Annotated in this window: 109 protein-coding genes and 1 pseudogene (2 of these 110 cut by a window edge); 74 read left to right on the top strand and 36 right to left on the bottom strand. The window is 70.7% G+C overall.

From position 1 onward, the window contains the following. The 17 genes from rpsH to truA all read left to right on the top strand — a co-directional run. Window positions 1-165 carry the 3' end of a 30S ribosomal protein S8 gene (gene rpsH, locus KI385_RS20370; protein ID WP_006604885.1) on the top strand. Its footprint begins 234 nt before the window's first position, so 165 of the gene's 399 nt are visible here — the last part of the coding sequence; its start codon lies beyond the left edge, outside the window; its stop codon occupies window positions 163-165. A gap of 22 nt (window positions 166-187) precedes the next feature. Next, complete coding sequence (gene rplF / locus KI385_RS20365) at window positions 188-727, top strand: 50S ribosomal protein L6 (protein ID WP_128507200.1); 540 nt, start codon at window positions 188-190, stop codon at window positions 725-727. A gap of 3 nt (window positions 728-730) precedes the next feature. Beyond that, window positions 731-1,114, top strand: a complete 384-nt coding sequence (gene rplR / locus KI385_RS20360; protein WP_238573622.1) for a 50S ribosomal protein L18 — start codon at window positions 731-733, stop codon at window positions 1,112-1,114. Window positions 1,115-1,160: 46 nt separating this feature from the next. Then, on the top strand, window positions 1,161-1,763 hold the full coding sequence (rpsE, locus tag KI385_RS20355) for a 30S ribosomal protein S5 (protein ID WP_006604888.1): 603 nt from the start codon (window positions 1,161-1,163) through the stop codon (window positions 1,761-1,763). Next, window positions 1,763-1,945 carry a 50S ribosomal protein L30 gene (rpmD, locus tag KI385_RS20350; protein WP_006604889.1) on the top strand — a complete coding sequence of 61 codons (183 nt, stop codon included), beginning with the start codon at window positions 1,763-1,765 and terminating at the stop codon, window positions 1,943-1,945. Before rpsE ends, rpmD begins: the two co-directional genes overlap by 1 nt. 1 nt (window position 1,946) lies before the next feature. Further along, window positions 1,947-2,402, top strand: a complete 456-nt coding sequence (gene rplO / locus KI385_RS20345; protein ID WP_238573621.1) for a 50S ribosomal protein L15 — start codon at window positions 1,947-1,949, stop codon at window positions 2,400-2,402. 228 nt (window positions 2,403-2,630) lie between these two features. Beyond that, window positions 2,631-3,944: a preprotein translocase subunit SecY gene (secY, locus tag KI385_RS20340; RefSeq protein ID WP_238577767.1), complete on the top strand. Its 1,314-nt coding sequence runs from the start codon at window positions 2,631-2,633 to the stop codon at window positions 3,942-3,944. Continuing rightward, window positions 3,944-4,597: an adenylate kinase gene (locus KI385_RS20335; RefSeq protein WP_238573619.1), complete on the top strand. Its 654-nt coding sequence runs from the start codon at window positions 3,944-3,946 to the stop codon at window positions 4,595-4,597. The genes secY and KI385_RS20335 overlap by 1 nt, the downstream gene beginning before the upstream one ends. Before the next feature lie 180 nt (window positions 4,598-4,777). Continuing rightward, window positions 4,778-5,620, top strand: coding sequence for a type I methionyl aminopeptidase (map, locus tag KI385_RS20330; RefSeq protein WP_238573617.1), 843 nt, complete (start codon window positions 4,778-4,780; stop codon window positions 5,618-5,620). Between the two features lie 225 nt (window positions 5,621-5,845). Beyond that, window positions 5,846-6,067 carry a translation initiation factor IF-1 gene (infA, locus tag KI385_RS20325; RefSeq protein WP_003956442.1) on the top strand — a complete coding sequence of 74 codons (222 nt, stop codon included), beginning with the start codon at window positions 5,846-5,848 and terminating at the stop codon, window positions 6,065-6,067. Window positions 6,068-6,129: 62 nt separating this feature from the next. After that, window positions 6,130-6,243: a 50S ribosomal protein L36 gene (gene rpmJ, locus KI385_RS20320; RefSeq protein ID WP_003956441.1), complete on the top strand. Its 114-nt coding sequence runs from the start codon at window positions 6,130-6,132 to the stop codon at window positions 6,241-6,243. Between the two features lie 193 nt (window positions 6,244-6,436). Next, window positions 6,437-6,817 (top strand): 30S ribosomal protein S13, encoded by a 381-nt coding sequence (gene rpsM, locus KI385_RS20315; protein ID WP_018090888.1) that lies wholly within the window; start codon window positions 6,437-6,439, stop codon window positions 6,815-6,817. Between the two features lie 64 nt (window positions 6,818-6,881). Further along, the gene (gene rpsK, locus KI385_RS20310; RefSeq protein WP_004571845.1) at window positions 6,882-7,286 is read left to right on the top strand and encodes a 30S ribosomal protein S11; all 405 of its coding nucleotides are present in this window, start codon (window positions 6,882-6,884) and stop codon (window positions 7,284-7,286) included. Window positions 7,287-7,312: 26 nt separating this feature from the next. Then, window positions 7,313-7,939 carry a 30S ribosomal protein S4 gene (gene rpsD, locus KI385_RS20305; RefSeq protein ID WP_238573615.1) on the top strand — a complete coding sequence of 209 codons (627 nt, stop codon included), beginning with the start codon at window positions 7,313-7,315 and terminating at the stop codon, window positions 7,937-7,939. 110 nt (window positions 7,940-8,049) lie between these two features. After that, entirely contained in the window at window positions 8,050-9,072 is a 1,023-nt protein-coding gene (locus KI385_RS20300) for a DNA-directed RNA polymerase subunit alpha (RefSeq protein WP_023587013.1), read from the top strand. A 128-nt stretch (window positions 9,073-9,200) separates the two neighbouring features. After that, window positions 9,201-9,692: a 50S ribosomal protein L17 gene (gene rplQ, locus KI385_RS20295; RefSeq protein WP_238573613.1), complete on the top strand. Its 492-nt coding sequence runs from the start codon at window positions 9,201-9,203 to the stop codon at window positions 9,690-9,692. Between the two features lie 99 nt (window positions 9,693-9,791). Further along, window positions 9,792-10,658, top strand: coding sequence for a tRNA pseudouridine(38-40) synthase TruA (gene truA / locus KI385_RS20290; RefSeq protein WP_238573610.1), 867 nt, complete (start codon window positions 9,792-9,794; stop codon window positions 10,656-10,658). 64 nt (window positions 10,659-10,722) lie between these two features. Here truA and KI385_RS20285 read toward each other — a convergent pair whose 3' ends face one another. Then, window positions 10,723-11,592: a hypothetical protein gene (locus tag KI385_RS20285; protein WP_238573608.1), complete on the bottom strand. Its 870-nt coding sequence runs from the start codon at window positions 11,590-11,592 to the stop codon at window positions 10,723-10,725. Between the two features lie 56 nt (window positions 11,593-11,648). On the opposite strand from KI385_RS20285, the gene KI385_RS20280 reads away from it, so the two are divergent. From KI385_RS20280 to glmM, 4 genes are all read left to right on the top strand, one after another. Next, window positions 11,649-13,286: an ABC-F family ATP-binding cassette domain-containing protein gene (locus KI385_RS20280; RefSeq protein ID WP_238573606.1), complete on the top strand. Its 1,638-nt coding sequence runs from the start codon at window positions 11,649-11,651 to the stop codon at window positions 13,284-13,286. A 248-nt stretch (window positions 13,287-13,534) separates the two neighbouring features. Next, on the top strand, window positions 13,535-13,978 hold the full coding sequence (rplM, locus tag KI385_RS20275; protein WP_128507178.1) for a 50S ribosomal protein L13: 444 nt from the start codon (window positions 13,535-13,537) through the stop codon (window positions 13,976-13,978). 42 nt (window positions 13,979-14,020) lie between these two features. Beyond that, window positions 14,021-14,533: a 30S ribosomal protein S9 gene (rpsI, locus tag KI385_RS20270; protein ID WP_238573604.1), complete on the top strand. Its 513-nt coding sequence runs from the start codon at window positions 14,021-14,023 to the stop codon at window positions 14,531-14,533. A gap of 142 nt (window positions 14,534-14,675) precedes the next feature. Then, window positions 14,676-16,034 (top strand): phosphoglucosamine mutase, encoded by a 1,359-nt coding sequence (gene glmM, locus KI385_RS20265; protein ID WP_238573602.1) that lies wholly within the window; start codon window positions 14,676-14,678, stop codon window positions 16,032-16,034. Between the two features lie 30 nt (window positions 16,035-16,064). On the opposite strand, the gene KI385_RS20260 is transcribed toward glmM, so the two are convergent. Then, on the bottom strand, window positions 16,065-17,003 hold the full coding sequence (locus tag KI385_RS20260; protein ID WP_238573600.1) for a DUF389 domain-containing protein: 939 nt from the start codon (window positions 17,001-17,003) through the stop codon (window positions 16,065-16,067). 14 nt (window positions 17,004-17,017) lie between these two features. Beyond that, a complete protein-coding gene (gene coaA / locus KI385_RS20255; protein WP_238573599.1) occupies window positions 17,018-18,001 on the bottom strand; it encodes a type I pantothenate kinase in 984 nt (327 codons plus the stop codon). A 277-nt stretch (window positions 18,002-18,278) separates the two neighbouring features. On the opposite strand from coaA, the gene KI385_RS20250 reads away from it, so the two are divergent. The 12 genes from KI385_RS20250 to KI385_RS20195 all read left to right on the top strand — a co-directional run bounded on the left by KI385_RS20250 (window position 18,279) and on the right by KI385_RS20195 (window position 30,130). Continuing rightward, window positions 18,279-18,473, top strand: coding sequence for a hypothetical protein (locus KI385_RS20250; protein ID WP_238573597.1), 195 nt, complete (start codon window positions 18,279-18,281; stop codon window positions 18,471-18,473). A gap of 248 nt (window positions 18,474-18,721) precedes the next feature. After that, window positions 18,722-19,045: a hypothetical protein gene (locus KI385_RS20245; protein WP_238573596.1), complete on the top strand. Its 324-nt coding sequence runs from the start codon at window positions 18,722-18,724 to the stop codon at window positions 19,043-19,045. After that, a complete protein-coding gene (locus tag KI385_RS20240) occupies window positions 19,042-20,178 on the top strand; it encodes a WXG100 family type VII secretion target (RefSeq protein WP_238573594.1) in 1,137 nt (378 codons plus the stop codon). The genes KI385_RS20245 and KI385_RS20240 overlap by 4 nt, the downstream gene beginning before the upstream one ends. Then, entirely contained in the window at window positions 20,175-21,512 is a 1,338-nt protein-coding gene (locus KI385_RS20235; protein ID WP_238573593.1) for a hypothetical protein, read from the top strand. Before KI385_RS20240 ends, KI385_RS20235 begins: the two co-directional genes overlap by 4 nt. Before the next feature lie 252 nt (window positions 21,513-21,764). Beyond that, a complete protein-coding gene (gene glmS / locus KI385_RS20230; protein WP_238573592.1) occupies window positions 21,765-23,612 on the top strand; it encodes a glutamine--fructose-6-phosphate transaminase (isomerizing) in 1,848 nt (615 codons plus the stop codon). Continuing rightward, window positions 23,609-23,977, top strand: a complete 369-nt coding sequence (locus KI385_RS20225) for a holo-ACP synthase (RefSeq protein ID WP_238573590.1) — start codon at window positions 23,609-23,611, stop codon at window positions 23,975-23,977. Before glmS ends, KI385_RS20225 begins: the two co-directional genes overlap by 4 nt. Window positions 23,978-23,987: 10 nt before the next feature. After that, a complete protein-coding gene (locus tag KI385_RS20220) occupies window positions 23,988-25,412 on the top strand; it encodes an NAD(P)H-hydrate dehydratase (RefSeq protein WP_238573589.1) in 1,425 nt (474 codons plus the stop codon). 109 nt (window positions 25,413-25,521) lie between these two features. Continuing rightward, a complete protein-coding gene (locus KI385_RS20215) occupies window positions 25,522-26,403 on the top strand; it encodes a L,D-transpeptidase family protein (protein ID WP_238573587.1) in 882 nt (293 codons plus the stop codon). Window positions 26,404-26,471: 68 nt separating this feature from the next. Next, window positions 26,472-27,668, top strand: a complete 1,197-nt coding sequence (alr, locus tag KI385_RS20210) for an alanine racemase (RefSeq protein ID WP_238573585.1) — start codon at window positions 26,472-26,474, stop codon at window positions 27,666-27,668. Further along, window positions 27,665-29,020 (top strand): alpha/beta fold hydrolase, encoded by a 1,356-nt coding sequence (locus tag KI385_RS20205; protein WP_238573584.1) that lies wholly within the window; start codon window positions 27,665-27,667, stop codon window positions 29,018-29,020. The genes alr and KI385_RS20205 overlap by 4 nt, the downstream gene beginning before the upstream one ends. A 97-nt stretch (window positions 29,021-29,117) precedes the next feature. Further along, entirely contained in the window at window positions 29,118-29,732 is a 615-nt protein-coding gene (gene tsaE, locus KI385_RS20200; RefSeq protein WP_238573582.1) for a tRNA (adenosine(37)-N6)-threonylcarbamoyltransferase complex ATPase subunit type 1 TsaE, read from the top strand. Between the two features lie 179 nt (window positions 29,733-29,911). Then, entirely contained in the window at window positions 29,912-30,130 is a 219-nt protein-coding gene (locus KI385_RS20195) for a hypothetical protein (RefSeq protein ID WP_238573580.1), read from the top strand. A 38-nt stretch (window positions 30,131-30,168) separates the two neighbouring features. Here the strand turns inward: KI385_RS20195 and KI385_RS20190 are convergent, their stop codons facing one another. Then, window positions 30,169-30,738 (bottom strand): L,D-transpeptidase, encoded by a 570-nt coding sequence (locus KI385_RS20190; RefSeq protein ID WP_238573577.1) that lies wholly within the window; start codon window positions 30,736-30,738, stop codon window positions 30,169-30,171. A gap of 86 nt (window positions 30,739-30,824) precedes the next feature. Here KI385_RS20190 and tsaB point away from each other — a divergent pair, with 86 nt between their 5' ends. From tsaB to KI385_RS20170, 4 genes are all read left to right on the top strand, one after another. Then, window positions 30,825-31,484, top strand: coding sequence for a tRNA (adenosine(37)-N6)-threonylcarbamoyltransferase complex dimerization subunit type 1 TsaB (tsaB, locus tag KI385_RS20185; RefSeq protein WP_238573574.1), 660 nt, complete (start codon window positions 30,825-30,827; stop codon window positions 31,482-31,484). Continuing rightward, a complete protein-coding gene (gene rimI / locus KI385_RS20180) occupies window positions 31,481-32,104 on the top strand; it encodes a ribosomal protein S18-alanine N-acetyltransferase (RefSeq protein WP_425356935.1) in 624 nt (207 codons plus the stop codon). The genes tsaB and rimI overlap by 4 nt, the downstream gene beginning before the upstream one ends. Window positions 32,105-32,109: 5 nt before the next feature. Beyond that, window positions 32,110-33,255, top strand: a complete 1,146-nt coding sequence (gene tsaD / locus KI385_RS20175; RefSeq protein ID WP_238573573.1) for a tRNA (adenosine(37)-N6)-threonylcarbamoyltransferase complex transferase subunit TsaD — start codon at window positions 32,110-32,112, stop codon at window positions 33,253-33,255. A gap of 108 nt (window positions 33,256-33,363) precedes the next feature. Next, entirely contained in the window at window positions 33,364-33,729 is a 366-nt protein-coding gene (locus tag KI385_RS20170; protein ID WP_238573571.1) for a hypothetical protein, read from the top strand. A 6-nt stretch (window positions 33,730-33,735) separates the two neighbouring features. On the opposite strand, the gene KI385_RS20165 is transcribed toward KI385_RS20170, so the two are convergent. Beyond that, on the bottom strand, window positions 33,736-34,956 hold the full coding sequence (locus KI385_RS20165) for a THUMP-like domain-containing protein (RefSeq protein WP_238573569.1): 1,221 nt from the start codon (window positions 34,954-34,956) through the stop codon (window positions 33,736-33,738). A gap of 114 nt (window positions 34,957-35,070) precedes the next feature. Next, the gene (locus KI385_RS20160; protein WP_238577765.1) at window positions 35,071-36,480 is read right to left on the bottom strand and encodes an FtsW/RodA/SpoVE family cell cycle protein; all 1,410 of its coding nucleotides are present in this window, start codon (window positions 36,478-36,480) and stop codon (window positions 35,071-35,073) included. A 522-nt stretch (window positions 36,481-37,002) separates the two neighbouring features. Here KI385_RS20160 and groES point away from each other — a divergent pair. Both groES and groL read left to right on the top strand, forming a co-directional pair. Next, on the top strand, window positions 37,003-37,311 hold the full coding sequence (gene groES, locus KI385_RS20155) for a co-chaperone GroES (protein WP_128507137.1): 309 nt from the start codon (window positions 37,003-37,005) through the stop codon (window positions 37,309-37,311). 134 nt (window positions 37,312-37,445) lie between these two features. After that, on the top strand, window positions 37,446-39,074 hold the full coding sequence (groL, locus tag KI385_RS20150) for a chaperonin GroEL (RefSeq protein ID WP_238573567.1): 1,629 nt from the start codon (window positions 37,446-37,448) through the stop codon (window positions 39,072-39,074). A gap of 108 nt (window positions 39,075-39,182) precedes the next feature. On the opposite strand, the gene KI385_RS20145 is transcribed toward groL, so the two are convergent. The 3 genes from KI385_RS20145 to KI385_RS20135 form a co-directional block, all read right to left on the bottom strand. Then, window positions 39,183-39,875 carry an ester cyclase gene (locus tag KI385_RS20145; protein ID WP_238573566.1) on the bottom strand — a complete coding sequence of 231 codons (693 nt, stop codon included), beginning with the start codon at window positions 39,873-39,875 and terminating at the stop codon, window positions 39,183-39,185. An 88-nt stretch (window positions 39,876-39,963) separates the two neighbouring features. Continuing rightward, window positions 39,964-41,022, bottom strand: coding sequence for a hydroxyacid dehydrogenase (locus KI385_RS20140; protein ID WP_238573565.1), 1,059 nt, complete (start codon window positions 41,020-41,022; stop codon window positions 39,964-39,966). Then, window positions 41,006-41,464 (bottom strand): hypothetical protein, encoded by a 459-nt coding sequence (locus KI385_RS20135; RefSeq protein ID WP_342593463.1) that lies wholly within the window; start codon window positions 41,462-41,464, stop codon window positions 41,006-41,008. The genes KI385_RS20140 and KI385_RS20135 overlap by 17 nt, the downstream gene beginning before the upstream one ends. A gap of 400 nt (window positions 41,465-41,864) precedes the next feature. On the opposite strand from KI385_RS20135, the pseudogene KI385_RS20130 reads away from it, so the two are divergent. Continuing rightward, window positions 41,865-42,713, top strand: a pseudogene (locus KI385_RS20130) (helix-turn-helix domain-containing protein); the annotation flags it as partial. Window positions 42,714-42,750: 37 nt separating this feature from the next. Further along, window positions 42,751-43,020, top strand: coding sequence for a DUF397 domain-containing protein (locus tag KI385_RS20125; RefSeq protein WP_238573564.1), 270 nt, complete (start codon window positions 42,751-42,753; stop codon window positions 43,018-43,020). A gap of 332 nt (window positions 43,021-43,352) precedes the next feature. Here the strand turns inward: KI385_RS20125 and KI385_RS20115 are convergent, their stop codons facing one another. Together KI385_RS20115 and KI385_RS20110 are read right to left on the bottom strand one after the other, a co-directional pair. After that, a complete protein-coding gene (locus KI385_RS20115) occupies window positions 43,353-44,126 on the bottom strand; it encodes an SDR family NAD(P)-dependent oxidoreductase (protein ID WP_238573561.1) in 774 nt (257 codons plus the stop codon). Window positions 44,127-44,282: 156 nt separating this feature from the next. After that, entirely contained in the window at window positions 44,283-44,948 is a 666-nt protein-coding gene (locus KI385_RS20110; RefSeq protein ID WP_238573559.1) for an MOSC domain-containing protein, read from the bottom strand. Window positions 44,949-45,132: 184 nt separating this feature from the next. On the opposite strand from KI385_RS20110, the gene KI385_RS20105 reads away from it, so the two are divergent. After that, on the top strand, window positions 45,133-46,044 hold the full coding sequence (locus KI385_RS20105) for a LysR family transcriptional regulator (RefSeq protein ID WP_238573557.1): 912 nt from the start codon (window positions 45,133-45,135) through the stop codon (window positions 46,042-46,044). A gap of 107 nt (window positions 46,045-46,151) precedes the next feature. On the opposite strand, the gene KI385_RS20100 is transcribed toward KI385_RS20105, so the two are convergent. After that, window positions 46,152-46,484 (bottom strand): WhiB family transcriptional regulator, encoded by a 333-nt coding sequence (locus KI385_RS20100; RefSeq protein ID WP_238573555.1) that lies wholly within the window; start codon window positions 46,482-46,484, stop codon window positions 46,152-46,154. A 381-nt stretch (window positions 46,485-46,865) separates the two neighbouring features. On the opposite strand from KI385_RS20100, the gene KI385_RS20095 reads away from it, so the two are divergent. From KI385_RS20095 to KI385_RS20080, 4 genes are all read left to right on the top strand, one after another. Beyond that, window positions 46,866-47,477 carry a response regulator transcription factor gene (locus tag KI385_RS20095; RefSeq protein WP_003948568.1) on the top strand — a complete coding sequence of 204 codons (612 nt, stop codon included), beginning with the start codon at window positions 46,866-46,868 and terminating at the stop codon, window positions 47,475-47,477. Window positions 47,478-47,757: 280 nt separating this feature from the next. Next, window positions 47,758-48,333, top strand: a complete 576-nt coding sequence (locus KI385_RS20090; protein WP_018090849.1) for a sigma-70 family RNA polymerase sigma factor — start codon at window positions 47,758-47,760, stop codon at window positions 48,331-48,333. 138 nt (window positions 48,334-48,471) lie between these two features. Next, window positions 48,472-49,974 (top strand): IMP dehydrogenase, encoded by a 1,503-nt coding sequence (gene guaB, locus KI385_RS20085; RefSeq protein ID WP_128507117.1) that lies wholly within the window; start codon window positions 48,472-48,474, stop codon window positions 49,972-49,974. Window positions 49,975-50,088: 114 nt separating this feature from the next. Beyond that, window positions 50,089-51,207, top strand: coding sequence for a GuaB3 family IMP dehydrogenase-related protein (locus KI385_RS20080; protein WP_128507115.1), 1,119 nt, complete (start codon window positions 50,089-50,091; stop codon window positions 51,205-51,207). Window positions 51,208-51,284: 77 nt separating this feature from the next. On the opposite strand, the gene KI385_RS20075 is transcribed toward KI385_RS20080, so the two are convergent. Continuing rightward, entirely contained in the window at window positions 51,285-52,529 is a 1,245-nt protein-coding gene (locus tag KI385_RS20075; protein ID WP_238573554.1) for a nucleotide sugar dehydrogenase, read from the bottom strand. Between the two features lie 191 nt (window positions 52,530-52,720). On the opposite strand from KI385_RS20075, the gene KI385_RS20070 reads away from it, so the two are divergent. Continuing rightward, complete coding sequence (locus tag KI385_RS20070; RefSeq protein ID WP_238573552.1) at window positions 52,721-54,427, top strand: glycerol-3-phosphate dehydrogenase/oxidase; 1,707 nt, start codon at window positions 52,721-52,723, stop codon at window positions 54,425-54,427. On the opposite strand, the gene KI385_RS20065 is transcribed toward KI385_RS20070, so the two are convergent. After that, window positions 54,424-55,686 carry a serine hydrolase domain-containing protein gene (locus KI385_RS20065; RefSeq protein ID WP_238573550.1) on the bottom strand — a complete coding sequence of 421 codons (1,263 nt, stop codon included), beginning with the start codon at window positions 55,684-55,686 and terminating at the stop codon, window positions 54,424-54,426. The two genes, KI385_RS20070 and KI385_RS20065, sit on opposite strands and share 4 nt — an antisense overlap. Before the next feature lie 189 nt (window positions 55,687-55,875). Here KI385_RS20065 and KI385_RS20060 point away from each other — a divergent pair, with 189 nt between their 5' ends. Both KI385_RS20060 and KI385_RS20055 read left to right on the top strand, forming a co-directional pair. Then, on the top strand, window positions 55,876-57,954 hold the full coding sequence (locus KI385_RS20060) for a serine/threonine-protein kinase (protein WP_238573547.1): 2,079 nt from the start codon (window positions 55,876-55,878) through the stop codon (window positions 57,952-57,954). A gap of 188 nt (window positions 57,955-58,142) precedes the next feature. Continuing rightward, window positions 58,143-60,527 carry a protein kinase gene (locus KI385_RS20055; protein WP_238573545.1) on the top strand — a complete coding sequence of 795 codons (2,385 nt, stop codon included), beginning with the start codon at window positions 58,143-58,145 and terminating at the stop codon, window positions 60,525-60,527. A gap of 22 nt (window positions 60,528-60,549) precedes the next feature. On the opposite strand, the gene KI385_RS20050 is transcribed toward KI385_RS20055, so the two are convergent. The 3 genes from KI385_RS20050 to KI385_RS20040 all read right to left on the bottom strand — a co-directional run bounded on the left by KI385_RS20050 (window position 60,550) and on the right by KI385_RS20040 (window position 63,645). Further along, on the bottom strand, window positions 60,550-61,737 hold the full coding sequence (locus tag KI385_RS20050) for a winged helix DNA-binding domain-containing protein (RefSeq protein ID WP_238573544.1): 1,188 nt from the start codon (window positions 61,735-61,737) through the stop codon (window positions 60,550-60,552). A 113-nt stretch (window positions 61,738-61,850) separates the two neighbouring features. Beyond that, complete coding sequence (locus KI385_RS20045; protein WP_238573543.1) at window positions 61,851-62,141, bottom strand: sensor histidine kinase; 291 nt, start codon at window positions 62,139-62,141, stop codon at window positions 61,851-61,853. Then, complete coding sequence (locus tag KI385_RS20040; protein WP_238573541.1) at window positions 62,104-63,645, bottom strand: class I adenylate-forming enzyme family protein; 1,542 nt, start codon at window positions 63,643-63,645, stop codon at window positions 62,104-62,106. The genes KI385_RS20045 and KI385_RS20040 overlap by 38 nt, the downstream gene beginning before the upstream one ends. 142 nt (window positions 63,646-63,787) lie before the next feature. Here KI385_RS20040 and KI385_RS20035 point away from each other — a divergent pair, with 142 nt between their 5' ends. The 4 genes from KI385_RS20035 to KI385_RS20020 all read left to right on the top strand — a co-directional run bounded on the left by KI385_RS20035 (window position 63,788) and on the right by KI385_RS20020 (window position 68,089). Beyond that, entirely contained in the window at window positions 63,788-64,984 is a 1,197-nt protein-coding gene (locus KI385_RS20035) for an amidohydrolase family protein (protein ID WP_238573540.1), read from the top strand. Then, a complete protein-coding gene (locus KI385_RS20030) occupies window positions 64,984-66,177 on the top strand; it encodes an acyl-CoA dehydrogenase family protein (protein ID WP_238573538.1) in 1,194 nt (397 codons plus the stop codon). Before KI385_RS20035 ends, KI385_RS20030 begins: the two co-directional genes overlap by 1 nt. A gap of 8 nt (window positions 66,178-66,185) precedes the next feature. Further along, on the top strand, window positions 66,186-67,142 hold the full coding sequence (locus tag KI385_RS20025; protein WP_238577764.1) for an acyl-CoA dehydrogenase family protein: 957 nt from the start codon (window positions 66,186-66,188) through the stop codon (window positions 67,140-67,142). A 473-nt stretch (window positions 67,143-67,615) separates the two neighbouring features. Continuing rightward, the gene (locus tag KI385_RS20020; RefSeq protein WP_238573537.1) at window positions 67,616-68,089 is read left to right on the top strand and encodes an ATP-binding protein; all 474 of its coding nucleotides are present in this window, start codon (window positions 67,616-67,618) and stop codon (window positions 68,087-68,089) included. A 274-nt stretch (window positions 68,090-68,363) separates the two neighbouring features. Here the strand turns inward: KI385_RS20020 and KI385_RS20015 are convergent, their stop codons facing one another. Continuing rightward, on the bottom strand, window positions 68,364-69,290 hold the full coding sequence (locus KI385_RS20015; protein ID WP_238573536.1) for a cyclase family protein: 927 nt from the start codon (window positions 69,288-69,290) through the stop codon (window positions 68,364-68,366). An 82-nt stretch (window positions 69,291-69,372) separates the two neighbouring features. On the opposite strand from KI385_RS20015, the gene KI385_RS20010 reads away from it, so the two are divergent. The 4 genes from KI385_RS20010 (at window position 69,373) to KI385_RS19995 (ending at window position 74,176) form a co-directional block, all read left to right on the top strand. Then, window positions 69,373-70,278, top strand: coding sequence for an SDR family oxidoreductase (locus KI385_RS20010; RefSeq protein ID WP_238573535.1), 906 nt, complete (start codon window positions 69,373-69,375; stop codon window positions 70,276-70,278). Between the two features lie 199 nt (window positions 70,279-70,477). After that, the gene (locus KI385_RS20005; RefSeq protein WP_238573534.1) at window positions 70,478-71,668 is read left to right on the top strand and encodes an acyl-CoA dehydrogenase family protein; all 1,191 of its coding nucleotides are present in this window, start codon (window positions 70,478-70,480) and stop codon (window positions 71,666-71,668) included. After that, complete coding sequence (locus tag KI385_RS20000) at window positions 71,668-72,738, top strand: Zn-dependent alcohol dehydrogenase (RefSeq protein WP_238573533.1); 1,071 nt, start codon at window positions 71,668-71,670, stop codon at window positions 72,736-72,738. Before KI385_RS20005 ends, KI385_RS20000 begins: the two co-directional genes overlap by 1 nt. Window positions 72,739-72,829: 91 nt before the next feature. Next, window positions 72,830-74,176 carry an MFS transporter gene (locus tag KI385_RS19995; protein WP_238573531.1) on the top strand — a complete coding sequence of 449 codons (1,347 nt, stop codon included), beginning with the start codon at window positions 72,830-72,832 and terminating at the stop codon, window positions 74,174-74,176. A gap of 58 nt (window positions 74,177-74,234) precedes the next feature. Here the strand turns inward: KI385_RS19995 and KI385_RS19990 are convergent, their stop codons facing one another. Further along, complete coding sequence (locus KI385_RS19990) at window positions 74,235-75,470, bottom strand: RICIN domain-containing protein (protein ID WP_238573530.1); 1,236 nt, start codon at window positions 75,468-75,470, stop codon at window positions 74,235-74,237. 581 nt (window positions 75,471-76,051) lie between these two features. On the opposite strand from KI385_RS19990, the gene KI385_RS19985 reads away from it, so the two are divergent. After that, on the top strand, window positions 76,052-76,486 hold the full coding sequence (locus KI385_RS19985; protein ID WP_238573529.1) for a hypothetical protein: 435 nt from the start codon (window positions 76,052-76,054) through the stop codon (window positions 76,484-76,486). Window positions 76,487-76,544: 58 nt separating this feature from the next. Here KI385_RS19985 and KI385_RS19980 read toward each other — a convergent pair whose 3' ends face one another. Beyond that, on the bottom strand, window positions 76,545-77,177 hold the full coding sequence (locus tag KI385_RS19980) for a flavin reductase family protein (RefSeq protein WP_238573528.1): 633 nt from the start codon (window positions 77,175-77,177) through the stop codon (window positions 76,545-76,547). Window positions 77,178-77,380: 203 nt separating this feature from the next. On the opposite strand from KI385_RS19980, the gene KI385_RS19975 reads away from it, so the two are divergent. Further along, on the top strand, window positions 77,381-77,965 hold the full coding sequence (locus KI385_RS19975) for an RNA polymerase sigma factor (protein ID WP_238573527.1): 585 nt from the start codon (window positions 77,381-77,383) through the stop codon (window positions 77,963-77,965). Further along, window positions 77,962-78,636 carry a hypothetical protein gene (locus KI385_RS19970; protein WP_238573526.1) on the top strand — a complete coding sequence of 225 codons (675 nt, stop codon included), beginning with the start codon at window positions 77,962-77,964 and terminating at the stop codon, window positions 78,634-78,636. Before KI385_RS19975 ends, KI385_RS19970 begins: the two co-directional genes overlap by 4 nt. Before the next feature lie 85 nt (window positions 78,637-78,721). On the opposite strand, the gene KI385_RS19965 is transcribed toward KI385_RS19970, so the two are convergent. Together KI385_RS19965 and KI385_RS19960 are read right to left on the bottom strand one after the other, a co-directional pair. After that, window positions 78,722-79,618 carry an enoyl-CoA hydratase/isomerase family protein gene (locus tag KI385_RS19965; protein WP_238573525.1) on the bottom strand — a complete coding sequence of 299 codons (897 nt, stop codon included), beginning with the start codon at window positions 79,616-79,618 and terminating at the stop codon, window positions 78,722-78,724. A 43-nt stretch (window positions 79,619-79,661) separates the two neighbouring features. After that, window positions 79,662-81,956 carry an acetate--CoA ligase family protein gene (locus KI385_RS19960; RefSeq protein WP_238573523.1) on the bottom strand — a complete coding sequence of 765 codons (2,295 nt, stop codon included), beginning with the start codon at window positions 81,954-81,956 and terminating at the stop codon, window positions 79,662-79,664. A gap of 264 nt (window positions 81,957-82,220) precedes the next feature. Here KI385_RS19960 and KI385_RS19955 point away from each other — a divergent pair, with 264 nt between their 5' ends. From KI385_RS19955 to KI385_RS19945, 3 genes are all read left to right on the top strand, one after another. Further along, on the top strand, window positions 82,221-82,673 hold the full coding sequence (locus KI385_RS19955) for a DoxX family membrane protein (RefSeq protein WP_238573522.1): 453 nt from the start codon (window positions 82,221-82,223) through the stop codon (window positions 82,671-82,673). A gap of 83 nt (window positions 82,674-82,756) precedes the next feature. Next, window positions 82,757-83,311 carry a Zn-ribbon domain-containing OB-fold protein gene (locus KI385_RS19950; RefSeq protein ID WP_238573521.1) on the top strand — a complete coding sequence of 185 codons (555 nt, stop codon included), beginning with the start codon at window positions 82,757-82,759 and terminating at the stop codon, window positions 83,309-83,311. A gap of 88 nt (window positions 83,312-83,399) precedes the next feature. Further along, the gene (locus KI385_RS19945) at window positions 83,400-83,888 is read left to right on the top strand and encodes a GNAT family N-acetyltransferase (protein WP_238573520.1); all 489 of its coding nucleotides are present in this window, start codon (window positions 83,400-83,402) and stop codon (window positions 83,886-83,888) included. A gap of 52 nt (window positions 83,889-83,940) precedes the next feature. On the opposite strand, the gene KI385_RS19940 is transcribed toward KI385_RS19945, so the two are convergent. The 3 genes from KI385_RS19940 to KI385_RS19930 form a co-directional block, all read right to left on the bottom strand. Further along, the gene (locus KI385_RS19940; RefSeq protein ID WP_238573519.1) at window positions 83,941-84,675 is read right to left on the bottom strand and encodes a pyridoxine/pyridoxamine 5'-phosphate oxidase; all 735 of its coding nucleotides are present in this window, start codon (window positions 84,673-84,675) and stop codon (window positions 83,941-83,943) included. Window position 84,676: 1 nt separating this feature from the next. Further along, entirely contained in the window at window positions 84,677-86,086 is a 1,410-nt protein-coding gene (locus KI385_RS19935; RefSeq protein WP_238573518.1) for an FAD-dependent monooxygenase, read from the bottom strand. Window positions 86,087-86,209: 123 nt separating this feature from the next. Further along, window positions 86,210-86,668, bottom strand: a complete 459-nt coding sequence (locus KI385_RS19930; RefSeq protein WP_238573517.1) for a DUF4267 domain-containing protein — start codon at window positions 86,666-86,668, stop codon at window positions 86,210-86,212. 169 nt (window positions 86,669-86,837) lie between these two features. On the opposite strand from KI385_RS19930, the gene KI385_RS19925 reads away from it, so the two are divergent. From KI385_RS19925 to KI385_RS19915, 3 genes are all read left to right on the top strand, one after another. Next, window positions 86,838-87,470: a TetR/AcrR family transcriptional regulator gene (locus tag KI385_RS19925; RefSeq protein ID WP_238573516.1), complete on the top strand. Its 633-nt coding sequence runs from the start codon at window positions 86,838-86,840 to the stop codon at window positions 87,468-87,470. A 78-nt stretch (window positions 87,471-87,548) separates the two neighbouring features. Beyond that, on the top strand, window positions 87,549-88,325 hold the full coding sequence (locus KI385_RS19920) for a VOC family protein (RefSeq protein ID WP_238573514.1): 777 nt from the start codon (window positions 87,549-87,551) through the stop codon (window positions 88,323-88,325). Window positions 88,326-88,698: 373 nt separating this feature from the next. Further along, complete coding sequence (locus tag KI385_RS19915; RefSeq protein WP_238573513.1) at window positions 88,699-89,856, top strand: macrolide family glycosyltransferase; 1,158 nt, start codon at window positions 88,699-88,701, stop codon at window positions 89,854-89,856. A 36-nt stretch (window positions 89,857-89,892) separates the two neighbouring features. On the opposite strand, the gene KI385_RS19910 is transcribed toward KI385_RS19915, so the two are convergent. Further along, window positions 89,893-91,077: a thiolase C-terminal domain-containing protein gene (locus KI385_RS19910; RefSeq protein WP_238573512.1), complete on the bottom strand. Its 1,185-nt coding sequence runs from the start codon at window positions 91,075-91,077 to the stop codon at window positions 89,893-89,895. A 352-nt stretch (window positions 91,078-91,429) separates the two neighbouring features. Here KI385_RS19910 and KI385_RS19905 point away from each other — a divergent pair, with 352 nt between their 5' ends. From KI385_RS19905 to KI385_RS19890, 4 genes are all read left to right on the top strand, one after another. Next, window positions 91,430-93,109, top strand: a complete 1,680-nt coding sequence (locus KI385_RS19905; protein WP_281066881.1) for an IPT/TIG domain-containing protein — start codon at window positions 91,430-91,432, stop codon at window positions 93,107-93,109. 201 nt (window positions 93,110-93,310) lie between these two features. Next, window positions 93,311-93,814, top strand: a complete 504-nt coding sequence (locus tag KI385_RS19900) for an allene oxide cyclase barrel-like domain-containing protein (protein ID WP_425357082.1) — start codon at window positions 93,311-93,313, stop codon at window positions 93,812-93,814. A gap of 231 nt (window positions 93,815-94,045) precedes the next feature. Then, complete coding sequence (locus KI385_RS19895; RefSeq protein ID WP_238573509.1) at window positions 94,046-95,368, top strand: acyl-CoA dehydrogenase family protein; 1,323 nt, start codon at window positions 94,046-94,048, stop codon at window positions 95,366-95,368. Continuing rightward, window positions 95,368-95,838, top strand: a complete 471-nt coding sequence (locus KI385_RS19890; RefSeq protein ID WP_238573508.1) for a nitroreductase family deazaflavin-dependent oxidoreductase — start codon at window positions 95,368-95,370, stop codon at window positions 95,836-95,838. The genes KI385_RS19895 and KI385_RS19890 overlap by 1 nt, the downstream gene beginning before the upstream one ends. 230 nt (window positions 95,839-96,068) lie before the next feature. On the opposite strand, the gene KI385_RS19885 is transcribed toward KI385_RS19890, so the two are convergent. Further along, window positions 96,069-96,716, bottom strand: a complete 648-nt coding sequence (locus KI385_RS19885) for a TetR family transcriptional regulator (protein WP_238573507.1) — start codon at window positions 96,714-96,716, stop codon at window positions 96,069-96,071. Between the two features lie 948 nt (window positions 96,717-97,664). Between KI385_RS19885 and afsK the strand changes: the two genes are divergently transcribed. Then, a complete protein-coding gene (afsK, locus tag KI385_RS19880; protein WP_238573505.1) occupies window positions 97,665-100,304 on the top strand; it encodes a protein serine/threonine kinase AfsK in 2,640 nt (879 codons plus the stop codon). Between the two features lie 39 nt (window positions 100,305-100,343). On the opposite strand, the gene KI385_RS44610 is transcribed toward afsK, so the two are convergent. Beyond that, window positions 100,344-101,285 (bottom strand): hypothetical protein, encoded by a 942-nt coding sequence (locus KI385_RS44610; protein WP_425356934.1) that lies wholly within the window; start codon window positions 101,283-101,285, stop codon window positions 100,344-100,346. A 201-nt stretch (window positions 101,286-101,486) separates the two neighbouring features. Between KI385_RS44610 and KI385_RS19870 the strand changes: the two genes are divergently transcribed. Then, window positions 101,487-102,056: a hypothetical protein gene (locus KI385_RS19870; protein ID WP_238573503.1), complete on the top strand. Its 570-nt coding sequence runs from the start codon at window positions 101,487-101,489 to the stop codon at window positions 102,054-102,056. A gap of 4 nt (window positions 102,057-102,060) precedes the next feature. Here the strand turns inward: KI385_RS19870 and KI385_RS19865 are convergent, their stop codons facing one another. From KI385_RS19865 to KI385_RS19855, 3 genes are read right to left on the bottom strand one after another with little or no spacing between them, the layout of a single operon-like run. After that, a complete protein-coding gene (locus KI385_RS19865) occupies window positions 102,061-102,864 on the bottom strand; it encodes an enoyl-CoA hydratase/isomerase family protein (protein ID WP_238573502.1) in 804 nt (267 codons plus the stop codon). Further along, window positions 102,861-103,331 carry a Zn-ribbon domain-containing OB-fold protein gene (locus KI385_RS19860; protein ID WP_238577763.1) on the bottom strand — a complete coding sequence of 157 codons (471 nt, stop codon included), beginning with the start codon at window positions 103,329-103,331 and terminating at the stop codon, window positions 102,861-102,863. The genes KI385_RS19865 and KI385_RS19860 overlap by 4 nt, the downstream gene beginning before the upstream one ends. Before the next feature lie 18 nt (window positions 103,332-103,349). Further along, entirely contained in the window at window positions 103,350-104,501 is a 1,152-nt protein-coding gene (locus KI385_RS19855; protein WP_238573501.1) for a lipid-transfer protein, read from the bottom strand. A gap of 105 nt (window positions 104,502-104,606) precedes the next feature. On the opposite strand from KI385_RS19855, the gene KI385_RS19850 reads away from it, so the two are divergent. After that, window positions 104,607-106,226 (top strand): FadD3 family acyl-CoA ligase, encoded by a 1,620-nt coding sequence (locus tag KI385_RS19850; RefSeq protein ID WP_238573500.1) that lies wholly within the window; start codon window positions 104,607-104,609, stop codon window positions 106,224-106,226. A 125-nt stretch (window positions 106,227-106,351) separates the two neighbouring features. Here the strand turns inward: KI385_RS19850 and KI385_RS19845 are convergent, their stop codons facing one another. The 5 genes from KI385_RS19845 to afsR all read right to left on the bottom strand — a co-directional run bounded on the left by KI385_RS19845 (window position 106,352) and on the right by afsR (window position 112,493). After that, a complete protein-coding gene (locus KI385_RS19845; RefSeq protein ID WP_238573499.1) occupies window positions 106,352-106,936 on the bottom strand; it encodes a TIGR03086 family metal-binding protein in 585 nt (194 codons plus the stop codon). A gap of 142 nt (window positions 106,937-107,078) precedes the next feature. Beyond that, entirely contained in the window at window positions 107,079-108,632 is a 1,554-nt protein-coding gene (locus tag KI385_RS19840) for a class I adenylate-forming enzyme family protein (protein WP_238573498.1), read from the bottom strand. Window positions 108,633-108,754: 122 nt separating this feature from the next. Further along, entirely contained in the window at window positions 108,755-108,931 is a 177-nt protein-coding gene (locus tag KI385_RS19835; RefSeq protein WP_238573497.1) for a hypothetical protein, read from the bottom strand. Between the two features lie 209 nt (window positions 108,932-109,140). Then, window positions 109,141-109,329, bottom strand: a complete 189-nt coding sequence (locus tag KI385_RS19830; protein ID WP_238573496.1) for a hypothetical protein — start codon at window positions 109,327-109,329, stop codon at window positions 109,141-109,143. A 227-nt stretch (window positions 109,330-109,556) separates the two neighbouring features. Next, window positions 109,557-112,493 carry an SARP-family global regulator AfsR gene (afsR, locus tag KI385_RS19825; protein ID WP_238573495.1) on the bottom strand — a complete coding sequence of 979 codons (2,937 nt, stop codon included), beginning with the start codon at window positions 112,491-112,493 and terminating at the stop codon, window positions 109,557-109,559. 252 nt (window positions 112,494-112,745) lie between these two features. Between afsR and KI385_RS19820 the strand changes: the two genes are divergently transcribed. Next, window positions 112,746-113,127, top strand: partial view of an amidohydrolase family protein gene (locus tag KI385_RS19820; protein ID WP_342593462.1) — the 5' portion only. Its footprint extends 851 nt past the window's final position; the window shows 382 of its 1,233 coding nt (coding positions 1-382); it begins with the start codon at window positions 112,746-112,748; its stop codon lies off the right edge, out of view.

Genomic DNA, 113,127 nt, shown 5'->3' with positions numbered 1-113,127 from the left:
CGGATCTCGAAGCCGGGCCTTCGGGTCTACGCAAAGTCCACCAACCTGCCGAAGGTCCTCGGCGGCCTGGGCGTGGCGATCATCTCCACGTCCCACGGTCTCCTGACCGGTCAGCAGGCCAGCAAGAAGGGCGTGGGTGGGGAAGTCCTCGCCTACGTCTGGTAACCAGGGAACGGAGGAATAGCTAATGTCGCGTATTGGCAAGCTGCCCATCCAGGTTCCCGCTGGTGTGGACGTCACCATCGATGGCCGGACGGTTTCGGTGAAGGGTCCCAAGGGCTCCCTTTCGCACACCGTCGCCGCTCCCATCGAGGTCGCCAAGGGTGAGGACGGCGTTATCAGCGTCACCCGCCCGAACGACGAGCGTCAGAACAAGGCCCTGCACGGCCTGTCCCGCACGCTGGTGGCGAACATGATCACCGGCGTGACCCAGGGCTACAGCAAGGCGCTCGAGATCAGCGGTGTCGGTTACCGCGTCCAGGCGAAGGGCTCCAACCTGGAGTTCGCCCTGGGCTACAGCCACCCGATCGTGATCGAGGCCCCCGAGGGGATCTCCTTCAAGGTCGAGTCCCCGACCAAGCTCAGCGTCGAGGGCATCGACAAGCAGAAGGTCGGCGAGGTGGCGGCGAACATCCGCAAGCTGCGTAAGCCTGACCCGTACAAGGCCAAGGGCGTCAAGTACGCCGGCGAGGTCATCCGCCGCAAGGTCGGAAAGGCTGGTAAGTAAGCCATGGCATACGGTGTGAAGATCGCGAAGGGTGACGCCTACAAGCGCGCCGCCGCCAAGCGTCGCCACATCCGCATCCGTAAGCGGATTTCGGGTACCCCGGAGCGTCCGCGTCTGGTGGTGACGCGGTCCAACCGTGGCATCACCGCGCAGGTCATCGATGACATCGCGGGCCACACGGTGGCCTCGGCATCGAGCCTGGACGCGTCGGTTCGTGGTGGCGAGGGCGACAAGAGCGCTCAGGCCAAGAAGGTCGGCGCCCTGGTTGCCGAGCGTGCCAAGGCCGCCGGTGTCGAGGCCGTCGTGTTCGACCGTGGTGGCAAGCAGTACGCCGGGCGGATTGCCGCTCTGGCCGACGCCGCCCGCGAAGCCGGGCTGAAGTTCTAAGCCCCGGTTCCGGAGCTAGCGGACGTAACAGAGAGAGGTAAATCCAATGGCTGGACCCCAGCGCCGCGGGAGCGGTGCCGGTGGCGGCGAGCGGCGGGACCGGAAGGGTCGCGACGGTGGCGCTGCCGCCGAGAAGACCGCGTACGTTGAGCGCGTTGTCGCGATCAACCGCGTCGCCAAGGTTGTCAAGGGTGGTCGCCGTTTCAGCTTCACCGCGCTGGTCGTGGTGGGCGACGGTGACGGCACCGTAGGTGTCGGTTACGGCAAGGCCAAGGAAGTTCCGGCTGCCATCGCCAAGGGCGTGGAAGAGGCCAAGAAGAACTTCTTCAAGGTCCCCCGTATCCAGGGCACCATTCCTCACCCCATCCAGGGCGAGAAGGCTGCGGGCGTTGTCCTGCTCAAGCCGGCTTCCCCCGGTACCGGTGTGATCGCCGGTGGCCCCGTGCGTGCCGTTCTGGAGTGCGCGGGCATCCACGACGTGCTGAGCAAGTCGCTCGGTTCGTCGAACCCGATCAACATCGTGCACGCCACGGTGACCGCGCTTCAGGGCCTTCAGCGCCCCGAGGAGATCGCGGCCCGTCGTGGCCTGCCGCTGGAGGACGTTGCTCCCGCCGCTCTGCTGCGGGCGCGTGCCGGGGTGACCGCGTAATGGCGCACCTCAAGATCACGCAGACTAAGTCCTACATCGGTAGCAAGCAGAACCACCGCGACACCCTTCGTTCGCTGGGCCTCAAGCGGCTCAACGACGTGGTTGTCAAGGAGGACCGCCCCGAGTTCCGCGGCATGGTGCACACCGTCCGCCACCTCGTGACGGTTGAGGAGGTCGACTGACATGGCGGAGAACAACCCGCTGAAGGTCCACAACCTCCGGCCCGCCCCGGGTGCCAAGACCGCCAAGACCCGTGTCGGTCGTGGTGAGGCATCCAAGGGTAAGACCGCTGGTCGTGGTACCAAGGGCACGAAGGCCCGTTACCAGGTTCCGGAGCGCTTCGAGGGCGGGCAGATGCCCCTCCACATGCGCCTCCCGAAGCTGAAGGGCTTCAAGAACCCCGCGCACAAGCAGTTCCAGGTCGTGAACCTGACCAAGCTGGCCGAGCTCTACCCGCAGGGTGGCGAGGTCACGGTGGCCGATCTGGTTGCCAAGGGCGCGGTGCGCAAGAACGAGCTCGTCAAGGTCCTGGGCCAGGGCGAGATCTCCGTGGCGCTGCAGGTTTCGGTTGACGCCGTTTCCGGCTCCGCCAAGGAGAAGATCGCCGCTGCCGGCGGCACCGTCACCGAGCTCATCTGAGTTCGTTGGCTCAACTGACCGGGGATGCCCATTGATTGGGGCATCCCCGGTTGGTCGTTCCAAGGGGGTACGGTCGCCGGTAAGGTGGCATGCACTGTTGTTTTCCGGGGCTTCGGTCCCGGGCCCCCGCCGCGTGGACCCCGTCCACGCGGATTTTGGCCGCTAAGTATTCGTCGATCCTCAAGACCGTCACCTCTCGCATTCAAGGCGAGAGGCGCAGGAGGCACCGTGCTCACCGCGTTCGCCCGAGCGTTCAAGACGCCCGACCTGCGCAAGAAGCTGCTGTTCACATTGGGCATCGTGGTGCTCTACCGGATCGGTGCGCACGTCCCGGTCCCCGGGGTGAACTACGCGAACGTCGAGACCTGCATGAAGCAGGCCGGCGGCAACAGCGGGTTGTTCGCCCTGGTGAACATGTTCAGCGGTGGTGCGCTGCTGCAGATCACGATCTTCGCGCTGGGGATCATGCCGTACATCACGGCGAGCATCATCCTCCAGCTGCTGACCGTGGTGATTCCGCGTCTGGAGGCCCTCAAGAAAGAGGGGCAGTCCGGCCAGGCGAAGATCACCCAGTACACCCGCTATCTGACCGTGGCGCTCGCCATCCTGCAGGGCACCGGCCTGGTGGCCACCGCCCGCAGCGGTGCGCTCTTCCAGAGCTGCCCGGTCGCCAGCGAAATCGTGCCCAGCGACTCGATCTTCACCACGATCACGATGGTCATCACGATGACCGCCGGCACCGGCCTGATCATGTGGCTCGGTGAGCTGGTCACCGACCGCGGTATCGGCAACGGCATGTCGATCCTGATGTTCATCTCGATCGCCGCCGGCTTCCCGGGTGCGCTGTGGCAGATCAAGCTCACCGGCAAGCTCGCCGACGGCTGGATCGAGTTCTTCGCGGTGATCGCGGTGGGCCTCGCGATGGTCGCCCTGGTGGTCTTCGTCGAGCAGGCTCAGCGACGTATCCCGGTGCAGTACGCGAAGCGGATGATCGGGCGCCGGTCCTATGGCGGTACGTCCACTTACATCCCGCTCAAGGTGAATCAGGCGGGTGTGATTCCCGTCATCTTCGCGTCATCGCTGCTCTACATTCCAGCCCTCGTTGCACAGTTCAGCGGGTCGAAGGCGGCATGGGCGACATGGATCGCCACCAACTTCACCAAGGGAAATCACCCGGTTTACATCGTTACGTACTTCCTGCTGATCGTGTTCTTCGCCTTCTTCTACGTCGCCATCAGCTTCAACCCCGAAGAAGTTGCCGACAACATGAAGAAGTATGGTGGCTTCATCCCGGGTATCCGGGCTGGTCGCCCGACGGCCGAGTACCTCAGCTACGTGCTCAACCGGATCACGTGGCCGGGCTCGCTGTACCTGGGGCTGATCGCGCTCGTACCAACAGTGGCGTTGGTGCTGTTCAACGCGAACCAGAACTTCCCGTTCGGCGGGACGAGCATCCTCATCATCGTGGGTGTGGGCCTGGAGACCGTGAAGCAGATCGAGAGCCAGCTTCAGCAGCGCAACTACGAAGGGTTCCTCCGCTGATGCGAATCGTCCTCGTCGGACCCCCGGGGGCCGGCAAGGGTACGCAGGCTGCGTACCTTGCCAAGAACCTCGCGATCCCGCACATCTCCACGGGGGACCTGTTCCGCGCCAACATCAGCCAGGGCACGCCCCTGGGTGTCGAGGCGAAGTCGTACATGGACGCCGGAAATCTGGTGCCCGACTCGGTCACCATCGGGATGGCCGAGGACCGCATGGAGCAGGCCGACGCCGCCGAGGGTTTCCTTCTGGACGGCTTCCCGCGGAACCTCGGTCAGGCCGAGGCGCTGGACGAGTACCTCAAGGCCAAGAACCTCCAGCTGGACGCCGTCCTGGACCTGGAGGTCCCCGAGGACGAGGTCGTCAAGCGGATCGCCGGCCGGCGCATCTGTCGCAAGGACAGCAGCCACGTCTTCCACGCCGAGTACAACAAGCCGAAGACCGCGGACGTGTGCGACGTCTGCGGCGGCGATCTGTACCAGCGTGACGACGACCGCGAGGAGACCGTCCGCAAGCGGCTGGAGGTCTACCACACGGAGACCGAGCCGATCATCGACTACTACAAGGCCCAGGATCTGGTCGTGACGATCCCGGCCCTCGGCAAGGTCGAAGAGGTCACCAAGCGCGCGATGGCCGCGCTTGAGGGCGGCGAGTAACCAGCAGCTCCGTACCGGCCGCGGTGCCCCCCAGGGGTACCGCGGCCGCTGCGTATCCGGGGCGAGCCCGTCCGGGCGCGGACCGGTTACCGTAGGCAGCGACCCTCAATTGAGTAACCACAGCGGCGGTCAGCCACCTCCGCGAGAGCGGCGGCGGTTCAGTCGCAAAGGAAGGCCGTAATGGTGGAGATCAAGACCCCCGAGCAGATCGCGAAGATGCGCGAGGCGGGGCTGGTGGTCGCCGCCATCCACGCGGCGACCCGGAAGGTCGCGGTGCCGGGCGCCACGACCAAGGACCTGGACGACGCGGCGCGCAAGGTGCTCGCGGAGCACGGTGCGAAGTCGAACTTCCTCGGTTACGGCGGCTTTCCCGCGACGATCTGCACCTCGGTGAACGATGTCGTGGTGCACGGCATCCCCGACACCGAGACGGTCCTGGCCGACGGGGACATCATCTCCATCGACTGCGGCGCGATCATCGACGGCTGGCACGGTGACGCCGCGTACACCGCCTTCGTCGGCTCCGGCCACTCGGCGGAACTGGTCGAGCTGAGCCGGGTCACCGAGGAGTCCATGTGGGCCGGTATCGCGGCGGTCGCCAAGGGTAACCGCCTGGTGGACATCTCCAAGGCGATCGAGGGCTACATCCGGCGCCAGCCCCGTCCCTCCAGCGGTAAGTACGGCATCGTCGAGGACTACGGCGGCCATGGCATCGGCTCGCAGATGCACATGGACCCGCATCTGCTGAACTACGTCGACCGCAAGCGCGGCCGCGGCCCCAAGCTGGTGCCCGGCTTCTGCATCGCGATCGAGCCGATGGTCAATCTCGGCACGGCCAAGACCCACGTCCTCGACGACGACTGGACGGTCAAGTCGAACGACGGCAGCTGGTCCTCGCACTGGGAGCACTCGGTCGCGCTGACCGAGGACGGCCCGCTGGTGCTGACCGCGCCGGACGGCGGCAAGGCCAAGCTGGCCGAGCTGGGCATCACGGCGGCTCCCGACCCGTCCGCAAGGTCTTAAGGACCAGGGGAGACCCCATCCCAAGGCCTCAAGGGCCAGGGGAGCCCCATCGCCTGAGCCGGGCCACTGGCGTAAGGATCACGTCCGGTGGGCAATAATCCAGGATTCGTCTTTTCCTAGGCCCTGGCGTAGACTGACGCGTCGGCTCTCGTGCATCCGTATGCCCTCTTGGTTGAGGGCAGGTGCGGGATAGTCGATCAAGGTAGCCGATTCGAAGGGCGAAGCGTGGCCAAGAAGCAAGGTGCCATCGAAATCGAGGGCACCGTGATCGAGTCCCTCCCGAACGCCATGTTCAAGGTGGAGCTCCAGAACGGTCACAAGGTCCTCGCGCACATCAGCGGCAAGATGCGGATGCACTACATCCGTATCCTCCCGGATGACCGGGTCGTGGTGGAGCTGTCTCCGTACGACCTGACGCGTGGCCGGATCGTCTACCGCTACAAGTAGATCTTGTCGCCGCCCCGCTCTCCCGTGGGGTGACGGCACTGACCCGGAGAACCTCACATCCCATGAAGGTCAAGCCGAGCGTCAAGAAGATCTGCGACAAGTGCAAGGTGATCCGCCGCCACGGCCGGGTCATGGTCATCTGCGACAACCTGCGCCACAAGCAGCGCCAGGGCTGACGCACGACCACCTGCATTTCGCAGTTCGCGCGACGCAAGCACATACGTACATACGCAGTCACCCGACCCCCGCATCTGTCGCGTGGGGACGACACCCCCGGCTCGGAGGCCGGGGACCCGGCTCGTAATTCTTCAGAGTCTTACGGGAACGGTGCTGCGGAAGACCTCCGAATAGCCATCAGGAGCCACATCAATGGCACGCCTCGCAGGCGTTGATCTCCCGCGCGAAAAGCGTGTGGAGGTCGCCCTCACCTACGTCTTCGGTATCGGGCGGACGCTGTCGCAGCAGACTCTCGCCGCCACCGGCGTGAACCCGAACACCCGTGTTCGCGACCTGGCCGAGGAAGACCTCGTCAAGATCCGCGAGTACGTGGACAACAACCTCAAGACCGAGGGTGACCTCCGTCGCGAGATCCAGGCCGACATCCGCCGCAAGGTCGAGATCGGCTGCTACCAGGGTCTGCGTCACCGCCGCGGTCTGCCGGTGCACGGTCAGCGCACCAGCACGAACGCCCGTACCCGCAAGGGTCCGCGTCGCGCGATCGCCGGCAAGAAGAAGCCGGGCAAGAAGTAGTCCTCAGCAGGACGCTCATCAGCGGTCTTCGCTGTAGGACCGACCACCTCCACGGGAGTAATGAATGCCTCCGAAGGGCCGTACGGCCGGCGCCAAGAAGGTGCGCCGCAAGGAGAAGAAGAACGTCGCCCACGGGCACGCTCACATCAAGAGCACGTTCAACAACACGATCGTTTCGATCACCGACCCCACGGGCAACGTGATCTCTTGGGCCTCTGCCGGCCACGTCGGCTTCAAGGGCTCGCGCAAGTCCACCCCCTTCGCCGCGCAGATGGCCGCCGAGTCGGCCGCGCGTCGCGCGCAGGAGCACGGCATGCGCAAGGTCGACGTCTTCGTCAAGGGTCCCGGCTCCGGCCGTGAGACCGCGATCCGCTCCCTCCAGGCCACCGGCCTCGAGGTGGGTTCGATCCAGGACGTCACCCCCACCCCGCACAACGGATGCCGCCCGCCCAAGCGCCGCCGCGTCTGACCAGCTGAAGTAGGAGACAAGACAATATGGCGCGTTACACCGGGGCCGACTGCAAGCGTTGCCGTCGGGAGAAGCAGAAGCTGTTCCTCAAGGGCAGCAAGTGCGAGAGCGCAAAGTGCCCGATCGAGATCCGTCCTTACCCCCCGGGTGAGCACGGTCGCGGGCGCACCAAGGACAGCGAGTACCTGCTCCAGCTTCGTGAGAAGCAGAAGTGCAGCCGTATCTACGGTGTCCTTGAGAAGCAGTTCGTGAACTACTACAAGGAAGCGAACCAGAAGTCCGGCAAGACCGGTGAGAACCTTCTGCGCATCCTTGAGACCCGCCTCGACAACGTGGTGTACCGGGCCGGCTTCGCCAAGTCCCGTGACCACGCCCGTCAGCTGGTCCGTCACGGACACATCAACGTGAACGGCCGCAAGACCGACATCCCGTCGGCCCGCGTCTCCGTGAACGACATCATCGAGGTCCGCGAGGGCTCTCGGAACCTGACCCCCTTCGAGGTGGCCAAGGCCGAGGCCGGCGAGAAGACCGTTCCGGCCTGGCTGGAAGCGATCCCCTCGAACCTCCGGATCCTCGTGCACAGCCTGCCCGAGCGCCAGGTGATCGACACCCAGGTGCAGGAGCAGCTGATCGTTGAGCTCTACTCCAAGTAAGAGCTCAGTGGTCCGGGCGGTACGGAGCCATTGGCGCCGTACCGCCCGTACCCTTTGAATTACAGCGGGCGTCAAATAGCGGGCGCCCACGACTGAAGGATCGAAACAACATGCTGATTGCTCAGCGTCCCTCTCTGACCGAAGAGGTCGTCGACGAATACCGCTCGCGGTTCGTGATCGAGCCGCTGGAGCCGGGCTTCGGCTACACCCTCGGCAACTCCCTGCGTCGCACCCTCCTCTCCTCGATTCCGGGTGCGGCGGTCACGTCCATCCGTATCGACGGTGTCCTGCACGAGTTCACCACCGTGCCGGGCGTCAAGGAGGACGTCACCGACCTGATCCTCAACATCAAGCAGCTGGTCGTCTCCTCGGAGCACGACGAGCCTGTCGTGATGTACCTGCGCAAGCAGGGCCCGGGCCTGGTGACCGCCGCCGACATCGCGCCTCCGGCCGGTGTCGAGGTGCACAACCCCGACCTGGTCCTCGCCACGCTGAACGGCAAGGGCAAGCTGGAGATGGAGCTGACCGTCGAGCGCGGTCGCGGCTATGTCTCCGCCGTCCAGAACAAGCAGGCGGGCCAGGAGATCGGCCGTATCCCGGTCGACTCCATCTACTCGCCGGTGCTCAAGGTCACCTACAAGGTCGAGGCGACCCGTGTCGAGCAGCGCACCGACTTCGACAAGCTGATCGTCGACGTCGAGACCAAGCAGGCCATGCGTCCGCGTGACGCCATGGCGTCGGCCGGTAAGACCCTGGTCGAGCTGTTCGGTCTGGCCCGCGAGCTCAACATCGACGCCGAGGGCATCGACATGGGCCCGTCCCCGACGGACGCCGCCCTGGCCGCCGACCTGGCGCTGCCGATCGAGGAGCTGGAGCTCACCGTTCGGTCGTACAACTGCCTCAAGCGCGAGGGCATCCACTCCGTGGGTGAGCTCGTGGCCCGCTCCGAGGCAGACCTGCTCGACATCCGCAACTTCGGTGCGAAGTCGATCGACGAGGTCAAGGCGAAGCTGGCCGGCATGGGCCTGGCGCTCAAGGACAGCCCGCCCGGATTCGACCCGACCGCCGCCGCGGACGCCTTCGGCGCCGATGACGACGCGGACGCCGGGTTCGTGGAGACCGAGCAGTACTGAGTTCGTCCGGCTGGGGTCCGGGGCTGCGCCCCGGGCCCCAGCCGTGTGAGTCTTCCGCGGGGCGACCGCCTCGTGGGAACTGACACCGGTACCTGATACGGCCGGTGCAGCAATGAAGGAGAAACACCATGCCGAAGCCCGCCAAGGGTGCCCGTCTGGGCGGCAGCGCCGCGCACGAGCGTCTGATGCTGCGGAACCTGGCCACCGCTCTCTTCGAGCACGGTCGCATCACGACGACCGAGGCCAAGGCCCGTCGTCTGCGTCCGTACGCGGAGCGTCTGGTGACCAAGGCGAAGAAGGGCGACCTTCACAACCGCCGTCAGGTCATGCAGCTGATCTCGGACAAGAGCGTCGTCCACACGCTGTTCACCGAGATCGCCCCGCGGTTCGAGAACCGCCCGGGTGGCTACACCCGTATCACCAAGATCGGTAACCGTCGTGGCGACAACGCTCCCATGGCCGTCATCGAGCTGGTGGAGGCGCTGACCGTGGCCCAGCAGGCCACCGGTGAGGCCGAGGCCGCGACCAAGCGCGCGGTCAAGGAAGACGCCCTCAAGAAGGACGCGGCTGCTGAGGCCGAGTCCGTCGAGGCGCCGGCCGAGGAGTCGAAGGACGCCTGAGGCACTGTCTCGCTGTGAGCGGGTCCGCCCTTCGGGGCGGGCCCGCTTTCGCGTGCGCGTAGGGCGGGGCGGCTGCCGTGGCTTGAGAGGATTGCTGTTGTGAGTGATGAGGTAGAGCCCGGGTACGTCCGGGTGCGGATGGACCTGTCGTATGACGGCAAGGACTTCTCCGGGTGGGCCAAGCAGGCCGGCGGGCAGCGCACCGTTCAGGCGGAGATCGAGGACGCGCTGCGGACGGTGACGCGGTCGGGGGAGACGACCTACGAGCTGACCGTCGCCGGGCGGACCGATGCCGGGGTGCACGCCCGTGGTCAGGTGGCGCATGTCGACCTGCCGGAGAGCGTGTGGGCCGAGCATGCGGAGAAGCTGTTGCGGCGGCTGGCCGGGCGGTTGCCCAAGGACGTGCGGGTGTGGCGGATCGCCGAGGCGCCGTACGGGTTCAATGCGCGGTTCTCGGCGATCTGGCGGCGGTATGCGTACCGGGTGACCGATCACCACGGGGGCGTCGATCCGCTGCTGCGCGGCCATGTGCTGTGGCACGACTGGGATCTGGATGTCGACGCCATGAACGAGGCCTCGCGGCCGCTGCTGGGGGAGCACGACTTCGCGGCGTACTGCAAGCGGCGGGAAGGCGCGACGACGATTCGTACGCTCCAGCAGCTCAGCTGGGAGCGCGGGGCGGACGGGATCATCACCGCCACGGTGAAGGCGGACGCGTTCTGCCACAACATGGTGCGGTCGCTGGTCGGCGCGATGCTGTTCGTCGGGGACGGGCACCGGCCCACGGAGTGGCCAGGGAAGGTGCTGGCGGCGGGCGTCCGGGACTCCGCGGTGCATGTCGTACGGCCGCACGGTCTGACGCTGGAAGAGGTCGGCTATCCGGCCGATGAGCTGCTGATGGCGCGCAACCAGGAGGCGCGGAACAAGCGGACCCTGCCCGGGGTGTCCGGGGGCGGCTGCTGCTGACGCGGCGGGCCGGGGTGCCCGGTGGTGGCGCCGCCGCAAAGGGCGCCACCACGGGCAACCGGGACTATGACTGGCCGGCCTTCTTCCGGGCTTCCTTGAGCTGCCGCTCGGCGGCCTTCGCGGCCTGGTCCTTGCCGCGCTGGGTGATCTGGCTGAAGGCGTAGGAGCCGCCGTCCCGGGCGATCTGCTGGGCCTTGGTCTCGGTGCCGGTGACGTCCTTGCCGTTGAGGTAGCCGGCGATCGTGAAGTAGGCGTAGCGGCCGGTGGCGTTGGTCGCCATCCGGCACTTCGTGCCCTGGCAGAAGTTCGCGGGGACCCCGCCGCCGGGCAGCGGCATGAGGTTCGCCTTGTTCTCGTTCATGACCTTGGTCGCCTTGGCGGGCGAGTCGAAGACCGCGATGCCGATGGTGACCGCGACGCCGCCCTTGGAGTACGTGGCGCGCAGCAGCTGCTTGCAGCCGTTGTGGGACAGCGAGGAGACCAGCGCGCCCTGGGCGCCGGCGGTGCAGTCCTTGGTGGTGGCGGTGTTGGTGCGCGGGTAGCTGTGGTCGCCGATGACCATGGTCTTCTGCGGGAAGAGGGTCGCGGGGGTGAGCGGCGCGGTGTCCTTCTTCGGGTCCGAGATGTAGTCCTGGGGGTTGGGCGGGGGCGGCACGGAGACATCGGGGAACGACGGCTTGTCGTCCGGCGCCACGGCCTGGCCGGACGTGGTGGGCGCCGCCGTCGGGTTGCCGCCCGGTGAGCCGCCGCTGGACATGACGGCGGCCGCGACGATGCCGGCCACCGCGAGGGTCGCCACGGCGCCGCCGCCGATCCACATCCAGCGTTTGCGGCGGGCCAGCGCCTCGCTCTCCGCAGCGAGTGCGTCCCAGTCCGGAGTGGACGATGAAGATCCCCCGGGGCCGTCGAAGGGCCCGCCTTGCCCAAAACTCATGCCGCGCATCCTAATGGGGTTGGTGGAACACATGGTGGCCGGTGACAATCCCGCTCATGGGACATCTTGAAGCCGGGCATCTGGAGTACTACCTGCCGGACGGGAGGGTCCTGCTGGGGGATGTGTCCTTCCGCGTGGGGGAGGGCGCGTCGGTCGCGTTGGTGGGGGCCAACGGCGCCGGCAAGACGACGCTGCTGCGGCTGATCGCGGGGGAGCTGCAGCCGCACGGCGGGGCGGTGACGGTCAGCGGCGGGCTGGGCGTGATGCCGCAGTTCGTGGGCTCTGTACGGGACGATCGCACGGTGCGTGACCTGCTGGTCTCCGTCGCGCAGCCGCGGATCAGGGAGGCGGCGGCGGCGGTGGACGCCGCCGAGACGGCGATCATGACCGCCGATGACGAGGACGCGCAGATGGCCTATGCGCAGGCGCTGAGCGACTGGGCGGAGGCGCGCGGTTACGAGGCCGAGACGGTCTGGGACATCTGCACGATGGCGGCGCTGGGGGTGCCGTACGAGAAGGCGCAGTGGCGGCAGGTGCGCACGCTGTCCGGGGGTGAGCAGAAGCGGCTGGTGCTGGAGTCGCTGTTGCGCGGCACGGACGAGGTGCTGCTGTTGGACGAGCCGGACAACTACCTGGACGTGCCGGGCAAGCGGTGGCTGGAGGAGCAGCTGCGGACGACCCGTAAGACGGTGCTGTTCGTCTCGCACGACCGGGAGCTGCTGGCCCGCGCCGCGGAGAAGATCGTCAGCGTCGAGCCGGGGCCGGCGGGCTCGGACGTCTGGGTGCACGGCGGTGGCTTCGACACGTACCACCAGGCCCGCAAGGAGCGGTTCGCCCGCTTCGAGGAGCTGCGCCGGCGCTGGGACGAGAAGCATGCGCAGCTCAAGAAGCTGGTGGTCTCGCTGCGGCAGGCGGCCTCGGTCAGCCATGAGATGGCCTCGCGCTATGCGGCGGCGCAGACCCGGCTGAGGAAGTTCGAGGAGGCCGGCCCGCCGCCGGAGCCGCCGCGCGAGCAGGACATCACCATGCGGCTGCGCGGTGGGCGGACCGGGGTGCGGGCGGTCACCTGCGAGCGCCTGGAGCTGACCGGTCTGATGCGGCCGTTCGACCTGGAGATCTTCTACGGCGAGCGGGTCGCGGTCCTCGGCTCCAACGGCTCCGGCAAGTCGCACTTCCTGCGCCTGCTGGCCGGAGGAACCGAGGGGTCCGCGGACCCCGTGGCGCACACCGGCACCTGGAAGCTGGGCGCCCGTGTCGTCCCCGGGCACTTCGCCCAGACGCACGCCCACCCCGAGCTGATGGGCCGCACCCTGCTCGACATCCTGTGGACCGAGCATGCCAAGGACAAGGGCCAGGCCATGTCGGCGCTCCGCCGCTATGAACTGGAGAAACAGGCCGAGCAGCGCTTCGAGCGCCTCTCCGGAGGCCAGCAGGCGCGCTTCCAGATCCTGCTGCTGGAGCTCTCGGGCACGACGGCGCTGCTGTTGGACGAGCCGACGGACAACCTGGACCTGGAGTCGGCGGAGGCGTTGCAGGAGGGGCTGGAGGCGTATGAGGGGACGGTGGTGGCGGTGACGCACGACCGCTGGTTCGCGCGATCGTTCGACCGGTTCCTGGTTTTCGGCTCGGACGGACTGGTGCGGGAGACGGCGGAGCCGGTGTGGGACGAGCGCCGGGTGGAGCGGGAGCGGTAGGGGCGGCGGCCCGGAACCGTACGGCGGTTCGGGGCGCGTTTTGACCCCGCACGGGGCGGCCCGGTATTCTGCTGGTTCGTTATGCGTATTGGCTTGCTCTATCTCACGTGAGGGGCCCTTACGCCGGTCCCTGGGCCGATAACCAGCGGCGGACGATCGGGTTGCGTCACCCGTAGTGCCGCCCTGCTGCGTGATCAGCCACGGTGACCAGTACAGGACCCATTCACTTAAGAAGCGAAGGCTAAGACGTGCGTACGTTCAGCCCCAAGCCCGGCGATGTCCAGCGCCAGTGGCACATCATTGACGCGCAGGACGTTGTCCTGGGCCGTCTGGCCAGCCAGGCCGCGACCCTCCTCCGGGGTAAGCACAAGCCGGTCTACGCGCCGCACGTTGACATGGGTGACTTCGTCATCATCGTCAACGCCGACAAGGTGCACCTGTCGGGCAACAAGCGGACCCAGAAGATGGCCTACCGTCACTCCGGTTTCCCGGGTGGTCTGCGCTCCGTCCGCTACGACGAGCTGCTCGACAAGAACCCCGAGAAGGCCGTCGAGAAGGCCATCAAGGGCATGCTCCCCAAGAACACCCTCGGCCGTCAGATGCTCTCGAAGCTGAAGGTCTACGCGGGCGCCGAGCACCCGCACGCTGCGCAGCAGCCGGTCCCGTTCGAGATCACCCAGGTCGCGCAGTAAGTCCGGCCACCCCCTAAGACGACAGAGAATCTGAGGAGCATCGTGGCCGAGACCACTCCCGAGACCGTCATCGAGAACGAAGACGCCGTCGAGGAATACACCACCGAGACCGAGGTCGTGGAGTCGGAGTACACCTCCGAGTCCCTCGCCTCCCGCTTCGGCGACCCGCAGCCGGCCGCCGGCCTGGGCCGTCGCAAGAACGCCATTGCCCGCGTCCGGATCGTTCCGGGCACCGGCCAGTGGAAGATCAACGGCCGCACCCTTGAGGGCTACTTCCCCAACAAGGTGCACCAGCAGGAAGTCAACGAGCCCTTCAAGGTGCTCGAGCTCGACAACCGCTACGACGTCATCGCCCGCATCGCCGGCGGCGGCATCTCCGGCCAGGCCGGTGCGCTGCGTCTGGGCGTTGCCCGTGCGCTGAACGAGGCGGACGTCGACAACAACCGCCCGGCGCTGAAGAAGGCCGGGTTCCTCAAGCGTGACGACCGTGCGGTCGAGCGCAAGAAGGCCGGTCTGAAGAAGGCCCGTAAGGCGCCGCAGTACAGCAAGCGCTAATCCGCGCGCGCTGCGCCATGCAGCTCTTGGCGAACGCCCCGGTGGCACTACCCGTGCTGCCGGGGCGTTCGGCTATCCGGGACCAGGGGCGTATACCTGGACTTAAATCTCTGGTCCAAGCTCATCTACTCGGAGGACACCAGTGGGACGACTCTTCGGCACGGACGGTGTGCGCGGCGTCGCCAATGCGGACCTGACGGCGGAGCTGGCGCTCGGTCTGTCGGTCGCTGCGGCGCATGTACTCGCCGAAGTGGGCACCTTCGAAGGTCACCGGCCGGTGGCGGTGGTCGGACGCGATCCACGCGCGTCCGGAGAGTTCCTGGAGGCCGCGGTCGTCGCGGGCCTGGCCAGCGCCGGCGTGGACGTGCTGCGGGTGGGTGTACTCCCGACCCCGGCGGTCGCGTATCTGACCGGCTCGCTCGGCGCGGACCTCGGCGTGATGCTCTCCGCCAGCCACAACCCGATGCCCGACAACGGCATCAAGTTCTTCGCGCGCGGCGGCCACAAGCTCGCCGACGAGCTGGAGGACCGGATCGAGAAGACTTACCGCTCCCACAGCTCCGGGGAGCCGTGGGAGCGGCCGACCGGCGACGGCGTGGGCCGGGTCACCGTCTACGACGAGGGCTTCGACAACTACGTCGCGCATCTGGTCGGCGTACTGCCCAACCGCCTGGACGGGCTGAAGATCGTCATCGATGGTGCGCACGGCGCGGCGGCGCGGGTCTCGCCCGAGGCGTTCGCGCGGGCCGGCGCCGAGGTCATCACCATCGGCACCGAACCCGACGGCCTGAACATCAACGACGGCTGTGGCTCCACCCATCTGGGGCTGCTGCGCGCGGCCGTCGTCGAGCACGGCGCCGACCTGGGTGTCGCCCACGACGGTGACGCGGACCGCTGCCTGGCCGTGGACGGCGAGGGCAACGAGGTCGACGGCGACCAGATCCTGGCCGTTCTCGCGCTCGGCATGCGGGAGGCCGGTGTGCTGCGCAAGAACACCGTCGTCGCCACCGTCATGTCCAACCTGGGCTTCAAGCTGGCCATGGAGCGCGAGGGCATCGACCTCGTGCAGAGCGCGGTCGGCGACCGGTACGTCCTGGAGGAGATGAAGGCGCACGGCTACGCGCTGGGCGGCGAGCAGTCCGGGCACGTGATCGTGCTGGACCACGCCACCACCGGGGACGGCACGCTGACCGGCCTGATGCTGGCCGCCCGGGTCGCCACGACCGGCCGGACGCTGGCCGACCTGGTGGGCGTCATGGAGCGGCTGCCGCAGATCCTGATCAACGTCCCCGACGTCGACAAGTCGCGGGTGGCCACCTCGCCCGAGCTGACCACCGCGGTCGCCGAGGCGGAGCGGGAGCTGGGCGCGACCGGCCGGGTGCTGCTGCGGCCGTCCGGTACGGAGCCGCTGGTGCGCGTCATGGTGGAGGCGGCGGACATCGAGCAGGCGCGGTCCGTGGCCGAGCGGCTGGCCGACGCGGTGAAGTCGGCGCTGGGGTAATCGCTGCCGCTGTGTTCCGGGCCTGCCCTCCTAGCCGAGGGCGGGCCCGGTGTCATGCCGGGCCCACAGCAGTTTCTGTGTGGCCAGGGTGAGGGTGCCGGCGAGGACGATGCCGGCGAGGTTGAGCAGGAGCTGCTCCATGGAGTGCCAGGCCTGGCCGTACTCCTGGTAGCCGAGGGCCACCGCGGCGTTGGCGGCGGCCGGGACGGTGGTGACGGAGATCGCCACGCCGACCAGGGCGCCCGATTTCGCGGACGTCAGCGACAGCACCCCGGCGATGCCGGCGAGGACGGCGACGACGAACGAGAACCAGTCGGGCCGGTAGATGAAGTTGGTGTTCGGGCGCTTGGCGTCCAGCGCCTCGATGTGGAAGAGGCCGACCGCGTCCATGAAGAGGCTGAAGCCGACGGTCACCACCATCGCCACCGCGAAACCGACCAGCAACGCCTGAAGAGAGCGCCAGGCCAGACGGGGTGCCCGCTGGACGAGCGCGGTGCAGATGCCGGCCAGCGGGCCGAACTCCGGGCCCACCGCCATTGCGCCGACGATCAGGATCGCGTTGTCGAGGACCACACCGCAGGCCGCGATCATCGTGGCGACCGTCAAGAACGCCAGGTAGGTCGCGGAGAGCGTGGACTCCTCGTGGGTGGCGTCGGTCAGCGACTCCCACAGGACGGCGTCGGCGCCCTCGCCGGGTGCTTCCTCCTCCGCCCGGTCCGCCCGCCGGGACAGCGACAGATCGATGTTCTCGATCGCGATCGAACCGGTCTTGTCCAGGCCCGTCGCCCGCAGCTTGGCCAGCAGCCCGTCGCCGGCCTCCCGGGCGACATCGCACAGCACCACATCGCCCTGCGGATCGCGGGCGGCTCCGGTCAGCACTGCCAGATGGGTGGTGCCGACGGTCGTCTCCAGCAGACGCAGGACCTCGTCCGTACGGTCCGCGGGGACCATCAGGCGCAGATGCAGCACGGTGTTCGCACTCCCTAGAGTTTGCGCAGCGACAACCGCTGCACCTTGTGGTCCGGGCCCTTGCGCAGCACCAGGTTGGCGCGGCCGCGGGTGGGGGCCACGTTCTGTTGCAGATTGGGCTTGTTGACGGTGCGCCACATCATGCGGGCGTAGTCGAGAGCCTCGTCCTCGGAGACCTGGGTGTACTTGCGGAAGTACGAGAACGGGTTCTGGAAGGCGGTCTCGCGCAGCTTGCGGAAGCGGCCGAGGTACCACTTCTCGATGTCCTCGGTGCGGGCGTCGACGTAGACGGAGAAGTCGAAGAAGTCGGCGAGACCGAGGCGGGTGCGGCCGTCCTTGCCGGGCAGCGCCGGCTGGAGGACGTTGAGGCCCTCGACGATGAGGATGTCCGGGCGGTGCACGGTCAGCTGCTCGCCGGGCACGATGTCGTAGATCAGGTGCGAGTAGACGGGCGCGGTGACCTCGGCCTTGCCGGACTTCACATCGGCGACGAAGCGGGTCAGCGCCCGACGGTCGTAGGACTCCGGGAAGCCCTTACGGGACATCAGGCCGCGCCGGTGCAGCTCGGCGTTGGGGAAGAGGAACCCGTCGGTGGTGACCAGCTCGACGCGCGGATGCTCGGGCCAGCGGGCCAGCAGCGCCTGGAGCAGCCGGGCGGTGGTGGACTTGCCGACCGCGACGCTGCCCGCGACCCCGATGACGAACGGGGTGCCGGGCTGGGGGCCGCCGCCCACGTCGCCCAGAAAGGTGTTCAGGGCGCCGCGCAGATTGCTGGTGGCGCCGACGTAGAGGTTGAGGAGGCGGGAGAGCGGGAGGTAGACGTCCCGCACCTCGTCGAGGTCGATGACATCACCCAGGCCGCGCAGCCGTTCGACCTCGTCGGCCGTCAGGGGCAGCGGGGTCTTCTCCCGCAGGGCGCTCCACTGCGCGCGCGTCAGATCGACGTACGGGGAGCTGTCGGCGCGGCGTCGTTGCTGCGGATCGGTCGTCAGGGGCACGCGCCCATTGTGCGCAGCCGCCATACGCCGTTCATCTCGGGGTGGCCGACCGGGGCCCTGGAGCCGGACTTGTGGACGCCGGGACGGGCTTGGGTGCCTCTCCGCCTGCGTGTCTGTACCCGGGGGATTTTGCCCGGTACGGTCGACGGTGGGGAGGCCCGGCTTCGGGCCGTGGACACATCAGGGGGTGCGTGTGCGCGCGCGTAGGGCTGGCCTGTTGCGACAGCGGGCCTGGGGGAGAAATGCGGGTGCGGGCGAGGGCCGGGGGGCGGATGCCGTGTCGGACGGCTTCGCCGCGCGGGTGTACGCCGAGCTGGCCGAGGAACTGCCGGAGGAGGACCTGGGGGAGGACCTCGGCGACTTCCTGGAGCGCTACGAGCCGGGCACCGGTCCCGGGGCGGACGCGGAGGCCGACGAGGAGTTCCTGGAGGCGGTGCGTGAGGCGCACCACCGGATAGCGCGCGGGTATTGAGGGGCGGTGGACACCCTCAACGCGGTGTCTGATCAGCCATGTTGACGAAGGGTCATTGCCATACCTTTGCCGGGATTTGGGCATGACTAGATCCCGATATGTGCAGCGCAACGCCGTGCGGGGAGGGTGGCTGATTCGATGAATCGGCCACCTGGCCTTAACTAGCCTGGCCGGGTCAGATGCTCGGGCGCTGCAGCCCAGCTGCGCTGTGTGTTGGTCTGAGCGATGCAGAGGACGCGGGGGCTTCGGTGGCAAAAGAATTCCATATTGAACCTGCTGAGCTTGGCAAGTTAGGCAAAGATTTTGCCAGCTATGCATATGACATCGAGAGCGCTCTGAAAGGGTTCAAGGGGAAGACGGACTCCGAGGCGATCCACGATGGATTCGGCCTCCTGACCGAGTCCGAAGAGGTCACTTCCTCGTACATTGAACTGTCCGAGAACATGTCGGAATCGCTGGGGAAGCTCCATAAGCACCTCGAGGCAATCGGTGAACTCCTGCGGGAGAATGTAAAAAACAGCGAGGAGTCGGACGAGCACATCGCTGCCGCATTCAAGCGGGGGAACAAGTGAGCAACGAAGGGGTCGGCGAGGAGATCGTCGAAGCCGGGCTGGAGCTCATCAATCCTGGCGGGCGGCCTGACGTCCTGCGGGCGGCAGCCACTTCCTGGCGCAACATGGGATCGGAGCTGGAATCTGCTTTCGACGCCCTCGACAAGAAGGTTCAGGCGACGCTCGGTGAGCATTGGAAGGGCGATTCGGCCGACGCCTTCGAGCATCACTGGAACGCGCTGAAGCAGGGCATCCAGAAGACGGAGCCCACCTTTACCCAAGCGGCGAAGGGGCTCGATGACGCCGCCGACTCCATCGAAGAGGTCAACGACGAGATCCATGCGATCTACGTCGAGATCGGTGTCTCGATCGGCGTCGGGGTCGCCCTGTCCTTTGTGACGTTGGGCTTTGGAGGAGCAGCCGCGGCCGCCAACGCGACCCGGCTTGCCGCGCAGGCTGCCCGGGTCTCTGCTCGCCTGGCCTCGATTCTTACGCGCATCGCTTCGGGGTTTCGGCATATCGCCCAGCTCGCGAAGGCGAACAAGTTTCTCACGAATGTGGCCATCAACTGGGTGGGAAACACCGCGGGTTCTGTTGCGGGCAAGGCATGGTCGGGTGACGGGGTGAGTGGCGCAGACCTCTGGGAGGCGACCTGGCAGGGTGGGGTGGGTGCGGTTGCGGGGACTGGGCCGGGGCTCAAGATGGCGAAGTACGTAGGGGGAAAGTTCGGGGATGATGCGTCGGTGCTGCTTCGTGAAGCGGCGAGCGGAGCGGCAGGCGGTGCTACCGGCAACGTCGTCGGAGGCTGGGCCACTGAGGGTGCCAAGGTAGCGACCGGCGAAGAGTTCAACCGGGAAGACGCCGCGTGGGGCACCGCCGCTAACGCCGTCGGTGGTGCCGTGGGCGGCGCGGCCGTCGCAGGGGTCGGTCGCCTCAATCAGCCGACTGAAGGGCTCCAGGTGCCGGAAGGTTTCACACCGGCGCCTGAGCGGAGTGGCCCCGCCATGTCGATCGATGCCCCGATGGGTGGGATCAGCGCCGGCCTGGCAGGAGCGGGCCAGGAATTGGCCCAGGGTGATGATGAGGGAGGAGACAGGAAGCCCGAGGCCAAGTCGGAGCCTCAGGGTCGAAGCGTGAAGGACACTTTCGGATGACTCGGACCCGTGTGATCAATGCCTGCCTTATGGCGGCCGGTGTGGGAATGCTGGCCGCCGCGGTGCGGGTGTTGCTGCGACCTTCCGCGGCGCTGCCTCGGTGGGATCTGCTCGCCTGTCTCGCGTTGGTGGTGGTCGGCCTGGCGGGTGCGCTCGTGTGCCTGCGGCGGGGGCCCTTCCCGCAAGGGGGGCGGGCTGAGACGCGTAGCCACTGGTGGCCCGATCGGAACGGTGGATGGATTGCCGCCGGCATGTGTGCTGGGATCGTGCCCGTGGGACTGTTCTTCTACGCAGCCCTTTCGTTCTCCCCAGAAGCCGCTCGGATCACCGAGGCTAAGGGCCGCATCCAAGCGATTTCCGTCCAGAAAGTGCTCTCCTCCGAGTATGTCCGGAAAAAGCACTCCGGCCACTACAAGGTGGTCGCCCGACTCTCTGTACCGTTCGATGCCGGAACCAGGTCCGAGAAGGCCGAATTCACCTCGGAACACTGGTTGGAGAGCGGCGACAAGGTCTGGGCCCTCTATGCGCCGTCATCTGCCGAGCTTGGCTTTATCGTGGATGCCGACCGGGAAGCCCTGGAAGAGAAGCTGGGCGGTACCGGGCATCCGCTCATGTTGATGGGTGTGGGTGTGCTCACGGTCTGCTGTTCACTCTTTGGTTTCCTCGGAGAGTTCTTCAGCAGGACCTCCCGCAGCCTTAGGCGTCCGCTCAAGAAGGGCCTTTGTCGATCGCTCCCCGTCACGGTGAAGAGCGTCGGTGTGGTGGTGGACGAAATCACCGACACCAAGGGGGTCACGACCAAACAGCCGAAACCCCGGCTGGAACTCGAAGGGCGCGAGGGGGAGCGCCTGGAAGTTCTGCTCGACCCGGTGGTCGATCCCTCGCACCTGTCCCGGGAGACCAAGGGTCTTCAGGCGAAGCTCTACTGGGTTAGATTCGCCGCCGGCCGACCCGGGCCAAAGAGGGTGAGCGCGGTGCTGGTGCTGGAGGGGCAGCGGTGTGTGCGAGGTGCCCTCAGGGTTGCCGACGCATCGGACTGTCCAGAGGGCACCCTCGTGCCTGCCGCCGAATCTCTCCCCGAGGCAGCCGGCCTGCGGGCGATACGTACGCAGCCGGCCTGGGATCCGAAACTGCACGCCGAGGGGCTGTGGTGGCTTGTGGCGGGGGTGGTCGCCCTCGGCGCCGTCGTCTTCGGTGTCGGACGCTGGGGGGCGGGCATCCTGTGTCTCGCCGCGTACGGATGCCTGTTCATCGCGCGCATGGTGATGAAGGACAGCCGTACGCGGTACCTGAAGGGCTTCCTTCCGGACCCCGAGCCGGAAACCGGCCAGTGACCGGACCTTCCCGCTGAGGCTCACGGCGAGTGTCTGCCTCAGCGGGAACTCGGCCCGCTCAGGGCTGTGTTACGTGCCGCACCGGAAGGTGCGCCCACGCCGTTGCGGCGGCGTAAGGCCATGCGCTGAGTCGTAAGCGCAGCCTGACGTTCCCTTGATGCATCGATGCCGTGAAGGGTGGTCGGTTCGGCGGCTGAGCTGCCCGTGCGTGGTCGCATGCTGCGGTGCGGGGCCCACGCGTAGGCTGCCTCCATGTGCGGAATCGTGGGTTACGTGGGCGGGCAGAGCGCCCTTGACGTCGTCCTGGCCGGGTTGAAGCGGCTGGAGTACCGCGGCTATGACTCGGCGGGTGTCGCCGTGCTGGCCGATGGCGGTCTGGCAGCGGCCAAGAAGGCCGGCAAACTCGCCAACCTGGAGAAGGAGCTGGCGGACCGTCCGCTGCCGACCGGGTCGACCGGGATCGGGCACACCCGGTGGGCCACCCACGGCGGTCCCACCGACGAGAACGCCCATCCGCATCTGGACAACGCCGGCCGGGTCTGTGTCGTCCATAACGGCATCATCGAGAACTTCGCCGCGCTGCGGGCCGAACTCACCGACCGTGGGCACGAGTTGGCGTCCGAGACGGATACCGAGGTCGTGGCGCACCTGCTGGCCGAGGCGTACTCGTCGTGCGGCGAGCTGGCGGAGGCGATGCGGCAGGTGTGCCGGCGGCTGGAGGGCGCGTTCACGCTGGTCGCGGTGCATGCCGATGAGCCGGACGTGGTCGTCGGGGCGCGCCGGAACTCGCCGCTGGTGGTGGGTGTCGGGGACGGCGAGGCGTTCCTCGCCTCGGACGTGGCGGCGTTCATCGCGCACACCCGTGAGGCGATCGAGCTGGGCCAGGACCAGGTCGTGGAGCTGCGCCGGGACGGGGTGACGGTCACCGACTTCGACGGCGCGCCCGCGCAGGTACGGGAGTACCACGTCGACTGGGACGCGTCGGCCGCCGAGAAGGGCGGTTACGACTACTTCATGCTGAAGGAGATCGCGGAGCAGCCGAAGGCCGTCGCGGACACGCTGCTGGGGCGGATCGACGCGTCGGGCGTGCTGTCGCTGGACGAGGTGCGGATCCCGCCGGAGGTGCTGCGCGAGGTCGACAAGGTCGTCATCGTGGCGTGCGGGACGGCCTATCACGCGGGGATGATCGCCAAGTACGCGATCGAGCACTGGACCCGGATTCCGTGCGAGACGGAGCTGGCGAGTGAATTCCGTTATCGCGATCCGATTCTGGACCGGCGGACGCTGGTGATCGCCATCAGCCAGTCCGGCGAGACCATGGACACCTTGATGGCGCTGCGGCACGCCCGTGAGCAGGGCGCGAAGGTGCTCGCCATCTGCAACACGAACGGCTCGACGATTCCGCGCGAGTCGGATGCGGTGCTGTACACGCACGCCGGGCCCGAGGTCGCGGTGGCGTCCACGAAGGCGTTCTTGACCCAGCTGGTGGCCTGCTATCTGGTGGCGCTCTACGTCGCGCAGGTACGGGGCACGAAGTGGGGCGACGAGATCCGGGACGTGGTGCGCGAGCTGGCGGCCATCGGCACCCAGGTCGAGCAGGTGCTCGGCACGATGGAGCCGGTACGGGAGCTGGCGCGCAGCCTCGCCGACAAGAACACCGTGCTGTTCCTGGGCCGGCATGTGGGCTATCCGGTGGCCCTGGAGGGCGCGCTGAAGCTCAAGGAGCTCGCGTACATGCACGCGGAGGGCTTCGCGGCCGGTGAGCTCAAGCACGGGCCGATCGCGCTGATCGAGGACGATCTGCCGGTCGTCGTCGTGGTGCCGTCGCCGCGTGGGCGGTCCGTGCTGCACGACAAGATCGTGTCCAACATCCAGGAGATCCGGGCCCGGGGGGCGCGCACGATCGTGATCGCGGAGGAGGGCGACGAGGCGGTGGTGCCCTACGCCGATCACCTCGTACGGATCCCGCGGACGCCGGTGCTGCTGCAGCCGCTCGTCTCCACGGTTCCGCTCCAGGTCTTCGCCTGCGAGCTGGCCACCGCCCGCGGCAACGAGGTGGACCAGCCGCGCAACCTCGCCAAGTCGGTGACGGTGGAGTGATCATCGGGGTCGGGATCGACGTCGCGGAGATCGACCGCTTCGGTGCGGCGCTGGAGCGGACGCCGGAGCTGGCGCACCGGCTCTTCATCCAGGAGGAGCTGATGCTGCCGAGCGGTGAGCGGCGCGGGATCGCCTCCTTGGCGGCGCGGTTCGCCGCCAAAGAGGCGGTGGCCAAGGCGCTGGGCGCGCCGGGCGGGCTGCACTGGACCGACGCCGAGGTGTATGTGGAGGACAGCGGGCGGCCGCGGCTGCGGGTGCGGGGCACCGTCGCGGCCTGCGCCGCGGCGCTGGGGGTGCGGTCGTGGCATGTCTCCCTGAGCCATGACGCGGGGGTTGCTTCCGCCGTGGTGATCGCCGAGGGGTGAGACTGGAGGCATGAGGACTGCCTACAGCGTGGAGACCGTACGGGCCGCCGAGCGGGAGCTCATGGCCCGGTTGCCCGAAGGGGCTCTGATGCAGCGCGCGGCGGCCGGACTGGCCGTTGCCTGCGGGGAGTTGCTGGGGCGGGTGTACGGCACCCGGGTGGTGCTGCTGGTGGGCAGCGGCGACAACGGCGGGGACGCGTTGTACGCGGGGGCCCGGCTGGCGCGCCGGGGGGCCGGGGTGGCCGCGGTGCTGCTGTCGCCCGAACGGGCGCACCAGGGGGGTCTTGCCGCGTTGCGGGCGGCCGGCGGGCGGGTCTCCGGCGACGCGCTGCGCGACATCGCGTGCGCCGATCTCGTCGTGGACGGGATCGTGGGCATCGGCGGGCGCGGCGGGCTGCGGCCCGAGGCCGCGCAACTCGCCCGCGCGGCACGGGAGTCGGCGCTGGTGCTGGCGGTCGATCTGCCCAGTGGCGTGGACGCGGACAGCGGTGAGGTGCGGGGGGACGCCGTACGGGCCGATGCGACGGTGACCTTCGGCGCCTACAAGCCGGGGCTGCTGGTCGATCCGGCGCGGGAACGGGCGGGGGCGCTGCGGCTGGTGGACATCGGGCTCACGTTGCCCGAGGACGCCGATGTGGAGGCGTTGCAGCATGCGGATGTGGCGGATCTGCTGCCGCGTCCGACGGCCGAGAGCGACAAATACCGGCGGGGCGTGGTGGGGGTGGTCGCCGGGTCCGCACGGTATCCGGGGGCCGCGGTGCTGGCCGTGGCGGGTGCGTTGCGGGGCGGCGCGGGGGCCGTGCGGTATGTCGGGCCGGCCGTGGACAAGGTGTTGGCGCACTTCCCGGAGACGCTGGTGCACCCCGGGCCGCCGGACAAGGCCGGCCGGGTGCAGTCATGGGTGATCGGGCCCGGGATCGGGGACGAGTCGGATGCGCTGGCGGAGGTGCTGGCGGCGGATGTGCCGGTGCTGGTGGACGCGGACGGGCTGCGGTTCCTGACGCCGCGGCAGGTCCGGGAGCGTACGGCCGAGACGCTGCTGACGCCGCATGCGGGGGAGGCGGCGGCGCTGCTGGGGCGCGGCCGCGACGAGGTCGAGGCGGCGCGGATGGAGTCCGTACGGGAGCTGGCGGCGCAGTACGCCGCCACGGTGCTGCTCAAGGGCTCGACGACGCTGGTCGCGGGGGCGGACGGCCCGGTGCGGGTGAACCCCACGGGGACCAGCTGGCTGGCGACGGCCGGGAGCGGGGATGTGCTGTCGGGGGTGACGGGCTCGTTGCTCGCCGCGGGGCTCACGGCCCGTGACGCGGGTTCCGTGGGCGCGTATCTGCACGGTCTCGCGGCGCGCCGGGCGGCGGGCCCCGGGGGCGCGCCGATCCTCGCGTCGGAGGTCGCGGACCATCTGGGCGCGGCCTGGCGGAATGTGACGGACTGACAGAGCGCGCGGGGCGGCGTTACGCCCGGTGGGGGAATGGGGCGGGCACCAGGGCGAACCTGGTCCCCGGCGGGCGGTGAAGCCGCCTGGTCACGGCATGCGTGAGGGCATGAAACGCACCTTTTCCGCCCTGTTGGTCTGCGCCTCGCTGCTCGTTGTCGCCGGGCCGCCCGCGGTGGCCGTCGCGCCGTCGCCCGCCGCGTACGCGGTGTCCGACCTGGTCCCCGGTATCCCGGGTGGTCCGCGGCGGGCCGAGGAGGGCGACACGCCCGACCGGGCCCTGATGCCGCGGATTCCCCAAGGGCGTACGGCCGAGGACCCGATGCCGAGGCGGCCGCGGGAGCGGCAGTGGCACATCGAGTACGTACCGCGGTCCGAGGTGGTACGCCGGGGCACCCGGGCGTCGAGCTGCAGCAGATCCACCGGGCCCTACCAGCGCCAGGCGGAGCGCTATCTGCGGCGGGATGTGGACGGGCGGCAGAGCACGGGGGACTGCCGGGCGATCCGGCGGTTCCAGCAGATGCACCGCATCGCGCCGGCGACCGGCTTCGCGGGGCCGGTCACCGGCGCCGTGGTGCGGCTGATGCGGGCGAAGAAGGACCCGAACCGGGCCGGTCACTGCCCGGAACGTCCGGAGCGCACCGCGTGTGTCGATCTGGACCGGCAGCTGATGTGGGTGCAGCAGGGCGAGCAGGTGATTTTCCCCCCGGTGGCGATCCGTTCGGGGCGGCCGACCATGGAGACCCGTACCGGTACGTACCGGATCTACCTGCGGCACAGGAGCCACACCTCGAACCTCTACCACACGCCGATGCCGTTCGCGCAGTTCTTCGACCGCGGAGAGGCGCTGCACGGTGTCTACGAAGACATCTACGACGGACCTGGTTCGCACGGCTGCGTCAATCTCACATGGACGGACGCGCGGAAGCTGTGGGATGTGCTGAAGAAGAGCGACATTGTCCACGTCTGGGGGCGGAAACCCGGCGTGTGAGCGAGGTTTCCTCGCCGGTCCCGCCGGTCCCCCCGGGCGCCACGGCGTCGCCTGCGACACTGAGGGGGATGAACGAGACAGCGAAGCGCGCCCGTGCCGCCATCGACCTCGCCGCCGTGCGGTCGAACGTCCGTGCACTGCGGGCCCGCGCACCCCGGGCAGAGCTGATGGCCGTCGTCAAGTCCGACGGCTACGGACACGGTGCGGTGCCCTGCGCCCGTGCCGCCCGTGAGGCCGGCGCGGGCTGGCTGGGCACCGCGCTGCCCGAGGAGGCGTTCGCGCTGCGCGCGGCCGGCGACACCGGGCGGCTGATGTGCTGGCTGTGGACCCCGGGCGGCCCCTGGCGCACGGCCGTCGAGCAGGACATCGACGTGTCGGTGAGCGGGCTGTGGGCGCTGCGCGAGGTGGCCGAAGCGGCGCGGGCGTGCGGCCGGGCCGCCCGCGTCCAGCTCAAGGTCGACACCGGCCTCGGCCGCAACGGCTGCCAGCCCGCCGACTGGTCGCCCCTGACCTCGGCGGCCCGCGCCGCCGAGGCCGAGGGCGTACTGACCGTCACCGGCGTCTGGTCGCACTTCGCCTGCGCCGACGAGCCCGGACACCCCTCGATCGCCGCCCAGCTGACCGCCTTCGAGGAGGCGCTGAAGACCGCCGACGCGGCCGGGCTGCGCCCCGAGGTGCGGCATATCGCCAACACCCCGGCGCTGCTCACCCTCCCCGAGGCGCACTTCGACCTGGTCCGCGCCGGCATCGGCATCTACGGGATCTCGCCCAGCCCCGAGCTCGGCACCCCCCAGGACTTCGGGCTGCGGCCCGCGATGACCCTGGAGGCGTCGCTCGCCTCGGTCAAGCGCGTTCCGGGCGGCCACGGCGTGTCGTACGGGCATCACTACACGACGCCCGGTGAGACCACCCTCGCGCTGATCCCGCTGGGGTACGCCGACGGCATCCCGCGGCACGCCTCCGGCACCGGCCCGGTGCTGGTCGCCGGCAAGTGGCGGACGGTCGCCGGCCGGATCGCGATGGACCAGTTCGTGGTCGACCTGGGCGGCGACGGCGCCGAGCCGGGCGATCCGGCGGTGCTGTTCGGCCCCGGGGACCGCGGTGAGCCGACCGCGGAGGACTGGGCCCGGGCGGCCGGAACCATCGGGTACGAAATCGTCACACGCATCGGAACCCGGGTACCACGCGTCTACGTGGACAACGGCATACGAGGCGAAGCCGAAGCAGCCGAAGGAGACTCAGCGCTCACGGGGGGTACGGCATGACCGACGGCAAGGAGGCCGCCGCGCAGGCGGTCGAGGCGGCGGCCGAAGTGGCGGCCGAGGCGGCCAACAACTGGGCCAGGGCGGGCCGGCACGCGGGCATCGCCGGCGCCGCGATCGGCGTGGTCGCGGCCGGCGCCGCGGCCGGTGTGGCGATAGAGCGGCTGACGGTCGGCCGCGGGATGCGCCGCCGGGCCCGGCTCGCGCTGGACGCCTCGGGCCCGTACGGGACGCTGCGCGGCACACCGGGCGCGGCGATCGCCGAGGACGGCACCGAGCTGTACTACGAGGTCGACGAGCCGGGCGAGGAGCCGGGCCGGCCGGAGAGCGAGGCGGGCAAGACCGCCAGGGACGGCAGGCCCAAGAACGGCAAGAACGGCAAGGACAGGACCGTCAAGCCCGCCCGCGGAAAGGAGGCCCGGGCCGCCCAGGAGGCCCAGGGCGGCCTGCGCAAGCGGCTGACGGCGGCGCTGGGGCGGCGCTCCGCGGCCCCCACGGTCGTCTTCAGCCATGGTTACTGCCTCAGCCAGGACTCCTGGCACTTCCAGCGCGCGGCGCTGCGCGGCACGGTGCGCACCGTCCACTGGGACCAGCGCAGCCACGGCCGCTCGGCGCGCGGCCACGGCCAGATCGACGGCACGGAAGAGGTCACCATCGACCTGCTGGGCCGGGACCTGAAGGCGGTGCTGGACGCCGCGGTGCCCGAGGGGCCGATCGTGCTGGTCGGGCACTCCATGGGCGGGATGACGGTGATGGCGCTGGCCGACCAGTTCCCCGAGTACGTCGCGCAGCGGGTGGTCGGCGTGGCCCTGATCGGCACGTCCGCGGGCCGGCTCAGCGAGGTCGGCTTCGGGCTGCCGTCCATGGGCGTCAAGGCCTTCCACTGGCTCGCGCCGGGTGTGCTCAAGGCGCTGGGCTGGCAGCACGAGATCGTCGAGCGCGGGCGGCGAGCCACCGCCGATCTGTTCGCGGGGCTGATCAAGCGCTATTCGTTCGGCTCGCCGGAGCAGGTGGACCCGGCCATCGCGCGGTTCGGTGAGCGGCTGATCGAGGCGACCCCGATCGATGTGGTCGCCGAGTTCTTCCCGGCGTTCGCGGTGCACGACAAGACCGAGGCGCTGGTGGCGTACGACGCGGTGCCCGCGCTGGTGCTCGCCGGGGAGAGCGACCTGATCACCCCCGCCGACCACAGCCGGTCGATCGTCGAGGTGCTGCCCGAAGCGGAGCTGGTGTGCGTCTCCGGCGCCGGGCATCTGGTGATGCTGGAGCGGCCCGAGCTGGTCAATGAGCATCTGGTGTCGCTGGTGGAGCGGGCGAGCGTGGCGGCCCGCAACACCCGGCACGCCCGCGCCTGAGGCGCAGGGCCCGGCGGGCATGATCCACCGCCCGGCGGGCCCGGCCGCTCTGTGACGTCATGCGGCCGGGCGGCGGGCAGGCCGTACCATTTGCGGCATGAGCACCACCGACGCGATCGCCCACATCACCGTCAAGTCCTCCGACCAGATGCAGGAGTTGGGCCGCAGGCTGGCCCCGCTGCTGCGCCCCGGCGACCTGGTGCTGCTCACCGGTGAGCTGGGCGCCGGCAAGACGACGCTGACCCGCGGCCTGGGCGAGGGCCTGGGCGTGCGCGGCGCCGTCACCTCTCCCACCTTCGTCATCGCCCGGGTGCACCCTTCGCTGGTCGGCGGCCCCGCGCTGGTGCATGTGGACGCCTACCGGCTCGGCGGCGGCCTGGACGAGATGGAGGACCTGGACCTCGATGTCTCGCTGCCGGAGTCGGTGGTGGTCGTGGAGTGGGGCGAGGGCAAGGTCGAGGAGCTGTCCGAGGACCGGCTGCATGTGGTGATCGGGCGGGCGGTAGGAGGGGGCGGCGCGATGGGGGTCCCCCCGGACGGAGTCCGGGGGAGCCTCGTGCAGGGGTGGCGGTCGGGCGACGGGCGGGCGGACGCGCCGGGCGGTCCGGACGGGCATCCGGAGGACGACGTGGACGACGTGCGCGAGGTGACGGTCACCGGCCATGGCGCGCGCTGGGCGGACGCCGGGCTGCCGGAGCTGGAGAACTGCTGACGTCCGGGACCTGCCGGGCCCCGCATCCGGTCACTCGTCCCGTAGTTTCCGACAAGCCGTCGGTAAGATGTTGCGCTGCTGGTACCGGGCGTGGTGACATGGGTGGAGACCCCAGTTAGGTCAGCCTAAGTAGCGAGCCTAGCTTCTGTCGCTTGCCCCAGGAGCCCCGGGAGGCGTCCATGTCCGCCCACCAGCACGATGCGCGCGAGACGCCGACGATGACTGAGCTGCTGGCGGCGTGTGCCGCGGCCAACGCCGTCTCCACGCCCCCTGGTGCCGACGAGGAATCCCGTAAGACTGCGGAATCCCGTAAGGAGGGGCCCGCGGGGTCTGCCGACGAGCCGGCCGTGGAGGACGGGAACAAGCCCGTGTCCACCCAGGGGCGCGACGCCGCGTAGCCCGTACGGGTCAAGGAACCGCCCGGAAGACCGTGCGGTCAGGCGATCACGACGACCTTGGTGCCGTGCAGCGCGAAGTCCCACAGCGCCTTGCCGTCGTCCCGCGACTCCCGGATTCCGCCGGTCTTCTTCGACGAGTCCGGGTCGGGCGTGGAGCCGTCGACGGCCGCGCTGAAGCCGATCGTGACGCTGTCCACATTGGCGAACCGCACGACATGCTCGATCGCGATACCGTCCGAGCCCGTGACGCTCACCGACCGCGAGCTGACCGCGTACGTCCCCAGCGGCGGGCTCACCGTGCTCGGCGCGACCGTGAACGTCCGCAGCGCCTTGCCCTTCGGGCCGACCAGCCAGACCCGCTTGTCGCCGAGCGAGTAGACGACCCGCTGGCCCTTGCCGGACGCCGCCGGGACCGGGGCCGGTGCGGGCGCCCTGTCCTTCGTGCCGCGCCGGTCCGAGTGGTCCTTGGGCGCGCTGCGGTGGCTGTCCTTGCGGGCCTGGGTGAGGGTGTCCGGGGCGGACGCCGCGGCTTGATAGCCGAGCACACCGACCACGACCACGGCAGCCGCGGTCAGCGCGGTGACGATCGTGCTGCTCTTAGCGGGCACCGCTGTGCCACCTTTCCGTACGTCTACTACGGGGGTGACGGTAGCACCGGAACGGGGACCGCCGGCCGAGCCGTAGTCTTGAGGGCGTGCTGCTGCTAGCTCTTGACACCGCCACGCCCGCCGTCACCGTCGCGCTCCACGACGGCGCGCGCGTCCTCGCCGAGTCCCGCCAGGTGGACGCGCGCCGGCACGGCGAACTGCTGCTGCCCGCCGTCGACCGGGTGCTGGCCGAGGCCGGGCTGAAACTCGACGCGGTCAGCGACATCGTGGTCGGCGTGGGCCCGGGACCGTACACCGGGCTGCGGGTCGGCCTGGTGACCGCCGCGACCTTCGGGGCGGTGCTGGACGTCCCCGTGCACGGCCTGTGCTCGCTGGACGGCCTCGCCTACGCCTCCGGGCTGACCGAGCCCTTCGTCGTGGCCACCGACGCCCGCCGCAAGGAGGTCTACTGGGCGCGCTACGCCGATGCCCGTACGCGGCTGACCGAGCCCTCCGTCGACCGCCCCGCCGACATCGCCGACCAGGTGGCCGGCGTCCCGGCCGTGGGGGCCGGCGCGCTGCTCTACGACACGGTCTTCACCGGCGTACGGCGCGAGGCGCCCGAGCACCAGTCCGCCGGCGCCCTCGCCGCGCTGGCCGCCGAGAAGCTGGCCGCGGGCGAGGAGCTGCCGGCCCCGCAGCCCCTGTACCTGCGCCGCCCGGACGCCCAGGTCCCCGCCAACTACAAGGTGGTCACTCCCAAGTGAGTGCCGGACCGTCGCCCGACCACCGCCCCGCGGCGGCACCTCCCCCGGAATCCGTCCCGGGGGACCCCCAGCGCGGCGGCACCCCGCAGCTCGCCGCGGTGCTGCGCGAGATGCGCTGGTGGGACATAGCGCCGGTGCTCGAACTCGAACGGGAACTGTTCCCCGAGGACGCCTGGTCGCCCGGCATGTTCTGGTCCGAGCTGGCCCATGCGCGCGGCCCGCACGCCACCCGCCGCTATCTCGTCGCCGAATTGGAGGTGCCGCCGCGCAGCGGCGCCGATGACGGGCGGGCGGGCCGGCTGGTCGGCTACGGCGGGCTGGCTGCCGTCGACGGCACCGGCGACATCCAGACCATCGCCACCGCCCGCGACCAGTGGGGCACCGGCCTCGGCGCCCGGCTGCTGACCGAACTCCTCGGCGCCGCAACGGACTTCGAGTGCCACGAGGTGCTGCTGGAGGTGCGGGTCGACAATCTTCGCGCCCAACGCCTCTACGAGCGCTTCGGCTTCGAGCCGATCGGCTTCCGCCGCGGCTACTACCAGCCCGGCAACCACGACGCCCTCGTGATGCGGCGCACCACCCAGACCTCCTCCGAAGCACCCTCCGTACAAGGAACTTGACACTCATGGCTGACTCACGCGGCGGACCGCTCGTCCTCGGCATCGAGACCTCCTGCGACGAGACCGGTGTCGGCATCGTCCGCGGCCACACCCTCCTCGCCGACGCGGTCGCCTCCAGCGTCGACGAGCACGCGCGCTTCGGCGGCGTGGTGCCGGAGGTGGCCTCGCGGGCCCACCTGGAGGCGATGGTCCCCACCATCCAGCGGGCGCTGAAGGACGCCGGCATCGCGGCGAGCGACCTGGACGGCATCGCGGTCACCGCGGGACCGGGCCTGGCCGGCGCGCTGCTGGTCGGCGTCTCGGCCGCCAAGGCGTACGCCTACGCCCTCGGCAAGCCGCTGTACGGCGTCAACCACCTCGCCTCGCACATCTGCGTCGACCAGCTCGAACACGGCGCGCTGCCCGAGCCGACGATGGCCCTGCTGGTGTCCGGCGGCCACTCCTCGCTGCTGCTCGCGCCCGACATCACCGCCGACGTACGCCCCCTGGGCTCGACGATCGACGATGCGGCGGGCGAGGCGTTCGACAAGATCGCCCGGGTGCTGAACCTCGGCTTCCCCGGCGGCCCGGTCATCGACCGCTACGCACGCGAGGGCAACCCGGACGCGATCCGCTTCCCGCGCGGTCTGACCGGCCCCCGCGACCCGGTCTACGACTTCTCCTTCTCGGGTCTGAAGACGGCGGTGGCCCGCTGGATCGAGGCGAAGCGGGCGGCCGGCGAGGAGGTGCCGGTGGCGGATGTCTCGGCGTCCTTCCAGGAGGCCGTGGTGGATGTGCTGACCCGTAAGGCCGTCCGGGCCTGCAAGGACAACGGCGTGGACCACCTGATGATCGGCGGCGGGGTCGCGGCCAACTCCCGGCTGCGGGCGATGGCCGAGCGCCGCTGCGAGGACGCCGGTATCACCCTGCGGGTGCCGCGGCCCAAGCTGTGCACCGACAACGGCGCGATGGTCGCGGCGCTGGGCGCGGAGATGGTGGCGCGCGGACGCGCGGCCTCCGCCTGGGACCTGTCCGCGGACTCCTCGCTCCCGGTCACCGAACCGCATGTGCCCGCGGAGGACCCCGCGGACGATCCCGCTCACCACGGTCACGGCCATGACCACGGCCATGACCACGTCCACGAGATGAGCAAGCAGAACCTCTACCAGTGACCAGCTTCTGAGGATCGGTGACAACCGCGCCGCCCTCCGGCCCCCGCGGCCGCCCCGAGGTCTTACCCTGGAGCGGCACCGGGGGCGCACGTGGGGAGGCGGCAGGCTGTGGACTGGTTCTGGTGGGTCTTCATCTTCTTCATGGCGGGTGGCTTCGCGAAGGTGGCCGACACCGCCCGTACGGCGCTGCGCACCCGCCATGAGCGCAAGATGGAGCGCCTGGAGTCCGCCCGGATGGAGCGGCAGGCGCTGGAGGCGGCCCAGAAGCCGCCGGAGCCGGTGTGCGGCTGCACCCATCACCTCGCCAAGCATGACAAAAAGGGCAAGTGTCATGAGCTGGTGGAGATCGCGGTCGCCTGGGACGCCGACCACAAGCCGGTGCAGTACGAAGCGGGCCAGTGCACCTGCCAGCAGTACATCGGCCCGCAGCCGCTCTCCCAGATCTACGCCGAGGACCTCACCGACCTGGCGTGAGCGCCCCTAAGAGGCCTCCGCCGCCGGGTGCCCCAGCAGCATCGTGGGGGCGCCGGCGACGCGCGTCAGGAAGATCGTGCAGGAGTTGCGGCCGCCGCCGAGCTTCAGCTTCTTGCGCAGCTCCTCCGGCTCGACCGCGGAGCCGCGCTTCTTGATCACCGCGATGCCGATCTCGCGCTCGCGCAGCAGCGCCTTCAGCTTCTTGACGTTGAACGGCAGCACATCGGTGATCGCGTAGGCGGTCGCATACACCGTCTCCGTCAGCCGGTCCGCGGTGATGTACGCGATCGTCGGATCGATCAGCCGCCCGTCGACCTGCCGGGCGACATCCGCGACGAGATGGGCACGGATCACCGCACCGTCCGGCTCGTACAGCCAGTCCCCGACGGGACCCGGCTCAGGGTCGGGCAGCCCGGCGCCCAGCAGCGAGTCCCCGGACGGAAGCAGGGTCGCGCGGCGCGCGCCGGAGGTCGGACCGGCCGCGCCGCCCCCCGCCGTCCCGAACCACAGCACGGCCTCCTTGACCTCGCCCCCGTCCGAGATCCACTCCGTCTCGGCGTCGTCGGGCAGTGCGTCGTGCGGCACCCCCGGCGCGATCTTCAGCGCCGCGAACGGGGCCGTACGGGCCGCCTCCACGGCCCATGACAGCGGCGGCGAATACGCCTCCGGATCGAAGATTCTCCCGCCCCGGACCTTGCTGCGCCGCGCCGGATCGACGAACACCGCGTCGTAGCCGGCGGTGTCCACCTCCGTCACATCCGCACAGCGCACCTCGATCAGCCCGGCGAGCCCCAGCGCCTCGGCGTTCGCCCGTGCCGCGGCGCAGGCCAGTGGGTCCCGGTCGACGGCCAGCACGCGGATCCCGGCCCGGGCCAGCGCGATCGCGTCGCCGCCGATCCCGCAGCAGAGGTCGGCCAGCGTACGGACGCCCAGCGCGGCGAGGCGGGTGGCGCGGTGGGCGGCGACCGTGGCGCGGGTGGACTGTTCGACGCCGTTGGGCGTGAAGTACATCAGCCGTGCGTCCGCCCCGAACTTCGCCGCCGCGCGCTGCCGCAGCCGGGCCTGGCCGAGCGCCGCGGAGACCAGCGGCGCGGGGTGGTCACGGCGCAGCCGGGTCGCGGCCGCCAGTTCGTCCGCCGGATCGTGGTCCCGCAGTTCGGCCAGCAGCGCCTGCCCCTCGGGGGCGAGCAGCGCGGAGAAGGTGTCGAGGTCGGTCACCTGCACCATTGTGGGCCAGGTGACGAGGCCCGGGAGTACGCCCGGGGGTACGGGGCGAGGGATCCCAGGGCATATCGATCCGCCGCTCCAGGGTCTGTCCGGCCCTGACCCGTCGGACAGACCCTAGCGTTCCCGGCGGCCGCGCCACCGTCGTGGTGGCCGGTCGGCTCCCGCGCCGACCGGCTCCCGTCGGCGCTGGGCGCTGTCGCTGATCCGCAGCAGCAGCGCCACCATCACCCAGTTCGCGACGAGCGACGAGCCGCCCTTGGCGAGGAACGGCAGGGCCTTGCCGGTCAGCGGGATCAGACCGGTGACACCGCCGGCGACGACGAAGACCTGGAGCAGCAGCGCCCCGGAGAGCCCGACCGCGAGCAGCTTGCCGAACGGGTCGCGGGCGGTCAGCCCCACCCGCAGCCCGCGCTGCGCCAGCAGCACGTACAGCATCACCATGGCCATCACCCCGGCCAGCCCCAGCTCCTCGCCGACCGTGGTGAGGATGAAGTCGCTGTTGCCGGCGAAGCCGATCAGCTCGGGGTGGCCCTGGCCCAGTCCGCTGCCCGCGATGCCGCCGCTGCCGAAACTGAACAGCGCCTGCGCGGCCTGCTCGGAGATCAGCCCCGGCGGTCGCTGGTCCTTGGGCAGGAAGATGTCCATCGGGTGCAGCCAGGCCATGATCCGGCCCTTGACGTGCGGCTCTATGGAGCCGACGACGGTGGCGCCGACCGTGGCCATGGCCAGCCCGCACAGCACCCAACTGGTGCGCTCGGTGGCCATGTAGAGCATGATCACGAAGACCCCGAAGAAGATCAGCGAGGTGCCCAGGTCCCGTTCGAAGACCAGCACCAGCAGGCTGATCACCCAGATCGTGAAGATCGGCCCGAGCTGCCGTCCCGGGGGCAGTTGGACGCCCATGACACGGCGTCCGGACAGCGCCAGCGCATCGCGGTTGACGGTCAGATAGCCGGCGAAGAACACCGAGATCATGATCTTTACGAACTCGCCGGGCTGCAGCGACAGCGGCCCGAGCAGAATCCAGCGCTTGGCGCCGTACATGTCGGCGCCGAAGAAGGCCGGCGCCATCAGCAGTACGAGCGCGACCACCATCGTCAGATAGATGTAGCGCTGCAGAATGCGGTGATCGCGCAGCACCAGCAGGATGGCGATGCAGACCGCCACCCCGATCACCGTCCACACCAGCTGGCCGCTCGCCGCCTCGGCGATCTTCAGCCGGGGGGTTTGCGCGTAGGTGACGTCGAGGCGGTGCAGCAGCACCAGGCCGATTCCGGTCAGCAGCGTCGCCACCGGCAGGATCAACGGGTCGGCGCGCGGCGCGAAGCGGCGCAGGACCAGATGAGGGACCAGCGCCACGAAGAACATGCTGACGGCGAAGCCGGCCAGCCCGCCGGGCAGCCGGCCGGTCATCGACAGGCCGGTGTACGCATAGCCGAAGACCGCGATCAGGACGACGAACGCGAGCAGCCAGGCCTCGGTCTTCCGGCGGTTCGGTGCCTGTGCCAGCGCGGCGAACGTCATGGTGCGCTCGGCATCGCTCTCCGGCTCCCCGGCCCCCCGGGGAACGCTGGTCAGTCCACGCACGGGATTCCTCCGCCATCGATCGTCTTGGCCGCGAGCCGGCCGGGCTGAGCCCGGTTGGACGGCTCGGCAGTCGGGGAGGTAGACGAGGCAGCCGGTGAGCTGGTTGCGAGGGAAGGGGAAGGTGTGTCCGATTTGGCACGGAACCGCCCCGGCGGCCGCCCGGCAACCCGCCCCGATCCCGCCACAGATGGCCGCTGACGGCCGAAAACGGCGGACGGTGGGCGCCCGCGGACGGCGGCACCGTACGGCGGGTCAACCGGCGTCACGGGACGCACCCCCCGCCGCGCTGGCACTCCGCTTGACCGAGTGCTAACCGCGTCATAGTCTCGGCGTTGGCACTCTCCAGTGGGGAGTGCCAGACACAGCGACGGGCAGGTCCGGCACCCGCGACGACGGATCCACCTGGTCGCCACCTCAGACAGTTAACCCCGTGAGATCTCCGAAGGGGGAGGTCGGATCGTGACGACCACCAGCTCCAAGGTTGCCATCAAGCCGCTTGAGGACCGCATTGTGGTCCAGCCGCTCGACGCCGAGCAGACCACGGCCTCGGGCCTGGTCATTCCGGACACCGCCAAGGAGAAGCCCCAGGAGGGCGTCGTCCTGGCCGTGGGCCCGGGCCGGATCGAGGACGGCAAGCGCGTCGAGCTCGACGTGAAGGTCGGCGACGTCGTGCTCTACAGCAAGTACGGCGGCACCGAGGTGAAGTACAACAACGAGGAGTACCTCGTCCTCTCGGCTCGCGACGTTCTCGCGATCGTCGAGAAGTAAGTCACCAGTTTTGCCGTGATCTGCGCCCCTGGTTCCCGCGTCTAAACAACCCGGGGCAGGGGCGCAGTTCGTTTGAGCGACAGCGGTCCCCACGTCGTGGCCGAGGATCGCATTGAGAGGACTTGAAGCAACCCATGGCGAAGATCCTGAAGTTCGACGAGGACGCCCGTCGCGCCCTTGAGCGCGGCGTCAACAAGCTTGCCGACACGGTCAAGGTGACGATCGGCCCCAAGGGCCGCAACGTCGTCATCGACAAGAAGTTCGGCGCCCCGACCATCACCAACGACGGTGTCACCATCGCCCGTGAGGTCGAGGTCGAGGACCCGTACGAGAACCTGGGCGCCCAGCTCGTGAAGGAGGTGGCGACCAAGACCAACGACATCGCGGGTGACGGCACCACCACCGCCACCGTGCTGGCCCAGGCGCTGGTCCGCGAGGGCCTGCGCAACGTCGCCGCGGGCGCCTCCCCGGCCGCGCTGAAGAAGGGCATCGACGCCGCCGTCAAGGCCGTGTCCGAGGAGCTCCTCGCGACCGCCCGCCCGATCGAGGACAAGTCCGACATCGCCGCCGTGGCCGGCCTGTCCGCGCAGGACACGCAGGTCGGCGAGCTCATCGCCGAGGCGATGGACAAGGTCGGCAAGGACGGTGTGATCACCGTCGAGGAGTCCAACACCTTCGGGCTGGAGCTGGACTTCACCGAGGGCATGGCCTTCGACAAGGGCTACCTCTCGCCGTACATGGTCACCGACCAGGAGCGTATGGAGGCCGTCCTCGACGACCCGTACATCCTGATCCACCAGGGCAAGATCGCCTCGATCCAGGACCTGCTGCCGCTGCTGGAGAAGATCATCCAGGCCGGCGCCTCCAAGCCGCTGCTGATCATCGCCGAGGACGTCGAGGGCGAGGCCCTGTCGACCCTGGTCGTGAACAAGATCCGTGGCACCTTCAACGCCGTGGCCGTCAAGGCTCCCGGCTTCGGTGACCGCCGCAAGGCGATGCTCGGCGACATGGCCACCCTCACCGGTGCCACCGTCATCGCCGAGGAGGTCGGCCTCAAGCTCGACCAGGCCGGTCTGGACGTGCTCGGCACCGCCCGCCGTGTGACCGTCACCAAGGACGACACCACCATCGTCGACGGTGGCGGCAACTCCGAGGACGTCGTCGGCCGCGTCAACCAGATCAAGGCCGAGATCGAGTCCACCGACTCGGACTGGGACCGCGAGAAGCTCCAGGAGCGCCTCGCCAAGCTCGCCGGTGGCGTCTGCGTCATCCGCGTGGGTGCGGCCACCGAGGTCGAGCTCAAGGAGAAGAAGCACCGTCTGGAGGACGCCATCTCCGCGACCCGCGCCGCGGTCGAGGAGGGCATCGTCTCCGGTGGTGGCTCCGCGCTGGTCCACGCCGCCAAGGTGCTGGAGGGCTCCCTCGGCAAGGAGGGCGACGAGGCCACCGGTGTCGCCGTCGTCCGCCGCGCCGTCGTCGAGCCGCTGCGCTGGATCGCGGAGAACGCCGGCCTTGAGGGCTACGTCATCACCGCGAAGGTCGCCGAGCAGGAGAAGGGCAACGGCTTCAACGCCGCCACCGGCGAGTACGGCGACCTGGTCAAGGCCGGCGTCATCGACCCGGTCAAGGTCACCCGCTCCGCGCTGGAGAACGCCGCGTCGATCGCCTCGCTGCTCCTGACGACCGAGACCCTGGTCGTCGAGAAGCCCGCGGACGAGGAGGCCGAGGCCGGTCACGGTCACGGGCACGGTCACTCCCACTGAGGCATGACCGCCGGGTAGCCGCGTAACCGGCCAAAAGGCCCCTGTTCCCGCTCGTGAGCGACGGGAACAGGGGCCTTCCGCTTGCCGCCTGAGCTCTCGATGGCCCGGTCAGAGCGCGCCGAGCTGCCGCATCAGGCGTACGAGGTCGTAGTGCCACCAGCCTTCCTGGATCTTTCCGTCGCGGAACCGGAAGGTCGTCACCCCGGTCATGGTGCACACCTTGCCGGTCGGCTGGATATCCATGAACTCGCCCTTGTGCGTGCCGGTCCAGGTCCAGCGCGTCACGACGTCGTCGCCCTCGGCGATCTGGCTTTCGAGGTTGATGGTGAAGTCGAAGGCGGCCCGCCAGGAGGTGACGTCGCCGCGGAGGACGTCGGACCCGACCGTGGTCTCCTCCTCCTTGATGACGTCGTGGTCCCGGTAGTCGGCCGCGAACAGCTCGTCGATGGCGTCGAGGTTGCCCCCGACGGCGATCTCGTGGAAGAACCGGCGGGCGGTTGCGGTGTTCAACTGTTCGTCCCGGACCACGTCGAGGTCGGTGAACGACGGCATTCCGTCGCAGAGCTCCGTCATCTCCCGGAAGATCCGGTCGGTCTCCGGCAGCTGGGAGTTCTTCACCGCCTCTTCGTGCGAAGGAAATTCGACGATCTCGACGAAGTGGGACGCGTCGGTCCGGTCCTTGCCGATGAGGCTGTGGGTGGCGGTCCGCTTGCCCTTGGTCTGTTCGACCCACTTGTCCATGAGCTCGTTCATGCCCTCGGGCCGCTCGGTCTTGTAGTCGATTATTTGTACGAATTTCATGGCGCCTCCCTTATGGGCTGGGCGCGATGCGCAGAGCCAAGATGCCTTGATACGTCCATCTTAGTGAGGAATGCGGCTCTTGATGGGGTCAGGCGGAGCGGTTCCGGTCCGCCGGGTGCACCGGGTCCATGAAGGGCAGACCGGACGCGAACCGCGCCACCTCGTCGAGCGCCCGGTCGGCCATGCGGTGGAGTTCGCCGCCCAGGGAGCCAGCGATATGCGGGGTGAGCAGGACGTTCGGGAGGTCGTACAACGGGGAGTCGGGGGGCGGCGGTTCGGGATCGGTGACGTCCAGGACCGCGTGCAGACGGCCGGTCACCAGCTCGGCAAGCAGGGCCGTTTCGTCGATGAGCGAGCCGCGGGCGGTGTTGATGAGGGTCGCGCCGTCCGGCATCAGCGCGAGTTCGCGGGCGCCCAGCATGTGGTGGGTGGCGGGCAGCTGGGGAGCGTGCACGGTGACGATGTCGCTGTCGGCGCAGAGGGCGGCGAGGGAGACCGGCGTCGCGCCCAGCCGGCAGGCCTCGGCGGCGTCGACGTACGGGTCGTGCAGCAGGATGCGCAGGTCAAAGGGGTGCAGCAGCTCGATGACACGGCGGCCGATGCGGGAGGCGCCGATGATGCCGACGGTCCGGCCGTAGTTGCCGGCGCCGGACAGCTCGTGGTGCCAGTCGTGCGGGGTGCGCAGGGTGCGGTAGCGGCGGGCGCTGTGCAGGACCCGCTTGTTGGCGAAGAGGATCGCGGCGAGGGTGTATTCGGCGACGGGCAGCGCATTGACGGAAGCCGCCGAGGCGACGGCGATACCGCGCTTCCAACAGGCTTCGGTGATGTGGTGTTTGACCGATCCGGCGGCGTGGACGACGGCACGGAGCCGGGGGGCCGTGTCCAGCACCCGGTCGGTGAGCCGCGGGGCGCCCCAGCAGGTGAGGAGAACCTCGGCATCGGCGAGGGCGGCGGCCACCTCGGGCGCGGGGTCGGCCAACTCATGGGCGACCAGACGGGAGTTGGTGCGGGCGAGCTCCGCGAGGCGGATGTGGTGACGGGCGTCAAGCAGCCGCTCCGCGATGCCGGGGCCCATGGAGAGCAGCAGGGCGGGCCGCCGGGGCGGGGTTTTCGCAGGTCCGGGCGTGTTGTCAGGGGTGGGGTGCATGCTGGTACCGGTGCTCCTTCGCGGTGCTCGCGGTCGCCCGGCGGTCGTCGTCATGTGACGCTGCCGGCAGCTCGGGTTCTACAGTGCCCCGCCCATCGGGCGGGGAGTCCGTGCGCGCGGGGGAGTCGCCCGGGACGGACAGCCGCGCACCCCGGCTGTCCGCCACGCGCACCACAGCCACGAGGGCCTGCGTCGCCGCCCGCAGCGCGAGCCGTAGCGCGTACTCCCCGGCCTTGCGGTCGTCCAGTACGGCTTGTGCGCCCTCGGCCACGTCGGCGCCGTCGCGCAGCTGGTCCGCCTCGATCTCGTCAGCGATCCGGGACAGCGCGCTCCGGCTGCCGTCCGGAGACAGGAAACACGGCTTCCCGGTATCGCTCTCCCACGGCAGCAGCCGCAGGCCGGGCACGGGTGCGGAGGTGGCGTTCCGGTCGTAGGTCACCACGCGGCCGCCACCTCCACAGCGTGAATCCGCTGTAGCCGCTCACAACACTGCTGCCGCTCATACGCGACCAGGTACGGGCGTACGAGGGCGGAGTCCTCACCTTGCAGCAGCTCCGTGTGGCGTGCGGGGGCGCGGTGCCGCGCCGACCTCGGCACGTTCGCGCACCTCACGGGGCGCGGCGACGCATCGGTCGGCCGATGACGCCCCGTCGCGGGCAGTAACAGGCGTAGCAGCGACTCGAAGAGACGGATAGCGTGGTGCATGTTGTCAATCCCCACTCTGGGTTGATGGCCACGCCCCCGGACGTCCACCAACGTCGCGGGGGTCTTGGCATGCGGAAACAGGCCGAAATCGGCCGAACGGCCCCTTACTCTGGGTGCATTCATCGTTGCTCAGCGAGATGTCCGGTCACAACGCTGAGCGCGTGACATTTGCCAACTGTCACGAAGGGGATGCCGTGAACCGACGCAACGCCACGGGGGGAACGGCGGCCACCACGGCCGCCGTGTTCGGCGAGGTGCTGAAGCATCACCGGGAGGCAGCAGGCCTCACCCAGGAAGCCTTGGCGCACAAGGTCCCGTGCGACCGCTCGCACGTGGCACGCGTCGAGGCAGGCACCCGCGTACCGCAGGACACCTTTGCCAAGGCGTGTGACGAACTGCTCGATGCAGGTGGGATGTTGCTCCGCTTGTGGGCTCGCATCGACTGGTACCCCGAGGCCGAGCATCCAGACTGGTTCGAGCGGCGCGCGGAGTTGGACGCCGAAGCCGTCACCCTGCGCGAGTATCAGGCTCAGGTCATGCCGGGGCTGTTGCAGACGGAGGAGTACGCATGGGCGCTGTTCTCCTCGATCGCGAGCGACGACGAGGTGGAGAAGCTGGTCAGGGCGCGGCTAAGCCGTCAGCAGCGCTTTCTGGCCCCGGGCGGCCCGCTGTACGTCGCGGTGTTGGACGAGAGCTGTCTGCGTAACGCGGTGGGCAGTGCGGCCGTCATGCGTAGTCAGTGCGCACACCTGCTGGAGGTCGGGCAGCGGTCCAACATGCGCATTCAGGTCGCCCCGGCCGCTCTTTCCGGACTCATTCGCCCCAAGACCTCCATGTCGCTGATCACGCTGCCCGACGGAGACCAGTGGGTCTACTCGGAGTCGCTGGATCGCGGCCATCTCAACGACGATCCGACCGTCTACGCCCGTCATGGCCAGACCTATGATGTGCTCCGGGCCGACGCTCTGTCAGCCCGCGACTCGGCCGCTCTGATCAGCGACGTGATGGAAGGGTACGGGGACCATGGACAGACACGACCTCAGCGCGGCGATCTGGATAAAGAGCAGTTACAGCGGCGACAACGGCGGCAACTGCATCGAAGTGGCGCCCACCTGGATGAAGAGCAGCTACAGCGACCGCGACGGCGGCAACTGCATCGAAGTAGCCCCCGGTATCCCCGGCCTCGTCCCCGTACGTGACAGCAAAGCCCCGCACGGCCCCGCGCTGGTCTTCCCGGCCGCTGACTGGTCTTCTTTCGTCGCTGCCGTCAAGCGCGGGCAGTTCCCCGCCTGAAGGCCCCAGCACGGCAGACCCCCGGGGCACCCTCTTCGTGGCTCTGGCCTCCCTGACGGGGGATCCGGACCCCGCCCCCGTACAGGCCCTGGCAACAACGCACGTCACCGGCCACGAAATCCACGTCACGTGGCACGACGACGCCACCACCACCCACCTGGCCCTACCCCACCCACCCACGGGAGGGGGCGGGCCGGAGGGGCTTGATGTGCGGACGTAAAGCGAAGCAGTCCGCACATCAAGCCCCTCCGGCCCGCCACCGCACCCACAGCCCCGCGCAGCGGACAAAAAAACCAACGGCGCCGCACCCGGCAACGTGGGATGCCACAGCCCTAGCGGGGCCCGTACTTCCGCCCCGTACGAGACGTCAGACCGCCCAGGACTCCACGCGGCGCCAACTTCACCGCTCCCATCAACGCCTTGTACCGCGGATCCGGAATGGACAGCGACTTCCCCCGCGCCAGGTCCTTCATCGCCGCGTCCACCAGCTTGTCCGCATCCAGCCACATCCACCCCGGGATGTTGTCCGTCCCCATCCCGGCCCGCTGGTGGAACTCGGTCCGTACGAAGCCGGGGCACAGCGCCATCAGTCGCACCCCGCTGCCCGCCAGATCCCGCGCGGCGCCCTGGGTGAACTGCACCACCCACGCCTTGCTCGCGCCATAGGTGCCGCGCGGCACGAACGCCGCCACCGACGCCACATTGACCACGGCCCCGCGCCGCCGGTCCCGCATACCGCGTACCCCGGCCGTGGTCAGCCGCAGCACCGCCTCGCAGTGCACCTTGAGCATCGTCAGCTCGTCGGCCATCGAGACTTCGAGGTACTCGCCCTTGTTGCCGAAGCCGGCGTTGTTCACCAGCAGATCGACCGGGTGCTTGGTGTCCGAGAGCCGCGCCTCGACGGCGGCGATGCCGTCCTCGGTGGACAGATCGGCGCTCAGCACCTCCACCTCGATGCCGTGCCGGTCGTGCAACTCGGTGGCCTGCTCGCGCAGTCGCTTCTCGTCGCGTGCCACCAGCACCACGCTGTGGCCGTCGCTCGCGAGCCGCCGGGCGAACGCCGCCCCGATGCCCGCCGTCGCTCCCGTGATCAATGCAGTCGTCATACCGGAACGCTATCCGCCCCGGGGAGGACACCGGAGCCCCAGCCCCCGGTGGTGCGCGGCCCCCCTGCGTACGGGGCGCGCCACGCCACCTCACCTGCGGATCCGAGCGCGCTCCGCTGCCCGCCCCCAGGCCGCCTCCCCGCCCGGCCCGCGAGGTCAACTCCCTTGCTGCTCCACATACTTCACGGCACGTCGGCGCGCCTCCGCATGCAGCGCCTCACCCGTCTCCAGCAGCCGAGGCAGCAGCTCCCGCTCGGTGGTCACCGCCCGGAACATCAGCCCGACCGTCACCTCGTGACCGGGGCGGTGCACCCGCTCGATGGTGTCCCCGGCGCGGATCTCGCCCGCCTCGATCACCCGGAAGTACGCGCCGGGCACCGCGGCCTGGGTGAATCGCTTGATCCAGCCGCGTTCGCCGAGCCACCCCTGGAACGTACGGCAGGGGATCCGCCCCGAGGTCACCTCCAGCAGCAGCCGGGGGCCGACCCGCCAGCGTTCGCCGATGAGGGCGCCGGTGATCTCGATGCCCGAGGTGGTGAGGTTCTCGCCGAAGGAGCCGTTGGGCAGCTCGCGGCCCAGCGCCCGCTGCCAGTCGTCCAGATCCTCGCGCGCGTAGGCGTACACGGCCTGGTCGTCGCCGCCGTGATGGCGCAGATCGACCACCGCATCGCCCGCCAGCCCGCTGCCGCCGATGCCCTCGGGGCCGGGGGCGGTGACCGCCACCGGGCCGTCCACGGGCCGCTTGTCGATGCCCGTGCCGCCCTCGGCGTCGGTGTACTCGGACGGTGTCGGCCGCCCCACGTTCACGGTCAGCAGCTTCATACGCCCTCCGTCGTTCCTTTCGCGTCGTCCACGAAAAGGGGCCCGGGCAACGCACACCGGCCCACGGTCGGACTCCGGCCACCGGGCCCACGACCAGCCCCGCCACCTCTCACGCTAACCATCCCACCCCAAACCGTCGAACCAATTTTTCCCCGTCGACCCAAGATTCGCTTATGCTCGAAGCGTGATCGAGGCCCGACATCTCCGAGTGCTGCGCGCCGTCGCCAGGACCGGCTCGTTCTCCGCCGCCGCGCGCGAGCTGGGCTGCACCCAGCCGGCCGTCAGCCAGCAGATGAAGGCCCTGGAGCAGTCCGCCGGCACCCCGCTGCTGGTCCGTGCGGGGCGCGAGATGCGGCTGACGCAGGCGGGCGAGGCGCTCGTACGGCACGCCGTCGGCATCCTGGCCGGGCTCACCGCCGCCGAGGAAGAGGTCGCGGCCATCGCGGGCCTGCGGGCGGGACGAGTGCGGCTGGTGTCGTTCCCGTCGGGCAGCTCGACGCTGGTGCCGACCGCTTTGGCGAAGATGCGGGCCGCGCACCCGGGCACCCGGGTCTCGCTGGTCGAGGCCGAGCCGCCGCGCTCGATCGAGATGCTGCGCAACGGCGACTGCGAGATCGCGCTGGCCTTCCGCTATCCGGAGGTGCGCGGCGCGGACCCGGCGGCCGGCGCCGAGTGGGACGACCTGGTGGTGCGGCCGATCCTGGCGGACCGGCTGATCGGCCTGGTGCCGGACGGCCACCGGCTGGCGAAGGCGGGCACGGTGCGGTTCGCCGAGCTGGCCGACGAGCCGTGGATCGCGGGCTGTCCCCGCTGCCGCAGGCATCTGGTGGAGGTCTGTGAGAGCGCGGGGTTCACGCCCCGTATCGACTTCGCGACGGACGACTATCCGGCGGTGATCGGCCTGGTCGGCGCGGGCCTGGGGGTCGCCGCGCTGCCCGAGCTCACGCTGGAGTCGGTGCGCCCCAAGGGGGCCACGACGGTACGGATGGAGCCTGCGGTGCACCGCGAGATCGTCGCGCTCACGCTGCCGGATCTGGCGCATGTCCCCGCCGTCGAGGCGACGCTCGACCAGCTGGCGGACGCGGCGGGCCGCTGAGGCTGAGTGACCCTGCGGCCGCACGCCATATAAGTGCGCAGCCGTGTGCTCCCGCAGCCGTACAACTCTGCAGGAACGTTTCTTCAGGAGCGATCCGCTCCCGAGGCTCAGGCGCCGGAGACGCCGGCGTGGCCGGTCATGGAGGTCGCGGGGATCAGCCGGTGGCGGGCCCGGCCCATGAGCTCCTCGCGTTCGTCCTCCGTCAGTCCGCCCCAGACCCCGTAGGGCTCACGGACGGCCAGGGCATGCGCCGCGCACTCGGCCCGCACGGGGCAGCGCATGCAGACCTCCTTCGCCGATGTCTCACGCGCGCTACGGGCCGCTCCGCGCTCGCCCTCGGGGTGGAAGAAGAGAGAGCTGTCCACACCGCGGCAGGCGGCGAGCAGCTGCCAGTCCCAGAGGTCTGCGTTCGGGCCCGGGAGGCGGGAGAAATCTGCCATTGCTTGTCCCCTCGAAGCGATGCTGATTCGGGCTCGGTGCTCACGACCGTACATCTACTGTCGAAGTAGATGTAAATATGACTCATTGCGAATCTAGTCATAGTCAACGCGAAAATGGAAGAAAGAGAGCCAAATAGGGCATAGGGTGCACGCGCGGATGCCGGCCGCGCGATGAGTCGTCTGCGTATCCGGCTCCTTACGGAGCGTGCTGAACTCGGTCGCCGAAGCCGTAACTCTTTCGAGTGACCGTCGTTGAGTGTGCGGAGGCGATTGGCAGAGGTAGCCCTCGGGCAGATGTCCGAGCGGCCGTCAATCGCACAGGTGACGATACGTACCAGCCTGGAGGCTCAAGGTGACGCGCATCAGCTGCGGAGGACGGTCATGACATCCGTCCTCGTCTGCGACGACTCCCCGCTTGCCCGAGAGGCGCTCCGTCGGGCGGTTGCGACCGTGCCCGGCGTCGAGCGTGTGACGACCGCGGCCAACGGCGAGGAAGTCCTCCGCCGCTGGGGTGCCGATCGCTCGGACCTGATTTTGATGGACGTACGGATGCCCGGTCTCGGCGGTGTCGAGACCGTGCGCCGGCTGCTGTCCGCCGACCCCGGCGCCCGGATCATCATGCTCACGGTGGCCGAGGATCTGGACGGTGTCGCGCTCGCGGTCGCCGCCGGTGCCCGCGGCTATCTGCACAAGGACGCCTCGCGCGCCGAACTGCGGGCGACGGTGACCCAGGCGCTGGCCGACCCGACGTGGCGGCTCGCCCCGCGCCGGCTGCGGTCCGCCGAGATGGGGGCCGCGCCGACGCTGACCGCGCGCGAGATCCAGGTCCTGGAGGGTATGAGCCACGGCCGGTCGAACGCCGAGATCGGGCGTGAGCTTTTTCTCTCCGAGGACACGGTCAAAACCCACGCGCGGCGCCTTTTCAAGAAACTCGGCGCCTCGGACCGGGCGCATGCGGTGGCCCTGGGCTTCCGCTGGGGACTGGTCCGCTAAGGCGTTGTGACGTGCAGCGATGCGGGGGAGTGAAGATCCCCGCCCGCCCTGCGGCGGGCGGGGCGGCATGGTGCCCCGCAAGCCGCCCGCGTGCGACGGCGGTCCGATTCCCCGCGCCGTGCCGCATCCTTGAGGTATGGAGTTCCTCGGGGACGGGTCGGTCGGGCACGAGGGGAGGGCGCAGGACATGACAGCCGGCGCACCTGCCGCGCATAACGCTTCAGTGCACAAGCACGGACCTGGTGCCGCGGATCGTGCGGCGCCAAGGCACCATGGACCGATGCGCGATGACGGGAAGCAGGAGATCGGCGATCTCGTCGCACGCGCCGTCGAGGGAGACCAGCGGGCCACCCATGACCTGCTGGCTCATGTGCACCCCCTCGCCCTGCGCTACTGCCGCACCCGGCTGTCGAGGCTGCCGGGTGACGCCCGGCACTTCGTCGAGGATCTGGCGCAGGAAGTGTGTGTCGCGGTGCTCTGCGCGCTGCCGCGCTACCGCGACACCGGCAAGCCGTTCGAGGCGTTCGTCTTCGCCATCGCCGGCCACAAGGTCGCCGATCTGCAGCGCGCCGCGATGCGGCATCCGGGCAGCACGGCCGTGCCGTCCGACGAGATGCCCGAACAGCCGGACGACTCCCTGGGCCCCGAGGAGCGGGCGCTGCTGAGCAGCGACGCCGAGTGGGCCAAGAAGCTGCTGGCCAATCTTCCGGAGAATCAGCGCGAGCTGGTGCTGCTGCGGGTCGCCGTCGGGCTGACGGCCGAGGAGACCGGGCAGATGCTGGGGATGTCGCCCGGTGCCGTACGGGTCGCCCAGCATCGCGCGCTGAGCAGGCTGCGGGCGCTCGCCGAGCAGTAACGGTCCCTGCCGCAGGCGGCGAGAAATCGCCGTAGAAAGGCACAAGTGACGAGGCCCTCATCGCTCGTGGATTGGGACACTTCTTTAGGCCGTTAGCATGGGAGTCCGCGCTGAGGCAAGAGCATTGGGGAAGGTGTCATGAGTGACAACGTCGACGGTATGCCCGCCAAATTCGCCATGCTCGGGCTGACCTACGACGACGTGCTGCTGCTGCCCGGTGCGTCGGAGGTGCTGCCGAACGCGGTGAACACCGCCTCCCGGGTTTCGCGCAACGTCTCGGTGAACATCCCGCTGCTGTCCGCGGCGATGGACAAGGTCACCGAGGCCCGGATGGCGATCGCCATGGCACGTCAGGGCGGCGCGGGCGTACTCCACCGCAACCTGTCCATCGAGGACCAGGCCAACCAGGTCGATCTGGTCAAGCGCTCCGAGTCCGGCATGGTCACCGACCCGATCACGGTCCGGCCGGAGGCCGATCTGGCCGAGGCCGACGCGCTCTGTGCCAAGTTCCGGATCAGCGGTGTGCCGGTCACCGATGCCGCGGGCAAGCTGCTGGGCATCGTCACCAACCGCGATATGGCCTTCGAGATGGACCGCAGCCGTCAGGTCCGCGAGGTCATGACGCCGATGCCGCTGGTCACCGGCAAGGTCGGCATCTCCGGCGAGGACGCCATCGAGCTGCTGCGCCGCCACAAGATCGAGAAGCTGCCGCTGGTCGATGACGCGGGCGTGCTCAAGGGCCTGATCACCGTCAAGGACTTCGTCAAGGCGGAGAAGTACCCGAACGCCGCCAAGGACGCCGAGGGCCGGCTGGTCGTCGGTGCCGCGGTGGGCGTCGGCGACGCGGCGTACGAGCGGGCGCAGGCGCTGGTCGAGGCCGGTGCCGACTTCCTGGTCGTGGACAGCGCGCACGGCCACAGCCGCGGCATCCTCGACATGATCGCCAAGGTCAAGTCCAACATCAACGTCGATGTCGTCGGCGGCAATGTCGCCACCCGTGACGGTGCCCAGGCGCTGATCGACGCGGGCGCCGACGGCATCAAGGTCGGTGTCGGCCCCGGCTCCATCTGCACCACCCGTGTCGTCGCCGGTGTCGGCGTTCCGCAGGTCACCGCGATCTACGAGGCGGCGCAGGCCGCGAACGCCGCGGGCGTACCGCTGATCGGTGACGGCGGCCTGCAGTTCTCCGGCGACATCGCCAAGGCCATCGCGGCCGGTGCGGACACGGTCATGCTGGGCTCGCTGCTGGCCGGCTGCGAGGAGTCGCCGGGCGAGATGGTCTTCATCAGCGGCAAGCAGTTCAAGTCGTACCGCGGCATGGGCTCGCTGGGCGCGATGCAGTCCCGTGGCCTGGGCCGGTCCTTCTCCAAGGACCGCTACTTCCAGGACAACGTCCTCTCCGAGGACAAGCTGGTGCCCGAAGGCATCGAGGGCCAGGTGCCCTACCGCGGCCCGCTCGCCTCGGTCGCCCACCAGCTCGTCGGCGGCCTGCGCGCTTCCATGGGCTATGTCGGCTCCGCCGACATCCCCGAGCTCAAGGAGAAGGGCACCTTCGTCCGCATCACCTCCGCGGGTCTCAAGGAGAGCCACCCGCACGACATCCAGATGACGACCGAGGCACCGAACTACAGCCGGCGCTGACCTGCGCGTACGGGCTTGCCCGTACGCGACGCCGAAGCCCGCGGCCGCACCCCGGCCGCGGGCTTCGATGTGTCGGGGATACTGGAACGGCAGACGTAGAGAAAGGCCACACACGTGACTGAGATCGAGATCGGGCGCGGCAAGCGCGGCCGCCGGGCATACGCATTCGACGACATCGCCGTCGTACCCAGTCGCCGCACCCGCGACCCGAAGGAGGTCTCGATCGCCTGGCAGATCGACGCCTACCGTTTTGAGCTGCCGTTCCTGGCCGCTCCCATGGACTCGGTGGTCTCGCCGCAGACCGCGATCCGCATCGGTGAGCTGGGCGGTCTGGGCGTCCTCAACCTGGAGGGTCTGTGGACCCGGTACGAGGACCCGGAGCCGCTGCTCGCCGAGATCGCGGAGCTGGACGGCGCCACGGCCACCAAGCGGCTGCAGGAGATCTACGCCGCGCCGATCAAGGAAGAGCTGATCGGGCAGCGCATCAAGGAGGTGCGCGACGCGGGCGTCGTGACCGCCGCCGCGCTCTCCCCGCAGCGCACCGCGCAGTTCTCCAAGGCCGTTGTCGACGCAGGTGTCGACATCTTCGTGATCCGCGGGACGACGGTCTCCGCCGAGCACGTCTCCTCCGCGGCCGAGCCGCTGAACCTCAAGCAGTTCATCTATGAGCTGGACGTCCCGGTCATCGTCGGCGGCTGCGCCACGTACACCGCCGCGCTGCACCTGATGCGTACCGGCGCGGCCGGTGTGCTCGTCGGCTTCGGCGGCGGCGCCGCGCACACCACCCGTAACGTCCTCGGCATCCAGGTCCCGATGGCGACCGCGGTCGCCGATGTCGCCGCCGCGCGCCGCGACTACATGGACGAGTCCGGCGGCCGCTACGTCCACGTCATCGCCGACGGCGGTGTGGGCTGGTCGGGTGACCTCCCGAAGGCGATCGCCTGCGGTGCGGACGCGGTGATGATGGGCTCCCCGCTGGCCCGCGCCACGGACGCGCCGGGCCGTGGCCACCACTGGGGCATGGAGGCGGTCCACGAGGACGTGCCGCGCGGCAAGCGGATGGACCTCGGTGCGGTCGGCACGACCGAGGAGGTGCTGCTGGGGCCGTCCACGACCCCGGACGGCTCCATGAACTTCTTCGGTGCGCTGCGCCGGGCGATGGCCACCACCGGCTACTCGGAGCTCAAGGAGTTCCAGCGGGTCGAGGTCACGGTCGCGCCTCATCGGCGGTAGTTCCCGCATTCCCCACAGCAGAAGCTCGGTCGCGCCACGGCGCGGCCGAGCTTCTGCGGTTTCTCGCCGGGGGCGGCTCACAGCCGATGGGCCGCGCCCGTAGGGGTGGCGCCCCGTGTGTCGAGGAGGAGCTGGGCCTTTACCGACAGGCCCTGGAGGTCGTAGGTGCGATGGGGCTGGAGCAGCACCGTCAGGTCCGCGGCGGCAGCGGCCTCGTAGAGGGAGTCGGCGCGGGGGACGGGGCGGCCCAGGACGTTCCACTGGGGGACGTACGGGTCGTGGTAGGTGAGGTGCGCGCCCAGTTCCATCAGTCGGGAGGCGATTTCACGGGCCGGGGAGCCTGCCTGGTCGCCGATGTCCGGCTTGTAGGTGACGCCGAGGAGCAGTACGCGCGCGCCGCGGGCGGACTTGCCGTGTTCGTTGAGGAGGGTGGCGCAGCGCTGGATGACATAGCGCGGCATCCGGCCGTTGACCTCTTGGGCGAGTTCGACCATGCGGAGCGGGTGGCCCATCGAACGGCCTTTGTAGGCAAGGTAGTTGGGGTCGATGGGAGCGGCGTGGCCGCCTACGCCGGGGCCGGGGCGGAAGGACTGGAAGCCGAACGGCTTGGTCTCGGCGCAGCGGATGACGTCCCACAGGTCGACGCCGATGTCATGGCAGAAGACCGCCATCTCGTTCATCAGGGCGATGTTGATGTGGCGGTAGTTGGTCTCCAGGAGTTTGGCGGTCTCGGCCTCGCGGGGGCCCCGGGCGCGGACGACCTTGTCGGTGAGGCGGCTGTAGAAGGCGGCGGCCGCCTCCGTGCAGGCGGGGGTGAGGCCGCCGATGACCTTGGGGGTGTTGGCGTAGCGGTGGGTGCGGTTGCCGGGGTCGTGGCGGCCGGGGGAGCAGGCGAGGTGGAAGTCGCGGCCGGCGGTGAGGCCTGAGCCCTCTTCGAGGAGGGGGCGCAGGAATTCCTCGGTGGTGCCCGGGTAGGCGGTGGATTCGAGGATCACCGTGGTGTGCGGGCGCAGGTGTGCGGCGAGTGTGCGGGCGGCGTCGGCGACGGCGGTCAGGTCCAGGGCGCGGTCCTCGCCGAGTGGCGTGGGTGCGCAGATGACGGCGGTACGGACCCGGCCGAGGGCGGTGGGGTCGTTGGTGGTGCGGAAGCCGGCGGAGAGCAGGCGGCGGAGTTCGGTGGCGGTCAGTGGCCCGTCGGCGCCGGAGAGGGCGGCGTGCGGGTCGGGGTCGTAGCCGAGGGTGCCGACGCCGGCGGTGGTGGCGGCCTGGGCGAGGGGGAGGCCGAGGTGACCGAGTCCGATGACGGCGAGATCTGCGGGCATGCTGCGGCCGTCCTTCCCGAGCGATTCCGGATGGCGCATAAGTACACTAAGCCGACATTTGACCCAGAATAAGGATTGGTGGATCAAGGTGGCGGGGTGTTGCCGCCGTGAGCGGAGGGTGGATACCGACACGTAGCGCGGACAGAATCGACGGACGGGGGGTGTGGCCCCGATCACAGCGGGAGGCAGCGGTGAAGACAGCGATACTGGGACCGGCACAGCGGGCCGAGGCGCTCGCCCGAATGGCGGAGCGGGAGCTGGACATTCTCGTGGTCGGCGGCGGAGTCGTCGGCGCGGGGACCGCTCTGGACGCGGCGACGCGTGGCCTGTCCACCGGACTGGTCGAGGCGCGCGACTGGGCCTCGGGCACGTCCAGCCGGTCGAGCAAGCTCATCCACGGCGGTCTGCGGTATCTGGAAATGCTGGACTTCGCGCTGGTGCGGGAGGCGTTGAAGGAGCGGGGGCTGCTGCTGGAGCGGCTGGCGCCGCACCTGGTCAAGCCGGTGCCGTTCCTGTATCCGCTGCAGCACAAGGGCTGGGAGCGCTGGTACGCGGGCGCGGGTGTGGCGCTGTACGACGGGATGTCGATCTCGTCGGGGCACGGCCGCGGGCTGCCCGCGCACCGGCATCTGTCGCACAAGCGGGCGCTGCGGGTGGCGCCCTGCCTGAAGAAGGACGCGCTGGTCGGCGCGTTGCAGTACTACGACGCGCAGATGGACGACGCGCGGTATGTGGCGACGATCGTGCGGACCGCGGCCGCCTATGGCGCGCAGGTCGCCAACCGGGCGCGCGTGGTGGGTTTTCTGCGCGAGGGCGAGCGGGTGGTCGGCGCGCGGGTGCAGGACGTCGAAGGGGGCCTGGACTACGAGGTCCGGGCGCGGCAGATCGTCAACGCCACCGGTGTGTGGACGGACGACACCCAGGCGCTGATCGGTGAGCGCGGGCAGTTCCACGTCCGCGCATCGAAGGGAATTCACCTGGTTGTACCCAAGGACCGGATCCATTCGACGACCGGGCTGATCCTGCGGACGGAGAAGAGCGTCCTGTTCGTCATCCCGTGGGGACGGCACTGGATCGTGGGCACGACGGACACCGACTGGGACCTGGACAAGGCCCATCCGGCGGCCTCCAGCGCGGATATCGACTATCTGCTGGAGCATGTGAACTCGGTGCTGGCGACGCCGCTGACCAGGGACGACGTGGAGGGCGTGTACGCGGGGCTGCGGCCGCTGCTGGCCGGTGAGTCGGACGCCACCAGCAAGCTGTCGCGTGAGCACACGGTCGCGCATCCGGTGCCGGGCCTGGTGGTGGTCGCCGGCGGCAAGTACACGACGTACCGGGTGATGGCCAAGGACGCGGTGGACGAGGCGGTGCACGGCTTGGACCAGAGGGTCGCCGAGTGTGTCACCGAGGATGTGCCGCTGGTCGGCGCCGAGGGCTACAAGGCGCTGTGGAACGCGCGGGCCCGGATCGCGGCGCGCACCGGACTGCATGTGGCGCGCATCGAGCATCTGTTGAACCGTTACGGCTCGCTCGCCGAGGAGCTGCTGGAGCTGGTGGTGGCCGATCCTTCACTGGGCGAACCGCTGGCGGCCGCCGACGACTATCTGCGCGCCGAGGCGGTCTACGCCTGTACGCACGAGGGCGCCCGGCATCTCGACGACGTGCTGACCCGGCGTACCCGTATCTCCATCGAGACCTTCGACCGGGGCACCCGCAGCGCCCGCGAGGTGGCCGAGCTGATCGCGCCGGCGCTGGGCTGGGACAGCGACCAGATCGAGAAGGAGATCGCGCACTACCGGAAGCGGGTCGAGGCGGAGCGCGAATCGCAGCGGCAGCCGGACGATCTGACGGCGGATGCGGCGCGGTTGGGGGCGCCGGACATCGTGCCGCTCTAGGGCCTTTCCGGCCCTGACCCATCGGACAGACCCTGGGACGCGCAGAACTCCGCCGTCAGTACGGCGGTGGCGTGTGCCGGGTCGGGCAGGGCGTCGGTGTTCACGCGGTAGCTGACCAGGTGGTGGCCGTCGGCGGTGCCCGCGGTCTGGGCGAAGGAGCCGTTGATATCGCCGCTGTGACCCCAGACCGTGACGCCGCAGGGCAGCTCGGTCGCGTACAGGCCGAGGCCGTAGGTGCCGCCGGTGCCCTTCTCGTTGCGTATCTGGGCCATCTGGCGCGGCGCCAGGAACTTGCCGCCGAGCAGCGCGGAGAAGAAGCGGTTGAGATCGCCCAGGGTGGTGACCATCTCGCCGGCCGCGCCGGCCCGGCTGGGGTCCAGGGACGTGGTGTCCACCCGCCGGTCGCCGATCCGGGAGTACGCGCGGCCGTGCGGCTCGGGCAGCGCCGGGTCGGTGCCGGGGAAGGTGGTGTGGTCGAGCCCGGCGGGGAAGAGGATGCGGCGCCGGATCTCCGTGGCGTACGGGTGTCCGGTGACCGCCTTGATGACCAGGCCGAGTACGAGGTAGTTGGTGTTGGAGTAGGCGTAACGGGTGCCCGGTGCGGCGACCGGCGGGTGGCTCAGGGCGATCCGCAGCAGCTCCGCCGGGGTGTGGCTGTCGTAGCGGTGGGCGCCGAAGCCCTTGCCGTAGAGCTGCTTCGAGAGCCGGGAGTCCGCGGTGTAGTTGAACAAGCCGCTCGTATGGTCCAGCAGCTGGCGGATCGTCACCTTCCGCAGATCGCTGCGGTCGCCCTCTCCCGTGGCCGGTACGTCCGGCGGGAGGTGCGCGGCCGCGGTGTCGTGCAGGGTCAGCTTCCCCTCGGCGACGAGCTGCAGGATCACCGTGGCGACCAGGGTTTTGGTGAGGCTGCCGGCCCGGAAGTGGTCCAGCGGGCCCATCTTGCGGCCGCTGCGCAGATCGGCCACGCCGGCCGTGGAGAAGCGCGGGGCCGGGAACCCGTCGCGGGTGATGAGGGAGGCGGCGCCCGGGGCCCCGTCGCCGACCAGACGGTGCAGTGCGTGCCCGGTCGTCGCGGGCGGCCGTTCGAGTTCCAGGGGCGGGATCGGGGCGTAGCGGGTCTGGCCGGTACACGCCGTCAGGGCCAGCGCGGCCAGGGCGGCCAGCGCGCCCGTACGGACCGTGATGCCGCGGTGACCGGCCGGTGACGGCGCAGGGGGGAGGGCACCGGCCGCGGCCGGGCGGGGCGAGCGCATCGTCATCGGGACTCCCGTTCGTCGGGGCCATCATGACGGGTACACGGCACCGACCGGCACCGACCCGGGCCTTCCGCATGGCCGCGGATGAGGGAGAATGAAGGCTCTGCCAGGGTGGGTTGTCCGAGTTGGGCCAGTTTGGTGATCGATGGGAAGTCGAAGCTGCCAACTCGGCTGGATTGCAGAGGGGATTCAGTGGGCGACGAGGTCGAGATGGACGGCAAGGAGGGCAGGCTGCTCGCCGGCCGGTACCGGCTCGCCGATGTTCTCGGCCGGGGTGGCATGGGCACCGTCTGGCGGGCACGCGACGAGGTCCTGGGCCGTACGGTCGCAGTCAAGGAACTGCGCTTCCCGGGCGGGGTCGAGGAGGACGAGAAGCGTCGTCTGATCACCCGCACGCTGCGCGAGGCCAAGGCGATCGCCCGGATCCGGAACAACGGCGCGGTGACGGTCTATGACGTGGTCGACGAGGACGACCGGCCGTGGATCGTGATGGAGCTGGTCGAGGGCCGCTCGCTCGCCGAGGTCGTCCGTGACGACGGCCCGCTCACCCCGCGCCGCGCCGCCGAGGTGGGCCTTGCCGTGCTCGACGTGCTGCGCTCCGCGCACGGCGAGGGCATCCTGCACCGCGATGTGAAGCCGTCCAACGTCCTGATGTCCGACGACGGCCGGGTCGTGCTGACCGACTTCGGTATCGCCCAGGTCGAGGGCGACCCCTCCGTGACCTCGACGGGCATGCTCGTCGGCGCCCCCTCCTACATCTCCCCCGAGCGCGCCCGCGGCCACAAGCCCGGCCCGCCGGCCGACATGTGGTCGCTGGGCGGTCTGCTGTACGCCTGCGTCGAGGGCGTCCCGCCGTACGACAAGGGTTCGGCGATCGCCACGCTGACGGCGGTGATGACCGAGCCGGTCGAGCCGCCGAAGAGCGCCGGCGTACTGGAAGAGGTCATCTACGGCCTGCTGGTGAAGGACCCGGCGAACCGGCTCGACGACGCCGGCGCGCGGGCGCTGCTGCTGGACGTCATCCACGCCCCCGAGGCCCAGGCGCCGGAGCCGCCGGCCGACGCGACCCGGGCGATGGCGCTGCCGACGGTCCCCGAGGAGCGGGTGGCGCCGAAGCCCAAGGACACGCCGAAGCCGAAGGCGGCCCCGAAGTCGCGGGTGGCGCGGGGGCCGAAGGCGAAGCCGGCCGCCCCGGTGGCCGAGCCGGCCGCCGGGGCCGGGAAGAAGGCCGGTGCGAGCAAGGCGGGCGCGAGCAAGCCGGCGGCTGCCAAGGCCGGCGCCGCCAAGGCCGCGGCGACGAGTGCGCCGGAGCGGACCGAGCGCCCGCGGCAGGACGCCAAGGGCTCGGGCGGTTCGGGAGCGGGCCGTCCGGCGGGCGCCCGCCCCGGCTTCGACGCCGACGCGGCCAAGGAGCGGATGCGCGGCGCCCTGCAGTCCGTACGCAACGCCGCGGCCACCGCGGCGGCCCGTTCGGAGTCCAGACCCGGTGACGGGAACCGTCCGTCCGTCCCGCGCGCGTCGGTGACCGATGTGGTCCCGCGCCGCACGCTGATCATCGTGGCCGTGGTCGTCGCACTGGCCGTACTGGGCACGATCCTGGCCATCGCCCTGAGCGGCGGCGACACGAGCGGCACGAGCGGCAAGTCGGCCGCCAAGCATGACAAGGCGTCATCGTCGTCCGCGGCCCGGACGAAGCCCTCGACGGACTCGGCCGAAGCGGGCGGCGACGCGGCGAAGGACCGGCCCGCCCCCTCGGGCCCGCAGTCGCCGAGCGCCGGCCCGGCCGACGACAAGGGCAAGGACGGCAAGGCGCTGCCCGACGGCTTCGCCGAGCTCTCCAACGGCTCGTTCCACTTCCGTATGGCGATGCCCAAGGGCTTCAAGCAGACCGATACGGCGGGAGAGAACTCCGGCGCCATCTACAGCGCCTCGGGCGGCTTCCCGCGGGTCCAGGTCGACTACAACGCCAAGCCCGGCACCGACGCGGCGGCCGCATGGCGCAGCCTGGAGCCGGCCGTGCGCAGCTCCACCGAGGACTACCACCGCATCAGCATCAAGTCCGTGAAGTGGCGGAACTATCCGACGGTCGCGGACTGGTCGTTCACGCGGAAGCAGGACGGCGAGAAGGTTCGGGTCCTTGACCGCGGGTTCCGGGCCGATGACCAGCACGGTTACGCCATCATGATCACGTGCAAGGCGGACGCCTGGTCGGACAAGGCGTGCCAGGAGCTGATCGCGACCGCGTTCAAGACCTTCACGGTGAAGGACTGAGACGGCGCGCGTCGTGGCCGAGGGGGCCGCAACCGCCCGTGCGGGCACGTATCGTGAGACATCTGAGACATCGAGGGCCGTACGCATCCGCAATCGGCGGGAATACGACCGGAAGTGACCGGAGGCGTCAGCGCCGATGGGTGGCTCCGGCGCGACGGTAGAGACAGCGCGCGCTGCGGGGAGGCGTCGTGGACGAGTACGCGGGAAGGGTGCTCGCCGAGCGTTACCGCCTGCCGTTGCGCCCGCTCGGCGACGACGACTTCACCCAGACCCGGGCGTTCGACACGTACAGCGGGCAGGAGGTCCTGCTCCGTCAGGTGCCGCTGCCGGAGGTCGTGGAGGCGGAGGTCGTGGGGGCGGAGGCGGCCGGGTTCGCCGAGGGGGGCTCCGGCGGGGGGCACTTCGGCGGTACGCGGGCGACGAGGGTGGCGGGGACGTCGGGCGGCGCCGACCGCAGCCCCAAGGACCCCGCAGTACGACGCGCCCTGGAGGCCGCCACGACCGCGGCCCAGCTGCCCGATCACCCCCGGCTGGAGCAGATCTTCGACGTCTTCGCGCAGGACGGCAGCCTGTGGATCGTCGGCGAGCTGCTCACCGCCCGTCCGCTGTCCGCGCTGCTCGCCGAGCGGACGCTGTCCCCGCACCGCGCCGCGGAGATCGCGGCGGATCTGCTGACCGCGCTGCGTGTGCTGCACGGGGACGGCTGGCTCCACCGCAACATCACCACCCGTACGGTCCTGGTCTGCGACGACGGCCGGGCGATCCTGACCGGGCTGGCGGCGGGCGCGGCCCAGGAGGCGCTGTGCGGATACGATTCGCCGCCCGCGGTCGAGACCCCGCAGAACGAGACCCCGCAGAACGAGACTCCGCAGGCCGAGTCCGCAGCGGCCGTTGTCGCCACAGGCGCCGCGGCCAAGGCCTCCCTGGCCAAGGCCTCCCTGGCCAAGGCCTCCCTGGCCAAGGCCTCCCTGGCCAAGCCCGCCCCGGGCGACGGCGCCACCACCACTGCCACCACGGCCACCACTGCCACCGCTGCCGCCCCCGCATACGGCCGCCCCACCGCCGGGCTCGCCGCCGAACGGGCGCGGCAGGCGCGGCTGACCGTCATCGGCCCGGTCACCGAGCGTTGGGCGCCGGAGCAGGCCGGCCCCGTCCACGAGAACCGGCAGTCGGCGCCGCCGGTCGGCCCGGCCACCGATCTGTGGGCGGTCGGCGCGCTGCTGTTCCGCGCGGTGCAGGGGCATCCGCCGTTCCCCGAGGACAGCGCCGTGGAACTGGCGCAGCTGGTCTGTTCGGAGCCGCCCGCGGTCGCCGAGGAGTGCGGGGCGCTGCGGCCCGTCGTCGAGTCCCTGCTGCGTCAGGACCCCGCCGACCGGCCGGACTTCGAGCAGCTGCGCGGCCGGCTGCGCTCGCTGATCCGTACGGCGCCGGAACCGGCGGCGGGCAGCCGTCTGGTGACGATGCCGGCGCTGGAGCGGGGGACCGATCCGCGGCGGCTGCCGATCGTGCGGCGGCGCGGCGAACTCGTCCGTAAGGGGCGGCACAAGAAGAGCCGGACGGCCCGGGGCGCGGGGCAGCCGCAGGCGGTATCGACGATCGCGCAGGCGCCCGTCGCGCGGCCGCCGGGCCCCCGCCGTACGCCGGGCCCGGAGCAGACCGGCCCGGCCGCGCCGCCGCGGCTGCCCCGCCCGCCGAAGCAGCCGAAACCGCTCCGGCAGCCCAGACCGGCCCGGGCGGCCCGGCCCGCCAGGCCGCCCAAGCCCGCCGGACAGGCCAGGGCTTCGGCCCGGGACCCCTACGAGCAGCAGATGCTGGGCCAGGTCAGCCTGGAGGCGGGCCCGCGGCAGGCCCGGCCGGCGCGTGCCCCGCGCAACCTCGGCCGGCTGCTGCTCACCACGATCCTGCTTCTCCTCGTCGGCGCGGTGATCTACGCGATGGCGTTCCTGCCGAAGGCCGGACAGGGTTCCAAGGCCGGGCAGCGCGGCGCGGACCGTACGGGCACATCGGGTGCGGCGCCCGGCGGCAGCCCCACACCGTCCGGCCAGGACGGCGACCGGGGAGGCGAGCGGAACGGCGGCTCGGCGGGCACCGGAGCGCCGCAGACCACCGCGCCGGCGGATGTCGCCAAGGGCTTCGAGGTACGTACCGACCCCAAGGGTTTCCAGGTCGCGGTCCGCAAGGGCTGGCAGCGGCGCGGTGCGGACGAGCGGGGCCAGGTGCGGTACGTCGGCGGGGACTACGAGCTGGTGATCGTGCCCGGCCGCGACACGACGGCGCGCTTCGGCACGGACCCGATGGCGTATCTGCAGAACAAGGAAGCCGAGCTGGCGCCGTACCGCACCTCCAGCTGGGCCTCGGCCTCCGGCCTGCGGCGGATCGACGTCGGCAAGACGGCGATGGCGGAGGGCACCTTCACCTGGCGCGACAGCAGCGGACGCGAGGTCTATGTGCGTAATCTCGCGATGATCCACGAGGGCCGCTACCACCTCGTCCTGGCGATCGGCCCGGACAACGACCGCCGTGCGGTGGACCAGCTGTACGAGCAGGCGACGAGCGCGTACCGCCCCGCCTGAGGCGGACGCATCGGGCGGCGGCCTACCCGCTCAACTTCCGCTCCAGCGGCGTCCGGAACCGCGGGGTGACACGGACCTCGCCGACCCAGGACGCCAGCCGGGCCGCCTCGGCGGCAACTGCCGCGGCGGCCTCGCTGCCGCCGTCGTCCGTGAGCAGCCGCCAGACGATCTCGCCGTCGGCGCGCTGGGCCCAGCCGCCGATGATCCGGCCGTTCCACCACACCGTCGGCCCGATGTTGCCGCTGCGGTCGAAGAGGTGCGGTACGTGGTCCGGGTCGAGGTACCAGTCGCGGGCCTTCCAGCCCATCGCGGTGGGGTCGAGGCCGGGCAGCAGCGCGGCCCAGGGCTCGGGCGCGGGGACCGGTTCGAGGTCGTCGGGCAGCGCCAGGCCGGTGGTGCCGTCGTCCAGCGTCACCTCGACGGCGTCGGTGGCGGCCACCGCGCGGCGGGTGTCGGTGAGCGTCCAGCCTGTCCACCACTTGAGGTCCTCGACGGTCGCCGGGCCGTATGAGGCGAGCCGGCGGCGGGTGAGCGCGGCGCGTGCCTCGGGGGCCGGCGGCGCGGGCAGGTCGGCGAACGCGGTGCCGGGCGTCCAGCGGAAGGAGCTGCTGGTCCAGCCACCGCGCGGGCGGCCGCGCCGGATCCGTCCCTCGGCGGCCAGCACCCGCAGAATCCGGCTGGAGACGGCGACCGTCGCCTCGTACGGCTTGCCGGGCGAGACCACGATGGTGTCGCGCAGGTCGGGCACCTCGGCGGCGAGCTCGGCCGCGGTCGCCTCCCCGCGCGCGGCCAGCGCCGCCAGCGTCTTCGCCTCGACCTGGGCCAGTCGCCGCCGATCCCATCCCGGGGCGCCGTCGAGGACCCATGTGACCATCCCGGCCCGCTCCTTGGCGGCGATCGCCTGCCCGGTGGAGGAGGCGACGACCGGCGCGAGTGCGGCGCCGACCGCGAAGAGGGTGCGGCGCATGCACAGCAGCCGGACCAGCGAACGGTCGGTGTAGAGCGCGCGCTCCACGTCGGCGGGGTCCGGCACGGTCAGCCGGGCGCAGGCGGCCAGGTGGACGGTCGCCGGGTCGCTGGCGTGCAGCCCCACGACCGCGTCGGCGACCTCTTCGGTACGGGCCGCCCGGCAGTCGGGCGCGAGCAGCTGCCGCCGCCCGAGGCGGGCGCGGCGCCCGGCGGTGTCGATACGGGGTCGGGAGTGGCTCATGCGGTGACCGTACGGGGTGAGGAGGACAGCGGATGTCCGCATGGGCGCGTCCATGGTGGCCACGGCGGACGGGCGGTGACCCGGCCGCCCCGGCGTCCGCGTCCCACGACGGGCTACCGACCGCGGGCGGGGAGCTTGAGGAGGAAGCGGGCGCCGCCGCGCGCGCTGGTCTCGACGGTGAGAGTGCCGCCGTGGGCCTGGGCGACCGAGGAGGCGATGGACAGACCGAGGCCGGTCGATCCGGAGCCGCTGCGGAACCGTTCGAACAACGAATGCGCCAGGGCGGGGGGTACGCCGGGACCCGCGTCGTCGACGGCGATCGTGCCGTCGGCGGTCACGGTCAGCTCGACCTCGGCGGGGCGGCCCTCAGCCGGCTCCCCTCGGGGCCGGTCCCGTCCCACCACCCCCGAACCGCTCCCGCAGCTCCTGCTTGAGCACCTTGCGCAGTGTCGCCCCGCGCGGCAGGGCGGCCAGCACCTCCAGCTGTTCGGGGATCTTGTGTGGGGCCAGGCCCTGGCCGAGGAGGTGTGTCCGCACCGCGTCGAGCGTCAACTCCCTTGCGTTACCAGGCTGTTCGAGGACCGCGCAGACCCGTTCGCCGCGCTCGGCATCCGGCAGTCCGATGACCGCGGCGTCGGCCACGTCCGGGTGCCGGTGGAGCAGCTCCTCGATCTCCTGGGCGGAGATGTTCTCGCCCTTGCGGATGATGATGTCCTTGAGGCGGCCGGTGATCACGAGGTGGCCGGTGGGGGTGAGGTGGCCGAGGTCGCCGGTGGGCAGAAAGCCGTCGGCGTCGAACGGGGTGGGCTCGTCGAGGTAGCCGCGGCAGACGGCCGGGCCGCGCAGCGAGATCTCCCCGCTCCCGGGCGCGATCCGGATCTCCATCCCGGCGGGCGGCCGGCCGTCGGTCGTCGCGAGCAGTTCGGGGCTGTCGTGCGGATCGCCCATGGTGACCATCGGGGCCTCGGTCATGGCGTAGCCGTGGGTGAGCCGGCAGCCGAGTTCGGCGACGACTTCGTGGTACAGGTCGGGCGGCTTGGGCGCGCCGCCGCCGGCCAGCAGCCGCAGCGACGGCAGCAGCCGCTGCCCCGGCGGCAGCTTGCGCTGTTCGGCCAGGAAGAGGGCGTAGAAGGCGGTGGAGCCGCCGGCGACGGTGACGTGGTGGCGCCGGTAGGCGGCGAGCGAGCCGGGCAGGGAGAAGTGCTCCAGCAGGAGGGCCGGGATGCCGTGCAGCAGAAGCATGACGGTGTAGTCGGGGCCGGCGACATGGGCGTACGGGAAGGCCATCGAGCCGATGTCGGACGGGTCGAGGCGCAGCGCGTCGGCCAGGCAGCGGCCGGCCGTGCGCAGGCTGTGGTCGGTGTGCAGGACGCCCTTGGGGCCGGCGGTGGTGCCCGAGGTCCAGTAGATCCAGCGGACCGCGTCGGCGTCGGTGGGCGGTGGGGGCAGTACGGCCGGGTCGCCGTCGGGGAGGGTGTCGTACGCCTCGATGACGGTGAGCGGGCCGGGCAGTCCGGCGGCCAGGCGGTGAGCCATCGCACGGTGGTCGAAGCCGCGCCAGATGCCGGGGACGGCGAGGAACGCGGCGTGGGTGCGGCGCAGCACCTGGCCCACCTCGTGGTCGCGGTAGAGCGGGACGACCGGGCTCTGGAGGGCACCGATACGGGCCAGCGCCAGGCTGAGCAGCACGGTCTCGATCCGGGTCGGCAGCTGCCAGACGACCCGGCTGCCGGGCCGTACGCCCAGGTCGTGGAGGCCGGCCGCGACCCGTTCCGCGCGCCGGCGCAGTCCGCCGAAGGTGATCAGGCGCTCGTGCCGGGCGGACTCGGCCCCCTGGATGAGGGCGGTGGCCCCGGGCGTGCGGGCGGCGCGCCACGCGACCAGGTCCCAGAGGGTGGTGCCGGTCATCTGCCCCTCCCGTTGACTGACGCTACGTCAGATTCCGGGCCGAGGTTAGAGGCCCGCGCCTTGTCGGTCCAGAGGGTCCGGGTCTAGCCTCCTTCTGACGGGTCATCAGATTCGTGGTGAGGGGACAACGATGGGGAACCCGATGGAACTACCGCGCATCGTCAGCGTCGACGACCATGTGATCGAGCCCGCGCACCTCTTCGAGACCTGGCTGCCGAAGAAGTACCAAGACCGCGGGCCCAGGCCGCTGACCGCGGGGATCGGCGAACTCGCGTACGTCGGGGGGAAGTACCAGATCACCATGGACCCGGACGGGCCGCCCGCCGACTGGTGGATCTACGAGGACCTGAAGTTCCCGTACAAGCGCAATATCGCCGCCGTCGGCTTCGACCGCGACGACATGACGCTGGAGGGCATCACCCGCGACGAGATGCGGCGCGGCTGCTGGGACCCGGCCGAGCGGCTCAAGGACATGGACCTCAACCACGTCGAGGCGTCCCTCTGCTTCCCGACCTTCCCGCGCTTCTGCGGCCAGACCTTCGCCGAGGCGCAGGACAAGGAGGTGGCCCTCGCCTGTGTGCGCGCGTACAACGACTGGATGGTGGAGGAGTGGTGCGGCGGCAGCGGCGGCCGGCTCATCCCGCTGTGCATCATCCCGCTGTGGGACATCGATCTCGCGGTCGCCGAGATCAAGCGCAACGCGGCGCGCGGTGTGCGGGCCGTGACCTTCTCGGAGATTCCCACCCATCTGGGCCTGCCGTCGATCCACTCCGGCTACTGGGACCCCTTCTTCGCCGTCTGCCAGGAGACCGGCACGGTCGTCAATATGCACATCGGGTCCAGCTCCCAGATGCCGGCCGCGTCCCCGGACGCACCGCCCGCCGTCCAGGCGTCGCTCAGCTTCAACAACGCCATGGCCTCGATGATGGACTTCCTCTTCAGCGGCGTCCTGGTGAAGTTCCCGCGCCTCACACTCGCCTACTCCGAAGGCCAGATGGGCTGGATCCCGTACGCCCTGGAGCGCGCGGACGACGTCTGGGAGGAGCACCGCGCCTGGGGCGGGGTACGCGAGCTGATCCCCGAGCCGCCCTCCACGTACTACTACCGCCAGATCTTCTGCTGCTTCTTCCGCGACAAGCACGGGGTGGCGTCCCTGGACACCGTCGGCCGGGACAACGCCACCTTCGAGACCGACTACCCACACGTCGACTCGACCTTCCCGCACACCAAGGAGGTCGCCCTCGACCATGTGAAGGGCCTGGACGACGAGACGGTCTACAAGCTGATGCGCGGCAACGCCATCCGCATGCTCGGCCTGGATCTGGACCGGGACCGGTAGTGGACCTCACGTACACGGAGGAAGAGGAAGACTTCCGGGCCCGGCTGCGCGAGTGGCTCGCCAAGGTGCTGCCGGGGCTCCCGCCGAAGCCCGCGGCGATCGACTGGCCCGGCCGGCGGGCGTACGACGCGGCCTGGCAGCGGATGCTGTACGACGCCGGATACGCGGGCCTGCACTGGCCGCGGGACGCCGGCGGACAGGGCGCCACCCCCACCCAGCACCTGATCTTCCTGGAGGAGACGGAGCGCGCCGGAGCGCCCTATGTCGGCGCGAGCTTCGTCGGGCTGCTGCACGCCGGGCCGACCATCGCCGCCGAGGGCACCGCCGAACAGCGCGCCCGCTGGCTGCCGCCGATCCTGCGCGGCGACGAGATCTGGTGCCAGGGCTTCAGCGAACCGGACGCCGGGTCCGACCTCGCCGCGCTGCGCACCCGCGCGGTCCGCGACGGGGACACGTATGTGGTCAGCGGCACCAAGATCTGGACCTCGCACGCGGAGGTCGCCGACTGGTGCGAACTCCTGGTCCGCACCGACCCGGCCGCGCCCCGGCACCGCGGCATCAGCTGGCTGGCGATGCCCATGGACGCGCCCGGCGTGACGGTCCGGCCGCTGCGCACCCTCGCCGGATCGACGGAGTTCGCCGAGGTGTTCCTCGACGAGGTGCGGGTGCCGGTCGGCAACCGCGTGGGCGCGGAGAACGACGGCTGGCGGGTCACGATGGTGACCCTGTCCTTCGAGCGCGGCACCGCCTTCGTCGGCGAGGTGGTGGCCTGCCGCCGGGTGCTCGGCGCGCTCGCCCGTACGGCCCGCGCCAACGGCCGCTGGGACGATGCGGTGCTGCGCCGCAGACTGGGCCGGCTGAGCGCGGAGTTCGCGGCGCTGTGGCGGCTGACCCAGTGGAATGTGAGCGAGGCCATGGGGGTCCCCCCTGCTCGGGCGAAGTCGAGAGCGTGGGGGAGCGGCGGGGGCGTCCCAGGGGTCGGCGGCTCGGTCTTCAAGCTGCGCTATTCGCACGCCCGCCAGGAGCTGTACGACGCGGCGGCCGAGGTGCTGGGCGCCGGCGCGCTGGACGCGGACCACGCCTGGGTCGCCGACCGGCTGTCCTCCCTCTCGTACACCATCGCGGCCGGCACCTCGCAGATCCAGCAGAACATCGTCGCCGAGCGGATCCTCGGCCTGCCGAAGGGGCGGTGACCGGGCCGGTGGACTTCCAACTCACCGATGACCAAAGGGTGTTGCGGGCGGCGACGCGGGAGCTGCTGGCCGGCCGGTTCGACCGGGACCGGCTGCGCGCCTCGGTCGACGATCCCGCGCTGGACCGTGCGCTGTGGCAGGAGCTGGGCGCGGCCGGATTCTTCGCGCTACGGCTGCCGGAGGAGGCCGGCGGGGTGGGCCTCGGGCTGCCGGAGGCGGTGCTGGTCTTCGAGGAGGCCGGGCGGGCGCTGCTGCCGGGGCCGCTGGTGGCCTGCCAGTTGCTGGCCGGAGTGGTGGACGGGGTCGCGACCGGCGAGAAGATCGCCGGGCTGTGCGACGGCGCGGGCGAGCCGTGGCTGTGGGAACACCCGGCCGAATGCGATGAGTTGATCGTGGCGGACGGGGGCGGACAGGGGCGCACGGGCGGTGCATACCGGAGCGCGCCGGACCAGGTGACCTGCGCCCCGATGGCCTCCGTCGACCCGCTCACCCCGCTCGCCCGCGTCACGGACCTGCCGCGCGGTGAGCCGCTGCCCCTGGACGTGCCCCGGCTGCGCCGCGAGGCCGCGCTGCTCACGGCGGCCCAGCAGCTGGGCAGCGCGGCCCGCACGGTCGAGATGGCGGTCGGCCACGCCCGCGAGCGTGAACAGTTCGGCGTCCCCGTCGGCTCCTTCCAGGCGGTCAAGCATCTGTGCGCGCAGATGCTCGTACGTGCGGAAATCGCCCGAAGTGCGGTATATGCGGCGGCGGTGACGGAGAGTGTTCTCGATGTCACGGGCGCCAAGTTGCTCGCCGACGAGGCCGCGGTGCGTAACGCACGGGATTGTCTGCAGGTCCACGGGGGGATGGGCTTCACCTGGGAGGCCGATGTCCATCTGCATCTCAAGCGGGCCTGGTTGCGGGCCGAGTGCTGGGGTGTGGCGAGCGAGGCGGAAGAACTGCTGGCGGCGGCCTTGGTCGACTGAAGGCGGGTGCGCGAGGGCTGTGGGGACGGTGCGCGGTGGGCGGCGATGTCAGACTCTGGCAACCGGTGTGCGAAATGTCGGACTCACCACACAGAAGTGGTCACGGAGGGTCGATATCGGGTTGTGTCCTAGGCGTGACTCGTCACAGGGGGGAGTCGGCGTTCCGCTCGGGTACGCTCCGTTGGGTGCGAGTGCTTCTGTGGCGCAACGGACCCGGTGTCGTCGGAATGACGGCTCCGGGGTACGGACTGCGCGCCGCTCGCCTCGGGCCAGGGCCCGGTAATCCCCCTTGTTCGACTCCCCGCAAAGTGCGTCGCACAGTATGCCGCACGCATACTCCCTTGCGCTGGAATATGCCCGAAGCGCTTGTTGGGGTGACTGAACGTCAACCATGCTGTGCATCGACGGGGTCACGCACCGTGACTTCGTGGAGGCGCGAGGCGATGTTTCCGCCGGTTCGGATGGTGTGAGCGGTGCAGGTGCTTCAGGTGCAGTTGGACGTACGGCCCGACCCCGCGGAGGTGGGGCGAGCCCGACGATGGGCCCGGTCGCGGCTCGTGGGGTCAGGTATAGGGGCCGACGAACCCCTTGCGGAGACGCTGATCCTGCTGATCTCCGAGCTTGTCACCAACGCCGTGGTGCATACCGGCGCGGCGGCCGAGCTGCGGATGTGCTTCTCCGGGTCGGGTGCCGTGGTCGGAACGGTCCGCGTGGAGGTGGTGGACGCCAGCGGCCGCCCGCCGCGCCAGCGGCATGCCGACGGTGACGACACCAACGGCCGCGGGCTGGAACTGGTCGACGGCCTCGCCGACCGCTGGGGCTGGCAGCAGGAGGGCGCCGGTAAGCGGATCTGGTGCGAGGTGGACCGCGGCCAGCCGCTGTTGATGGTGGCGGGGGCCGATCTGGGGGCGTATGAGCCCCATTGCGCCATGACAAATCGGGCGTAACGAAATTTAGTCCAGACCAGGTGTTGACGTGGCGTGCCCGGTTGATCACTCTTGGATGGAGCGATTCGCTGTGAGGGGACGCCGAGGTCGTGGGGGGAACCGGGATTCCGGTCCGGGGCCTCGACGAGTGCGGATCGTGGCCCGGTTGGGGGTCCCCCGGCGGTAGCCGGGGAAGGGTGGCGGTCCGCGGTGCCGTGCTCGGGGCGCGCATGAGCGCACCGCCACCCGGCCGGCCGGCCGTTGACGGCCATGGTCGGCGGGCGCCCCGGCCGCGTCAGAGGATCGCCACGGGGGCGACCGGTGTGCCGGACCCCCCGACGAACGGTTCGGCCATCGCGGACAGGAAGAACGCGAAGCGGCCCTCCTGCGCACAGGCCGTCGACAGCTCCTCCAGGTTCCAGTTCTGGCCCTGGAGCATGCCCATCTCGACCAGATCGAGCGCATGTACGGGCAGCCACAGATTCTCGATCTCCGGCGGGAAGATCTCGAACGTCAGGGTGTCGTTGGCGACCGCCGCGACATCGCGGGCGTGGAACCACTCCGGGGTGCGCACCGACAGTCCGGGTGAGGGGAACGCGTACGCCTGCCGGTCGCCGGCGAGATAGTGCTGCAACTGCCCGGTCCGTACGAGGACGATGTCGCCGGCCCGGACCGTCGTTCCGGCCAGTTCCTCGGCGGCGTCCAGGTCCTCCGGCGTGACGGCGTGCCCGCCGGGCAGCCGGTCGGTGCCCAGCGCGCGGGCCACGTCCAGGAGGACGCCGCGGGAGGCGATCGGGGTGGCCTTCTCGATGCCGAGGCGGGTGGCGCCGTGATGCGCGGTGACCGAGTCGGCGGGGCGGTTGTTGTAGAGCCGCCCGGAGTGCGAGACATGGGTGAGGCCGTCCCAGTGGGTGGCGGCCTGAAGGCCCATGGTGACCGCGTCGTCCGAGGTCGCGACCGTACCGGGGCCGAAGATCTCCTGATTGATGGCGGTCATGGTGTGCAGCGGGTTGACCCGGCCGGGGATCATTCCGGTCTGTACGCCGTCCTGCTGGAGCGGGAGTGCGAGCGGGATGCGGCGGCCGCTGCGGACGCAGCCGGCGGCCTCCCGTACGACCCGGTCGGTGATCAGGTTGAGGGTGCCGATCTCGTCGTCCGCCCCCCAACGCCCCCAGTTGTTCACGCGTTTGGCGATGTCGTGGAACTCCTGCGGCAGGGGCATGGCGGCCTCCGGGGTCTTGTGTTTGACTCGCGTCTGCCCAAAAATCTAACGGTCCGTCAGAAAGTGCGGGAAGGGGCGCGGCATGGGGAACTTCTTGGCCGGCAAGGTGGTGGCCGTCACGGGCGCGGGACGGGGCATCGGGCGTGCCGTCGCGCTCGCCTGCGCCGCGCACGGCGCACGGGTCGTGGTCAACGATTACGGCGTCTCGATCGAGGGCGGAGAGCCGAGCAGCGAGATCGCCGACGCGGTGGTCAAGGAGATCGAGGCGGCGGGAGGCGTCGCGACCGCGGTCGCCGACGATGTGTCCACCATGGCCGGCGGCCAGCGGATCGTGGACACCGCGCTGGCGCAGTACGGGCGGATCGACGGTGTGGTGTGTGTGGCCGGGATCCTGCGGGAGCGGATGCTCTTCAACATGTCCGAGGACGAGTGGGACCCGGTGGTCGCCACCCATCTGAAGGGGACGTTCACGGTGTTCCGGGCGGCGGCCGCGGTGATGCGGCGCCAGGGATCCGGCACCCTTGTGGGCTTCACCAGCGGAAACCATCAGGGGTCGGTGTCCCAGGCCAACTACGCGTCCGCGAAGGGCGGGATCATCTCGCTGGTGCGGAGCGCCGCGCTGGGCCTGCACAAATACGGAGTGACCGCCAACGCGGTGGCGCCCGTCGCACGGACGCGGATGTCGGCGAATGTGCCGATGGAGCTGAAGGAGATCGGCGAGCCGGAGGATGTGGCGGCGTTCGTCGTCTATCTGCTGAGCGAGCGGGCCCGGGAGGTCACCGGGCAGGTCTATACGGTCGCGGGTCCCAAGATCGCGGTGTGGGCCCAGCCGAGGGAACTGCGTTCCGCTTATGCCGACGGGGGGTGGACGCCTGAGAAGGTCGCCGACGTGGTGGGGGGTTCGGTCGGCACCGACCCCATGCCGATGCTGGCGCAGCTGTCGGCGATGGCGGCCGCGGCGGCGGCGAAGGCGCGGCCCAACCAGTAGGTGGACTGCCCGTGTTGCCGGGTGCGGCGCCGTTGTTTTCTTTTGGCCGCTGCGCGGGGCTGTTGGGGTGCGGTGACGGGCCTCCGGGGCCGGTGTGGGGGACTGCTTCGCTTGACGTCCCCCACACCGGCCCCTCCGGCCCGTCCCCTCCCGTGGGTGGGTGGATGAAGGCTGGTGGGGGCGGGCGTGGGAGGTTGGCGTGGACTTCGATTTCGGGGCCGGGGACGAGGAGTTCCGGGCGGAGGCCCGGGAGTGGCTCGAGGGGCATCTCGTAGGTGCGTACGCCGAGTTGGCGGGACGGGGCGGCCCCGGGAGCGAGCATGAAGGCGCCGAGGCCCGTCGCGCGTGGGAGCGGGAGCTGGGGCGTGGTGGATGGATCGGGCTCGGGTGGGACCGTGCGGAGGGCTCGTACGGCAATCGTGCGGCGAGTCTGACGCAGCAGGTGGTGTGGGCCGAGGAGTATGCGCGGGTCAGGGCGCCGGGACGGGTGGGGCACATCGGGGAGAACCTGCTGGCGCCGACGCTGATCGCGTATGGGGACGAGGCGCAGCGGCGGCGGTTTCTGCCGGCCGTCGCGCGGGGTGAGGAGCTGTGGTGCCAGGGCTACAGCGAGCCGGACGCGGGATCGGATCTGGCCGGGGTGCGGACGGTGGCGGTCCGGGACGGGGCCGGGTACCGGATCAGCGGGCAGAAGATCTGGACCTCGCTGGCCAGGGAGGCCGACTGGTGCTTCGTGCTGGCGCGGACCGATCCGGGTGAGCGGCGGCACCGGGGGCTTTCGTTCCTGTTGGTGCCGATGGATCAGCCGGGGCGGATAGAGGTGCGGCCGATCCGGCAGATGTCGGGGACGGCGGAGTTCAACGAGGTGTTCTTCGACGGCGCGGTGGCCGGGCATGTGGTCGGCGGGGAGGGGGCCGGCTGGCGGGTCGCCATGGGGCTGCTGGCGCTGGAGCGCGGGGTGTCCACGCTCGTGCAGCAGATCGGGTTCGCCGCGGAGCTGGCGGAGGTGGTGGCGGCCGCGGTCCGTGGCGGAGAGCTGCGGGACCCGGTGCTGCGCGATCAACTCGTACGGCAGTGGGCCGAGTTGAAGGTCATGCGGTGGAACGCGCTGCGGACCTTGGGTGCGGCCGGCGACGCGGGCGCACCGAGTGTGGCGAAGCTGCTGTGGGGCGGCTGGCATCAGCGGCTCGGGGAGCTGGCGATGCGGGTGCGGGGGGCGGCGGCCGCGCTGGGGCCCGTCGACTGGACCGCGCGGGCGCCGTACGAACTGGACGCGTCGCAGCGGCTGTTCCTGTTCACCCGGGCCGACACCCTCTACGGCGGCTCGGACGAGATCCAGCGCAACATCATCGCCGAGCGTGTGCTCGGCCTGCCCAGAGTGGAGCGGTGATGAGAGGCGTCATATTCGACGGCGAACAGCCCCGGGTCGTGGACGATCTGGAGGTGCGGGATCCGGGACCGGGCGAGGTGCTGGTCGGGATCCGGGCCGCGGGGCTGTGCCACAGCGATCTGTCGGTGATCGACGGGACCATTCCGTTTCCGGTGCCGGTGGTGCTGGGGCATGAGGGCGCGGGCGTGGTCGAGGCCGTGGGCGCGGGCGTCGGCCATGTGGCGCCGGGCGATCATGTCGCGCTGTCGACGCTGGCCAACTGCGGGGCGTGCGCGGAGTGCGACCGGGGGCGGCCGACGATGTGCCGGAAGGCGATCGGAATGCCGGGGAAGCCGTTCCGGCGCGGCGGGACCGAGCTGTTCAACTTCGCGTCGAACTCGGCGTTCGCGGAGCGTACGGTCGTCAAGGCCGTGCAGGCGGTGAAGATCGCCGAAGACATACCGCTGACATCGGCGGCGCTGATCGGGTGCGGGGTGCTGACCGGCGTCGGGGCGGTGCTCAACCGGGCGAAGGTGGACCGCGGGGACTCGGTGGTGGTCATCGGGGCCGGCGGCATCGGGCTGAACGTCCTGCAAGGGGCGCGGATCGCCGGGGCGTCGACGATCGTGGTGGTGGATGCCAACCCCGCGAAGGAGACGGTGGCGCGGCAGTTCGGGGCGACGCACTTCATCGATGCGTCGGCGACGGGGGACAGCGCGAAGGCGGTGAAGGAGATCCTGCCGACCGGCGCCGACCATGCCTTCGAGTGTGTGGGCAGCACCCGGCTGATCCGGCAGGCGATCGATCTGCTGGACCGGCACGGCCAGGCGGTGCTGCTCGGGGTGCCGCCGGCCACCGCAGAGGCGTCGTTCCTGGTGTCGTCGATGTATCTGGACAAGTCGATCCTGGGGTGTCGTTACGGGTCGGCGCGGCCGCAGCGGGACATCGCGCTGTACGCCCGGCTGTACCGCGAAGGGCGGCTGCTGCTCGACGAGCTGGTGACCAGGACGTATCCCGTGGAGGACTTCGCGAAGGCGGCGGACGATGCGCATCATGGGCGGGTGGCACGGGGCGTGCTGACCTTCGGGTAGCGGCTCCCCTCAGGCCCCCTGGCCCGATCCTGACGAACCCTGACCTTCTGGCCACTCGTTCCGTCGGGGGGTGACGGACGATGCTGCTCCGGTGACCCAGACACCCGAACTACCGCTCCGTGCGGCGGACCCCGCCCCTGCCCCCGTGCCCCGCCGCCGGCGCCCGCACCGGGCCTGGTCCGTCGCCGCCGTCACCTTCCTCACGATCATCGGCGCGGCCGGTTTCGCCTCCCTCCCCGGCCTGCTCATCGACCCGCTGCACGCCGAGTTCCACTGGTCGCGCGGCACCATCGGCTTCGCGGTGTCGGTCAACCTCGCGCTCTACGGACTGACGGCGCCGTTCGCCGCCGCCCTGATGGACCGGTTCGGCATCCGGCGGGTGGTCGCCGTGGCCCTGATGGTGATCGCGACCGGCGCCTGGCTGACCGTCTTCATGACCACCAGCTGGCAACTCGTCCTGCTGTGGGGCGTGTTGGTCGGGCTGGGCAGCGGTTCGATGGCGCTGGCCTTCGCCGCGACGGTCACCGGCCGCTGGTTCGTCGAGCGGCGCGGACTGGTCACCGGCATCCTCACCGCGGCCGGCGCCTCCGGTCAGCTGGTCTTCCTCCCCCTCCTGTCCTGGATCGTCGACCGCCACGACTGGCGGCCGGCCGCGGTGACCGTGGCGCTCGCCGCGCTCGCCGTCGTCCCGCTGGTGTGGCTGCTGCTGCGCGACCACCCGGCGGATGTGGGCCTCGCGCCGTACGGGGCGACGGAGTTCGTGCCCAAGCCGCCGCCACAACGGGGCGCGGCCCGGCGCGCGGTGCGGGCGCTCGTCTCAGCTGCCCGTACGGGTCCGTTCTGGCTGCTGGCCGGCACCTTCGCGATCTGTGGCGCCACGACGAACGGCCTGGTCAAGACGCACTTCGTGCCTGCGGCGCACGACCATCACATGCCGATGACGGCGGCCGCCTCGCTGCTCGCGGTGATCGGCATCTTCGATATCGCCGGAACCATCGCCTCCGGCTGGTTCACCGACCGCTTCAACATCCGCCGGCTGCTCGCCGTCTACTACGGCCTGCGCGGACTGTCGCTGATGTTCCTGCCGCTGCTGCTGTCCGACACCGTCCATCCGCCGATGGTCTTCTTCATCGTCTTCTACGGCCTCGACTGGGTGGCCACCGTCCCGCCGACCATCGCCCTGTGCCGTGAGCACTACGGCGAGGACAGCGCGATCGTCTTCGGCTGGGTGCTCGCCGCCCACCAGGTGGGCGCCGCCCTGATCGCTTTCCTGGGGGGCCTGGCACGCGACGCCTTCGGCACGTACGACCCGGTCTGGTACGCCTCCGGCGCGCTCTGCGCCGTCGCGGCCCTGATGGCGCTGGTCATCCGGCAGCGGCGCGAGGGGGCGGGAGAGAGGGATGGCCGGTCGGTGGGAGACGGGATGGCTGCCGCGTAGGCCGTTGGGGGGTGAGGCTGTTTCCTCACCCCCACGTCGCCGACTGGACCCGGCTAATTCACTGCGGGGTACCGGCGTTGGTCAGGCTTGCCCGGCATCCGGCATCGGGGGAGTCCGTAGTGCACTTGATCAGGCTGCTGTACTTGCCGTCGACACCTTCGATGGGCTTGGTGGACGTGCCCTGGCCGGTCCATGTGCGGCCCAGGTCGTTGGTGATCGTCCAGGTGCCGGTAACGGTCTTGTACGCCAGAGCGCGTGCCACCCATGCCTTCTGGCCGGGGGGAACGGTGATCGAGACACTGCTGCCTGACGTTGCGGTCGTGGTCCGGCTCTCGCTCCAGGTGTGCGAGTACTGCGCGGAGATCTCGGCCTTAACGGGGCTCGTCTGACTGTTTGTGCCGACCGATACGCTGACGCCGACGGTGTTCGAAGAGCCGATGGTGTCCGCTACAGACTGCGCCCAATTCATGCTGCATGTCATGTCTCCACCCGATGGGCCGCTTGCGTTCTCACAGAAAGGGCTTGAGCCGCCCTGATCACTGGAAACGGAAACCACCTGGTAGGGCCCGGATGTGGCCGGCTGAGATGTGGAGTCGGTGATGCTGTATTTGGCTTCCTTGATGGTGCTGGATCCCTTGTCGAACTGCTTCAGGGCGTACAGGGTGGCCAGGCGGTCGAGAACGGACGACGGCGCGGCCTGCCCGGGGGTTATTCCTGTGGGGTGCCATGCCTGGCCGGTACCACCGGTGTGACAGCCGTAGAGCTCCATGGGGCCTCCCCCGTCCCCGCTGGCCATGCGCTGGGCATCCAGACAGTTGTCGTTGCTCACGCTCCGGATACGGTAGTTGCCTTGGTCGTCCTCTTTGTGTACGTAGAACTTCTGCGTGTCCGCGCCGGAACAGTCCCATATCTCGGGTTGGAAGATGGCTATATCCGACCTGGGGCGCTTGGACTCGACACACTTACCGGTGCCGTTGTTGACGATTTGAAAGCTCCCGTCGTCGTTGAGGCGAAAGCTCCACTGGCCCGAGGCACTGCCCGGTCGTGCGTAGAGCAGATTGCCGTTGGCTGACGATCCTTCGTCTTCCAGTCCTAGATGCAGGTTTGCGTTCATCAGTGTCGGCGAAAGGTCCAGACATCCGGTGACGGATGTCTGGTCGCACTGAGGGGCGTCCGCGTGGGCTGTTCCGGCGGCAAGAGGTGATGTCGCAATGCCCAGGCCGGTGAGGGCAAGCGCGAGGAGCGCAGTGGTGCCCCGTTGACGTGATCGGCGGTGAATCGGTTCAGCGATCATGATGTCGCGAGCTCCTTCGGCAGGCCGTCTTCGTCGGACCAGCCCTGGCGGCCGGCCCGCTGCCCCGCGGAGACGTCTCGAGCGGCCGAGGAGGGCACCACGGTGTGCCCCCTTGTTCCTCACGCGGGTCGGCACTCGCCCTGCCCCTGCTCGTTTTCTTCGGTCTGCCGCAGGTGCCGCCAAACGTAAGCTCGTGAGAGGGGTCTAACATCCGTCAACTGACCTAGGGTCGTTGGTTTTGGCTGCCGTTTTTGTTCCGCATGATCAGGCAATGGAGATGCGTGTCATGCCAGCGGCGGAATTCGCCAGGCAAGCGGTGGTCGAGTTGAAGCGCATCAACGAACGGACGGAGAGACTCCTGCGGATCAAGGCCACGCTCGAAGAAGCCGGACCCCGGCGCCGAACCGGTGCACGAGACCGTCGTATCGGAATCGCCCGATGCTGGCACCGTGCTGTCGGGCGTGGTTATCGAGCTACCGAAGGAAGCGACGCTGCCCCGAGCACGGGAGCCCGAGGGCGTCGGTCTCCAAGGCACAGGAGGTTGCGGCAAAGGAGGCTGCGCAAAGGCGAAGGGGAGAGCAATGAAGACCGCCAAAGCCATGTCCGCTCAGAGCAGGGCACAGGTGGCCGGCGCTACCCGTGTCGTCGCCCTTGCCAAGCTCCTCGACGACCAGCCGTGCATCGTGTCCGAGCTGACGAAGCTGCTGGGAGAAATGGATTCCGAGCGCAAAGAGCTCAAGGCTTCGGAAGCTGTTGTACGCAACTCATGGGAGAGCTCCCTCACTGCCATGGGCCGAGCTCACCGCGAAAAGCAGGGCCGAAACATTCACTGCTTCCACCCCCACCCCCGTTTTTCCCCGCCGCCCCCCTTCGGGAGGTGGGTGGCGGGTGTAGTGGTGTGGTTTGCGGCCACTCGCGAGCTGAAGTACCCCGAAGACCGAGAGCTGAGGTGGGGAAGGCCGTGGGGAGGAGCACGTCAGGACCACGAGGCCAAGTACCCGAAGGCCGCGAGCTGAGGCGCCCGAAGACCACGAGCTGAAGTTCCCGGACGTCACAAGGCGAAGTTCCCGGACGTCACAAGGCGAAGTTCCCGAAGGTGCCCCGGTGGAAGAGAAGTGGGCCGGACTCTGCCGCGGCCAGGTCGGTGCCGAGGGCGTCGACGCGGCCGACGACGATCAGGTGGTCGCCGCCGGTGTGCACCGCCTGGATCGTGCAGTCGATCCAGGCGGGGACCTCCGCAAGCCGCGGTGAACCGGTCGCCGGAGCCGGCCCGTAGGAGACGCCGGCGAACTTGTCGCCACCACTGACCGCGAATCCGCGGCAGAGCTCGCCCTGCCCGGCGCCGAGGATGTTGACGCAGAACACCCCGGCGCGGGCGATCCGCGGCCAGGTCGTCGACGTACGCGCCACCATGAACGTCACCAGCGGCGGGTCGAGGGAGAGCGAGGCGAAGGACTGGCAGGCGAAGCCCGCCGGGCCGGGCTCCCCGGGGGACGTGATGATCGTGACGCCGCTGGCGAAGTGCCCCAGGACGGAACGGAATTCGGCCGGGTCCAGGGGGGCGCGCTCGTCTTCGCGTACGGCGCGCAGGGCGGGTCTGGGCAGTGCCGCGGCGGGGTCGGTGGCCGGTGGGGCGGCCGTGGTCGGCGCGCCGACGGAGCGCAGGTACCGCACGGCCGTGGCCGCCATTCCAGCGTGTCCCATCATGACGTCAATTGAATCTGATGCTGCGTCAGTTGTGAAGTCGCAGGGAGCGGCGGCCACCCGCACGTGTGGTTTGCCGGTGGGCCGGGCCGATCTTCGGTGGTTTCGCGGGAGAGTGGGAGTGGATTCCTGATTGCGTGTCGTCCGCACGGGTAGCGTCCGGCACGGCCGCGCCCGTAGCCGAGCACGGGGGAGAGTTCCGGTACATGGCCGATGCGACACCGTCGTCAGCTTCGTCTGCCGCGTCACCCACCTTCGACGAGGTCTTCTGCGGGCTGTTGCCCCGGCTCTACCGGAGAGCGGTGATACTGGCCGGATCGAGACAGTCGGCGGAGGACGTGGTGCATGAGGCGTACCTCAAACTCGCCGCCCGCCCGCAGCGCTTCCTCGCCCATCCGGAGCCGTACGCCTACGCCTTCACCGCCGTGCTGAACGTAGCGCGTGACGCCTACCGCAAGGACCGGCGCCAGGTGCTGGTCGACGCGATGGAGGGCGTCGAGGAGGTCGGTGCGGGCGGTGGCGCCGGGGCGGGGCTCGGCGCGGGGCCCGGCGGATGGGACGGCGGAGTGGAGCGGCGGCATGCCGAGATCGAAGCGGTGCGTCTGCTGGGGCGGTTGTCGCACCGGCAGGCCGGCATCGTCATCCTCGTCGACCTCGACGGCTACACCATCGACCAGGCCGCGAAGATCATGAAGGTGCACCGTGGCACCGCCGCCCGGCATCGCGCCCGCGCGCTGGACAGGCTGCGCGCATACCTCGTTGAATCGGAGCACGGGCAGGCGGGGCGGTGAGCGGCACGGTGGGTGTGGGGCCACGGTACGACGGCGGCGTGGGCGGTACCGGCGGAGCGGGCGGCGGCGGCCGGGACTTCGGCGGTGGCCGGGGCGGCGGCGCCGGGGGCGACGCCGAGGCGCTGCTGCGCGCACGGCTGCGGCGCGCGGACGAAGAGATCGAGACACCGCCGGGCCTGTGGGACCGCATCAAGGAGCCCGACGCCCGGTCGGCGCCCGCCCTGGCCCCGTTGCCCCGTAGGCGGCCGTATGTGGTCGCGCTCGCGGTGGCGGCGGCGGTGGCAGCGGTGGCGCTGGGGGTGTGGTGGCTGGTGCGCCCCGGGCCCGTCACGTTGCGGCCGGCGGGGCCGCCCCCGACGGTGAAGATCACGGTCTACAACAGCGAAAAGGCCTGCCGCGCGGGCCGCTCCCTGGAGTGCGCGCTACGGCTGGCCAGGGACCCGCGCGCCGCGTACGCCGCGCGCGACAATGCCGCCGGCCGCGTCTGGCACGGCGATGACCTGTCGGCGCGCTGTGTGGTCACCGACGGCCGGATGGTCCGCGACGAAGCGGGCGTCACCTCCACCCGCTGGTATCTGGTCACCAGCGGGCAGGGGGTGCAGGGGTGGCTGCCGGGGGTGCGGACGCGTAACACCCGTGAAGTGCCGATATGTCCCGCCGGGGTGAAGTAGGCCCCGCCGGGGTGAAGTAGGCCCGCCGGAGTGAAGTAGCCCCGCCGGGGTGACGTAGACCCGTGGGGCGCTGGGAGGGTGCCGGTCACCGTCCCCGGTACGCCGCGCCGCGCCGCTCCACGAACGAGGCGACCCCCTCCTGCGCGTCCGCCGTCGTCATATTGATCTCCTGGGCGGTGGCCTCGGCGGCGAAGGCGGTGGCCCGGTCGGCGTCGAGCGAGGCGTTGACCAGCTGTTTGGTCAGGGCCAGCGCGCGGGTCGGACCGGCCGCCAGCCGCTCCGCCCACTCCCGGGCCGTCTTCGCCAACTCGCCGTCCGGGACCACCCGGTTGACCAGTCCCAGCCGCTCGGCCTCGGCGGCCGGTACGGCGTCCCCGAAGAACATCAGCTCCTTGGCGCGCTGCGGGCCGATCAGCCGCGGCAGGAGATAGGCGCCGCCGCCGTCCGGGACCAGCCCACGGCGGACGAACACCTCGATGAAACGGGCCGATTCGGCGGCCAGCACCAGATCGCAGGCGAGCGCGAGATGGGCGCCGATCCCGGCCGCTGTGCCGTTGACGGCGGCGATCACCGGCTTCTCGCAGTCCAGCACCGCGCCGATGAACCGCTGGGCGCCGCGTCGGATCATCCGGGCGACATCGCCGGCGACCCGCTCGCCCGTCGACGGTGAGCCGCGCAGATCGGCGCCGGCGCAGAAGCCCTTGCCGGTCGCGGTGAGGACGACGGCCCGTACGTCCGGGTCGGCCGAGGCGTCGGCGAGCAGGCCGATGATGTGTTCGCGCTGGTCCCAGGTGACGGCGTTCATCGCGGCCGGGCGGTTGAGCGTGATCCACAGAACGCCGTTGTCAGTGGTGTGCTGTACCAATGAATCGACGGGCTCGGCAGGGCCGGTGGGCTCGACGGGCTCGGCGGGTCCGGTGGGTCCGGTGGGCTCGACGGGCTCGGCAGGGGGAACGGAACCGGGGGACGGTGAGGGTGTCATGAGGGAGTGGCTCCAGAGGGTGCGGTCGGGTGCGTACGGGCGATTACGCCGTGCGGTGCGCAGGGTCGTGCATGCGCTCTCCATGGCAGACGGCGAGTGCGTCGAGCGCCACCGCACCCTGCCCACGAGGCAGGACCACCAGCGGATTGATGTCCAACTCGGCCAGTTCACCGCCCATTTCGAGAGCCATCCGCTGCACTCGCAGAACGACCTCGACGAGCGCGTCGATATCCGCGGGCGGTGCGCCGCGTACGCCGTCCAGGAGGGTGCGGCCGCGGAGTTCGCCGAGCATCGCGCGCGCCTGGTCCTCCCCGAAGGGCGGCACGCCCACCGCGACGTCCTGCAGAACCTCCACGAGCACCCCGCCGAGGCCGACTGTCACGGTCGGCCCGAAGAGGCTGTCGTGGGTGACGCCCACGACCATCTCCACACCCCGCTCGATCATCTGGCAGACCAGTACGCCGTCCAGCGGGACATCCTCGTAGCGCGCGATGTCGGTGAGCTCGCGGTAGGCGTCCCTGACCTGGCTGGCCGAGGTCAGCCCGACCTTGACCAGGCCGAGTTCGGTCTTGTGCGCCAGCTGCGGCCCGGAGGCCTTCATGACCACGGGATAGCCGACCAGGCTCGCCGCCCGTACGGCCGCCGCCGCGCTGGTCACCAGCTGTTCGCGCGGCACGCGGATGCCGTAGGCGCGCAGCAGCTGCTTCGCCGCGTGTTCGCTGAGCTGCTGGCCCGGGCGCATCAGGGCCTGCGCCTTGCGGGCGGAGGGGGAGAGCACGCGCGGGGCGTCGTCGAAGGGGGAGCGGTAGTCGGCGACGAAACGGTGGTGGTCGAGATAGGCGCGTACGGCGGTGATGCAGTTGGCGAAGGTGCGGAAGGTCGCCACCCGCGAGGAGCCGAGGAGGGTGCCGCGATAGGCGTCCTCCGTACCGACCGGCGAGCCCCACACCACACACACCAGCTTGTCGGTCCGCTCCGCCGCGTCCACCAGATCCTGGGCGAGCTTGTCGCTCATCGGCGGGAAGGGGCCGGTGATCGGGCAGATCAGTACGCCGATGGACGGATCGGCCAGAATCGCGTCGATGATCTTGCGGCCGCGCCAGTCGCCGACCGGGTGCCCGCCGTTGTCGATCGGATTGGCGACGCTGAGATAGTCCGGTATCCACTGGTGCAGTTCGGCCTGCTTGGCGTCGCCGAGGAGGGGCAGCCGCAGGCCCGCCGCGGTGGCCAGGTCGGAGAAGTGGGCGCCGGTGCCGCCGGAGATCGAATAGACGGCGATGCCCTCGGCGGTGGGCTTCTTGGCGCGGGCCAGCAGCGCCGCGGTGTCCTGCAACTCGTCGAGACCGTTCACGCGGATCACGCCGAACTGCCGCATCGCGGCGTCCACGACGCCGTCCGCACCGGTGAGCTTGCCGGTGTGTGAGGCGGCCATCCGGGCGCCGGTCTCGGTGCGGCCGACCTTGACGGCGACGACGGGGACCTTGTTGCGGGCGGCGCGGTCGGCGGCGAGCAGAAAGCTGCGGCCGTCCTTGAGGCCTTCCACATACGCGGCGATGGCGCCGACCTCGGGGCGGGTGGCGAAGTAGGAGAGGAAGTCGGCGGTCTCCAGATCGGCCTCGTTGCCGGTGGGGGCCCAGTGCGAGAGGCGGATGCCCAGTTCCTGAAGGGCGAAGACGGGCCGGCCCTGGTGGCCTGACTGTGTGATCAGGGCGATGGCCGGGCCGTCGAGGTCCGCACGGAACTTCTCGAAGGCGTTGAGGTTGGTGTTCGGACCGAGCAACCGCAGGCCGGAGCGTTCGACGGCCTCGGCCAGCCGCGCCTGGGCGGCCGCACCCTGCTCTCCGGTCTCGGCGAATCCGGACGCGAAGGCCACCGCGAACTTCACCTTGGCCTCGGCGAGTTGCTCGATGACCGGCAGCGGGTCGCCGACCAGCAGGACGGCGAGATCGACGGCTTCCGGCAGATCGGCGACGGTGGCGTGACAGGGCAGGCCGAAGACCTGGGTGCGCCCCGGATTGACGGGGTGGAGCCGGGCGCCGACGCGTTCCGCCCAGGCGATCAGCTGGCGGGTGATACCGGTGTTGGGGCGGCCCTCGCTGTCCGAGGCGCCGATCACGGCCACGGACCCGGGCCGGAAGAACCGGTCCAGGTCGGGCACCGGAGCGTGCAACGGCCGACCGCTGACATCCCGGTCGACCACGCCGTCGGCGCCCTGTCCGCCGCCGCGGCCGTGTGGTGCGCTCCTGCCGTGGACGGTGTGTGGTGGTTGCTCCCCACAGGCCACGACGCGGGCCGGCCGGGAGTGAGTGGTGAGGGTGCCGTGAGTCGATCCAAGCATCGCAGACGCCCGCTCCTGTGTGACGGCTCTCATTGACCTGACGCATAGTCAGATTACTGAACTGACGGCATGTCAGGAATGGGGCTGCAGGGGAAAGCTTGACCGGCGCCCCGGCGGGGCGGGTCGGGTCGGCCTCTTGCGCGGGGCGGGGCGGATCGGCTGAACTGACGTACCGTCAGCAAATGGTGAGCGGCGGGTGCGCGGGGAGCGCGGTGTGCGGCGCCGGCTTCGTGCGCCCGGTGCGGCAGTGGGAGGGCGTGCGCGATGCAGACGATCTGGCTCGGTGGGGCCGAGTGGCTGGCCGTGCTTCGCATCGGCCTCGGCCTGTGGTGGCTGGAGAGCTGGCGGCACAAGGACAAGAAGGGCTGGTTCGAGCGCGGTACGGGCATCGCGTGGGCGGCGGACGTGGCCGGCAAGCACCGTTGGGGTGTGGTGCGCAGTGGCTTCGACAAGGTCGTACGACCCCGGCCCAAGGTGATGGCATACGTCGTGGTCCATGCCGAACTCGCCCTGGGGCTCGGCCTCGTCCTCGGATTTCTCACCCCGGTCGCGCTGGTCGGGGGCCTGGTGCTCAACCTGCTCTATCTGGTGCTGATGATCCATGACTGGGCCGAGCAGGGGCAGAACGCGATGATGGCGCTGATCTCCCTTGTCGCACTGTTCGCGATGAGCTGGCAGACGTGGTCGCTGGACGATGTGGTGGGGGTGTTCCAGTGAGGGCGGGGGATGCGGGGGCTGGCGGTGCTGCCGGGGCTGGTACCACTGCCGGGGCCGCTGCGGTACGGGGTTCGGCGCGGAGTGTGGCGCGGTTCGATCTGCCGGAGGTGGATGCCTTCACCCGGCCCTATTGGGACGCTGCGGGTGAGGGGCGGCTGCTGCTGCGGCGCTGCCGGGCCGAGGGTTGCGGGGCGGCTCATCACTATCCGCGCGAGTTCTGCCCGTACTGCTGGAGCGAGGACGTCGTCTGGGAGCCGGCAACCGGCCGCGCCACCCTCTATACGTGGTCCGTCGTGCACCGGAACGACCTCCCGCCGTTCGGCGACCGGGTCCCGTACGTCGCGGCCGTGGTCGACCTGGCCGAGGGGCCACGGATGATGACCGAGATCACCGACTGCCCGGAGGCCGGGCTGCGGATCGGGATGCCGCTCGTGGTGCACTTCCGTCGCGAGGGGAGCCAGGGGAGCCGGGGGAGCCGGGGGAGCCGGGGGAGCCGGGGGAGCGAGGGGAGCCGGGGGAGCCGGGGGAGCCGGGGGAGCCAGGGGAGCCAGGGGAGCCAGGGGAGCGTAGGGGGCGAGGAAGGGGAGGCGCGGGACGAGGGTGGCGGGATCGCCGTCCCCGTCTTCCGTCCCGCGTGACCCGGCGCCGCCACCGCCCCCATTTCCGGCGCCGCCACCGCCCCCATTTCCGGTGGCGCCCGGCCTCGCCCCGCGTCATGCTGTGGCCGTGCTGATTCGTGAGGCGACCGCGGCCGACTGGCCCGCCATCTGGCCCTTCTTCCGTGCCATCGTGGCGGCGGGTGAGACCTACACCTACCCGCGCGATCCCGACGAGGCGGCGGGGCGCGAGATGTGGCTGCTGGAGCCGCCCGGCCGTACGGTCGTCGCCGTCGACGACTCGGGGACGGTGTTGGGTACCGCCAAGATGAACCCCAACCACATGGGCGGCGCCTCGCACATCGCCAGCGCCAGCTTCATGGTCGATCCGCAGCACGGCGGCCGCGGCGTCGGGCGGGCCCTGGGCGAACATGTACTGGCCTGGGCGCGCGCCGAGGGCTATCGCGCGATGCAGTTCAACGCCGTGGTGGAGACCAACACCGGTGCCGTCGCCCTCTGGAAGTCCCTGGGCTTCAAGATCATGACGACCCTCCCCGAGGGCTTCCTGCACCCCACCAAGGGCTATGTGGGGCTGCACATCATGTATCAGCAGCTGTGAGGGCGGGAGAGCGCCGGCGCGGCGGGCGGCTCTCCGGGATGGCCCCGGTGGCTTACGGCCAGAGCAGCTCCTGCGTCCAACGGCCGTTCTCGTAACGGTAGTTGAGGCGTATGTGACGGCGTTGCGCGTCGCCCTGGAAGAACTCGACCTCGTCGGGGCGCAGTACGTACAGCGTCCAGCTCGGCACGGGTGCGTCCGGTTCGCGCCGGGCCCGCTCCCATGCGGCGTCCGAGGCGCGCGCCAGCTCCTCGGGTGAGCCGAGCACCTCGCTCTGCCGGCCGACCAGCCCCGCGGCCAGCGCGCCCGTGGAGCGGCGGTGCAGATCGGCCGCGCTCTCCTCGGGGTCCGCCGCGGTCACCGTCCCCCGGATCCGCACCTGGCGGCCGACCGCCGGCCAGTAGAAGCCGAGCGCCGCCTGCGGCCGCTCGGCGAGTTCGCGGCCCTTGCGGCTGCCGCGGTGCGAGCCGAAGTGCCAGCCGCGCTCATCGGCGTCGTGCAGCATCAGGGTGCGTACGGAGGGGGCGCCGGCCGCGTCCGCCGTGGCGAGCGTCATGGTGTGCGGCTCGGGCTGGCCGGCCTCGGCGGCCTCCCGCAGCCACTGCCGGAACAGCGGCAGCGGCTCGGCCGGCGCCGTCGCCGGGTCGAACGACGGCAGCTCGATGTCCCACACCCGCAGCCCGCGCAGCAGCTCGCGGAACGCACGGCCGTCCGCATCGTCGGAGCGGCCCTGCGCGGCATCGGTCGGCACGGCGTCCGGCGTGTCCGGAGGCCCGGGGTGATCGGTCATGTCAGGCAGCGTACGCGGGGCGGGCGGCGACCGGAGCGGGACCGGCGGCCCTGCCCGGCACCGGATAGTCCTTGAGCGTGATCGCATGGGCGCCGCGCTGCACATCCTCGGCGATCTTCTTCGCGACCAGGTTCTTCCACGGCATGTGCGGGAGGATCCGCATCATCAGATGCCGGAACCGGATCTGCCGCCGTGTGTCCACCGTCATTTCCTGGGCGAACTTCCGCGCCAGTGCGTGATTGACCTCGACGTAGCCGCGCATCTGCTCCTCGTAGCGCGCAAAGGCCTGCTCCGGCTCGCCGCCGGCCGCCGCGAGCTCCCCGGCCAGGACGTACGCGCCGACCAGCGCCATCCCCGTACCCTGCCCCGACGCCGGCGAGGCGCAGTGCGCGGCATCGCCGAGCAGCACCACCCGCCCGCGCGACCAGCGGTCCATCTCGATCAGCTGCATCCCGTCGAAGTAGAAGTCGCTCGCTTTGTGGGCCGCTTCGAGCAGCCGGGGGACCTCCCGCCAGCCGCCGACGGCGGAGGATTCCGTGCCGATCCCGTCGAACGCGTCCTCCACCAGGGCCAGTTGCTGTGCCGTGTCCCGGTGGTCGTAGGTCAGCCGTGGCGAACGGAAGACCAGCAGGCCCTTGGCCGCCGGGTCCCCGGCCGAGCTGTAGGCGCAGATCAGTTTGCCGGGCACCGCGTGGTACAACTCCTCGCGGTCCAGGCCGAGTTCGTTCGGCATGGAGAAGGCCGAGATATATGCACCGAGGTGCCGTACGAACTGTTCTTCCGGGCCGAAGGTGAGTCGCCGGACGGTCGAGTGCAGGCCGTCCGCGCCGACGACGAGGTCGAAGCGGCGGGGTGCGCCCCGCTCGAAGGTGACCTCGACGCCGTCGGCGGTGGCCTCGCTGCTGTCGTGGTGATCGTCCGAGCGCCCCGTGATCGAGGTGATCGAGGTGGTTGAGGTGGTTGAGGTGGCCGGAGCGAGCGGGGTGATCGGCGTGATCGAGGTGATCGAGTCGCCGAAGAGGTATTCGACGTCCGCCCGGGTGCGGTCGTAGAGGATGCGCGCCAGCTCGCCGCGCATGATCTCGTCGTCGCGGTCGACCCGGGCGCCGAAGATGTCGGCGGGGAGGGTGGCGATCCGCTTGCCCTCGTCGTCCACATACGCGCCGGTCTGCATGTCCGTGCTGGCGCGCTGGATGTCCTCGAGGATGCCCATCCGTTCGACCACCTCGATCGCCGCGCCACGGATGTCGACCTTGTAGCCGCCGGTCCGCAGTTCGGGGGCGCGCTCGACGACGGTCACGGCGAAGCCGTAGCGGTGCAGCCAGTAGGCGAGTGCCGGGCCGGCGATGCTCGCGCCGGAAATCAGCACGGTGCGAGGTGTGGTGCGGGGGGACGAGGCGGCGCCGGACATATCAGGGTTCCCTTCGGGGCCGTGGTGCTCCTGGTGGACTGCGCCGCGCGGTCGCGACGGCGCTCGGTCGTGGTGCACTCGCTGACCGGTATCCCCGACTATACGGATGTCTTAAACGCTTGTCTATGACGCTTGTATAGAACCGGCGATGGAGGTCCGCTCGGTGCGCCCGGAGGGTGTGCTCGTACGCAGCAGGGTGAAGCCCGTCGCCGCGACGAGTACGGCCGTGGCGACATGGATCCCGAACGCGGCGGCGGGCGATCCGTCATGACCGAGGATCACGGTGGCGTCGCCGAGCGGGATGAGGGTGAAGGCGAACATGACCGTGCTCAGGGCGCGGCGCTGCCCCGTGAGCAGCAGGGCGAGGCAGGTGATGCCGGTGACGACATCGCGTACGCCCTTGATGTTGAGGAACGCCGCGGCGTCGCCGTGCGGCCAGGCTGGGAGGCCGAAGCCGGGGGCCGTGCCGGCCGGGTCGATCAGATAGCTCACGCCGACGTAGGCGATGCCGGCGGAGGCGATGACGGTGAGCGCGTTGGCGACGCTCTTCAGCGACAGGGAGAACGACTGGGTGAACGACATGACGGGTCACTCCTCGACTCGGTGGGGTCTTTCCGTCTTTCGGAGCCGTCTCGCGGGTCATCTTGCGAGGCCGACTTGCGGGAGGTGCGGAAGATCTAGCGCTGCTAGATCTGAGAGCGAAGCTAGCACGGTCAACGCTCGGTTGGCTAGCAGTGCTAGAATTTTGCCCATGGCCATTCAGCAGCGACGCGAGCGCGAGCGGGCGCAGCGGCATCAATTGATCGTTCAGGCGGCGCGTGAGCTCGCCGAGACCGAGGGGTGGGGCGCGGTCACCACCCGCCGCCTCGCCGAGCGGATCGAGTACAGCCAGCCGGTCCTCTACAGCCACTTCGCGGGCAAGGGGGCGATCGTCAACGCGGTGGCACTGGAGGGCTTCGCCGAACTGGCGGAGGCCACCCGGCTGGCACGTACCAAAGCCACCCAGGCCACTCAGGTAGCCCGGACCACGGCCGGCGAAGGCGCCCAGCACGCCGCGCTGCTCGCCGTCGCCCGTGCGTACGCCGCATTCGCCCGCGCCAACCAGGCGCTCTACGACGCGATGTTCACGCTCGCCACCGACCTCTCCTTCGGCAGCATGGATTCCCCGCAGCCGCTCAAGGACGCCTTCGTCGAACTCCTCGCGGTCTTCGGCCCGTTGGCGGGGACGGACGGTGACCCCGAGACCTTCACCGAGGTCGGCTGGAGTGCGCTGCACGGTCTGGTCACGCTCGACCGGGACGGCCGGCTGCGGGACGGCGACGGCTATCAGGACCAGCGGATCGCCCTGCTCATCGCCCGTCTCGCCGGCGAAGTGTCCAAGTAGGACATCCTCTGTCCTCGACCCTCACTAACGTCGGCCTCGCCCGTGTCACCGCGCACGCGAACAGGCGAGGAGCCGACGATGAGCGAGATCAGCACCAACCAGCCGCTCGGAACGCCCACTTGGATCGACCTCGCGGTCCCCGACCTCGACCGCGCCAAGGTGTTCTACCGCGCGCTGTTCGGCTGGGAGTACGCGGAGCGCTCGACGGCGACCGGCCCCTTCACGATGTGTCTGCTGCGCGGGCGGCGGGTGGCGGCGCTGCGAGCCGCCTCCGCCGCGGACGTCGAGGGCGAGTCCTGGTGGCACATGTACCTCGCCACCGACGACTGTGACGCCACGGCCAAGCGGATCACGGACGGCGGCGGGACGCTGCTCGCGCCGCCGTCGGACGTGGCCGACCTGGGCCGCACGGCCGTCGTGGCGGACCCGGTCGGCGCCCGCTTCAGCCTCTGGCAGGGGCGTACGCTGCCGGGCTGCGAGCTGGTCAACGAGCCGTGCACGCTGGTACGCAACGACCTCGTCGCCCCGGCGCCCGGGCCCGCCCGCCGTTTCTACACCGGCGCATTCGACTTCACGCTCGACGGCAACGACACCCTGCCCCCCGACTTCGACTTCACCTTCCTGCGCCGCCCCGACGGCCATGAGGTCGGCGGAGTCTTCGGCGATCCGGCGGCCCCCGCGGCCCGCTGGCAGACCGTGTTCGAGGTCGCGGACACCGACGACCTCGTGGCGCGCGCGGTCGCCGCGGGCGGCACCGCCGGCACCCCGTCGGACCTGCCGTACGGCCGTATCGCCGAGATCACCGACCCGTTCGGCACGGTCTTCAACGTCATCACCCGCCCGGCCGCCGCGTAGGCGCCCCGGCCGCCGGTGACGGAAAAAACCGTTCGCCCGTCGCCGGCCGGCCTGGCTACGCTGCCCCCATGCACCTTCACCAGATTTACGGCTGACACGGCCGAGGGCGGTCACCCGCCCCGCCCGCCCGCACCCAGGCGTGCCCCCGGCGCGACCGGCTTCCCGGCCGGCACCGCGCGGCGCCGCCCGGGCGGTCGGGCTTCCGTGTTCCCTGCCGTAGCTCTGTACCGAAGGAAGTCCTGCTCCCATGCGTCTCTCTGCCCATGCACCGGTCTCTGCCCATGCACCGGTCTCTGCCCATGCGCCGGTCTCTGCCCATGCGCCGGTCTCTGCCCATGCGCCGGTCTCTGCCCATGCGCCGGCCCATATCGCCATGATCGGCGCGCCCATGGTCAGCCATGTGCTGCCCAGCCTGGAGATCATCCGTGAGCTGGTGGCCCGCGGCCATCGCGTCACCTACGCCAACACCGACCACGCCGCCGCGCTGATCGCCCCCACCGGCACCGAGTTCGTCCGCTACACCTCCACCCTGCCGGTCGCCGACAACGACTGGCCGCAGGACCCGATCGCCGCCTCCTCCCTCTTCCTCGACGACGCGATCGAGGTACTGCCGCAGCTGCACGCGGCGTACGACGACGACCCCGCCGACCTCTACCTCTACGACATCGCCGCCTACGCGGCCCGCGCGCTGGCAGAGTCGCAGCGCCGCGACCTCGTCCAGCTGTCACCGACCTTTGTGGGCTGGGAGGGCGCCCAGGAGGAGTTCGCCGCGCTGTTCGCCGGGCTGCCGGGGGCCGATGTCTACCGGGCGCGGTTCGCCGCCTGGCTGGCACGGTGCGGTGCGGTCACCACGGACGTCGACGCGTTCTCCGGCCGGCCGCGCCGGGCGCTGGCGATGATCCCGCGGGCCATGCAGCCGCATGCGGACCGGGTCGACACCGACGCGGTGACCTTTGTCGGGCCGTGCCTGGGCGACCGCGCGGAGCAGGGCGGCTGGACACGGCCGGCCGGTGCCGAGAAGGTGCTGCTGGTGTCGCTGGGCTCGGCGTACACCCGGCAGCCGGAGTTCTACCGGCAGTGTGTGGCCGCGTTCGGGGAGCTGCCCGGGTGGCAGGTGGTGCTGCAGATCGGCGCGTACACCGATCCGGCGGAGCTGGGTGACGGGCTCCCGGCGAACATCGAAGTACGGTCCTGGGTACCGCAGTTGGCCATCCTGGAGCAGGCGGACGCGTTTGTGACGCATGCCGGGATGGGCGGCAGCGCTGAGGGGCTGTACGCCGGTGTGCCGATGATCGCCGTGCCGCAGGGCGCCGAGCAGTTCGCCAACGCCGACCAGCTGGTCGAGCTGGGCGTCGCCCGCCGTATCGACACCGCGGATGCCACGGCGGAGGCGTTGCGTACGGCGCTGACGCAGCTCACGGACGATCCTCGGGTGGCCGCCCGCTCGGCCGAGCTGCGCGCCGAGGTCCGTGCCGAGGGGGGCGCCCGCCGGGCCGCCGACCTGATCGAGGAGCGGCTGGGCCGGAAGTGAGGAGCGGCCGGCCCGGGTGGTTCCCGGGCCGGCCCCTCACCCCCGCCCCAGCACCACCGTTCCCGAGGAACAGAACCAGCCGCCCGTGCCGGAGGCGACCGCGAGCTGGGGCAGTCCGCCGTCGGACTTGCGGACCTGGCGGTCCGGGCCGGCCTCGCCGCGGAGCTGGCGTACCGCCTCCACCAGCAGGAACAGGCCGCGCATGCCGGGATGGCAGGCGGCCAGACCGCCGCCGTCGGTGTTGACCGGCAGCTCACCGTCGCGCAGCAGCCGCCCTTTCCCGACGAATGCGCCGCCCTCGCCCTTGGCGCAGAAGCCCAGGTCCTCCAGCGTCACCAGGGTCATATAGGTGAAGGCGTCGTAGAGCTCGGCGAGGTCGATCTCGGCGGGCCGGACGCCGGCGCGTTCGAAGGCCAGACGGCCGGAGACCGCCGCGGGGGAGACGGTGAAGTCGTCCCACTCGGACATGGTGGTGTGTGAGACCGCGGTGCCGGAACCGAGCACCCATACGGGCGGTTTGGCGAGATCGGGGACGTAGTCCTCGGCGACGAGCAGGACCGCGCAGCCGCCGTCGGAGCGGATGCAGCAGTGCAGTTTGGTGAACGGGTCGGCGATCATCGGGCCGGCGAGGACCTCGTCGACGGTGATCGGGTCGCGGTACAGGGCGTCCGGGTTGGCCGCCGCGTTGGCCCGCGCCTGGACCGCTATCTGGGCCAACTGCTCCAGTGTGGTGCCGTATTGGTGCATATGGCGGCGGGCGGCCATGGCGTATTTGGCGATCAGGGTGTGCCCGTAGGGGACCTCGAACTGGAGCGGTCCGCGGGCGCCGAAGGAGAGGTTCGAGGTGCGGCGCCCGGCCTTGATGTCGGCGCGGGCGGTGGAGCCGTAGACCAGGAGTACGGCATGGGCGTGGCCGGCGGCGATCGCGTCGGCGGCGTGCGCGGCCATCACCTCCCAGGTGGAGCCGCCGACCGAGGTCGAGTCGACCCAGGTGGGGCGCAGCCCCAGATATTCGGCGACCTCGACGGGCGCGAGGGTGCCCAGTCCGGCCGAGGCGAAGCCGTCGATCACCGACCGGTCCAGCCCGCTGTCGGCGAGCGCCCGGCGGGCGGCCTGGGCGTGCAGGGTGTACGGGGTGGCCTCGTCCACACGTCCGCAGTCGGACAGGGCAACTCCGGCGACGGCGACCTTGCGCTTCCCGTAAGGGGTCCCTGAAGTCATGAATCTGACGGTACATCAGATCAGTTGGGGTGGGCAGGGCATGGACTGCGGCTGCCGCCCGGCCCTCCGAGGGTGCGTCGCCCGATGTGGGCGCGAGGGGCCCGGACCGCGATCCGCCGGGCGGCAGGGTGCGGCAGTGATGCTGTTCAGGGAAGGCAGCGTAAAACGATTATCGGAGAATCGGAGTTACGGAGAGGGCTTTAAAGGATTTCAGGCGGAGGGTATTCTCACATCGCTGTGTGCATTTCTCCGTCCGGCCTGAGGCCGGACGCCTGCTCGCTGTCAGCCCATACGGCGGAGCAGACATTTCCGTGTGCGGGACAAGGTCGTCCCGTCGACCTTAGGGAGTGTCATGTTCGCCTATACCTCGCAACCGCCGGCGCCTGCCGGGGTGCGCGACTCCGAATTATTCGCCGCATTCGCGGCAGGGACCGTCATTCCCGTGGGTAATACACCCGGGGCAATTGTCCTGACACCCGGCGGGGCCCGCGCTTATGTGGGCAACCGGGGCTCGGACACAGTGAGTGTGATCGACACCGCCACCGACACCGTCACGGACACCATCCCCACGGGGGCCGGTCTCGCGGGCGTGGCGATCAGTCCGGACGGCACCCGCGTGTATGCGGCCGTCGCCGGCGACGGTCTGGTCAGTGTGATCGACACCGCCACGAACACCATCGTCGCGGACATCCCCGTAGGGGCGGGAGCGACGCTGGTGGCGTTCACCCCGGACGGCACCCGTGCCTACGTGACGCTGCAGACCACGGACCTGGTGAGTGTGATCGACACCGCCACCAACACCGTCACCGGCACCGTGACCGTCGGGACCGGGCCGACCGGCGTGGTCGTCACCCCGGACGGGACCCGCGCCTATGTGGCGAGCTTCTCGGGTTCCGTCAGCGCGATCGACACCGCCACGAACACCGTCGTCGCCACGATCGTCGCCGGCGACGTCCCCATCCTGCTGGCGGTCAGCTCCGACGGGGCCCGGGTCTACGTGACGAACGCCGGCAGCTCCTCGGTGAGTGTGATCGACACCGCCACGAACACCGTCACCGACACCATCGGCGTCAGCGCCCAGCCGCGCTTCCTGGCGCTGAGCCCCGACGGCTCCCATCTGTACGTGGCGAATTCCGAACCGGACACGGTGAGTGTGATCGACACCGCCACCCGCACCGTCGTCGAGAACATCGGCGCGGGAGACGGCCCCACCGGCATCGCCGTCTTCCCCGACGGGACACGCGCCTATGTGGGCAACGCCAATGCCGGCACCGTCGGAGTCATGGTGACGACCGTGATCCCCGACCAGGGGCCCACGACAGGCGGAACCACCGTGACTCTGACCGGTCACCACCTGGCCAACGCCACCGCCGTGCACTTCGGCACCGCCCAGGCCGTCATCACCGCCAACACGGCGACATCGGTGACCGTCACCGCCCCCGCCGGCTCCGGTGCCGTCCCCGTGACGGTCACCACCCCGGGCGGCACCGGCACCCTCGGATCCTTCTACTACATGCCGGTGCCCGCCCTCACCGGTATCAGCCCCGCCACCGGTCCCGTCTCGGGCAGCGACCAGGAGATCGTCATCACCGGCCACAACCTCGCCGGAGCGATCGACGTGTACTTCGGCACCACCCGAGCCGTCATCCAACGCGTCTCCGACACCCAGGTCACCGTCAGGGCCGGCGGTGCCCCGGCGCCGGGCGGCGTCGCCGTCACCGTGATCACCAGCGGCGGGAGCGCCGACGGCCTGACCTACACCTACGTCGGCCAGTCCACTGTCACCAGCGTCAGCCCCGGTACGGGACCGACCTCCGGCGGCACCGGGGTGACGATCACCGGCACCGGCCTGAGCCACACCGAACAGGTCACCTTCCACGGCATTCCGGCGCCCTTCGCGGTCATCTCCGACACCACCGTGACCGCCTCGTCCCCGCCCAGCGCCACCGAAGGCACCTTCGACGTCACCGTCACCGGCCTCGGCGGCACCGCATCGGGATCGTTCACCTACGTCTCCGGACCCGGCGTCTGACCCACCCGGGCACAGCGACCGGGCAGCGCCGGCATGCACGACCGGCGCCGGAGCGTGGTGAGAACTCGGCCGCCGGAATGCCGGATCGATGGCCGAGCGGGATTCGCGGGCCATACCGCCCACGCGATATCGATCCGGGAATCAGTGCATCTCATGGCACATAGCCAGTGCATTTCCCTTCAAGTCCCACAGGAGAAAACCGTGCGTCACTTCAAGCATGTCGGTCTGAGTGCGGCCACCGGATTGGCGGCCCTCCTTTTCTGCTCTCACCCGGCGTCGGCCGCCACCGGTTCCGGCGGCGATTCCTATCCTCCGAGAGAGGAAGTCTTCCAGCTGGTCGCGAAGCAGACGCAGGGCACTTTCGTCGATGTGGACGGGTCGTCCGGGCCCAGCCAGGGGGACGAATTCGTCATCACCGGGAATCTCTTCCGCGCCAGCGTCGCCGTCGGCACCTACAGTCAGATCTGCACGCTGACCCGCACCGCTCCCATGGACGAGTTCGACCTCCAGTGCGCGGCCGATCTCGCCCTTCCCCTGGGGCAGATCACGGTGGAAGGCCGGTTCACCGTCACAGCTGCGGGGCCCGGCAACATCGACCTCGCGATCACCGGAGGCACCGGGCGCTACCGCACGGCCCAGGGCTTCGTCCACGCCGACAACGTCAGTAACACGGAAACGACGATCACCGTCCATCTCGTCCGCTGACCGGGCAGAAGGCACCCAGGGCGGCCCCACGCATCGTGGGGCCGCTCGTCCGGGAAACCGGCCGGCCCCGCAGTCGCGATCGACGCCGTTCCTCCGCGAACGCGGCCGGGACTTTGCGAACACTCCCTAGGAAAGTGCACCGCCCGTCCCTACTATGACGGCCCGTCAGATCGGAAGCGGGGGCCCGTCGGACCGGACGGGCGTTGTCGCACGGCCGGGAGGAGCCCGCCGATGGATGCCGCGTTCACCGAGGAGCAGCACGAGATCCGCCGCACCCTGCGCGAACTGCTGCACAAACGCTGCGGTCCGGACGAGGTCAAGGCGGCGGTACGCACGCCACCGGGCTACGACGAGCAGCTCTGGCGGCAGCTCGCCACCCAGGTCGGGCTGCCGGGGCTGGCGCTGCCCGCCGCCTACGGTGGGGCCGACTGCGGGCCCACCGAACTCGCCCTGGCCTGCGAGGAGACCGGCCGCGCCGTGCTTCCCTCGCCGCTGATCGCCACCGCCGCGCTGGCCGCCCCGCTGATTCTCGCGCTGGGCAGCGAGCGGCAGCGCACCGAGCTGCTGCATGCCATCGCCGCCGGGGAGCTGACCGCGACGCTCGCCGTACCGGCCGGCCGGCTGTCCACCGCACTCGCGCTGACCGGGCCGAACGACGGCGACTGGGCGGGCGGTGGCCGGGCCGGCGGCATCCAGGCACGCGCCCAGGGCACCGGCTGGCGGCTGTACGGGGAGGCCGGGCAGGTGCTGAACGGGCACACCGCCGATGTGCTGGTGGTGGCCGCGCACACCGGTGGATTCGCGCGCAGCCGCACCCTGCTCTTTCTCGTACGGGCGGCCGGGCCGGGGCGCGGCGAGGGGGCGGCCGGCGTCCCCGGGCTGCTGCGGGTCCGGCAGACCGCGCTGGACGAGACCCGGCCGCAGGCGCGGCTCGAACTGCGCGAGGTGGAAGCGGAGTTGCTGGGGGAGGGGCGGTGCGACGGGGCGGCGGTGGCCCGGGCGCTCGCCGCGACCGGAGCGACGGCGGCCGCCGCGCTGGCCGCCGAGGCGGTCGGGGCGGCCGATACGGCGCTGGCCCGCACCGTCGGCTACGTCCAGGAGCGCACGCAGTTCGGCCGGCCCATCGGCTCCTTCCAGGCGGTCCAGCACCGGCTCGCCGACCTGTATGTGACGCTGCAGGCGGCGCGCTCGGCGGCGTACTACGCGGCCTGGTCGGCGGGGCGCGGGCGGCCCGGGGCGCGCGCCGACGTCGGCCCCTGCGGTGCGGCCGAGCCCGGTGTGGGTGCGCTGGCGCTCGCGCAGGCGCTGGAGACGCTGCGCGCGGTGGCGGCCGAGGCGGTGCAGTTGCACGGCGGGATCGGCTTCACCTGGGAGCACGAGGCGCATCTGTACTTCAAGCGGGCGGCTTGCGACGAGCTGCTGCTGGGGCCCGTACACCGGCTGCGGGCGCGGGCCGCCGAGGAGGCGGGGCTGTTCACGGGCGGGGCCGGAGGGGGCGGACAGGCGCCCGGTGCGCCGGTGACGGCCGGTACCCGAGAGGCGGTCGATGTGTGATGCCACCAGGTGAGCGGCTGCTCCAGAAGATCTCCGCGACCCGTACGTTCGCCCGGATCGCCCCGCACTTCGTTCCCGCCCTGGACCGCGCGGTGCACCGGCTGACCGGCGGCAAGGTGCTGCTTAGCGCGCAGATGCTGCCGGGTGTGATCCTCACGGCGACCGGGGCCAGGAGCGGACAGCCACGGCGTACCCCGCTGGCCTGCGTGCCGCAGGAGGACGGCGGCTGGCTGTTGATCGGCAGCAATTTCGGGCGGCCGGGGCATCCGGCCTGGACCGGCAATCTCCTCAAGAACCCGGAGGCGGAGGTGAGTTGGCGCGGTCGGGACATTCCCGTACGGGCCCGGCTGCTCACCGGTGAGGAGCGGGCGCGGGCGTGGCGGGCGGCGCTGGCGTTCTGGCCTCCGTACGCCGCGTATCAGGCGCGGGTGGAGCGGGAGATCCGGCTGTTCCGCCTGGAGCGGCGCTGACCGGGCCGCTGCGCGGAGGATTCGGCAAGTGCACTGTGCAGCCGGTTCCCACACACGCACAGCGGGTGCCCCGGCGGACCCCGTAGGGGCCGGACGGCACCCGCTGTGTGTGCGGTACAGCTATGGCAGGACGGACACAGGACCGATGGCGAACCGCCCCGGGAACACCGGGACTTCGAGGCGCGGCTGCTTCTGGGGCCGCTTCCTCGGCTGCTTGCTCGGTTGCTTTGCTATTTGGTCGGCTTCTTGCCGGTGACACCGAAGTGCACCAGCAGCGCCAGATTCGGCTTGAGCTCGGCCTGCTTGACGCCCCAGCTCTGGAAGCCCTTCTGATGGCCGGCGACCGCCGCGAGCATCGCGACGATGGAGCCGGCCATGGCTGCCGGGCTCACATCCTTGTCGACCTTGTTCTTGCTCTGGAGGTCCTGGATGGAGTCCGTGAGCGAGTTGGTGACGGCGTTGAGGATCTTCATGCGGATCTTGTAGAACCGCTTGTCGCCCTCGGCCGCACCCAGGTCGACGACGCGCAGAATCGCGTCGTGCTTGCGCCAGAAGGAGAGGAAGCCATCGACCAGCTCCTCTGCCGCCTGCCAGCCGGACTTGCCCACCCAGGAGCGTCCGGCGACAAGATCGGTCAGAGTGGCGCCTTCTTTGGCCATCTCCTCGGCGATTTCGAGGACAGCGCCCTCGACGTCGGGGAAGTACTGGTAGAAGGTAGCGGGCGAAGTCCCCGCTTTTCGGGCCACATCGATGACCTTGACGTCCCGATAGGGGGACGAACTGAGCATTTCACTGAGGCAGTCGAGAAGCTTTTGCCGCGTCGCCTGTCCGCGGCGGCCGGCAACTCTGCCGTCGACGGTTCGAACTTGTCCTGTCATGCCGTCAGCTTACCGAGGGGTGATCGGAGCGCGATTTGGCTGCCTGCAAATGGGGATGGGGGAGTTAGGGGTCCACGGCCCCCGTGCGTGTGCTGGTGGCGGGCCCGCTCGCGGCCGCAGACCGTGCGGCGCGGCTTGGGCCGAACCGGTGAATAGTCTTATCAACAGGCTGTGGACAACTTTGGTGGATAACCGGTCACTGTCCGTACGGCAAGTGCGCAACGAAGATCGTCAGTTGAGCCCGGAGGTGCGCTTTCGTCCGCCGCTCCCACCTCCCGCACCATCGAGCGGAATCGCTTGCACGTTCGAATCGATGCCGCGCGGACCGTACGAACCGGCGCTAGCTTGGACATATGGCTGTCGCGGCGGCCGGCGCTCTTCGCTGCGCGGGCAACGATCACAGCGCCACGCACGGCGCCATGGCATCGAAATGACCTTCGACAGCGCAGAATTGGGCCGTGGGGCCGGAAGCGACGACGGGGGTGGGCATGGCCAGGAGGGGAAGGGTGCGCGCGGTCGGCGGCAGGGCAAGGTTTCGGTCACCGCGGCCACCGGACGCGGACGCCCCGGAGCCCGAACCGCTGCCCTTTTCCGTCCGTCAAACGCAGTGGTGAACGTCCATATATCGGGCGGTGTCGCGCGCAGGGGATTCCCAACCGGTCGGTAACCCTCTCGGCAAGTACCCGTCGGCGGACGTATCGGAGCACGTCAGGCGGGGTTGGGTTACGTCGGGTAACGGGTCCGGTGCGGGCTACGGGGGGTATGCCGTGACACGGCGGACAGGCCCCGGGTTCGCAACCATCGGCTCGGCCAGGAAGAATCAGCACGCGTACGGCCGTTTCGACAGTCCTCGCCGCAGGCGGGGAGACGCTGCACGGGGCGGTGGCTCTCGGCGGCTCGTGGCTTTTGAGAGTCTCTTTTTTCGCCCCACGGGGAGGTGGCAGGCAAGTGGTGGAGCAGCTGAAGCAGCTGACGCAGCACGATCCCCGGCGGATCGGCCCGTTCGAGGTGCTCGGCCGTCTCGGGGCCGGCGGCATGGGTCTGGTGTATCTGGCGCGTTCGGCGTCCGGCCGGCGCGTGGCGATCAAGACCGTGCGGACCGAGCTCGCCGAGGACCAGCTGTTCCGGGTCCGCTTCACACGCGAGGTCGAGGCGGCCCGCGCGGTCAGCGGCTTCTACACCGCCGCGGTGGTGGACGCCGACCCGCGCGCCGCGGTGCCGTGGCTCGCGACGGCATACGTGCCGGCGCCCTCCCTGGAGGAAATAGTCAATGAGTGCGGGCCGCTGCCGGCCCAGGCGGTGCGCTGGCTGGCGGCCGGCATCGCCGAGGCGCTGCAGTCCATCCACGGCGCGGGCCTGGTGCACCGCGACCTGAAGCCGTCCAATGTGCTGGTCGTCGAGGACGGCCCCCGGGTGATCGACTTCGGGATCGCCTCCGGGGTGTCCAACACCCGGCTGACGATGACCAACGTCGCCGTGGGCACGCCCGCCTATATGTCGCCCGAGCAGGCCCGTGACTCACGCAGTGTGACGGGCGCGAGCGATGTCTTCTCGCTCGGCTCGACGCTGGTCTTCGCCGCCACCGGGCACGCGCCGTTCCATGGCGCCAACCCCGTCGAGACCGTCTTCATGCTGCTGCGCGAGGGCCCCGACCTGGCCGGGCTGCCGGACGAACTGCGTCCGCTCATGGAGTCGTGTATGCAGATGGAGGCCGGCCACCGGCCGTCCCCCGCCGATCTGCAGTCCCAGCTCGCACCGCATCTCTTCGGCTCCGGCAGCGACGACAGCGGTACGGCCTCGGCCTGGCTGCCGCCCGGTGCGGTGGCGCTGATCGAGGGCCGGCGCGGCGGCCGTTCCGCCGTACCGAACAACACCCAGCGGGCGAGCTCCGGGCGCAGCTCCGGCCGCCAGGCGCCCGCCGCGCCGCCGGCCCCGCCCGTGGCGCCCCCGATGCCCGCACCGCAGCCCGTACCGGCGCCGCCGCGGCCCGAGAGCGCACCCGTGGGCGCCGCCGCCGAGTCCGGCTGGCCCGGTCAGCTCGGCGCGGGCCCCGGCGCGCACCGCGGCGGCGACCCGCGCGGTGCCCACCCCGGCCCGATGCCGCCGCCCGCGTCGCTCGGCCCGGACGCCTCGACGGCCCGGGTCACCCCGGTCTCCGCTGCGCCGCCCGCCGCCGCACTGCCCGCACCGGCGTCCGCCCCGGCGGAGGGCGCCGTCGGCCCCGTACACCTCGCCGGCTCGCCCGCCCCGATAGGGCCGGGGCCGCGTGCCGACGCCCGGGACCCGCAGCCACGCGGGCAGGCCGGTGCCGCGACGAACTGGGTACGGCCGCCCGGCGGCGGCCCCGCGGCCGGTGTGCCGCAGCAGGGCCCGGCCAACGGCGCCCCGGTGGGCGAGGGCCCGGCCCGTGGCGATGCCGCCCCGGCCGCACCGCCCGAGGCGCCGCCCGCCGAGCCGGGCCGCTGGCGTCCCTGGCGGTTCCGGATGTCGAACGATGTGTGGGGCACCCCCGCCGTCGACGGCGATCAGCTCTACGTCACGTCCTTCGAGGTGCATGCGCTCGATGTGGCCAGCGGGCGCCGCAAGTTCAAGACCCGTGATGTCGCCTGGGCGATGGCGGTGGCGGACGGCCGGATCCATGCCTCGGACGGTCCGAGCCTGTACGCGCTGGATTCCGTCGACGGCACCGAGCGCTGGCGGCTGAACACCGACGGCTGGGTCTACGCCCTCACGGTCGACCGCGGGACCGTCGTCACCAGTACGCGCGGTGGCGGCGTCCAGGCCTGGGAGGCCGCCAACGGTGAGCTGCTGTGGCAGATCGACCGGGTGCAGACCGATTTCGAGACGGCCGATGCCGGTCCCGTGCTGCACGACGGCACCGTCTTCGTCTGGGACGACGCGCGGCTGAAGGCGCTGGAGGCGCGTACCGGCGTCGAGCGCTGGTCGTATCCGGTGGGCGACACGGCGGCCTGCGGCGGGGTGCCGATGCGGCTGCTCCCGGCGTCGGACGGTGTGGTCTACGTCGTGGCCGGCACCCGGGTGATGGCGATCGACATCGCGCGCGGCGATGTGCGCTGGCACTTCGAGGCGCCCGCGGTGTTCCTGAGCCCGCCCGCCTTCGCCCCCGGCCCGGCCGTCACCGGCGGCGGGGTCTATCTGGCGGACTACCTGGGCACGGTCTACGCCTTGGACGCGGCGGACGGCCGCGACCGCTGGCGGATCGCCACCGAGGCGCGGCAGTCCACCGAACCGGTGCTGGTCGCGCACGGCGCGGTCCACCTGGGCAGCGGCAAGGCGCTCTACACACTGGACGCGGTGACCGGCACCCCGCGCTGGCGGTTCCAGGCCGGCGCCGAGGTCGTCGGCGCACCGGTCGTCGCGGAGGGCCGGGTGCACTTCGGCTCGGCCGACCACTGTCTCTACACGCTGGACGCGATGGGCGGGCAGCTGCGCTGGAAGCTGGCGACCGGCGGCGAGATCACCGGGTCGCCGGTGGCGGTCGGCGGGGTGGTCTACGCGTGCAGCAAGGACCGGTGTGTGTATGCGCTCGACGCGGCCAAGGGGACGGGGCTCGCGCGGCGGTCGTGAGTGGGCCGTGAGCCGGCCGTCTACTGCCGGTCCTCCGGTCTACTGCCGGTCCTCCGGGGGCTGTTCGGGTTCTTGCGCCTCCGGAGCCTGTTGTTTCTCCGGCGTCTGCTGTGTCTCCGGTGCCTGTTGCGTCCGGGACGGCTGGGGCTGCTGAGGCTGTGTGGGCTTGTGGGGGCGCGGCTGCCGATACTCCTTGCCCCACTCCACCGGGGGCGTGGGGGGCTGCCGCCGATAGGCCGGCCTGGTCGGCGCCGGCTGTTGCGGCCGCTGTGGCTGCGGTGGTTGTGGTTGCTGCTGGGTCGGTGGCGGCGGGGTGACCGGCAGCGGAGTGGTGGGGGTGTCGTCCTCGCCGGTGGCGTACGGCTCCGGGTACCACTCCTCGGCCCCGGGGCGGCCCGCGTCCCATGGCTCGGGCACCGCCGGGGGATAGGGCGTACGCGCGTCGTAGCGGTCGTCGGGCCGGTAGTGGCCGTAGGACCCGTCGTCGTACTGCCGGTCGTCGTAGGGCCGCTCGTCGTAGCGCCGGTCGTATCCGTGGCCGTAACCGTCCTCGTATCCGCGGTCGTACACCCGGCGGCCGCGGCCCCGCATGATCAGGGCGCCGAGCAGCATCAACGCGCCGCCGCCCAGGGCGTTGGCGACGCCGACCCCCAGGCCGCGGGCGCCGGCCGTCAGCTCGCTCGCGGCCTGCCCCTGGCGGACCATCCACAGGATGGTGAAGCCGAGTACCACCAGGCCGGCGAGGGCGACCAGCGTCCGGGAGCGCAGCGCGACACCGATCAGGGTCAGCAGTGCGGCGAACGCCATGGGCAGAAGGACGGAGCCGAAGAGCGCGGCGCCGTTGGCCGTGATGCCGTTGAAGAGGTCCTCGATCCGGACGTCGCTGCCGTGACGGCCGTCGTACCAGGGACGGAAGGGGCTCCAGACGGCGGCCGTCGCTCCGACGAGGGCGATCAGCGACCCGAGAACGTTGCGCACCACGGGCGTCGCCTCGCTTCGGGTCGTCCTGTCGTCCTCCGTGACCGACGCTACGCCTGCCCCTGTGCACTCGCTAGACAAGTACGCCCGCACGCGTTACCGGGGCCCCTACGGGCCGTCACCGGGTCTTGCTAGGGTGCCGTGCACGCGTCAACCCTTAGGGGTGGCGCGGCTCAAAGGATTTCACGGGGGACGGGCAGACAAATGAAGCAGCACACGCGCACGGGCATGGGCACCCGCGAAGGCGCCCGCACGGGGACCAGGGCCGTGGTCGCGGCCGGACTGGCGGTGGCCACGGTCGCCACGGTCGGCGGCTGTGCCTTCACCCGGCCCCGTGTCCAGGTACCGACCTACTTCCCGAGCCCCACCTCCACCGGCGGGTACAACCCGAACGACCCGACGCCGTCGTACGGCTCCACCCCGACGTACGAGCCCACCTACTCGCCGTCGCCGACGATGGAGACCTTCGACCCCGACGGGCGCTCCGATGTGAGCGGCAGGAACTGCGACTTCTCCAATTCGCTGCGCCAGTTCACGTACACGGTCTCCATCACCAACCCCTCCACGACCGACTCCTTCTCCTACGACATGGCCGTCAACTGGATGAAGGCGAAGCCGGCCGACGGCAAGGCGTACGGGCTGCACGAGCGCAGCATCATCGTGGGCCCCGGCGACACCGAGACCTACACCGCGAAGTACACCGTCAACCAGTCCTCCATCGGGCAGTTCTGGTACACCTGCCAGATCACACGGGCGCACAAGACCCGTATGTGACGGGTCACCTCACGGGGGGTCGACCTCCCCGAGCGTCCCCGCCCCGGCTCCCATCGCTGCCTTGCTTCCGGGCGGCGAACAGCTCGGCCTGGCGGTCCGGGGGCAGATTGCCCAGCGCGATCAGCTGCGGGGCGTGCGCCAGCGCCTGCGCTCTGGCCGCCTCCTTGGCCGCCCAGAGGGCGCGTACGGTGCCCTGGACCGCCTCGGACGGCTGAGCGGCGACCGCGGCGGCGCGGCGCAGCGCCACCTCGGCCGCGGCGCCGGGCGCGGTCAGCTCGGAGACCAGGCCGATCTCGTACGCGCGCGCGGCGCCCAGCCGCTCCGCCGTGCCCATCAGGGACAGCCGGGCGATCTCCCCCAAGGGCATCCGCTGCGCCATGTAGATGGACTCGTAGGCGCTGACCATCCCGTAGGTGGTGTGCGGGTCGAAGAAGGTGGAGTTCTCGGAGGCGACGATGAACTCGGCCTCGCCCAGGAGGTAGAAGGCGCCGCCGCAGGCCATCCCGTCGACGGCGGCGATGACCGGCTTCCACAGGTCGTTGGCCTTCGGGCCGATGGAGAGCATCGGGTCGTCGAGGGAGTAGGGCGAGGACGGCTGGGGGACGTCGGCGGAGCGGTCGATGCCGGTGCAGAAGGCCCGGCCGCCGGCGCCGGTGACCACCGCGGCCCGTACGGCGTCGTCAAAGCGGAACGCCCGCCAGGTGGCGGCGAGTTCGGCGGCGGTGGCGAGGTCCACGGCGTTGTGCCGCTCGGGCCGGTCGAGAGTGACCAGCGCGACCCCGTCCTTGATCTCCGTGCGGAGCGTCATGGCCGCTCCAGGAGCCAGCGGGGTACGGTCACGCCTGTGGGCATGGCGTGGAAGGCGACCTTCACCGGGGCGCCGATGCGCAGCCGTGCCGGGTCGACGGAGTTGAGGGGGGCGTCGGCGGCGGCGACGAGGTTGCCGACGAGGCGGATCCGCGGTGCCTCGGCCAGCTCCACGATGATCGCGTTGTAGCCGGGCAGGGCGGCGTACGCGGGCAGCAGCGGCGGGTGCGGAAGCACATAGGACCAGATGCGGCCGCGGCCGCTCATCTTCTGCCAGCGGGCGGCGAAGGACTGGCAGTGCGGGCAGCAGGGCCGGGGCGGGAAGCGCAGCTCTTGGCAGTCGGCGCAGGCCTGGACGCGCAGTTCGCCCCTGGCGGTGTACTCCCAGAACGGTGCGCCGTCGTCGTCGGCGACGGGCAGCAGCAGGTCGGCGTCGTTGCCCGGCCGATTGTCAGTGGTGGCCTTCATGCTTGGGGTCAAGACCTCTCAACTCCTCAGCAGCAGGGCCGAGGTGGGCACGCCCTCGCCCGCGGTGACCAGGCAGGTGGCGGCGTCGGGGACCTGCGCGGTGCTGGTGCCGCGCAGCTGCTTGACGCCCTCGGTGATCAGGTTGAAACCGTGTACATACGCCTCGGAGAGACCGCCGCCGCCGGTGTTGAGAGGCAGCCGGCCGCCGATCTCCAGCGCGCCGCCCTCGGTGAAGGCCGCGCCCTCACCGCGCCCACAGAAGCCGTAGCCCTCCAGCGAGAGGGGGATCAGGGGGGTGAAGGCGTCATAGATCTGTGCCACGTCGACGTCCTGCGGCCCGAGGTCGGCGGCCTTCCACAGGTGCCGGGCGGCGGTCCAGGCGGGGCCGGTGAGCGGGTCGTCGTTCCAGTAATTGACCATGCCGTGGTGCTGGGCGGGCAGGCCCTGGGCGGCGGAGTGGACGAAGACGGGCCGCTGGCGGCAGTCACGGGCGCGCTCGGCGGAGACCACGACACAGGCCAGTGCGCCGTCCGTCTCCAGGCAGTTGTCGAAGAGGCAGAGCGGTTCGCTGATCCAGCGGGCGGTCATATACATCTCGCGGGTCAGCGGACGTTCGTACATGATCGCGGCCGGGTTCTGGTTGGCGCGGTTGCGGCAGGCGAGCGCGACGTTGAAGAGGTGGTCGCGGGTGGCGCCGTATTCGTGCATATAGCGGCGGGCCAGCATGGCGATCTCGTCGGCGGGGCGCAGCAGTCCGAAGGGGCGGGTCCACTGTCCCGGGGTCGGCAGCTGGACCTGGGTGTTCTTCCAGGGGCGCGGTCCCGAACCGCGTTTGCGGGACCGCCAGGCGACGCCGACGCTGGCCTGGCCGGTGGCGATGGCGGCGGCCAGATGGGCCACCGTCGCGCAGGAACCGCCGCCGCCGTAGCCGACCTTGGAGAAGTGGGTGACGTCCCCGGCGCCGATGGCCTTGGCTATCTCGACCTCGTCGGTCTCCTCCATGGTGTAGGAGGCGAAGGCGTCCACCTCCGAGGGGGCGATCCCGGCGTCGCCCAGCGCCGCGACGATCGCCCGGCAGGCCAAGGTCTTCTCGGATTCGGGGAGTTGTTTGGCGAAGGGAGTCTGTCCGATGCCGGCTATCGCCGTAGCGTCCTTGAGGGTCGCCCCCATCGCCACCTCCGTGGTCGGTCGCCAGTGCTGACAGCGGAGGAGGCTACCGCTAATCTGACGGACAGTCAGCTAGTGTTCGTCAGGTCTTTGGCGGGAGGCAGTGCGATGCACGACGACGTGGACGCGCGGGCGGACCTGGAGTACGGAGCCATCCCCCATCTGGTGCGCGCGGCCGCCCGCCGGTACGGCTCCCGGGAGGCCGTCGTCGAGGGCCGCACCCGGGTGTCGTACGCCGAACTGGGCGAGCGGGTGGAGCGGGCCGCGGCCGCCTGTATCGCCTCCGGGGTCACGCCCGGCGACCGCGTCGCCGTATGGGCGCCCAACACCCTCGACTGGATCGTCGCCGCCCTCGGGGCGGTCACCGCCGGCGCCGTCCTCGTCCCCGTCAACACCCGCTTCAAGGGCACCGAAGCCGCCTACGTGCTGCGCCGCACCCGCGCCAAGCTGCTCTTCGTCACCGGCACCTTCCTCGGCACGTCCTACGTCGCCTCGCTTCGCCGCGCCGCCCGGGAAGGCACCGGCCACGGCCCGCTGCCCGGACTGCCGCAGCTGGAGAAGGTCGTGGTGCTCTCCGATGACGCCCCCGCCGACTTCGTCACCTGGCAGGACTTCCTCGCCGGCGGCGCGGCGGTACCCGCCGGGACCGTCCACGGCCGGGCCGACGCGCTGCGCCCCGACGCTCCCTCGGACATCGTCTTCACCTCGGGCACCACCGGCCACCCCAAAGGCGCCGTGATCACCCATGCGCAGACCCTGCGCGCGTACGACGTCTGGAGCGAACTGGCCGGCCTCCGGGAAGGCGACCGCTACCTCATCATCAACCCGTTCTTCCACACCTTCGGCTACAAGGCCGGGGTCATCGCCTGTCTGCTGCGCGGCGCGACGATGATCCCGCAGCCGGTCTTCAGCGTGGAGACCGCGCTCGCCAACATCGCCGCCGAGCGGATCTCCGTACTCCCCGGGCCGCCCACCCTCCACCAGCAGATCCTCGACCACCCCGCCCGCGACCGGCACGACCTCTCCGCGCTGCGCCTGGTGGTCACCGGCGCCGCCGTCGTCCCCCTGGCGCTGGTCGAGCGGCTGCGCGGCGAACTGAAGATCGCCACCGTCCTGACGGCATACGGCCTTTCGGAGAGCTCGGGCATCGTCACGATGTGCCGGCGCGGCGATCGGCCCGAGGTGATCGCCTCGACCTCGGGCCGGGCCATCCCGGGCACCGAGGTCCGGATCGTCGACGCCGCCGGCTGCCCGACGGCGCCCGGTGACCCCGGCGAGGTGCTGGTCCGCGGCTACCACGTGATGTCCGGCTACTTCGAGGACCCGGCAGGCACGGCCCGCGCGCTCACCCCCGACGGCTGGCTGCGCACCGGCGACGTGGGCGTCCTCGACGCGGCCGGCAACCTCCGCATCACCGACCGCGTCAAGGACATGTTCATCGTCGGTGGCTTCAACGCCTACCCCGCCGAGATAGAGCAACTCCTCGGACGCCACCCGGACATCGCCGATGTCGCCGTCGTCGGCATACCCGACCCCCGCCTCGGCGAGGTCGGCAAGGCCTATGCGGTCCGCCGCGCCGGCTCCGACCTCACCGCCGACGACCTGATCGCCTGGTCCCGCCGGGAGATGGCCAACTACAAGGTCCCGCGGGAGGTCGCCTTCGTCACCGAACTCCCGCGCAACGCCAGCGGCAAGGTCCTCAAGAGGACGCTGCGCGGTGCTTGCTAGGGGCGGCCCTCCCACGTTGTCGGCTTTCCCACCGTGGTGGCTCGTCGCCGTTGCTCCCCCACTGCCTGAAGGGCGTGGGAGGTACCCCCACGCGGCGGGCGGTGGGTTATCGGGTGGGACGGGGACTACACCGCCGTCCAGTCCGGGCGGCGGCCGCCGAGCGCCACCACCTTGTCGAGGAGCGGGGCGTCCTCCGGCACCGGAACCACGGTGCCGAACAGCGGCCCGCTCGCCCCGCCCTCGGCCCAGGCGGAGAGCAGCGCGTAGGAGACCCCGAGGCTGTCCGCGTCGGGCGCGTACTCCTGGCCCGTGGCGCGCGCCAGGTCCCAGCCGTGCAGCACCAGCTCATTGAGCGCGACCTGGCCCGCGACGGAGCCCGGCAGGGCAACACCGCCCGCCTGGGTCTCCCCCTCCCATGCCTGCGGGGCGCGCCAGGCTTCCACCATTCCCGCGAGGTTCCGGTCCAGTTCGGCCCGCCAGCCGGGACTCACCTCGGGCCGGAACGCATCGGGGGAGGTGTTGGTCGTCGGGCCGAGCTCTTTGCGCGCCACGTCCTGGAAGGCGGCCGTCAGCCCGACGAGATGCCCCAGGAGGTGGCGTACGGCGTACTTCTCGCAGGGTGTGGGTGCATCGAGCTGGTCATCGGCCGTCTGCGCCGCGAGCCGCGACACCAGCCGGGTCTGCGCCGCGAAGTCGATCATCTCGCTCATCATCCGGGTCCTTCCGTCCTGGGGCCGTCGCCGCGGTCCCTCACCAGGGGCGGTCCTGGCCGGGTACCGCCCTCCCAGTGAAGACGCCGCAGACGCCCGGAACTCATCGCCACACCGCCGGCCGCCCTCGTGCCCCCCCCGGCTACTCCGTATACCGCTCCCGCAGCGCCGCCTTGATCACCTTGTTCAGCGGCCCGCCGCGCGGCAGCTCGTCGATGATCTCCAGCTGCTCCGGCAGCTTCTGCGTCATCAGCCCGGCCGCCCGCAGATGCGCGGTCAGCAGGCCCAGGGTCAGCGGCGGGGCGGCCGGATCCGCGGGCGTGATCACCGCGCACACCCGCTCGCCACGGGCGCGGTCCGGCAGCCCGATCACCGCCGCCTCCGCCACCGCCGGATGGGTGTGCACCAGGTCCTCGATCTCCTGCGCCGAGATGTTCTCGCCCTTGCGGATGATGATGTCCTTGAGCCGCCCGGTGAGCACAAGATGTCCGTCGGGACGCAGATGTCCCAGGTCACCGGTGTGGAAGTAGCCGTCGGCGTCGAACGCCTCGGTGGTCAGCGCCGGATCCGTGTAGCGCCGGAAGAGCATCGGCCCCTTGAGCGTGACCTCTCCGGACTCCCCGGCCCCGGCCTCGGTCCCGTCCGGTCGTACGATCCGCACCCGCGCGCCCGCCACCGGCCTGCCGACCGTCCGCGACAGCTGCTCATCGCTGTCGTACGGCGTGCCCATGGCGATCATCGGGCACTCGGTCATCCCGTATCCGTGCACGATCGCGCACGCCAGCTCCCGCCCGGCCGCCATATACAGCTCCGGCGGCATCGGCGCCCCGCCGCCGGACAGCAGCCGCAGGGACGGGATCAGCCGCCCGGCGTGCGGCAGCTCCTTGCGGTAGCGGCGGGACTCGTCCAGGAACGCCTGGTAGAAGGCGGTGCTGCCGCCGGCCATCGTGACGCCCCGCCGGCGGTAGACGGCGGCCGCGCGGCCCGGCTCGAAGCTGTCCAGTACGACCGCGGGAAATCCGCTGACCAGCATGGCGATGACATAGTCCGGGCCGGCGATATGCGCGTACGGGAAGGCGATCGAGCCGATGTCGTCGGCGGACATACCGAGCGCGGTGGCCAGTCCGACGCCGCCGGCGATGAGCGTGGCGTCGGTGTGCTCGACGCCCTTGGGGGCGGAGGTGGTGCCGGAGGTGTAGTAGATCCAGGTGGTGCCGCCGTCCCCGCCGCCGGGCGCCCGCCCGGGCTCCCCGCCCGGATCGGCGGTCGGCAGCCCGCCCTCCACCGAGATCACCCGGACCCCGTCCCCGGCCGCCTTCCGCACCATCGCGGTGTGGTCGAACCCGCGCCAGGTGCCCGGTACCAGCACATATTCCGCCGCCGACTCGGCCAGGATGAAGCCGACTTCGCGCTCCCGGTGGAGGGGGATGATCGGCGTCTGCACGGCCCCGAGCCGGGCCAGCGCGAGCGAGGCGAGCACCGTCTCGATCCGCGTCGGCAACTGCCAGGCCACCCGGGTCCCGGCTCCGATCCCCAGCTCCCGGAACCCGGCCGCCACCCGCAGCGCCTCGTCCCGTACCTCGTCGAAGGTGACGGTCCGCCCGTCCTCGTCGAAGAACATCGGCGCCCCGCGCGAGGCCCGCGCCCGGTACTCGACCAGTTCCCAGAGCGTCTGTATGCGAGCGGGTTCGAACACGGCGCGCCTCCTGGCTGCGAGCAGGGCGGAACGTGGCCCGGCCCGGCGACCTCACCAGGGCCGAATGGCGCGACTGTAGCAGCGGATCTGACGGGGCGTCAGTATGTCTGCGGCCGATGGCCTCACGGCCGGTGGCGGTCCTCCGCACCGAGGTTCCCGGTGAGGGGGGCGTGGCGGTCGAGAGCGGTGACATCGGCGGGCTGCGGGCGATGGTGGTCGGCCAACGCGGGTGTGGCGGCGGTGCCGACGATCGCGACCGTGAAAGCGACCAGGGCTATGGCGTGCTTGATGCGGGGCACTGTGGCTCCTTCAGTGACGGCGGAACAGCTGCTCGTCACGAGAGACTAGTAACGATAGGACGTCAGTTCGGGCGCTTGGCCGAAACTGGTGCGGTGTACCGGAACGCCGAAGCGGTCGTGAAATGGCCGCAGGGACCGGTTGCGATGGCTCCCCTCCAGCCATCGAACCGGCCCCTGCGATCCCCCGAAACCCCCTGCTCAGCGTGGCTTTACTTCGGATCCCCGAGCGGCGCGTGCTTGTCCTGTGCGCTCATGGTGCCGGCGGTGGTCCCGTCCGCGGTGACCGGCTTCGCGGCGGCCTTCTTGGCGATACGGGGTGCGGCGATGGGCGCGTGCTTGTCCATCGGCTTGATGATGGGCTTCTTGCTCGGCTGGATGTTGCTCTCTTCGGTGCTCACGGTGACCAACTCCTGTGTGTGGGCGCTTTCAGAAGGCCCGGCCGGCGACTCCCCCGTGGGTCGCCGGACGGGCATTCCAGGGCCGCTCACCCTAACGGTGGGGCCTAGCAACCGAGCCGCTTGCCCCCCGAGGCGGCGGATCGGCACTAGAGAGACTGACCGGTCGCGATGAACGATCGATAAACGTCGGCGCCAACGTCCTGACCTGTGGCTCCGCGCCCGCACACTTATGCGGCGGCGGCCAGGGCGAGCAGCGACTGCACCTCGCGGACCTCCGGCGAGCCCAGACGTTCGTAGACGGGCAGGGCTTCCTGCCAGCACACGCGCGCACGGCCGGTGTGGCCTATGGCGTTGAGCGCGCGCCCCAGCAGCGTCAGGGCGTTGGCCCGCCACCACTCCCCGCCGACGCCACGCAGGGCCGTGAGCGCCTGTTCGGCGTGGTTGGCGGCCTGGGTCGGGCGGTGGTCGCCGAGGTCGATCTCGCCCAGCCTGAAGTAGGTCATGCCTTCCCAGAAGCGCTGCCGGTTGTCCTGGAAGATGGCCAGGGCCTCGGTGAGTTGCTGGGCGGCCTCGTCCAGACGTCCGGCGCGGGTGAAGGCCAGGCCGAGGGTGTACATGCCGTTGGCCAGCCGCCTGGTGGCGCCGAGCTTCCGGTAGATGTCGATGCCCTCTTTGGCGAGGCGTATGGCGCTGTCCAGCCGCCCGGTCTCCAGGTGCACCCGGGCCAGATTGCACAGTGCGCTGGCTTCCGACTGCTTGTTGTGGTCGTCGCGGAAGGCGGTACGCGCCTGGCTCAGATACGGCTCGGCGTCGGCGTAGCGCTGCTGGATGATGGCGATGATGCCGCGGTCGTTGGGCGCGTTGGAGGAGGAGAACGCGTCCTCCGTGGCCAGCCCCAGCAACATGGCCGACCGGGCGTGCGCATCCGCGTCGTCGAGCCGTCCGGCGAGGGTGTGCACATTCGTCAGCGAGGTGTGCAGCCGGGCCTCGGCGCGCTGGTCGCCGAGGTCCCGCGCGGCGGCCAGCAGGATCTTGTTGGCCTGCTCGTACTGATGTGAGTCGGCGCTGGACTCGGCGAGGTCCAGCGTCAGCAGCAGCAGGTCGACGGCTCGGCGCAGGGTGCCCTCGGTGGTCGACTGCTGAGCGCAGGCCAGCAGGCAACGTGCCTCCCCGAAGAGCCACTTCAGTGCCTCGGGGCGGTCGGCGAACTCCAGGCCCGGGTAGTTGGTCGGCTCCATGTGGTCGACGAGGCGGTCGCCCGGCCGCTCCAGCGCGTACATGTGCGCGGCCGTCGTCAGATAGAAGTCCAGCAGCCGCGACAGGGCGGCCTCCCGCTCGGACGGCGGGTGTTCGTCCCGCTCGGCGCAGGCGCGTGCGTAGAGGCGCACCAGGTCGTGGAAGCGGTACCGGCCGGGCGCGGCCGATTCGAGCAGGGAGGCGTCCACGAGGGACTCGATGAGTTCCTCGGCCGGTTCGAGCGGGAGATCGAGAATCGCCGCAGCGGCCGCGAGCGAGATGTCCGGCCCGTCGGCGAGCCCCAGCAGCCGGAAGGCGCGTGCCTGCTGCGGCTCCAACTGGCCGTAGCCCAGCTCGAAGGTGGCCTTGACGGCGAGGTCGCCGGCGCGGAGTTCGTCCAGGCGGCGGCGTTCGTCGGCGAGCTTGCTGGCCAGGGTGGAGACCGTCCACGTACGGCGGGCGGCCAGCCGGGAGGCGGAGATTCGGATGGCCAGCGGCAGGAAGCCGCAGGCGCCGACGACGGCCATGGCGGCCTGGCGTTCGGAGTTGACGCGCTCCTCGCCCACGATGCGGGTGAAGAGGGCCAGGGCCTCCTCGGGGCTCATCACATCCAGATCGATCAGATGCGCCCCGGCCAGATCGATCATCCGTGCCCGGCTGGTGATCAGCGCGGCGCAGCCCTCCGCGCCGGGCAGCAGCGGGCGGATCTGCGCGGCGTCCCGGGCGTTGTCCAGCAGCGCCAGTACGCGGCGTCCGGCGAGGGTGGAGCGGTAGAGGGCGGAGCGCTCCTCCAGGCCGTCGGGGATGGCGGAGTCGGGGGTGCCCAGGGCGCGCAGGAAGGAGCCGAGCACGGCCTCCGGTTCGCAAGGGGTGTGGCCGGCGCCCTGTAGGTCGACATAGAGCTGCCCGTCGGGGAAGTGCTCGCGGGCGGCGTGCGCGACATGGACGGCGAGGGTCGTCTTGCCGACGCCGCCGATGCCGGTGAGCGCGGAGACGGCCATCACGCTGCCCTCGGCGGTGGCGAGTTGCTGGCCGAGCTCGGTGACGAAGGCGCGGCGGCCTGTGAAGTCGGCGACGGTGGCCGGGAGTTGCTGGGGGCGGACCACGACGGGGTCGGCGGCGTCCGGACCGTCGGTGACGACCGGCGGCAGGTCCAGATCGGGGTCGGCGCGCAGAATGCGCTGCTGGAGGTCGGCGAGCGAGGCGCAGGGGTCGACGCCGAGTTCGTCGGCGAGCAGCCGACGGGTGTCGGCGTAGACGGCGAGCGCCTCGGCCTGCCGTCCGCTGCGGTACAGCGCCAGCATGAGCAGTTCGCGCAGCCGCTCGCGCAGCGGGTGGGCGGCGGTCAGCGCGGTCAGCTCGGACACCGCCTCGGCGTGGCAGCCGGCTTCCAGGACGAGTTCGATACGGGTCTCGGTCAGCGAGAGGCGCCACTCGTGGAGGCGGGTGCGCTGGGTCTCGACGTACGGGCCGGCGAGGTTGGCCAGCGGCTCGCCGTCCCACAGTGCCAGCGCCTTGTCGAGGAGTTCGCGGGCACGGGCGCGGTCCCCGGCGGCTTTGGCCTTCTCCGCCTCGGCGGCGTGCTGTTCGGCGAGGTCGTGGTCGAGATCCAGGGGGCGGCCGTCCACCGGGCGGATGGCATAGCCGCCGGACTCGCTGACCAGGGCATCGGCATCGGCGCCCAGCGCCTTGCGGAGCCGGGAGGCGTAGGTGCGCAGCGCGGCGAGCGCGGCATGCGGGGGTTCGTCGCCCCACAGGGCGTCGACGAGTTCGGACGCGGTGGCGGTACGTCCACCGCGCAACAGAAGCGCGGCGAGCAGCGCACGCTGCTGTGGAGAGCCCGCTGCCAGCGGAGTTGCGCCGCGCCAGGCCCGTACGGGACCGAGCACGGTGAAGCGGAGCCGCTCCCGCCCCGGACCGTCGTCCATGGTGTCCCCCTGCTCTGAGCCATCTGTCGCACCGTGCGCACCCCTTCGCTGTGCGCAACGGTCAGTCTGCCTTGTCGCGCCCGCTTCCGTCAGTAGGGGTCCGGACCGTGCACAAACCCTCCCCGGCTGATGGGGGCGGGGGCGGGGCGGCGCATGTCGGGGGCGCGGAGGCTGAGCTTCCGTGCGCCCCCTGTTGCGGCATTGCCCTCCACATTACTGACGGATCGTCAGATCAGCGCTACCGTGTCCGGCATGGAGACCTTCCCCAGGATCATCTCGGTGGACGACCACACGGTGGAGCCCCCCAACGTCTGGCGGGACCGGCTCCCGTCGAAGTACCACGACATCGGCCCGCGCATCGTCCGCGCACCCCTGAAGGAAATGACCTTCGTGGGCGGCAAATTCGCGCCGAAAATGGGCGCGGCGGGCGATGACGGACCGATAGCCGACTGGTGGGTCTACGAGGACCTGCACCGGCCGCTGACCCGCCTCGACACCGCCGTCGGCTACTCACGCGACGAGATCAAACTCGAAGGCATCACCTACGAGCAGATGCGCCCGGGCTCCTTCAGCGTCCCCGAACGCCTCGCCGACATGGACGTCAACCACGTCCAGTCCGCCCTCTGTTTCCCCA

The organism is Streptomyces inhibens, from assembly GCF_022221585.1.
Taxonomy (GTDB): domain Bacteria; phylum Actinomycetota; class Actinomycetes; order Streptomycetales; family Streptomycetaceae; genus Streptomyces; species Streptomyces inhibens.
This window is presented reverse-complemented; position numbering and strand designations above follow the sequence as displayed.

Bases quoted from the DNA above. Each gene is read 5' to 3' on its own strand.
- KI385_RS19985 (WP_238573529.1), top strand. From the start codon at position 76,052: ATGAAGACCGCCAAAGCCATGTCCGCTCAGAGCAGGGCACAGGTGGCC.
- KI385_RS20065 (WP_238573550.1), bottom strand. From the start codon at position 55,686: ATGACGATGCGCTCGCCCCGCCCGGCCGCGGCCGGTGCCCTCCCCCCT.
- KI385_RS19925 (WP_238573516.1), top strand. From the start codon at position 86,838: ATGGCCATTCAGCAGCGACGCGAGCGCGAGCGGGCGCAGCGGCATCAA.
- tsaE (WP_238573582.1), top strand. From the start codon at position 29,118: ATGAGCACCACCGACGCGATCGCCCACATCACCGTCAAGTCCTCCGAC.
- KI385_RS19980 (WP_238573528.1), bottom strand. From the start codon at position 77,177: ATGATGGGACACGCTGGAATGGCGGCCACGGCCGTGCGGTACCTGCGC.
- rpsE (WP_006604888.1), top strand. From the start codon at position 1,161: ATGGCTGGACCCCAGCGCCGCGGGAGCGGTGCCGGTGGCGGCGAGCGG.
- KI385_RS19920 (WP_238573514.1), top strand. From the start codon at position 87,549: ATGAGCGAGATCAGCACCAACCAGCCGCTCGGAACGCCCACTTGGATC.
- KI385_RS20195 (WP_238573580.1), top strand. From the start codon at position 29,912: ATGTCCGCCCACCAGCACGATGCGCGCGAGACGCCGACGATGACTGAG.
- KI385_RS19975 (WP_238573527.1), top strand. From the start codon at position 77,381: ATGGCCGATGCGACACCGTCGTCAGCTTCGTCTGCCGCGTCACCCACC.
- map (WP_238573617.1), top strand. From the start codon at position 4,778: ATGGTGGAGATCAAGACCCCCGAGCAGATCGCGAAGATGCGCGAGGCG.
- KI385_RS19860 (WP_238577763.1), bottom strand. From the start codon at position 103,331: ATGAAGGCCACCACTGACAATCGGCCGGGCAACGACGCCGACCTGCTG.
- glmS (WP_238573592.1), top strand. From the start codon at position 21,765: ATGTGCGGAATCGTGGGTTACGTGGGCGGGCAGAGCGCCCTTGACGTC.
- KI385_RS20000 (WP_238573533.1), top strand. From the start codon at position 71,668: ATGAGAGGCGTCATATTCGACGGCGAACAGCCCCGGGTCGTGGACGAT.
- rplR (WP_238573622.1), top strand. From the start codon at position 731: ATGGCATACGGTGTGAAGATCGCGAAGGGTGACGCCTACAAGCGCGCC.
- KI385_RS19935 (WP_238573518.1), bottom strand. From the start codon at position 86,086: ATGTCCGGCGCCGCCTCGTCCCCCCGCACCACACCTCGCACCGTGCTG.
- KI385_RS20125 (WP_238573564.1), top strand. From the start codon at position 42,751: ATGGACAGACACGACCTCAGCGCGGCGATCTGGATAAAGAGCAGTTAC.
- rpmJ (WP_003956441.1), top strand. From the start codon at position 6,130: ATGAAGGTCAAGCCGAGCGTCAAGAAGATCTGCGACAAGTGCAAGGTG.
- KI385_RS19905 (WP_281066881.1), top strand. From the start codon at position 91,430: ATGTTCGCCTATACCTCGCAACCGCCGGCGCCTGCCGGGGTGCGCGAC.
- KI385_RS20220 (WP_238573589.1), top strand. From the start codon at position 23,988: ATGAGGACTGCCTACAGCGTGGAGACCGTACGGGCCGCCGAGCGGGAG.
- KI385_RS19885 (WP_238573507.1), bottom strand. From the start codon at position 96,716: ATGACAGGACAAGTTCGAACCGTCGACGGCAGAGTTGCCGGCCGCCGC.
- KI385_RS19850 (WP_238573500.1), top strand. From the start codon at position 104,607: ATGCACGACGACGTGGACGCGCGGGCGGACCTGGAGTACGGAGCCATC.
- afsR (WP_238573495.1), bottom strand. From the start codon at position 112,493: ATGGACGACGGTCCGGGGCGGGAGCGGCTCCGCTTCACCGTGCTCGGT.
- KI385_RS19930 (WP_238573517.1), bottom strand. From the start codon at position 86,668: ATGTCGTTCACCCAGTCGTTCTCCCTGTCGCTGAAGAGCGTCGCCAAC.
- KI385_RS20285 (WP_238573608.1), bottom strand. From the start codon at position 11,592: ATGAGTTTTGGGCAAGGCGGGCCCTTCGACGGCCCCGGGGGATCTTCA.
- KI385_RS19960 (WP_238573523.1), bottom strand. From the start codon at position 81,956: ATGCTTGGATCGACTCACGGCACCCTCACCACTCACTCCCGGCCGGCC.
- KI385_RS19855 (WP_238573501.1), bottom strand. From the start codon at position 104,501: ATGGGGGCGACCCTCAAGGACGCTACGGCGATAGCCGGCATCGGACAG.
- KI385_RS19895 (WP_238573509.1), top strand. From the start codon at position 94,046: ATGGATGCCGCGTTCACCGAGGAGCAGCACGAGATCCGCCGCACCCTG.
- KI385_RS20010 (WP_238573535.1), top strand. From the start codon at position 69,373: ATGGGGAACTTCTTGGCCGGCAAGGTGGTGGCCGTCACGGGCGCGGGA.
- groL (WP_238573567.1), top strand. From the start codon at position 37,446: ATGGCGAAGATCCTGAAGTTCGACGAGGACGCCCGTCGCGCCCTTGAG.
- rplF (WP_128507200.1), top strand. From the start codon at position 188: ATGTCGCGTATTGGCAAGCTGCCCATCCAGGTTCCCGCTGGTGTGGAC.
- KI385_RS20115 (WP_238573561.1), bottom strand. From the start codon at position 44,126: ATGACGACTGCATTGATCACGGGAGCGACGGCGGGCATCGGGGCGGCG.
- KI385_RS20050 (WP_238573544.1), bottom strand. From the start codon at position 61,737: ATGAGCCACTCCCGACCCCGTATCGACACCGCCGGGCGCCGCGCCCGC.
- KI385_RS19990 (WP_238573530.1), bottom strand. From the start codon at position 75,470: ATGATCGCTGAACCGATTCACCGCCGATCACGTCAACGGGGCACCACT.
- KI385_RS20100 (WP_238573555.1), bottom strand. From the start codon at position 46,484: ATGGCAGATTTCTCCCGCCTCCCGGGCCCGAACGCAGACCTCTGGGAC.
- KI385_RS20110 (WP_238573559.1), bottom strand. From the start codon at position 44,948: ATGAAGCTGCTGACCGTGAACGTGGGGCGGCCGACACCGTCCGAGTAC.
- rpsK (WP_004571845.1), top strand. From the start codon at position 6,882: ATGCCTCCGAAGGGCCGTACGGCCGGCGCCAAGAAGGTGCGCCGCAAG.
- KI385_RS20165 (WP_238573569.1), bottom strand. From the start codon at position 34,956: ATGGTGCAGGTGACCGACCTCGACACCTTCTCCGCGCTGCTCGCCCCC.
- KI385_RS20160 (WP_238577765.1), bottom strand. From the start codon at position 36,480: ATGACGTTCGCCGCGCTGGCACAGGCACCGAACCGCCGGAAGACCGAG.
- guaB (WP_128507117.1), top strand. From the start codon at position 48,472: ATGAGTGACAACGTCGACGGTATGCCCGCCAAATTCGCCATGCTCGGG.
- rpsM (WP_018090888.1), top strand. From the start codon at position 6,437: ATGGCACGCCTCGCAGGCGTTGATCTCCCGCGCGAAAAGCGTGTGGAG.
- KI385_RS19865 (WP_238573502.1), bottom strand. From the start codon at position 102,864: ATGACGCTCCGCACGGAGATCAAGGACGGGGTCGCGCTGGTCACTCTC.
- rplQ (WP_238573613.1), top strand. From the start codon at position 9,201: ATGCCGAAGCCCGCCAAGGGTGCCCGTCTGGGCGGCAGCGCCGCGCAC.
- KI385_RS19940 (WP_238573519.1), bottom strand. From the start codon at position 84,675: ATGACCGATCACCCCGGGCCTCCGGACACGCCGGACGCCGTGCCGACC.
- KI385_RS20215 (WP_238573587.1), top strand. From the start codon at position 25,522: ATGAAACGCACCTTTTCCGCCCTGTTGGTCTGCGCCTCGCTGCTCGTT.
- KI385_RS19910 (WP_238573512.1), bottom strand. From the start codon at position 91,077: ATGACTTCAGGGACCCCTTACGGGAAGCGCAAGGTCGCCGTCGCCGGA.
- KI385_RS20095 (WP_003948568.1), top strand. From the start codon at position 46,866: ATGACATCCGTCCTCGTCTGCGACGACTCCCCGCTTGCCCGAGAGGCG.
- KI385_RS19890 (WP_238573508.1), top strand. From the start codon at position 95,368: ATGCCACCAGGTGAGCGGCTGCTCCAGAAGATCTCCGCGACCCGTACG.
- KI385_RS19870 (WP_238573503.1), top strand. From the start codon at position 101,487: ATGAAGCAGCACACGCGCACGGGCATGGGCACCCGCGAAGGCGCCCGC.
- KI385_RS19965 (WP_238573525.1), bottom strand. From the start codon at position 79,618: ATGACACCCTCACCGTCCCCCGGTTCCGTTCCCCCTGCCGAGCCCGTC.
- KI385_RS20145 (WP_238573566.1), bottom strand. From the start codon at position 39,875: ATGAAATTCGTACAAATAATCGACTACAAGACCGAGCGGCCCGAGGGC.
- KI385_RS20090 (WP_018090849.1), top strand. From the start codon at position 47,758: ATGCGCGATGACGGGAAGCAGGAGATCGGCGATCTCGTCGCACGCGCC.
- KI385_RS20300 (WP_023587013.1), top strand. From the start codon at position 8,050: ATGCTGATTGCTCAGCGTCCCTCTCTGACCGAAGAGGTCGTCGACGAA.
- alr (WP_238573585.1), top strand. From the start codon at position 26,472: ATGAACGAGACAGCGAAGCGCGCCCGTGCCGCCATCGACCTCGCCGCC.
- KI385_RS19915 (WP_238573513.1), top strand. From the start codon at position 88,699: ATGATCGGCGCGCCCATGGTCAGCCATGTGCTGCCCAGCCTGGAGATC.
- rpsD (WP_238573615.1), top strand. From the start codon at position 7,313: ATGGCGCGTTACACCGGGGCCGACTGCAAGCGTTGCCGTCGGGAGAAG.
- rpmD (WP_006604889.1), top strand. From the start codon at position 1,763: ATGGCGCACCTCAAGATCACGCAGACTAAGTCCTACATCGGTAGCAAG.
- KI385_RS19845 (WP_238573499.1), bottom strand. From the start codon at position 106,936: ATGAGCGAGATGATCGACTTCGCGGCGCAGACCCGGCTGGTGTCGCGG.
- KI385_RS20235 (WP_238573593.1), top strand. From the start codon at position 20,175: ATGACTCGGACCCGTGTGATCAATGCCTGCCTTATGGCGGCCGGTGTG.
- KI385_RS20015 (WP_238573536.1), bottom strand. From the start codon at position 69,290: ATGCCCCTGCCGCAGGAGTTCCACGACATCGCCAAACGCGTGAACAAC.
- KI385_RS20280 (WP_238573606.1), top strand. From the start codon at position 11,649: ATGGGACATCTTGAAGCCGGGCATCTGGAGTACTACCTGCCGGACGGG.
- rplO (WP_238573621.1), top strand. From the start codon at position 1,947: ATGGCGGAGAACAACCCGCTGAAGGTCCACAACCTCCGGCCCGCCCCG.
- tsaD (WP_238573573.1), top strand. From the start codon at position 32,110: ATGGCTGACTCACGCGGCGGACCGCTCGTCCTCGGCATCGAGACCTCC.
- KI385_RS19955 (WP_238573522.1), top strand. From the start codon at position 82,221: ATGCAGACGATCTGGCTCGGTGGGGCCGAGTGGCTGGCCGTGCTTCGC.
- KI385_RS20335 (WP_238573619.1), top strand. From the start codon at position 3,944: ATGCGAATCGTCCTCGTCGGACCCCCGGGGGCCGGCAAGGGTACGCAG.
- KI385_RS20205 (WP_238573584.1), top strand. From the start codon at position 27,665: ATGACCGACGGCAAGGAGGCCGCCGCGCAGGCGGTCGAGGCGGCGGCC.
- KI385_RS20040 (WP_238573541.1), bottom strand. From the start codon at position 63,645: ATGACCGGCACCACCCTCTGGGACCTGGTCGCGTGGCGCGCCGCCCGC.
- KI385_RS20035 (WP_238573540.1), top strand. From the start codon at position 63,788: ATGGAACTACCGCGCATCGTCAGCGTCGACGACCATGTGATCGAGCCC.
- KI385_RS20075 (WP_238573554.1), bottom strand. From the start codon at position 52,529: ATGCCCGCAGATCTCGCCGTCATCGGACTCGGTCACCTCGGCCTCCCC.
- KI385_RS20140 (WP_238573565.1), bottom strand. From the start codon at position 41,022: ATGCACCCCACCCCTGACAACACGCCCGGACCTGCGAAAACCCCGCCC.